This window comes from Thalassospira xiamenensis M-5 = DSM 17429, assembly GCF_000300235.2.
In the GTDB taxonomy this organism is placed as follows: Bacteria; Pseudomonadota; Alphaproteobacteria; order Rhodospirillales; family Thalassospiraceae; genus Thalassospira; species Thalassospira xiamenensis.
On record NZ_CP004388.1, the window covers coordinates 568,570 to 683,912 of the forward strand.

Here is a 115,343-nt window from a genome sequence, read left to right on the forward strand (position 1 = left end):
CATTTTCGATACAGGCAATCGCATCGGTATCAAGGGTGATCACGTTGCGAAGGTCGGCTTCGGTCAGAATTCTGATGTTGGGCATATCGGTTACTCCGCCATCAGGTCGACGTCTTCGCCGCCGACAATACGTTTATGCAAATCCATGTCGATATTGCAGCCGGTGGACAGAACCACCGTGGTGCCGGGATTGTCGATCAATCCGGCGCGAAGGGCCGCGATGCCAACGGCGGCGGCCCCTTCGATGACCTGCTGGTCATCGTGATAGGCGGCGCGGATGCCGTCCGCGATCTGGGTTTCATTCACCAGAACAAAGTCATCGGTCAGATCGGCACACATATCGAAGGTGTATTGGTTGTTTTGCCCGATACCGCCGCCGAGGCTGTCGGCCAGTGTCGGCAGTTCCTTAACCGCGGTCGGTTTGCCTTCCTGCAGGCTTGTGATCATGGCACAGCCGCGTTCCATCGAAATGCCGACAACCCGGATGGCCGGATTGATCGACTTCGCCGCCAGTGCCACACCTGCCAGAAGCCCGCCGCCCGATAGCGGCACCAGAAGCGTGTCGGTTTCCGGAAGCTGTTCAAGGATTTCAAGGCCAAGGGTTCCCTGACCGGCGATGATATCGGCATGGTCAAAGGGCGGCAGCATGGTCATGCCGTTTTCCGCAACCAGACGATCCACTTCCTTTTGGGCCTCGTCCTGAGAGGCGCCGGAAATGCAAATTTCGGCCCCCTGGGCGCGGATGCCTTCGACCTTGTTTTTCGGGACCAGTTCGGACATGCAGATCACGGCGCGAACCCCGGCATTGCGCGCCGCATTGGCAAGAGCGCGGCCATAATTGCCGGTTGATACCCCGACCACGCCCTTTTCCTTTTGTTCGGGCGAGAGTTTCAGAACGGCGTTTGCCGCCCCGCGCAGCTTGAAGCTGCCGGTATATTGCTGGTGTTCGCATTTCAGCCACACGGGCGATCCGATCCGCTCAGACAGGCTGGCGGACGGACGCAGTGGTGTATGGATCACGTGTCCCGCAATGGTTTTGCGGGCAGAAAGCACATCACCAAGTGTGATGGGTTCTTTCATGGCGACCTCGTTACGATTTGTGTGGGGCGTGGTCAAACAGGGTTCCGAACCCTGTGACCGGTTTGTCGTATTTCATCAGATTCAGGGCGTGCCAGATCATGGCCTGATTGCTGGTAATTACCGGCTTGCCCAAAAGCTTTTCCGCACGTTCGGCAATCTCGGCGGAGCGGATGGCCGTGCAGGAAATGAACACGGCATCGGCATCCGGGCTGTTGGCCTGTAATGCCGCAGCCAACAGGGCATCGGGCGGGATTGCCGTCATATCAATATCGTTTTCAAGCCCGAAACCCAGCAGCCGGGTCACATCGAAACCGCGCACGATCAGCTGTTCGGCAACGGAACGGGTGACATCAAGAACATAGGGGGCGACCACGGCGATTTTTTGCGCACCGATTGTTCGCAATGCGACATCGGCCGCCAGCAACGGATTGGTCACCGCCGTACCGGGCATGCCCATGTTGATCAGGGCTTCGATCCGGTCCGATCCATTCACCGCCGTCCCCGATGTGCAGCCGAAAATGGCAACATCCACACCATATCCCGGTAGCAGGGTGCGGGCGGCACGCGGCAGATCGTCGGCCATGCTGCGCAGGGTGTCGACCGTGATGGGATTGGCATTTTCAATGCGGGTGGTGAACAGGCCAACATCATGGGGAATGATGCGGCGCAGGTCATCCTCGCCGTTGAAATCGGTGGCAAGCGTGATCAATCCGATCCGCCCGGCCGGGGCAACCGGATCGGGCAAATAGGACAGGTCTACCGGCTCTGGCGTGACCGCGGGGGCAACGGACATCGTCCTGAACTCCTTGATGGGGCGGGGCAATGAATGCCCGCACCCCGGTTTGATATTGTGGTTCGTCTTTTCCGGGACGATCCCGGATTCCTGCCGATTAACGGAATGCCATGGTCGGCAGGAACAATGCGATCTGCGGAACAAAGACCAGAATCACCGCGGCTAGCAGAAGCATGAAGATAAAGGGCGGCGTGCCCCGGATGACCTCGTAATAAGGTCGCCTGAAGATCGCGATGGCGGTGAAAATATCGCAGCCAAATGGTGGTGTTGCCGACCCGATGGCGACCTGCAGGGTCACCAGCGTGCCAACCAGAACCGGATCAAGCCCGGCATCGCGCACCAGCGGCATGAAGATCGGTGTCAGAACCAGAATGACCACAATCGGATCAACGAACATGCAACCGATAAAGAACGCGATGCAGATTGCAGCCAGGATCAGATAGCTGTTTGCGCCTTCAAGGCCCAATGCACCGATCACGTGCTGCGGGATCTGGGCAAAGGAAATCACGAACGAGAATGTTGTCCCCGCGCCGACAAGGATGAAGACCACAGCGGTAATCAGGCCGGTCGAACGGGCAATTTCCAGAAGTTCGGACCATTTCACCGACTTGAAGATCATGACTTCAAGAATGATGGCATAAACCACGGAAACGGCTGCGACTTCGGTCGGGCTGACCCAGCCGAGATAAATGCCGCCAACAATCAGAACCGGGAACATGATGGCCGGACCGGCATTGATGACGGCCTTGCCACGTTCTGCCCAGCCCATGCGCGGGATGGTCGGGATGTTGTTCTTTTTCGCGTAGTAAATGCAATAAGCCGAAAACATCAGCAGGATCAGGATGCCCGGGCCGATACCAGCCAGGAACAATTCACCAATCGACACCTTGCCGACCACGCCAAACACGATCATGCCAATTGATGGCGGGATCAGAAACGCGATGTCACTGGCATTGATGATCAGGGCCATGGCAAAGCTGTCTTTGTAACCGGCTTTCAGCATTTTGGGACGCAGCGGGCCGCCCATCGCGACCACGGTTGCCTGTGTCGAACCCGAAACAGCCCCAAACATCGTGCAGCCAAGGGCGGTGGTGACCGCAAGGCCGCCGCGGACATGGCCCACAAAGGTCATGGCAAGGTCGATAAGCCGGTTGGCCGTATGCCCCTTTGTCACGATATCGGCGGCAAAGATGAACATCGGCACGGCAATCAGTGCCACCGGCGAGATCCCCGTCACCATTTGCTGGATCAGAATTTTGGGATCAATCGGCATGTAGAAGGTGAAAGCGACGACGCTGGCCATGGTCAGCGGCACCATCATCGGGAAGCCCAGCACCAGAAGGACGAGCATCACAATCAGAATTGTGGTTCCAAGATCCATTTTCCGTCCCCCTACAGATGATGGTCGTCAGCGTCGGAAAACGTATCTTCCACCCGGTAGGACAGATGCGTCCCCGGTCTGAAGATATTCGTTGCCGCGGCAAGTACGAACTGGATCCCCGTGACCGTCAGGCCAAAGGGTACGATGAGGACGGTGAAATAATAGGGGATGCGAAGGGCCGGTGTCAGTCGGTTCGACTGGATCAGGGATGAAACATAGCCGACGGAGTACCATGCCAGAAGAAACAGAAGGGCGGCTGTGCCCAGCGTGATGATGATCATCATGATCTTGCTGGCCTGTGGGCCCAGCATATCGGTAAAGGCCGACATGCGAATGTGGCGACCCATGCGGGCGGCCTCGCTGATGCCGACAAACGTGACAAGAATGATCAGAAATTGATTGAGCTCTTCGGAAAAGAAGATGCTCGAACTGAAACCCAGCCGCATGATCACATTGGCGACCGTATTGACGGCCATGATCACGATGCTCCACCCCAGCAACTGACGCTCGACAACGGATAAACCGTCATCAAGCCGTTTCAGCACCGACAGCACCCCGCCTTGTGGCGAGGGAGCCTCCCCGTTAGAATCTGACATACGACCTCCATGATGCGCGTGCGAGACATTCTTGCTGAACGTTGTGTGTGGTTATTGGTTCCCTCCCACACGTTTCCTGTTCGCTTCGCGCCAGACCGTCAGAATAAAAACGGTTTGTGACGGTTCAATCAGATTTTTGTCATGACACAAAAATCAATACATAACGTCGAAGGCATGGACACCCGGCATCTGTTCCATCGTATGGCGGATCTGCATCAGCCCGTGATGCAGGGACGGGGTATCCACCGCTCCGCCGACACAAATCCGGATGGCATTCGGGCGGGGGACCTTGACCGTCATGAACGGGTCGGAAATCGTCACGGCAACGCCGTTTTTCCTCAGTTCTGATGCGAACCATTCTTCCTGCCAGTGATGCGGAATGCGCACCCAGGCGCTTAGCGATGTGGGGTGATGGCGGACCACGGCATCCCCCAGTATTTCGGCAACAAGGGCCTGTCTTTCACGCATCAGGGCGCGTTGGACCGTTACCGCCTGATCAACGGTGCCATCAGTGATCCAGCGCGCGCCGATCTCGGCCATCAGGGGGGTGCCCATCCAGCCGGTGACTCGCAAAACGCTGCTGGCACGGATCGACAGATGCTGTGGCACGACCAGAAAACCGGTACGAAGCCCCGGCATGACGATCTTGGTCAGGCTGGAAACATGGAAGCCCAGCCGCGGCAGGAAACTTGTGATCGGGGGCAGGTTCTGTTCCAGAAGCGGGCGATACACATCGTCTTCGATGACATAAACGCCGTAATGTTCGGCGATCTCGGCGATTCGTTTGCGCCGTTCCAGCCCCATCAGGCAGTTGGTCGGGTTGGTGTAGATCGGGGTCACGACAAGGGCGCGGATGTGGCGCGCACGGCATTCACGTTCAAACGCGTCGGGCAGAATGCCTTCGTCATCGGTTGGCAATGCGCCCAGCTTGAAGCGAAGGATGCTGGCGGTGCCAATGACACCATGATCGGTCAGGCTTTCGGTCAGCACGACATCGTCGGGCTGAACCACGGTGGCAAGGGCGGTAAAGACCCCCTGTGCCGCGCCATTGGTGATCAGGATGTTGGGAAGCTCGGCCGAAATTCCCATCGATGCCAGCCATTTGCTGCCGATTTCGCGGTGGTATTCGAACCCTGCGACCGGGCGGCAGCTTTCCATCCAGTTGTGGTGGGTTTCCTCGGCCAGTTTGCCGTGTATCTGGCGCGACAGATCATTGTGGAAATCGGTATAGGCCGTGCGCACAATCGACAGGTCGATCAGGTCGGGCTGGCGATTGTCCAGAATGAAGGTCGATGCGCGATCTGTCAGGCGTGCCTGAACGAATGTGCCGCGACGTCGTTCCGACCTGAGATAACCCTGTCGTTCTACTTCCTTATAGGCCGCACTGACGGTTTGCACGCTGACATGCAGCCGATAGGCCAGTTCACGATGGGTCGGCATGCGGACATCATGGCGAAGGCGTCCTGCCTCGATATCGGTGATGATCGCTTCGACAAGGGCCTTGTATTTCGGTCCCGTATCGCCGCTCAGGTCAATATTTGGCAGCCACATCCTGTTGATTTCCAGCCTTTTCTACCCTTGTGCCCCCTTGGGGGTTTTTCCAACCCTAACATGACCTGAGGGTTAATGTGTAGACGTCAATGTTATTTTGTCATGATACAAAACTAACATTGACCTGATGCAGGAACATTTCAACACTTTGCGCGTTCATAACATTGATGTGCCAACTAATCGCCGCCGATTAAGGGTTAGATCCCGGTCGTCGCGGCACAATAAGGGAGACTTCGATATGAGTTTGAACAAGCTCTTCAAGGCGACCCTGTCTGCCGCCGCAATCTTTGCGGTTGCCGGGACAGCCGCCCAAGCCGAAGAATGGAAATTTGCGCATGAAGAAAGCCCGGGCGATGTGCAGGACCTGTATGCACAGGAATTCAAGCGCCTGGTCGAGGAAAAAACCAACGGTGATGTGACGGTTACCGTCTACACCTATGGCCAGTTGGGTACCGAAAACGACATTACCGAACTGACGACGGCGGGGGCTGTCCAGTTCTCGAACGCGTCGCCGGGCCATCTGGGCACCTTCGTTCCGGAAATTCAGGTTTTCGGCGTTCCCTACCTGCTGTCGCAGGATAACGAGGTGAACAAGGAAGTCCTGTCGAGCAGCCCGACGATCTATGACGGTCTGTCGAAGGATTTTGAGTCCAAGGGTCTTAAGCTTTATACCATGTATCCCGAAGGCGAGATGGTCTGGACCACCAAGAAAAAGGTGACCCAGCCGTCCGAATTTGACGGGGTGAAATTCCGCGTCATGACGTCGCCGATCCTGATCGAAAGCTATGAGTCCTTCGGTGCCGATCCGGTGGCGTTGCCTTGGGGTGAAGTTTATTCCGGCCTTCAGACCAGCGTGATCGATGCACAGGTCAACCCGATCTTCTTCATCGAAAGTGCGAAATTCTATGAAGTTACCGACTATCTGATCTATGCCGGTCAGCAGCAATATACCACCACCGTGGTATCAAATGCCGCCTTCTATGAAGGTCTGTCTGACGAGCGCAAGGATATGCTCAAGGAAGTCAAATCGGAACTTGATGACTTCATCTACGAAGCGCAGCAAAAGGCAAATGCCGAGGCACTTGATCGCATCAAGAAAGCCAAGCCGGAAATCGAAGTCATTCGTCTGAATGATGAACAGCGCGCGGCATTCAAAAAGGCGTCGGCCGGTATTGGTGACAGCCTTGTCAAGGAAGTCGGTGGTGACACCGAAGAAGTGCTGAAAGCGCTCCGCAAGGAATTCGGCACCGAGATGTAATCATCTCTGACCGCAATTCCCCCTTAGCGGGATGATATCGGAAACCCCTGCCATGTTGGCCGCAGGGGTTTCTTTTTGTCTGCTTGGTAGAGGCAGGTGTCGAAAAAAAGATTTTGTACTGACAAAAAAACAGAGGCCGGCATGGGTCCGGCCTCTGTGGTGCACCCGGTCGTCATAAAGAAGACCGGGTGGGATGGTGTGAGACGGGTTACTTGCCGCTTGCGACCTCGTTAGCAACCGCATCGACGGCCTGTTTGGCGATGTCGATGACCTTGTCGATTTCGGCCTTGGTGATGCAAAGCGGCGGGGCAAAGCCCAGAATATCGCCATGCGGCATGGCACGTGCGATCATGCCGCGTTCAAGGCAGGCGGCCGAAACGCGCGGACCGATTTTCGCATTCGGATCGAACCGTTCCTTTTTGGTTTTATCGGCGACAAATTCCAGTGCGGCCATCAGGCCGACACCGCGCGCCTCGCCAACCAGCGGATGCTCGTTAAAGGTTTCGCGCAGGCGTTTCTGGAAATAGCCCCCGGTATCGGCCGCATTGCCGGTCAGGTTTTCACCATCGACAATATCAAGGTTGGCATTGGCGGCAGCCGCACAGACCGGATGGGCGGAATAGGTCCAGCCATGGCCGATCGGCCCCATCTGATCCGAACCCTGTTCCAGAACCTTCCAGACGCGTTCGCCAATGATGACACCCGACAGCGGCAGGTAGCCAGATGTGACACCCTTGGCAATCGTGATCAGGTCGGGCTTCATGCCGTAATGGTGCGACCCGAAATAGGACCCGGTACGGCCAAAGGCGGTGACAACCTCGTCGGCGACCAGAAGAACATCATATTTGTTCAGCACCTTCTGGATCGCGTCCCAGTATCCTTCGGGCGGGGTGATGATGCCGCCCGTACCCATGACCGGTTCGCCGATGAAGGCGGCAACGGTTTCCGGGCCTTCGCGCAGGATCATTTTTTCAAGGTCATCGGCACAGCGTTTGGCAAATTCGGCCTCTGTCTCGCCCGCGTCGGCATTCCAGTAATGGTGCGGGCAGGTGGTGTGCAGGATCGGCGCACGTGGTAGGTCAAACGCGTTGTGGAAGGCGGCCAGCCCCGTAAGGCTGCCGGTCATGATGCCCGAACCATGGTAACCGCGCCAGCGCGAGATGATTTTCTTCTTCTGCGGCAGGCCGCGGATATTGTTGTAATACCAGATCAGTTTGATGTTGGTTTCGTTCGCATCCGACCCCGACATGCCGTAATAGACGCGCTGCATGCCTTCGGGGGCGGATTTGACGATGCGATCCGACAGGCGGATGACCGGCTCGTTCCCGTGCCCGACATAGGTGTGGTAATAGGCCAGTTCCTTGGCCTGGGCGTAAATCGCATCGGCGATTTCAGTACGGCCATAACCGACATTCACACAGTAAAGACCGGCGAAGGCATCAAGGGATTCCTTGCCTTCGGTATCATGGATATAGATGCCCTTGCCGCCATTGATGATGCGGTTGGGGGTTTCGCCCGCCGCGTGCTGGCGCATGTGGGTCGAGGGATGCATGAAATGGGCGCGATCCATTTCCTGCAAATCGGCGGTGGTGTTTTTGATGACATTCATTTTGCTTCTCCCATGTGAATGCGGTGGCTGCTGCGCATGTTACTGTTTGAACGCGGCGCAGACATATTTGAGTTCTGTGAATTCTTCGAGGCCGTGGCGCGACCCTTCGCGGCCAAGGCCGGATTGCTTGACGCCACCAAACGGGACCGGTGCGCCGGTGATTTTCACGCAGTTCAGTGCGACCATGCCGTATTCAAGTGCGTTTGAAACACGCGCGGCGCGATCATGATCCTTGGTATAGACATAGGCCGCCAGACCATATTCGCTATCATTGGCGCGGCTGATGACTTCTTCCTCGGTATCGAACGGGATGACCGGGGCAACCGGGCCAAAGGTTTCCTCGTGATAGATTTTCATATCTTCGGTCACATCGGCCAGAAGGGTCGGGGCATAGAACAGCCCGCCCATCTTTTTGCCACCGGTCAGAACGCGGGCACCCTTGGCGCGGGCATCTGCAACATGTTCATCGCATTTGGCAACCGCACGATCATGCATGAGCGGACCGATTTCGGTGGTGTCATCAAGCCCGTTGCCAACGCGCAGTTCGCCGATTGCCTTGGCATATTTGTCAAGGAACGCATCATAGATATCACGATGGACAAAGATGCGGTTCGCGGCAAGGCAATCCTGCCCGCTGGTGGCGAATTTGGCACCAACGGCGTGATTGACAGCCTCATCCAGATCGACATCGGGGAACAGGATAAACGGGGCATGTCCGCCCAGTTCCATCGACATCTTTTTGACGGTCTGAGCCCCTTGCGACAGCAGCAGTCGGCCGACTTCGGTCGAGCCGGTAAAGGACAGTGCGCGCACAACCGGGTTGCCGCAAAGTTCGCCAACAACCGGATTGGGATCGCCGGTCACGACGTTAAAGACACCGGCCGGGATACCGGCCCGTTCGGCCAGTTCGGCAAGGGCGGTGGCCGAAAACGGCGTTTCGGTCGCCGGGCGGACAATCATGGTGCAACCGGCGGCCAGTGCGGCGGCGGCCTTGCGCGTGATCATCGCACACGGGAAGTTCCACGGTGTTACTGCCGCGGTGACGCCAACCGGTTCGCGTTTGACGGTCATATTGCGACCGGGCAGGTGGGACGAAATATTTTCGACATTCACCCGTTTGGCTTCTTCGGCGAAGAATTCGATGAAGCTTGCGGCATAATCAATCTCGCCACGGGATTCCGAAATCGGTTTGCCCTGTTCAAGTGTCATCAGAAGGGCGAGGTCTTCCTTGTTTTCGATCAGAAGATCAAACCAGCGGCGCAGACGCGCGGCGCGATCCTGCGGCAGAAGGGCGGCCCATGCCGGAAAGGCCGCATGGGCCGCGGCAATGGCGTTACGGGTTTCGGCAATGCCCATATTGGGCACGGTTCCAAGAAACGCACCGTCGAACGGATTGGTGACTTCGATAACCTGACGGTTGTCGGCCGAGCACCAGCGACCATCAATATAAGCGTGTTCGCGCAGAAGCCGAAGATCGGACAGCTGGCTTAACGACACGCAGCGCTGTTCTTTGAGTTGTGCCGTCATGAAAACCTCCTTGAAACAAGGCCGCGCCTATGGCGTCAGCCCCTGTTTTGTTGAACTGCCAGCAGGCTATCAACAAGCTGGCAGAGGAGGTCTCCGAACTCGATGCGATTTGATGCGGTTTTTTTGGCAAGCCCCGGTCGAAAGCAGATGTTTTTTCTGTCGGGGGCTGTGCGGATATTCAATCGTCGGCGTTATCTTTGAGAAAAGCGCGCATTTCGCGGCGTTCGCGCCGTTTCTCGATGACGGTGCGGATGATGATCACGGCAAAGAACAGCACAACGATGCTGGTGGACATCGGAAAGGCGACCGGGATGCCGATGATAAAGACAATGGCACCCAAAAGCCCGCCGCCGATCATCGCCGCCATTCCGCCAAGCAAGGCGATGGCGAAAACGGCGGCGATGATGATGGAGGCAAGCTTGTTCATAACAGGTCCGGTCGAGTGTAATTCACTCAGCCACTGCGGCTGGTAAGCTGTTTGGTGGTGACATCAACACGGTGGGCCAGAACGCGGATCAGCTGAACGGCAACCGCCTGGTCCTGTCGGACAAGGCCAAGGAACTCGTTTTTATCGAGTTTCAGGACCGTCATTTCCTCGACCGCGCGAATGGTTGCGGAACGCGGTGCATCGACCAGAAGGGCGATTTCACCAATGACTTCCTTGGGTTCGACATCGCGAAGCTTGATTGTTTGGGCTTCGTCGGTCGTCAGCCAGATTTCACCGCGCCCGGAAATCACGATAAAGGCCGCATCCCCCGGGTCGCCCTGTTTGACCAGAACCTCGCCGCGTTTGAAGGTCAGACGCGGGCTGGTAAAGGCAAGCAGCTTGATCACGCTGGGGTCAAGGCCGGCAAACAGCGGAATGGTCCGAAGCAGCCGGACTTCCTGTTCGATGCTGCCATCATTTGTATCAGATGCGGTTTCGGCGACTTCGTCTTCGGCCTGTTCGGCGTCGGCATCGTCGATTGCATGGCTTTGGCGTTTAACGATTTTGCCGTTCGCCATATGCAGATAGGTTCCGAAACGCTGGCTGTCGGTTTCATCACCATCAACCCAGATCACACTGCGATGTTCGGATTGCCCGGTCAGCCAGTCAATGACCTGTTCGCGTGTTTCACGGTCCAATGCCGAAAGAGCTTCGTCCACAACCATCAGATCGGGATTCTTGATCAGGGCACGGACCAGCGCGATTTTCTGACGCAGGCTTTGTGAAACGCGGCTGCCGCCGACACCGACCTGACTATCAAGGCCAAGTGTGACAAGCGCCTCGTAAAGGCCGCCCTCATGGGCGATTTCAAACAGTACTTCGCCAACACGTTCTTCGGAATTTGCACGGCCATAGGCAAAACGACCGAACAGAAGGTTGTCGATGACGGGCGCCGCCGCGGCATATTCATCGACCTTGAAGAAGTCGATCATGTCCGCCAGATCGTCGGGCAGTTTGCCATAGAATTTCGGACGCGCTTTGAGGACCAGCTTGCGGAATTCGTCATCGATGACGCGCAAACGATGGCGTGCCGGGGTCAGGTTCATGGCGACGTCAAGGAGGCGTAGCTTGTCCTCGGCGCGCATATCCGTGATCGCGACCCCGTCGGTGCGTTTCAGCATGTTTTTGACCTCGGGCAGTTCGTCGGCCGAGATAAAGCTGTAACGGTCAAAGAATTCGTGTCCGGGCGGCAGGCCGGTAAACAGTTCAACCATCAGATCAAGCGTGTCGCGGCCCATGCTGATCATGACGTCGTAAAGCCCGGTTTCGCGCAGGGCTTCCTGCATATAGGGATGCGACAGAAATGCCGTGCGTTCGAAATCGGACCGGGCCGGGGCACCAAACAGAATGTTGACGCCGACCGGTGCGTTGTCGTTGTAAAGATCAATGTCATAGGGTTCGACCAGATCGGACAGGCCACGTTCGGCAAGGATTTCCTTGAGTTTCGGGCGGGCCGTCAGAACGGCTTCGACCAGATCCGGGCGTTCTTTCGGATCAATGCGGCGTTGCAGGCCGATGCGGTAAATATCGCGGTCAAGCTGCACGACTTCAAGCAGGCGCATCAGTTCGACCTTCAATTCATCAATCGAATTGAAGCCCGGACCGATATAGTCGATCCATTCTGCCGCCGGGTCATAGGGGATATTACCGGACCGCTTGATTTCGTCGTACATCTCGTCGGTCAGACGCCATGGCAGATCGGTCGGATCGGTCAGTTCGATATGGTCGACAAATTTCGGCAGCGGCAGTTTCAGGTTTTCGTCATCGCCGTCACCGTCTTTTTCATCGCCGGTTTTGATAGCAAGGATCGGTCGGTGTTTCAGGCCATAAAACAGGTTGTCGGCGATGGTGCCGTTAAACAGATAGGCGTCATTGCCGATATAGGCCAGACGTTGCCCGAATGTGGATGCCGGAAGGTCTTCGGCATTGCGGTCGCTGAACTGGATGCGGCCACCGGTCGGGGTCAGTAACCGCGCGATCAGGCGGGCCAGTTGCGATTTTCCGCTGTCAGCCGAGCCGGTCAGAAGAGCCGAGCCCGGCAAGGGCATGTTGAACGACACATTTTCAACAACCCGGGTGCCGTCATCATCGACCCATGACAGGGCCGCGACATCAAGCGGTCCGGGCAGGCGTTCGGATTTCGGCGCGATCAGTTCGTGTTCACGGCCAAGATCAGGCAGTTCGAACTGTTCGTGAAGCTGTTCATATTTGATCCGCGCATCGGCAAGGCGCTGGTAATAGGCTAGAAGCTCTTTCCAGGGGGCCGACATATCCTTGTAGGCGGCAAGGGCCGCGACCAGCGCGCCGAAGCTGAGATCGCCCATGATCACCAGATAACCGCCGATGGAATAGAAGAAGAACGGCGTGATCTGGGCGATGAAGTTGTTCAGGAACTTGATAAAGAATTTGCGGAAATAGATTTCCTTGCGGATTTCAAAAATCCGGCCCATCCGCTGGGTGAAATGGGTCAGCTCGAAACCCTGCGTTTCATGGGCGCGGATATCGGTCGCACCGGCAACGACTTCGCCGATATGTTCAGACATGCGGCGCACATTCTGCACGCGCTGTTTGCCAAGCTGGTTCACGCGGCGTTGCAGTTTCGGGATCAGGTAGCCCTGCAACGGATAAAACGAAATTGCCGCCAGCCCCATCAACGGGTCCTGAATAAAGATAAAGGCGGTGATCGTGACCAGAATACCGCCCTGATAAAGCGGCAGCGAAAACGCTTCGCCAAAGAAACCGCCAAGCGGTTCTGCTTCGGCGGTGATCATGGAAACGATTTCGCCCTGGCTGGTTTTACGGAAATGCGGCAGCGGAAAACGCAGAACCCGTTCAAACAGGGTATAGCGCAACCGGCGCAAAAGCCGTTCGGACATCACGCCGACATAGACGTTGATGAAATATTTGAACCCGCCATTGATGAAGACCAGCGCGAGAAAGATACCAGACAGGGTGAACAGATATTCGATCTGGTTCAGTTCGATGCCAAGAACATCATAAGGTTCGCCAGCGCCACCGATTGCCTGGTTGACGATCAGCTTTGGCAAATCCAGCGAGTAATACAGAAATGGAAAGGAGATCACCGTGACCAAAGTCAGGATAATCTGCTGTAAGCTGCTGTGTTGCCAGATATAGGCAAAAACCGACTTTGGCATTCACGGGTCCCGTATTCTTGTCGGAACGGATTTTTTACCCGTTCCTATTGCTCGTTTTGATGCAGAATGTACCCGGCCTTTAAGGTTTTAGCCAAGTTCGAAACTTTGACCCGGTTCAACAAAGCCGCAAAAGCCGTCAGAATCCGCATCGGGCTTTGGATAGGCCTGATAGTGATAGAGCCACATTTTGGCTTTGATATCGGCAGGAAGGGTCACAAGCTGTTCGTAATGGGCATGAACGCCTGAGTGGCGAGGACCAAGTTCGCAGTCCTGAAAAATGATATCTGCTTTCTGGTACAGCGGCATATGGGCATCAGGGTTGAAAATCGCATCTGTCGTCAGGAAGAAGCTTTGTTTTTTTCCATGCCCGAACAGCGCGTAGGAAAGCATCGTCCCCTGGGACGTCACGATATGTTCAACCGGGATGACATCAAAATGCACGCCCTGCCATTCAAACCCCTTGGCCGGGCTGAGTTCATTGACCTTGAAATAGGATGACAGGCTGTTGTTGCCCTGATCGCTGATCTGAAGTCCGCCGCGCAGGCTGTGTTCCCAAAGCGGTTCAAGCAGGTCGTGAACGGCAAACAGTTTGGCCTGATGACCTTCGAAAATGAAATAATTGGCCAGTGCCATCCATTCCAGACCGCCAATATGATCCGAATGCAGATGGCTGATATAAACAGCATCAAAGTCATTGGGCATATAGCCCAGATTGCGCAGCGAGTGCCGTGCATCTGAACCACAGTCAATCAACATGCGTGCCGGTTGGTCACTGCCGGGCTGAACTGCTTCCAGAACCATATTGCTCTGGAAATTGTCAGCCGCCATGCAGAATGCCGAACCTGTCCCCGCAAACGTAAGCTTCATTCCCCGATCTCCCGACATTTTGTCGAAAGATTAGACGAGGTTTGGGGCAAAGAACCACCCCCTTTGATGGGGAAATGCTAATTTTCCGGATAAAAGCAGCGGGCTGACCCGCGGTTCAGCAAGGCATAGCGCGCTATTCGCCGGGTTCGCGAACCGTTTCAATGTCCTTTTTGCCATCGGCCAGACGGGTGACTTCGGCACGCAATTCCCGCAATTCCCGCAGGATTTCGTGATGATCAAGGCCGAGTTCAGTGCGAGTCTGCGTTTCTTCGACGTCAACATGGGTGGCCATGGCATCGACGACGATGGCAATGAACAGGTTCAGAACGGCAAAGGTGGTGACCAGGATGAAAGGCACGAAAAACAGCCATGCCAGCGGATAGATTTCCATAACCGGGCGGACGATTCCCATCGACCAGCTTTCGAGCGTCATGATCTGGAACAGGGAATAAAGCGACGCGCCGATGGTGCCAAACCATTCGGGGAAGCCCGATCCGAACAGCTTGGTCGCCATGACGGCAGACACATAAAACACCAGCAACAGCAGGGTCAGGACCGACACCATACCGGGAATGGCCTTCATCAGGGCTTCGACGACCTTGCGCATGGAGGGTACCGTCGAAATCAGGCGGAAGGCACGCAGGATTCGAAGGGCACGCAATACCGATACGCCCTGCCCCATCGGCAGCAGGGTGATGGCGACAATGGTAAAATCAAAGATGTTCCATGATCGCCGGAAAAAGCCCAGCCGATACACGGCCAGTTTCATCAGAAGTTCGATGACGAAAATCGCGACCGCGATCTGATCAAGCAGATACAGGATCGATCCGGCGGCATTCATGACGGTTTGGGAAGTTTCAAGTCCGAGAATGATCGCGTTGATCGCAATGACCGCAGTGATGAAATTCTGGAACTTTGAAGATTCGACGATCCGGCGCAGCGTTTCCATTAAACCCTCCCGGTGGGTACCGGTTCAAAAGGCGCGGCAGCCGGGGTTTTCACCGACGGGCGGGACTGCGCCGGAAAGAAAACACGAACAGGGCGCAGATCAGACTTGCTGACGACTGCGCCCTGCGAAATCAGTTCAGACCGTGACGGCCCATATCAAGGAACTTGTCACGACGACGCGCCTTGAGCACACCGCCTTCGACATTGTCCATGGCTTCCAGTGCTTTGACGATTGCGGTGCCAACACGTTTGCAGGCATCAACCGGCGAACGTTGTGCGCCACCCAGCGGTTCGGTAATGATTTCATCAATCACACCCAGCTGGTGAAGGTCCTGTGCGGTCAGGCGAAGGGCTTCGGCCGCCGTTTTGGCCTCGTCACCCGAACGCCACAGGATCGAGGCGCAGCCTTCCGGCGAGATCACGGAATAGATCGAGTTTTCAAGCATCATGACCGAGTTTGCGACCGCAAGCGCGATGGCACCGCCCGATCCGCCTTCGCCGATAATGACCGAAATCAGCGGAACCTTGATATCAAGGCAGGCTTCGATTGACCGTGCGATGGCTTCGGACTGTCCGCGCGCCTCGGCATCGGCACCGGGGAATGCACCGGCCGTATCAACCAGTGTGATAACCGGAATGCCAAAACGTTCGGCCATGCGCATCAGGCGGATCGCCTTGCGATAGCCTTCTGGTTTGGCCATGCCGAAATTGTGCTTTACGCGGGATTCGGTATCGCGGCCCTTTTCATGACCGATCACCATGACGCTGCGGCCCTGCAGACGGGCCAGACCACCAATGATGGCTTCGTCTTCGCCAAACAGGCGGTCACCGGCAAGCGGGGTGAAACCCTCGAACAGGTGGGCGACGTAATCGGTGAAATGCGGGCGATCAGGATGACGGGCAACCTGCGTTTTCTGCCATGCGGTCAGCTTGCCATAGGTGCTTTGCAGCAGCTTGGTCAGCTTGTCCTGCAGGCGTGCGACCTCGTCGGCGATGTTGACTTCATCATTGCCGGTCAGGTGGCGCAATTCTTCGATCTTGCCTTCGAGTTCGGCGATCGGCTTTTCAAAATCCAGAAAGTTATGCATCAGGGCATCATATCCGGCTGGGAAACAATGAGGCGGAACATAGTTGATCAACCCGTCACGTCAAGGGTTGAGGTCCGATAGGCATATAAATTCCATCCTTGCACGAATTATATCGTATATTTCGCGCTGCACAGTGACAGTTTTGCACACGGAAATCCATGACGTCCAGTATCGAGATCACATCGCCCAGCGATCCCGCCCTTGTTCCGTTCGACCGGCTTGTTGAAATTCTGCTGGCCGCCTTTGCCTTTCAGGACGATATCGTCGATCCGCCAAGTTCGGCAAAATCGGTCAATATTGCCGAACTTCAATGGCGGTTTGCCCGTGATACGCTGTTTCTGGCCCATGATTCAGCGGGTCGTGTCATTGGCCAGGTCTGGATCGAGGATGTTGGCAAAGACGCCTATCTTTATAAATTGTCGGTTGATCCGTCCATTCAGGGCGGCGGCATTGGCAAGGCACTGGTCGAGGCGGCCTGCGCCCATGCCGGAAAGGCGGGCAAGGCAAACATGCGGCTCCACGTTCGGGTTGAACTGACCGGTAATATTGCCTTTTTCAAGTCGCGCGGCTTTGAAATCGCCGGTGAAGGCGTTCACGATGGTTATGATCGCACGACATTCTGGAAAATGGCGCGGCCTTTACAGATGGCGAAATCGGCCTGATCCAACCGGCAGTCAGGCGACGTCGGTTTCGGGTTTGGTGGCATAATAGGGAACGTGGGTTTCGCCCCAGTCCTTGAGAGCCACGATAATATGGCGCAGCGTTTCGCCCTTGGCCGTCAGGCTGTATTCCACGCGCGGCGGGACTTCGGCATAGACTTCGCGGTGGATCAGGCCGTCGGCCTCCATCTCGCGCAGTTGGCGGGTCAGCATGCGCTGTGTCACGCCGGGCATCAGACGACGCAATTGATTGAACCGTTTTGTCCCGTCCAGCAGATGGAACAGGACGACACCCTTCCATTTGCCACCAATCACGTCCAGTGTCCCTTCGACCGGGCAGCCGGGGCTGCGATCCGGGGGGCAGGCCAATCTCGATGCCATCAAATGGCTCCTTAAATCCGCAGAAAACGTCAATAGTATACAAAATGACACTATTGGTCCAAATTGTGCTTACTTACGATTATCGCTATAATGCGCTAGGTCTGGTGCATTCGCAATTCAAACCTTTGATCAAAAGGATGACATGATGAAAGCAATCGGACTTTATAAAGCAGCCCCCGTCGAGACGGACGGGCTGTTCCGTGAAATCGATATGGAAACTCCAAAGGCCGAAGGCCGGGATATTCTGGTCCGGGTCAAGGGTGTTGCCGTCAACCCGGTCGATTTCAAAGTGCGCCGCGGCAAGGCGGATGATGGCAATTTCAAAATCCTCGGCTGGGATGCGGCCGGTGTTGTTGAAGCGGTTGGCGAGGATGTCACCCTGTTTCGTCCGGGTGATGCGGTCTGGTATGCCGGGGATGTGACCCGGTCTGGCAGCAATGCTCAGTTCCAGCTTGTCGATGAACGGATCGTTGCGCCAAAGCCAAAGTCGCTTGGCTTTGCCGATGCAGCGGCACTGCCATTGACCACGATTACGGCGTGGGAGGCCCTGTTTGACCGGATGATGATTGATCGCAACGCCAGGGACGCCAATGCGGGCAAGGTGCTTTTGGTGATTGGCGGGGCCGGTGGGGTTGGATCGATTGCGATCCAGCTTGGCAAACTGGCGGGATTGACCGTGATTGCAACCGCATCGCGCCCGGAAACCATTGATTGGGTCAAAAAACTTGGTGCCGATCAGGTGATCAACCACCGCAATCCGTTGAATGACGAGCTAACGGCAATCGGCATTACCCATGTCGATTACATTCTGTGCACGTCGGAAACCGATCAGTATTTCGATGTCATGGCCGAAATCATCGCCCCGCAAGGTCGGATCGCGACGATCACCGAGGCCAGCGAAAACCATAATGTCGATCTGCTGAAGGCGAAATCGGCCAGCTTTTCCTATGAATTCATGTTTACCCGTTCGATGTTCCAGACCCCGGACATGATCGAACAGCACAAATTGCTGGCGACCGTGGCCGATCTGATCGATGCCGGAACCCTGAAAAATACCGCAAATGAAAGTTTCGGGGCCTTGACACCCGAAAGCCTGCGCAAGGCGCATGCGTTGCTGGAATCCGGCAAGGCCATTGGCAAGATCACCTTTGAGGGCATCGCGGATTAACCTGTTGCGGTTGCCATAAAAGCAAAGGGGTGCCTGGCGGCACCCCTTCTTGTTTGGCAGAGTGTGATGATTTATCCCGCGTCGCGTGCGGCAATGGCTTCGGCCTGTTTGACCATGACTTCGGCCTGTTTGATGGATGCGATATCGATCAGTCGGCCATCAAGGGCGACGGCACCGGCACCTTCGGCCTGTGCCTTGGTCATGGCTTCAAGGATGCGTTTGGCCTTGGTGACCTCGGCCTCGGACGGGGAATAGACATCGTTGGCAAGGGTGATCTGGCTGGGATGAATGGCCCATTTGCCTTCGCAGCCCAGCACCATGGCGCGTGCGGCTTGGGCGCGATAGCCATCCGGATCGGAAAAATCGCCAAACGGGCCGTCAATCGGGCGCAGGCCATTGGCGCGTGCGGCCACCACCATGCGGGCAATGGCATAGTGCCACATATCGCCCCAGTGATAATCGCGCGGATTGTCGCCGTCCTTGTCGGTCAGAACGCCATAATGCGGGTTCGGGCCGCCGATGCCGGTTGTCATGGCCTTGGTCGAGGCGGCGTAATCGGCAACCCCGAAATGCAGGCTTTCATTGCGTTTGGAGGCACCGGCAATTTCGTGGATATTCTGCATGCCAAGGGCGGTTTCAATGATCAGTTCGAACCCGATGCGTTTTTTGCGGCCCTTTGCGGCCTCGATCTGGGTTGCCATCATATCAAGTGCATAAACATCGGCGGCCGTTCCGACCTTTGGGATCATGATCAGGTCAAGCCGGTCACCGGCCTGTTCGAGCACATCCACGACATCGCGATACATATAATGTGTATCAAGACCATTGATGCGGACCGAGAGCACCTTGTCGCCCCAGTCAATGTCGTTGATCGCGGCAATGATGTTCTTGCGCGCCTGTTCCTTGTCGTTTGGCGCAACCGCGTCCTCAAGATCAAGGAAGATCGCATCGGCCTTTGATCTGGCGGCCTTTTCAAACAGTTCGATGCGGCTGCCCGGAACGGCCAGTTCGGACCGGTTCAGACGTGCCGGGGCCGGGGTCGGTGTGGTGAAGCTCATGGTAACGTCTCTCCAAAGCCTGTCATTCTGGAAGGATCGGCCTGTTTGTGTTTGGGCCAAGCTTCCGGCGTTAAATGCTTTTGTCCCGTTTTCGGGATCGTACCGTGGCCGCCGTGACAGAATTCTGAGCCCGCGGTCATTGTGCGCCGCAGTGAAATAGAGCGAATTTGATCCAATTTATGGTGCGCATGCTAACAGATGCAAGCCATTTTGCGCACACGACCATTGTCTGATGCCAACCGGAAGGCAACCCTGATGCGGGTCTGTCCGACTGGATTAGAAAAAACGCAGAAACAAGGCATAAAGCAATGGCCCGTTAAGGGCGCAGTGGTTAGATTACCCGGAATATTGCGGATCGGCTGTGCCCGTTTCCGTATCCTTGGGGGAATTTCAGGCAGAACCACACCGCCCATGCGTCGCGCTTATTCCATTCTTGTCTCTGCCGGGCTGGCACCCTTTCTGATTTTGGGGGCTTGCCTTGTGCTTGCGCTTTCACCGGGGCTGGTGCCGGGTGAACTGGCAGGGCTTGTGCGATATGGCCCCTTTATTCTGGCCCTTCTGGGCGGTGCGATCGGCTGGTGGTTTAACCGCGGGCGGGCGGTTTTCGTCATGATCCTGCTTCTGGTCTGCTACTGGTTGCTGGTGGGAAATGGCGGCGGATTTTCAGCCGATGGTTTGGCATTCCTGCGCATTGCGACGCTTTATCTGATCCCGGTTAATCTGCTGGTTCTGGGATTTACCAAGGAACGCGGGGTTCTTAATCCGCGTGGCATTGCCAGGATGCTGGTGCTGGGATTGCAGCTTTTTGTCATGCTGATGCTGGCCGGCAAGGCTGATGTCGGGGCGGCCCTGTATCAGGTCCTTAATTACCGGCTGATCGATACCGGAAGTTTTATGGCCGACATGCCGCAACCGGCCCTTATCCTGTCGATCCTGTCGGTCGGTATTCTGCTTGCACTGCATCGCCCGCTTGAAACCAGCTTTGCCGCCGCGATCATTGCTATTGCGGTGGCAACTGTCATGGGCCCCGGTTTTATCAAGTTCGGTTATCTGGCGGCAACCGGTGTGGTTCTGGCCGGGTTGGCACAGGAAGCCTGGCGGATGGCATTTGTCGATGATCTGACCGGGTTGCCCGGGCGGCGTGCCTTGGGCCATGCCTTGGCCGAACTAGGCAGCCAGTATGCGATTGCCATGCTTGATGTCGATCATTTCAAGAAATTCAACGATACCTATGGCCATGATGTCGGTGACATCGTGCTGCGCAAGGTTTCCCGCGAACTGGCGCGGGTTGGCGGCGGAGGAAAAGCCTTCCGCTATGGTGGCGAGGAATTCACCGTTGTCTTTGCCGGACGGAGTGCTGAAAAAGCCCACGAGCCGCTTGAAGCCCTTCGCAAGCGGATTGCCGCAACCAGAATTACCCCGCCCGACAAAAACAAGACGGTTTCCGTGACAATTTCGGTTGGTCTTTCGGAACGTGACGAGGATGTTGACGATCCGTGGGCGGTGCTGAAACAGGCAGACGAAAAACTTTATGCCGCCAAGCAGGCCGGGCGTAACCGGGTTGCGGTTTAAGGGCATCATTGGCGCGGTGTCGTGCCATTACTGGCAGAAAACCCGCATTTCCGGTTGAAAATCGAACTATATTTTAGGTTTTATTTTCCTTTTTAGAATCACCCATAGGGCGTACCGTTGAGTCGTTTCATTCAACGACAGGAGGCCTTCCATGGCACGGATCATCGGTACAAACGAAGACGACGTGTTGAACCATACCTCTCGTGGTCGTGACATTATTTATGGGCTGGATGGTGATGATGAAATCCATTTCAGCGAGTCAGACACGGTGATCGGTGGAGCCGGGGCCGACAGCTTTTTCGTCAGTGGGCGATCTGACGATTACGTATTGTCCTATGCGACGTCGCGCGAACCGCTAACCTTCAAATTCTACAATAACGAAGATGCCCCGTCTGGCGAACAGGTGGCCGAACTTGACGTCAGTGGTGGTGATGCGGATGGCGATCAGCTGATTGTTGGTGAGTATGGCGATCATATCTCCCAGAAGCTGGGCGTGATTGGTACTGACGGAGACGATTATTTTGAAGGAGAAATAAGTGCGGTCGAAGGTGGCGGCGGTGCCGATACCATCAACTTTGATTTCCGCGATATTTTTCCCTCTTCCTATTCCCGCTATGCGCCGACTGTTGCCTATGGCAGTTCGCCCGAAGCCATTTACTTCGATCAGGACAGCATGAAGGGTTATGGCGGGGATGCCGAGGGGGACAGAATTTCCTTTGCCGACGATAGCGAGCTTCGCGATCTGAACATACGCGGATCAAATCATGATGACCTGCTGATTGGTGGGGAGGAGCGCGGTGGCACCCTGTTTGGCGCGGGGGGCGATGATCTGATGATCGGTCGCGGTGGTGACAATACAATGGTTGGCGATACCGGCAATGACACCCTGATGGGAAATGACGGTGATGACCACCTGACAGGCGGCAGTGGGGCCGATTTCCTTGATGGCGGCAGCGGGCAGGACACGATCAGCTATCAGACGTCTGCCGAGGCTGTGCATATTGATCTTGGCGCGGGCATTGCCGAAGGTGGCGATGCCAACGGGGATGTCCTGATTGATGTCGAGGACATTTTCGGAACCAGCCATCGCGACCTTTTGATCGGTGACGATCAGGACAACAATATTGATGGCTATTTTGGATATGACACCATCTATGGCAATGGCGGTGATGACACGCTAACCGGGGCGACGGCCTATGGTGGTGAGGGCAACGATACCCTTTCTGGCACGGAATATGGCCAGCCTGATCGCGACTACCTTTACGGTGATGCCGGTGATGACACCATTCTGGGTAATGAAGGTGGCGATTATCTATATGGCGGCGAGGGCAATGACACGGTTCTGGCCGGTGAGGTGTATTATGACGATGATCTCTTTCCGCCGGACGGCACCCATGCCGATGGCGGAGACGGAGATGACATTGTCAAAGGCCACAATGCGGACGACTTTCTTTATGGCGGCACCGGGAATGACCTTATCGAAGGGGGTATGGGTGACGACGCAATGTATGGTGAGGATGGTCAGGACATCATGCGCGGGGATCACGGCGATGATCAGTTAGTGGCCGGTGCTGGTCGCGACCTTCTGGAAGGTGGTCGCGGCGCGGACCGAATGTTCGGGCAAGACGGGCATGATGTCCTGCGCGGGGACCATGGCGAAGACGCGCTGTTTGGCGGGGATGGCAATGACCTTCTGACCGGCGGTGCATCGTCGGACAATTTCGTCTGGGTCCGGTTCGAAGGCGGGGCGGAACGCGATCGCATTACCGATTTCGAAGCAGGCGAAAATGGTGACAGGCTTTTGCTGGGCAAGACATTCCAGGAAAAAAGCGGCATCGATGATTTTGATGATTTCATCCATCACGCCGAACAGAACGACACAGGTGTTTATGTCGATTTCAGTGGTGGTCGACATTACAGCTATGGCGTTCAGATCGACGGGATCGAGATCGGCGATCTGGTTGAAGGCAACGTGGCCTTTGATGTCGACGATTACGGAAGCTTGTAAGCCGCGACGCTATTTCAGTTCTTCAAACCCGAACAGCATGCGCATTGATCCGGCGGTGTTGGCAAGCGTTGCCAGACAGGCAGCCGCACGGTCGGCCGGGATGGCAACCGCAAAGCGTGTTGTATAGATGCGCGCGTCTTTTTCATCGGTTGCCGATGCCGCCAGTTGCACGATATTGGCGTTGAATTCGATGAAAATTTCCGACAGTCGGGCGATCAGGCCGGGTTGATCAATGCCGGAACATTCAATCATGTGCGTGGCCCCCGGTGCGCGGGTCAGAAGCGGGGCGGGCTGAATTTCTTCGACGGTGATTTCGGCCTGTTCCATCGGCAGTTCACAAAGGGCTGCCTCGCATTCGGTGATCGGGCAGGTGTCGGGCAATTCGCAGGTGGTGACAAAATTCGCGCGCCCCTGATCGAGCACAAAGCTGGTCGGCCCCAGATTGGCACCGATATCAAACAGACGACCGGATATATCCGATACCAAACCGACACGATCAGTGCAGGAAATGGTGATGCGCGTGTTGGCATTCATGCTTGGGGCTCCTTGAGGCGATCATAAGATGGCATCAAGCATAGCATTCCTTGCCGTTTCCGGGCACCGGCTTTTTCCCGTTTTCAAGACGCACAATCGATGCTGTACGCAGGACGGCCCTGTGTGGATGTCGGGCGGTCATCACAATTAAATGATGGATCAGAATGGATCCGTTGGGTGCGAAGGGTGCGTACGGATTTCGACAGCACAAATGTCGGGAACATCCGACGACATATGGACAGGAGTTCGAAACATGACTGCTTTTAAGAAAACCGTGATCGCAACCGTTACCGCCGCGGCACTCGCATTGGCAACCCTTCCGGCAAAGGCCGCCGACATCGTGGATACAGCTGTATCTGCCGGGTCCTTTAAGACGCTTGTTGCCGCGGTTCAGGGCGCCGGGCTTGTCGAAACCCTTAAAGGTGAAGGGCCCTTTACCGTTTTCGCGCCGACCGATGATGCGTTTGCCAAGCTGCCAGCAGGAACTGTCGACGACCTTCTGAAACCGGAAAACAAGGAAAAGCTGGTGGCCATCCTGACCTATCATGTGGTGCCGGGCAAGGTTATGTCGACGGACATCGCGGGCAAGGAAATGGAAGTTGCCAGCGTTCAGGGCGACACCATTGATGTAAATGCGACCAGTGGTGTCATGGTTGACGATGCAACGGTAACCCAGGCCGATATCGAGGCCGATAACGGCGTTATTCACGTTATCGATACCGTCATCATGCCGGGTATGTAATCGGCCAGCATATATTTGCGCAAAAAAGTCAGGCCCGGACGGGATCGTCCGGGCCTTTGTGTATTATGTCGGTTGGTTTGCTATCTGGCGGCGAATTCGCGCCGTGCGCCTTCGGCCTGTGTATCAAGATGGGCCCGCAATTCGCCAGGCAGGCCAAGGCAACCGGCAAGCCGGTCAAGATATTGCTGTTCGACCTGTTCATCGGGATCAATCGACAGGCTGGATGCCAGATAGATTTCGGCACCCTGTTCGCTGGTGCGTGCGAGACGGGCAATCGCCAGCGGATCGGCATCGGCGGAAAATGCATCAAACAGAAACGCCTTTTCCGATGCGCCCAGTTCAAACTGTTCGATCTGGGCGGCAATGCGTTTGTGTTCTGCCTGATCGATATGTCCGTCGGATTTGGCGGCGGCAATCATGGCGCGCACCAATGCAAGGCGGAAATCAACATCATCCTCGCCGCGTTCCTGCTCCGGGGCAAAGCCGCTATCGGCTGGAATACTGGCAAGATCGGTATCGCGCGCATGGTTTTGTGGTTTCTGGCGGTTGCTGTAATCGCGCCATGCCTTATAGGCAAGGCCCGCGACCAGTGCCGTGCCGCCGTACGCCAGCACTTTGCCGCCCATCTTGCGGCCCTTTTTTGAACCAAGAACCGCAGATATCAGCCCGCCGCTTAGCGCGCCACCAACGAGGCCGCCGCCCAGGCCGCCGCCCAATCCGCCGGATGTAGCCTGCCTGATTTGGTTGCCTATTTGCCCGGAACTTTTCGAGCCGAGCACATCGCCGAGAATCTTGCCGATATCCATTCCTGTCTCCTTGCGGACCTTGGTGCTGTTTCCTTCAGATATGTCTGAGGAGGCAGACGGGGCAAGGATGACGGGGGCAAGTTACGTCAAACGAGGGGGGAATCGGGTCTGGGATGTAATCCGCTTCACATTTCTGCGTTCCGAAAGACCGGACAGCGAAAGCGCGATAAATTTTGATCCGGAAATGGCAAAGGCCCGACGCGATAACGTCGGGCCTTTGAATGGCGCGCCCGGAAGGATTCGAACCTCCGGCCTTCTGATTCGTAGTCAGATGCTCTATCCAGCTGAGCTACGGGCGCTTTGCCTTGGTTTCCGCCGGTTTGCGTTGAGTGCTCCCCGTCGGCGGAGCGGAACTTATGCAAACGAGCGGGGCATTGCAAGCGGTAAATTTCAAAAAACCGTATTTTTTCCGAATGCAGGTTTTTTACCGCTGCTAGGGCCTTGTTCTGCCCCGGTTTGTTGCTTTTGACAACGATATGACAAACTATGGCTAAAAAAGGGGCAAATGCGTCTTGTTCCACACGTGGTCGTGGACTAAGATGCATTCAATCCCGGGGGAGCAGGGGCTTGTTTCAATTCATAAAAAAGCAGGCCCAGGGAGATTCGCTTATTCCTACTTAGGTAATAGATCGAAATGGCCGTTCGTAAAACCTACCTCGCCGTAATCGGCGCCGCCCTTTTGCTGGGGGGATGTTCTTTTTCTTCAGAGGCCCTTTGGCCGACTTTGGCTGGCGAAGAGAATGCCGGCTCTGAAAATTCAGCAGCAATGGCTGATACAAGCGGGGCAGATGCTACGACATCAAGCGATGTTGCGCGCAGTTCCCAACCGCTTACAGGCATTTCGCAGACCGGAACCTTTGTCGGTTCCAGGGTCGAAAACATGCAGTCCGAGCTTAACCGCCTGAAGGCTGCGCTGAATGATCACAACAACGAATTGCAGCAGCTTCGTGCGCAGACAGTTCGCAATTCGCAGGCCTATCACGGGACTGTGGCAGCGATCAGCGCACGTTTGCAGGTTGGTACCACGCCGGGCAACCCGGTTCTGGTGCAGCAGTGGAATACTGCGCAGCAGGAACTTGATCGTGTGAATGACGACATTGCGGCGATGAATTCGCTGGCCAACAAAGTGGCCGCTGATTCGACCCTGTCGACCTTCCTGCTGGAATCAGTCCGGTCTGCCTATCAGGTTTCCGGTGCTGTTGACGAAGATCACCGTCAGCTCGCACTGCTTGAAGACGAAACCAATCGCACCACGGTTCTGATTGATCGTCTTCTGAATGAAATCAGCGAAGGCCTTGCCCGTCAGACGTCTTATGTCAGCAACGAGCGTGCAAACCTCAATGCGCTGGCACTGGCCGTCAAGAATGGCGAGATTTTCGGTGATGCGCTTTCCAAGCGTGTCTTCCAGTCACAGGCTGCACCGGCATCTGCCGGTGCCAGCATGGCATCGACCAGCGAACGTCCGCTGGTGGTTATCCGTTTCGACAGCGCAAGCGTGAAATACGAGCAGGCGCTTTATAACGCGGTCAACCGCGTTCTGGAGCGTCGCCCGCAGGCCAGCTTTGATGTTGTTGCGGTAACGCCGAATCGTGGTACCCCGGCGCAGGTTGCGCTGAACAGCAACAAATCAAAACGCAATGCGCAATCGGTTCTGCGTTCCCTGACAGATATGGGAATGCCCAGCACGCGTGTACGTGTTTCTGATGCGACCAGTGCCTCGGTTTCGGCCAACGAGGTACATGTCTTCGTCCGCTAAGGCGGTTTGAGGCAGCAGGTTTTATCAACGGTTTGCCAAGCTTCCAGGCGGGTGCCCTGATCATTCAGGGTGCCCGTTTGTCATTTCAGGCCGCGATGAAAGGGGACGTCCGCATGGGCGATCTTGTCAATCTGCGTCAGGCGCGCAAGCAGAAGAAGCGCACAGCCAAGGAAAAACAGGCCGATGCCAATCGTGCCCTGCATGGCCGCACACGCGGCGAGCGCACGAAAAAAGACGCCGAGGACCGCAAGGCCGACAGGCAGCATGATGGCCATTATCGCGGTGGTTCCGAACCGTCTGAAAATGCCGGATCTGATGAAACCGGCGATGAAACCGAATCCGCTGTTGCCGGGGGCGGGAAAAATCCCGATGACGTCGATATGGCATCTTCGGACACCGACACCAAAACCGACGCTGGTAGCGACAACGTGATTTCGTTTTTCCGCGCCGCCAATCCGAATTCCAGACCCGATAACGATTAAACACAAAACGCTTTAGTTCCCCCAAATGGTGCCCGTCGCAGCTTTTCATGCCGGGCCGCATTCATGGCCGGAATGATTGCCTATCTTACAAGCGTTTCGGCTTCGCGTTTGCTTTGATCAAGGGCTTCGTCCCAGCCCATCAGCCAGTCTTCATGATCGCGGCTGTCGGACGGATAGGGGTTCTCGGTTAACCGATGGGAACCCAGTCCCGCCGAGAAACCCGATCCATAAGCGGGATTGGGAAGGTGCCGTTCATGCACAACCGGGGCATTGGTATCGTAAATCTGATTGCGAAAGGCCGGTAGCGAACACAATACCCCATCATCGATTCCCATCGGATAGGCCATCATCATGGCCCTGCCAAGGGAGGTGATGGACAGGCTGTTATCCGTTGCCGTGTCCACCAGACCGGCAATTTTCAGATGCGAAATTGCGTTATTGATACGTCGTCGCAAGGCAGGTGAGTCTTCGACAATGATCTGATTGCCGTCATCATCCGTGCAAAACAGGGATAAAATGCGTTCAAGCAGGATGCTTTGGTCAAGGTTGCCATCGGCACTGCGGAGCACCGTCAGCATCAAGGCGGGATCGCCAGGCACGAAATCCGTCGCAGTGGACATCAGGGGCCTCCGTTCTGTCCGAACCGAATTCCCTCCCATAGGCAGCGTTTTCTCTCTCGTTTTCGGGGCCGTCGCCGGACCCTGCTGCCTTTTATCATTATAGTTTGCAGATATGTTTCCATCTTGTGAAGACAAGATTGCGCTTTGGTAGAATTTTTTGATTTTTAAATAGATTTTCACGAAAATTGCGCGCTACCCCGCAAGAAATGCGGTGGATTCAACGCGATATCCCATGTCCGGATCGCGTCGTTAAAAACGATCACATTTTCGATATCGGCTGGTTGGGACGCGTATTTAAGGCTGCTGCGGTGCTCAGGCGTCGGATTTCGATCCGTCGGTTTTGCCGGTATTCTTGGGGCCATCGGGATTGCGCCAGACCCGGACCTTGTTCCTGCCGCCTTCCTTGGCGGCATAGAGCGCCTGATCGGCCTTTTCGATGATCTGTTCGATCGTGCGGGTTTTGGTCATCGGGGCCGCCCCGATAGAGGCCGTGACCGGCAAAATCGTACCATCATTCAGCGTCACCGGGGATGCTTCGATAACGCGGCGCAGGCGTTCAAGAACGCGTGCGGATTGCTTCATGTCGGCATTTGGCAGGCAAATCAGGAATTCTTCACCGCCATAACGATAGACCTTGTCGAACGGGCGGACATGCGATTGCAGGATACCGGCAACCGATTGCAGCACCAGATCGCCGGCCTGATGGCCATGTGTGTCATTGACCGCTTTGAAGTGATCCAGATCGACAAGGGCAATCGCGGTTGGTGTATCGGTGCGCACAGAACGTTCGCGTTCATTGCCAAGGTCACCCAGCATGGTTTGCCGGTTATAGGTGCCCGTCAGCGGGTCGACATCGGAACGCGCGGTCCGGAAGGCCCGTTCGAGCCGACGAAGCTGGGCAAAAAACGATTCGGCGCGCAGTGACAGCATTTCGAATTCGGCTTCGTCGACGCTGCCATCAATTTCGTGGCCGTCCAGAAGCCGTCTGGCGGACACATGAAGCTGTTCATGGGTGGTGGCAAGCGCATGCATCGCAGGCTGGTCTATGAGCCTGTTATGGCGATTAAGCGCATACCATGCCCCAAAGTCGCAATCGTGGTCTTCGCTATGGTCGTGGGCTGTTGCGGGGGGCTGTTTGCCCGCGGGCAGGGTCAGGCGGCGGCACCATCCCAGCAGAAGCGAGATATGTTCGCTAAGCGCCTTGTCGAGTTCTGCCAGAATATCGCGTTCCGCATCAGCCATGCCGACTTCGGCGATGCTTTCGCCCATCTTCCGGGAACTGCCCGGTTTGGCTTTGCTGTTTCTGGCACCCCTGTTCTGGCTGTCACTCATCTGCGAATCCGGGGAATACATCGACAAAGGTCTGTTTTAACAGTCTATCGAGTTCCGCCATAGAAATATCGACGCCCAGATCGGCAAGGCTTGTGACCCCGTGATCGGAAATGCCGCATGGGACAATGCCGCCGAAATGCGATAAATCGGGATGAACATTGATCGCGATGCCATGGAACGTGACCCAGCGTCGCACCCGCACACCGATGGCGGCGATCTTGTCTTCGCGTCCGCCATCGCGCACAACCCAGATACCGACCCGACCATCCCGGCGTTCGCCGGTAACACCCAGCAATGCCAGGGTGCGAATCACCCATTCTTCAAGGTTATGGACATAGGCCCGAACGTCCCGACCGCGCTTTTTTAAGTCCAGCATCAGGTAAACGGTGCGCTGTCCGGGGCCGTGATAGGTATATTGTCCGCCGCGTCCCGCGTCATAGACGGGGAAGCGATCCGGATCGACAAGATCTTCGACATGCGCGCTGGTTCCGGCCGTATATAGCGGCGGATGTTCCAGAAACCATACCAGTTCCGTGGCTTTGCCGTCATGGATGGCTTCGGCGCGCGCTTCCATTTCGGCCAGCGCTTCGGGGTAGGAAACCAACCCGGAGGCGGTGCGCCAGTCGGGAATTTGCGCGGTAGGGGCGATGGTTTGCATTTTTCCTGTCAAATAAGTGAAATGAGCCCTTGATCAGGGGTAACCTTTTTGCTATCTCCCTTTCCGCACCAAGGCAAGCCCACAAAATTACCTCAACGGGCTTGCAGACAAGACATATGCGGTCGTGGCGGAATTGGTAGACGCGCAGCGTTGAGGTCGCTGTGGGCTAACCCCCGTGGAAGTTCGAGTCTTCTCGACCGCACCATTATCTGGATCCCTCCTTCGGGAAGGGTCATGAAAAGAACCCGCCAGCGATGGCGGGTTTTTTCGTTTCGGATGATCCCCATATGAAACGGGACCGCTATTTGGTCGGTAACGAGGAAAGTTGCGGTGTGGCGTTGAAAATTATGCAATGCTGACCCTTGTCGTGTTTGGGCGATTCTTTGAACTGAATGCTTCAAACCGGCTTGAAAGTACTTTACGCTGTGCGCCCCACTTAAAGACAAAATAATCAGGATTTAACCAATTTAGGGTTAATTTGGCTCAAATACCTGAAATTAAAAGGTATTCTTATGGCAAACAGAAATGACAAGCTGCGCGAAGCAGCTTTGGACTATCACCGGTATCCCACCCCGGGGAAGCTGTCCGTTACGGCAACCACAACGCTTGCAAACCAGCGTGACCTTGCGCTGGCCTATTCGCCCGGTGTCGCGTTCGCCTGCGAGGAAATCGTCAAAGACCCTGAAACCGCAGCCGAATATACCGCGCGCGGCAATCTGGTTGGTGTGATTTCCAACGGCACGGCGGTTCTGGGCCTTGGCCCGATTGGCCCGCTGGCATCCAAGCCGGTGATGGAAGGCAAGGCGGTTCTGTTCAAGAAATTCGCCAATATTGATGTCTTCGATCTTGAAGTGAACGAAACCGACCCACAGAAATTCATCGATATTGTTGCAGCCCTTGAGCCGACATTTGGCGGTGTTAACCTGGAAGACATTAAGGCACCGGAATGCTTCATTATCGAGAAGGCATTGCGCGAACGTTGCAACATTCCGATTTTCCACGATGACCAGCATGGCACGGCGATTTGCGTTGCCGCAGCCGTGCGCAACGGCCTTCGGGTTGTTGGCAAGGATATCAGCAAGGTACGCCTTGTAGCATCGGGGGCCGGGGCGGCGGCACTTGCGTGCCTTAACCTTCTGGTTTCCATGGGGCTGCCGCGCGAAAACATCACCGTAACCGACCGGTTCGGCGTGGTTTACAAGGGGCGCAAGGAAGAGATGGATCCGTGGAAAGCGGAATATGCCATCGACACCAATGCACGGACCCTGAGCGATGTGATCGAGGGGGCCGATGTGTTCCTTGGTCTTTCGGCACCGAACATCATGGGCGAGGAAGAACTGCGCAAGATGGGTGAACGCCCGATCATCATGGCGCTGGCTAACCCGACCCCGGAAGTTTCACCCGAACTGGTCAAGGAAATCCGCCCGGATGCGGTTATGGCGACCGGACGGACGGATTATCCGAACCAGGTTAACAACGTTCTTTGTTTCCCGTTCCTGTTCCGTGGTGCGCTTGACGTTGCCGCGACCGAGATCAACGAGGAAATGAAAATCGCCGCGGTCGAGGCCATTGCCGATCTGGCAACTGCCGAGGTTTCCGACATTGTGGCGGCTGCCTATGGCGGGCAGGAGCTGCGTTTTGGGCCGGAATATCTTATTCCCAAACCGTTTGACCCGCGCCTGATGCTAGAAATCCCGCCGCGCGTGGCAAAGGCCGCAATGGATAGTGGCGTTGCCAAACGTCCGATCACGGATTTCGATGCGTATCGTCAGCAGCTTGAAGGCTTTGTCTTCCGGTCCGGTCTGGTGATGAAGCCGGTGTTTGATATGGCGCGTTCGCAGAAAAAACGCGTTGTCTATCCCGAAGGCGAATCGCGCCGTGTTCTGCAGGCCTGTCAGGTTCTGGTTGATGATGGTGTGTGTCATCCGGTTCTGATCGGTCGTCGTGATGTGATCCTTGAACGCATTGCCGAACTTGGTTTGCGCCTGATCCCCGACGAACAGGTTGAAATCCATGATCCGGAAGACAATCCGCATTTCGAACAGGATTGGCAGGATTTCCACAACATCATGGGCCGCCGTGGCATCAACCCGGAATATGCGCGTTCCATCGTGCGGACCCGTCCGACCGTGATTGCCGCCCTGATGCTGCGCCGTGGCGAAGTCGATGCGATGCTGTGCGGGTGCCAGGGCGGTTTCCTGCGTCATCTGCGCTATGTGCGGAACCTTGTCGGCGTGCAGAAGGGGGTTACCGACTTCTCGACCGTCAATATGATGATCATGAAGCAGGGGACATTCTTCCTGACCGATACCTATGTGTCGGTTGATCCGACGCCGGAACATGTTGCGGAAACCGCGATCATGGCGGCCGATGTGGTCAAGCGTTTCGGGATTACGCCGAAGGCCGCGCTGATTTCGCATTCGAACTTTGGCAGCCATGAAAACAAGTCGGCCTGCAAGATGCGCGATGCGTTGCAGCTGATCCGTACCCTGGCACCCGACCTTGAGGTTGAGGGTGAAATGCATGCCGATGCCGCGATTTCCGAAGAAATCCGGTCACGCATTTTCCCGAATTCGATGTTGAAAGGCTCGGCAAACCTTCTGGTGATGCCGACGCTTGATGCGGCGAACATTTCCTACAACATGGTCAAGATGCTGGGCGATGGTTTGCCGGTTGGCCCGATTCTGGTCGGTGCGGCCAAACCGGCCCACGTGGTCAGCCCGTCGATCACGGTGCGTGGGATTGTCAATATGAGTGCGATTGCGGTGGTTGATGCCATCAATCGCAGTCAGGAACACAGTTAAACCGCACATTGCTATCGCGCGGCCCTTGACCGGGCCTGACCGATAGCGCAGAAACAGCCGTGCCGGACAACTGGTCCGGCACGGCATTTTTAATTGAAGTGCAGGAACGAACTTAGCGCGCAACACAATCAGGGGAGGGGCAGATGACGGATCAGGTCGAAGAACTGGAACGTCCGGCGGAAAATACGTCGTCTGGTGACGAGTATGTCGATCTTACTCCTGAATATGCGCGCGAGATTCTTGATGCACTGGGCGACGATGATGTATCGCGCGCCGAAGAACTGATTTCCGAACTTCACTTTGCCGATATTGCCGACCTTCTGGGGTGGGCCAGCAGCAGCCAGCGCGTCAAGCTGGTCGATCTGATCCGTCCGGATTTCGATCCGGAACTTCTGACCGAACTTGATGACGAGCTGCGCGAAGAGGTCATTTCGCTGCTTGGTACCGAGGCGGTGGCCGAAGCGATTTCCGAACTCGATTCGGATGACGTGGTCGAGGTTGTCGAATATCTGGAAGAAGAAGACCAGAAAGAACTTCTGGGTGCCCTTTCCGATATCGAACGTGCGCGCGTTGAAGAAGCGCTGTCCTATCCGGAATATACCGCCGGTCGTATCATGCAGCGCGAGCTGGTGGCGATTCCGGATTACTGGTCGGTCGGGCAGACCATCGATTTCCTGCGCTCGGCGAAAAACCTTCCGGATGATTTTTATGACATCATCGTGGTTGATCCGCGATACAGCCCGGTGGGGATCGTTCCGCTTTCACGTGCAATCCGTACCAATCGTCCGGTGCTTATCCGCGATGTGATGGATTCTGAGAACATGCGCACGGTTGTCGTGACCGAGGAACAGGAAAACGTCGCCCACCTCTTCCGTCAGCGCGACCTTATTTCGGCACCGGTTGTCGATGATAGCGGCCGACTGGTCGGTGTGATCACGGTCGATGACGTGGTTGACGTCATCGATGAAGAATATGAAGAAGACATGATGCGCCTTGCCGGTGTTGGCGAGGAAGACGACCTTTCAAGTGCGATTTTTGATACCACCCGATCGCGATTTACCTGGTTGCTGGTCAATCTTTTTACCGCCATTGCGGCATCGATGGTCATTGGCGTGTTTGAAGCAACCATCCAGCAGCTTGTTGCGCTGGCGGTTCTGATGCCGATTGTGGCCTCGATGGGGGGCAATGCCGGGACCCAGACCCTGACCGTTGCCGTGCGTGCGATTGCCACACGTGAACTGACCAGCACCAACGCCTGGCGTGTTATCCGCAAGGAAGTCGCCGTGTGCGGTTTGAACGGGATTGCCTTTGCCGTTCTGACCGGGGCTGTGACGTGGTTCTGGTTTGATGATGTCATGCTTGGTGGTGTGATCGGGGCAGCAATGATCATCAATCTGCTGTTTGCCGGATTGTTTGGCGCACTGATCCCGCTTGGTCTTGAACGGGCCGGCATCGACCCGGCGGTGTCTTCATCGGTATTTCTGACGACGATTACCGATGTGGTTGGCTTCTTTGCCTTCCTTGGGTTGGCAGCGACCTTCCTGCTGTAACAGCGCCAAATGCAAAAAACGGCAAGGCCGGGCATTTTACCCGGCCTTGCTGTTTGTGGTTCATCCGGAAAGCCCGCGAAATTCAGCTTCGCGGCGGTGACTTTTCTGCCGGGTTCTGATGGCTGAGCAGTGCGGTCGTTTCAATCGCATCGACCGGCGGCGACAGCAGGAAGCCCTGCAATTCGTCGCAATCGGCGGATTGCAGGACGGCAAGCTGATCCTCGGTTTCGACGCCGACAGCAACCACTTTGCGGTTAAGGCTTTTGCACAACCGGATGGCCGGTTGCAGGATGCTGTTTTCGGGCTGTTCATCAAGCGCGATGTTAAACAATGCCTTGGACAATTTGATCCGCTGCACCGGGAAGCGTTTCAGATAGCGAAGCGATGTGTTGGCCGCAGCAAAATGATCCAGTGTCAGACCAATCCCGGCCTCGGCAAAGCGATAGAACTGGCCAAGTGCGCGTTCGGGATCACGCATGGCAATTTCTTCGGAGACTTCGATCTCGATCATTGCCGGGTCGATTTCATATGCCTTGGTAAGCTCGACAATGCTTTTAAGCAGATCGGCCTGAATAAACTGGCGGCTTGAGACGTTCAGTGCCACCGGAACCGGGATGTAGCCCTCGTCCCGCCATTGCGCAATTTGTTTGCAGGCGGTTTCGATGATCCAGCGTCCCAGCGGGGTCAGCAGGCCGGTGCGATCCGCAACGGCAATGAAGTCAGGCGGCAGGCGTCTTTTTCCGCTTTCATCGATCCAGCGCAGCAGGGCCTCAAAGCCGGTAAGGGTCCGGTCAGATGTGCGATAGCGCGGCTGGAATTCCAGAACAAAGCGCTTTTCATCGACCGCCCGACGCAATTGCGTTTCCATCGACAGGCGGGCATGCATCACGCTGTTCATTGTCTCGACAAAGAAGCAATAGGACGACTCTGCTGATTTTTGTGCGCGATACATCGCGGCATCGGCATTGGCCAGCAATTGCGAAGGTGCCCTGGCGTCATTGGGGTAAAGGGCAACCCCCACACTTACATGCAGGCGGATTTCATCATTGCCACCGGCCTGGATCGGCTGGGACATGGACTCGACAATTCGTTCTGCGACAAGGGCCGCCCCTTCGGCCTCGGACAGGTCGGTTGCAATGACGGCAAACATATCGCCCGAAAAACGCGCACAACTGTCTTTTTCCCGAACCGTCGCGCGCAAGCGACCGGAAACCGTGCGCAATGTTTCATCGCCGATATCCGATCCGAACCGGTCATTGATGGCACGGAAATTATCGATATCCACCACCAGAACCGCCAGAAGCTTTTCATAACGTTTGGCATGGGCAACGGCCTGATTAAGCCGGTCATCAAACAGTGCGCGGTTTGGCAGGCCGGTCATCGGATCATGCGTTGCCAGATAGCGCAGGCGATTGACCGATGCATTTGCCGCCGGATTGTGGTGCAGGGTGATATCAACGCAGTCATCGTGATTGACAGATGGCCGCATCGACAGGTCGCAGACCACATGAACACCCTCGGCACTGCGGACAACCCATTCGCGACGAAGTTCTTCGTCCCCGCGGCTCAGCGCAAGCAGCATCTTTTCCTGCGCCCGGCGTGATGCCGTGCCGTCGGACTGGAATTCCGGTGCCAGATTGTAAAACCGGATAAAGCCGTAATCTTCTTCGCGCAGGTCAAAGAAATCAGCCGTTTCCGGCGTCATGGATTTCAGGTGACCATCCAGCCGGGTGATGGCAAGCGACAGATCGCTGATATCGTCAGGCGCACGCATGTGATGGATGATACGTCCAGATGATCGCGGCTGGCGGTTGGCAAGCACGAAGACAATCATCGTCATGATGATCGTGATCGCCGCCCCGATAAACAGCACCGTTTCCGGGCTGAACATCGCCTGGTTGGCAAGGGTCGGGTCGGCGGTAACATCAATGTGCCATTGGCGACCGGCAATATCGACCGCCGTGGTCTGTTTCAGCTCCGGATCGTCGCCTTCGCCCTGAAGGTCAAACAGGACGGTGTCGCCTTCGCGGACACGGACCGAATACCCCATGATCCCGTCGTCATCGATAACCGATGTCAGCATTGTGCGGATACGAATAACACCGTTGATCACGCCGATGATCTGCCCATCGCGGCTAAGTACCGGGGTATAGACGGCAAATCCGCGCCCGCCCTGCAGCAGTTCAAGGGTGGGGGTGATCTGTGTGCGGCGCTGATCGAGCGCAATATCAAGCACCGGCCCGGCAAGCGGATGGCGTTTCAGGTCCGCACCCATCGCCGGGACATTCCCCTTGATCGGGGCGACATACATGATGATGTAGTTCGGTGTGACCCAGTTGACGGCCTGAAGGGCGGGAAAACGGGCCTGCAACGGGGTGGCGAGGCTCAGATAATCGCGTTCTTCCGCAGGTGGGCCGTCCTGCCAGTTATCGGCAAAGGTTTCGAGCACATGCAGATTGTTATCGACGATCTGTTTGACCTGCTGCGCAATGCCAGAAGACATGATCCGGGCCGCAGACAGCAACATGGTATCGCGATTCTGAAGCGCGTTGCTCCAGAGCAGAAAAGTCGCGAGGGCAAGCAGCACGCCGGTCATGAAGCTGGCAAGAAGGGCCTGCTTGCGGATGCCGGTTTTGCGCTCGGTTGCTGATTCTTCGGTTGGCCGGTTATCGTCTTCCATGTCTTCCCCAAGTCTCACGATCATTGGTTAATCGTGATTTTATTCTGCGCCTCAGCCTGATGAGACAGATTGCATTGCCGGGATGGTGTTCGTGCAATTGTCGAAAATAGCGTGCCAGCGCTTTGTGGCCCCGAAATTTAATCCACTACGCTGTTTATGTGGGCATTCTTACACGATTTTAAGGGTTTGAGCGTGTGCAAAAGTGAATAAAGGCTAAATTCAACTGACCCGATGATCACTTGTGATGCTGGGAAAGGCGGATTTCGGGCTGTCAGGCAGCCATGCATTGTGCGGGTCTGTTCGTGATTGCATATCTGGTGTATGTCGATGCCGATGCGCCATCCCGCAAGGTGCAGCAGAAGCCGGATCAAAGAGAGAGTTCATGAAACATCATCACCGCAATCCCCGTGCCCGCGGTGGGCGTCGTAAATCCGCGCCGCGCCGCGATCCGTTGATCGGGTTCGAGGCGACAACGACAATCCGCGAAATCGGCGCGCGGGGCGACGGCATTGCAAGCATCACGGGGCCGGATGGTTCTAGCATCATTGCCTATGTCGATTGTGTCCTGCCCGGTGATGACGTGCGTGTGGCCCTGCGGCAAAAACGCGGTGACGGATATGGTGCGGAACTGGTCGAACTGATTGCGCGCAGTGCGCCTGCCAGTGCCCCGCGGTGCAGCCACTATGAAAGCTGCGGCGGATGTGCGCTTCAGCATCTTGATGATGACAGCTATCGCAACTGGAAACGCCAGAAGGCATTAACCGCGGTCCAGCGTGCCGGACTTGATCCCGACGAGGCCGAGGAACTGGTGGGAGATGTCGAAATTTCACCACCGGCAAGCCGTCGCCGGGCCGGTTTTGCGGTTCATGTGGGGGCAACCGGTGTGCATGTCGGTTTCCATGGCCGGTTCAGCCATACGGTCATCGACATTACCGACTGTGCCGTTCTGCATCCGGACCTGATGGCGTTCCGTGATGCCTTTGCGGCCTTTCTTGGCAAATGTGATCCGGATGCCGCAAAGACCGTCAAGGAAGTGTTTGTGACCCGTGCGGATAACGGCCTTGATGTGGTGATACATGCAGGTGTCGAACCGGGGCTCGATATGCGGCAGGATCTGGCCGAATTTGCCGAAAATCTTGATCTGGCAAGGCTAAGCTGGAAGGTCGGTGACGCCAATGATGAACCGGTGGCGGCGCGCCGCACCCCAACCGTTGCCTTCGAAGGCATCGATGTGCCCGTGCCGCCGGGGGGCTTCCTGCAGGCGACCCGGAATGGCGAGGCATCCCTGACCAATGCGATCAAGGTGGCGTTGCAACGTATCCCGGCCCGCCATGTCGCGGATCTGTTTTGCGGGATTGGCAGCTTTACCTTTGCGCTTGCATTGGGGGGGGATCGCCGCAATGTCGTCGCGGTGGAAAGCGATCCGCGTGCCGTGCGCAGCCTGCAATATGCCGTCGGACAATCGTCGAGTCCGATCAAGGTTGTCGAACGCGATCTATTTCGCCGTCCCCTTGATAAGGCCGACTTGTCCGGACTTGATCTTGTCCTGTTTGATCCCCCACGTGCCGGTGCATTGGCGCAGTGTGAAAACCTTGCGATTGACGGGCCTGAATGGGTGATCGCGGTGTCGTGCAATCCGGCGACATTTTCCCGCGATATCAGGGTGTTGCGCAATGGTGGGTATGAACTGACGCGGGTTGTTCCGGTCGATCAGTTCCTGTGGTCATCGCATCTTGAGATGTTCGCAATCCTGCATCGAAACAAAACATCGGCCTGATTGAACGCTCCAGTTGTTTGTTTTGGCTTAATATTTCGTTCCAAATACACTATACTTATGTCTGGTTTTTCCGCCGGACTTCCAGGATGGGCTGCCCGGCTTCGGATCAATGTGATTCGGACCGGGGCGTAGCATGTAGCTGCATAACCGGCTTGTTTGTGCGGAAACGACATTGCAGGCAGTTGGTAGTCCTTATCCGGTCTATACTGACACTGCGCGCGCCATCGCGCCGCAGAACCGCCTGCTTGCGTCCGTCGAGAGCATCCAAAGCAACAATTCCCCGAACACCAGCCTTAGTAACGATGCCCTTCGCAATAGCAGTGCTGCATCCCGGAGCCTGCGGGGCTCGCTTGATCGTGCGGATGATTTTCTTAAAGTTGCCGCCGATGATCTTTCGCGGATCGGCTCTGCTTTGGACGAAGTCGATACACTGGTCAGCAGCGTTGAAAACAACCCATCACTGTCACGCGTCGAACGTGGGTTCATCACAGCGCAAATTCAGGATTATCTTGATCAGATCGACGAAATCGCCACCAGCAGCAATTATGATGGCAAAAACCTGCTGGACAGTGATCAGACAATTGAATTGCAGATCGGATCGGGGACGTCATCAGGCAACCGTCTGAATGTTGAACTGTATGCATCCGGGACCGAAGGATTGGCAACCGGGCTATCTGCCATCGACATTTCCGATGATGCCGGGGTTTCCAATACGCGTGACCGTGTTGATGCCGCGCAGGAAGCGCTTTCAAACCGGGAAATATCCCTACAGGCAGACCGCGAAAGCATTGCCGGGGCGGCTGATCGCAGCCGGGTTTCCGAGGTTGCAGGTAACAACATCCTTCAGGCGCAACTTGCCGCGGCCGAACCTGGCGACGCCGATCAGGTGCGGCGCGGAATCATAGAAGCTTTTCAGGGCTATCTTGGCGAAATATCGGCACGTTTGCAGGATCAGACCGTGACGATTGGTGGCATCAGTCTGCCAGAACCGCAACCAAGACCTGAGCCGGTTACCGAGCGTGATGATCCGTTTGCCTATGATCCGAACGCGGATCCATTCGGGCGTGATGATGGGCAATACTTCGCGCCGACAACAGGAAGAAATACCAACGATCCAGTCCCGTCCAGCACGTTTGGCGGCTATGACAGCAACGGTGGTGGGACGGGTATTGGCGGCACCTTGTCAGGTGGTGGCGGGGCTGATCAATCCAGCGCGCCCCGCGTATCGATAGAAGCCTGAATGATATAGGCCCTGGTCGGACAAGACATAAAGCCTATTCGATATATTCCCCGTCATAAATGCCCCAATAGCCCTGACGCGGGGCCCATCCTTCGAAATCGCCAAACTGCAACTGACACCAGTCAACCGAACGCGGGCAGGTTTCGATTTTGCCAATCACCGAATTGGAAACAAGGGCGATCTTGCGGGCATTTTCATCGGCGGCGGAATAAAGCGTGATGGTATCGGCGGTAACAATCACATGACGTGATCCCAGCAAAAGACTTTGATGCACCCATCCTTCGCTGCCTTCCCAGTCGCGAACCTTGCGCCAGGTATCAAATTCCGAAATGACTTCCATCGGCATGTTGCGGCGCTGATAGATCCAGACCTTTGGGTAACGCAGGCCGGGCCCGGATCGCAGGTGAACCTTGTCTGACCGCAATGCAACAAAGCGCGGGATCGGCAGGCCTGATTCCTGCGCGCTGGCGACAATCGGCGCGCCAAGGCTGCCAAGGATCGCCATGGCGACAAAAGTATGAAGGAATTTACGGATGATCCGCGGCATTGTGACGGTTTTCCCTGCTCTTTCTTCTGCTGCCGGAATAGAATTTCGGAACCGGCGAACCTTGCTCTTTAAGAAATAAAATTACAAAAATGACGTCAAAATTCTTGCTTTAATACCCTGTGACGTGGCATCACTGCATTGCGGCAAGAGCGCATTTGGCGCAAGAAACCCATCTTGTCAGCAAAAGAGTTAAAAGACCGCATAGGAACGGCAGATGACCAAGAAAAAACCCCTCGTCATCGTGACCCGCAAACTGCCGGAAGCGATTGAAACCCGCATGATGGAGCTGTTTGATGCACGTCTGAACATCGACGATGTCCCGATGTCCAAGGCCGAATTGATCGAGGCGGTCAAACAGGCCGATGTTCTTGTCCCGACGGTGACGGACAGAATCGATTCCGCCGTTCTTGCCCATGCGGGGCCGAATTTGCGCCTGATTGCCAATTTCGGGACGGGTGTTGACCATGTCGATCTGCAAACCGCACGGTCACGCGGTATCACCGTCACCAACACCCCCGATGTCCTGACCGAGGATACCGCCGATATGACAATGGCGCTGATCCTTGCAGTATCGCGCCGTGTTGCCGAAGGCGAACGCATGATCCGCAGCGGCGAATGGACGGGCTGGGCACCGACATCGATGCTGGGGCATCGCATCTGGGGCAAGCGGCTTGGCATTGTCGGCATGGGGCGCATTGGCCGGGCCTTGGCCCGCCGGGCAAAGGGTTTTGGCCTGTCTGTGCATTATCATAACCGCCGCCGTGTTCATCCCGATACCGAGGCGGAACTGGATGCGACCTGGTGGGAAAGCCTGGATCAGATGTTGGCCCATGTTGATGTTGTGTCAGTCAACTGCCCGCATACACCGGCAACCTATCATTTGCTGTCGGCCCGTCGCCTTAAACTGATGCAGCCGCACGCCATTCTGGTCAATACGGCCCGTGGCGAGATTGTCGATGAACCGGCATTGACCCGGATGCTGGCCGATCGTGAAATTGCCGGGGCCGGGCTTGATGTGTTCGAACATGAACCGGCCGTGAACCCGAAACTGCTTGAATTGCAGAACGCCGTTCTGTTGCCGCATATGGGGTCGGCGACCATCGAAGGGCGTGTCGATATGGGCGAAAAGGTGCTGATCAATATCAAGACCTTTGTCGATGGTCACACACCGCCGGATCGGGTGATTGAAGGGCTTCTGTAAGGACCTGATATATATATCCTTTGGCGATACCTGTAGGGGAATTGATGTGCCGGGTACTGTTATCCGGCACATTGCGTTTCGTAGGGTGATTGGCCTTAAGACGACACAGGCTGCTTTGCCGGTTTGGTGAATATTTTCGCTGCCTGCCCGATAACCAGCGGTACCAGACTTGCCCCGATCACCAGAAGCCATCCCGTGCCGCTGGGCGGTGCAATCATGAGCAGCCGGGACAATTCGGGAACATAAAGCGTCAATCCGATCAGGAGCACGCAAATTCCCAAGGCAATCCAGATGAAAGGGTTGCGGGTAACATCGTTGAAAATCCAGCCGGAAGATCGGGCACGCATGTTGAAAACATGCAGCAACTGTGCGGTTGCAAGGGTCAGGAACGATACCGACAAAGCTTCCTGATCCCCAAGGTTGAAAACATGCAGTGCCATGGCAAAAGCACCAAGTACTCCGACCGTAATCAATGCGCCGTAAAAAAGAATGCCGCCCCAATCCTGTTTGGTCAGAACCGGTGTTTTGGGATCGCGCGGGGGCTGGTTCATCACATGCCGGTCTCCTTCGCCAATACCAAGTGCGAAAGCCGGAAACACGTCCGTTACAAGGTTAAGATACAAAATCTGCAACGGCAGAAGCGGTAAGGGAAGCCCGCTTGGCACGGCAAGGCCGATCACGAGTATCTCGCTGAGATTGCATGACATCAGATACAGCACAAAGGTGCGTATATTGGCAAAAATAACCCGTCCCTGATGCATCGCGGTTACGATTGACGGGAAGGCATCGTCACGCAGAACCATGTCTGCGGCTTCGCGGGCGACGTCTGTGCCTCTTTTGCCCATGGCGATGCCGATATCAGCCTTTTTAAGCGCGGGGGCATCGTTAACGCCATCGCCGGTCATGGCAACAATGGCACCTGCCTGCTGGTGAAGGGAAACCAGATTTAATTTTGCTTCGGGGCTGACCCTTGCAAAAACGGGGGTGGCAAGAATGCGGTCACGTTCTGTTTTCTGCGTCAGGTCGGTTGCCTGAAGCATCCTGCCTTCAAGTCCCGATGCGGTTGCATCGCAAAGTCCGACTTGCGCCGCAATATTCCTGGCGGTGCCGATATGATCGCCCGTTACCATGATGACCCGAACCCCCGCCGCATGACAGGCCTGTATTGCGGCAGGCACATCTTCTCGCGGGGGATCAAGAAGGGCGATCAGGCCAATCAGGATCAGATCCTGATAGGGGGGCGTATCGACCGCAGGGGCATTTTTCATCGCAAGGGCAAGAACGCGCAAGCCCTTTTGCGTCATGTCATTGCTTAAATCCGACCAGCGACGCCGGGCTTTTTCGTCCATTTCACGCGGGCCATGATTTTCAAGGAAGCCGGTGCTGTTTTTTATGACGGCTTCGGGTGCGCCCTTGATCGCAACAAACAGGTTATCGGGGGTGTTTTGATCGCGATGAAAGGTTGCCATCATGCGGGTCTGCGCGCTGAAAGCTTCCTTGGCGATTTCGGGGTATCTGGCTTGTTGTTCTGTCTGGTCAATGCCTGCATTCCGGGCGACTTCAAGCAGGGCCAGTTCCATCGGGTCGCCAATGTGCTTTTCCGTGCTGCCGGATGGCAGCAGAATTGCGTCGTTGCACAAAACGGCAATCCGTATGGCCAGTTCTTCGGGGCTGTTTACTGCCAGCAATGCGTCAGGAGATGACGTAAAATCAACTTCGTTTTCCGAGGTCCTGAGGGCCACGACCGTCATCCGGTTTTCGGTCAGCGTTCCGGTTTTATCGGTCATGATAACCGTGGTCGCACCCAGCGTTTCAACGGCTGACAGGTTCTTGATCAGGGCATTGCGTTTCGCCATCCGCCACATCCCTCGGGCAAGGGCAACCGTTGCAACAATCGGCAATCCTTCTGGGACGGCGGCAATCGCAAGGGCGATACCGGTCTTGAGCATCATCACCATGTCTTTGCCGACATAAATGCCGACAATGGCGATGCATATGGTCAGTCCCAAAGTGGCCCAGATAAGATGACCAGCCAGCGTATCAAGACGTTTTTCAAGTGGTGATGTTTCGGCTTCTGCCATTTCGGTCATCGCCGCGATATGACCAAGTTCGGTTGTCATTCCGGTGGCAACACAGACACCCGATCCGTCCCCGCGGCTGATGGCTGTGCCCTTGAACACCATATTCGTGCGATCACCAAGCGGCAGGTTTTCATCGGTTCTGGCATCATCGGGCAGGTTGATGGTTTTGTCCGTCGGAACGGACTCCCCTGTCAAAGCAGATTCATCTGCCTGCAGGTTGCTGCATTCTATCAAACGGATATCAGCCGGAATAATGTCGCCCGCTTCAAAGATAACAATATCGCCCGGTACGATGTCGCGGGCCTCCAGCACGTGGATTTGCCCATCCCGCCTTACCTTGGCGTGAACACTTGAAAGCTTTCGCAATGCCTCCATCGAACGGATGGCCCTGAATTCGGATGTAAAGCCGATGGCTGCATTGATGATCAGCACCACGACGATGGCAATGCCCTCGGTCAGGTCGCCGAAATAAAATGAAAGGGCCGCGGCACCCGCCAGCATATAGACAATCAGCCCCGCAAATTGCCGGATCAGGATGGTCCAGAACGAGACGTGCTTCTGGTCCTTAAGGCTGTTCCTGCCGTATTTCTTCCGGCGTTCTGTGGCGTCCGTTTCCGAAAGGCCGACCTCGGGGGAAACATTCAGATGTGCAAGGATTTCCGGTAATGGCTGAATATGATGATCGGACATGCAGAAACCTTTGCAACCAGCAACAAGCAGACGGGCAGGCACCAGCCAACTAGGTCACTAAATCAGTGACCGGTCAAGCAACCGGCCATTTGAGGGCACCTGATTTGATGGTGCAGCATCCTCCTGACAGCTTCTGACAGGGAGGCGGATTAAATCCGTACTCAAAGCATTTCAATTTATCAGCAGCTTGGGTATCAGTAAGGACAATATTTCCATCAGGATTTCCTTCAAGGGGGCCACCATGCGTTTCGTCTTTCCCGCAGCTACGCCGGTTACCGTTCCGGTGCAGAATTCGGATCAGCTTTTCCCGGTCAATCGCATCTTCTGCATTGGCAAGAATTATGCCGACCATGTGCGCGAAATGGGCTCCGACCCGGCCGATACCCCGCCCTGCATCTTCATGAAGCCGACGGATTGCCTGAAGGTTGGCAACGGTGATCTTGCCTATCCGTCGGGAACCGAGGACCTCCATTACGAGGGGGAGCTTGTTGTGGCCCTTGGTGCGGGGGGCAAGAACCTTGATCGTGCGGCGGTTGAAGCTGCCATTTTCGGATATGCTGCGGGCCTTGATATGACCCGCCGTGATGTGCAGGCCGGCCTTAAGGACCGCCGTTTGCCGTGGGATATGGCAAAGTCCTTTGATGATTGTGCCGCGATTTCGGCAATCCGCCCCAAGGCAGACGCAGGCAATCCGCAGGCAACCAATCTGAAATTGTCGGTCAATGGCACGGTCAAACAGGATGATACCACCGCCAAAATGATCTGGCCGATGGTTGACGCATTGGTGCATCTGTCGACCCTGATCGAGCTTAAGGCAGGTGATCTGCTGTTTACCGGAACCCCCGAAGGTGTCGGTCAGGTGGTTCGCGGTGACCGCATGGATGTGGTGATTGCCGATGTCGCCGAACTGTCGGTTACACTGAAATAGCATCAGGATATCAAGATACAGGGATTAAAGGGTCAGGGCCCACTCACCTCATCAGGAAACGGAGTCCGTTTTGAAAATCGTCAGCTGGAATATCAATTCCGTTCGATTGCGCATCGAACAGGTCATAAAGTTTTTAGAAGAACAACAACCCGATGCGCTGTGTCTTCAGGAACTGAAATGCCCGGACGAGCATTTCCCCCACGAGGCATTTGAAGCCGCCGGTTACATTCATCGTCATAACCATGGCATGAAAAGCTATAACGGTGTTGCGATCCTGTCGCGGTTGCCGTTTGCGGAAGTCGACATCAAGCATTTCTGTGGCAAGGAAGACCGCCGTCACTGTATGGTGACGTTTGAAAACGGGGTCGAGCTGCACAATTTCTACATCCCGGCCGGGGGCGACGAACCGGACGTGACAATCAATGAAAAGTTTGCCCACAAGCTTTCCTTCCTTGATGAAATGACCGCATGGTGGGCGGAACGCCGGGTTGCCGACCCGGATCGCAAGGCCATTCTGGTCGGGGATTTCAATATTGCCCCGTCGGAAAATGACGTCTGGTCGCACAAGCAGCTTTTGAAAGTTGTCAGCCACACACCGATCGAAGTTGAAAAGCTCGAAGCATTCCGTAAATCCGGTGATTTCGTGGACTCGGTGCGTGAAATCGTCGAAGAGCCGGAAAAACTGTTTAGCTGGTGGAGCTATCGTTCACGCGACTGGCGGGCCAGCAACAAGGGGCGTCGTCTGGATCATGTCTGGATGACACCGAATATGGCCGGATCGGTTCGTACCGCATCGGTCTATGACCTTGCCCGTGACTGGGAAAAACCATCCGATCATGCACCGGTGGTTGTCGAGTTCAATATCTGAATACCGTTTTTTCAGCATCAAACAGCGGGCCGGATTTATCCAGTCCGCTGTTTTTTCGTCTAAAAGGTCTTGATCACGGGGCGTGCCGGGGTGAAGCTTCTGATTCAACCCGGAAACGAACGTCCCCAATTCTTTAAGCAGTTTTATCCCGATGAAACAAAAAACAGGATACGGGCAATGAAAAAGATCCTCATCGCGTTGGCAGCCATCATTTTGCTGGTCGTTGCCGGACTGGTGTATGTCTATGTCAATCTTGACAATATCGTCAAAGCAACCATCGAAGAGGCTGGAACCCGTGTGACGCTGGCCGATGTGACGGTGGATAATGTCAAGATTGAAACCACCCAGAACACGGCATCCATTGGCGGGCTGGTTGTCGGGAACCCGGATGGTTTTGAAACCGACCATGCCTTTTCGCTGGGCAATATTTCGGTGCGACTGGATGGTTCGACGCTTACCAGCAATACCATCCGCGTGATCGAGGTGATCGTGGATGCGCCCAGTGTGACCTATGAATTGGGGCAGGGTTCGTCAAACATCGCGACCATTCAGCGCAATGTTGAAAGCTTTGTCCAGCGTGTCTCCGGCCCGACCGGTGCAGGTGGCGACAAGGCAGATACCGCCGCCGATGACGGTTCGGGTACCAAGGTCGTGATTGATAATGTCTATATCCGCAACGGCAATGTCAGTGTGTCGGCCGCGATGCTGCAGGGTAAAAAACTGTCTTCGGGACTTCCTGAAATCCACCTTAAGGACATTGGCAAGCAAGAAGGCGGGGCGACACCGGCGCAAGTCGCCGAAGAAATCATCACCGCCCTTAACACCGCGGTGTTCAAATCGGTTTCCAGTCTGAATGTCGATGGACTTTTGCAAGGGGTCGGTGACCTTGGCAAGGGTGTGACCGGATTGATTGGCGGTGCTGCAACCGGAACCGGCGGCGTGGTCAAGGACGGTGCGGGTGCCGTCGGTGATGCGGTCAAGGGACTGTTTGGCGGTTCGTCCGAATAACGGGACTCGGAACCGGAATTACGGGATATTTCAATAATATCCTTATAATCAATGTCTTGGCGGAAGGGGCGGTTATCGCTCCTTCCGTTTTTCTTTTTAACGGCGAATTGACGGTACTGCCGCACCGCACAAGGACAATCCGCATATTACTGATGTGAGATTTTCTCTATCTCCCTGCTTTTTTTCATGAATTTGGTTTCCATATATTTTGGGGTATGGAAACATTTCACCGATGGACGGTGTCGTCTTGGGGAATCTTGTTCGGCAATATGAACCGGAAAGATTATTTTCGGGGTCTGGTCACTCTTCCGATCTGGTCATCGACAACGGTTTACACCGCCCAACAAAGATCGATGCATTGCATGGGTTACGCGGCGTTTGCCATCAAGCCGGATCAACCGGTTGGTTATGCGCCCTGAAAATAAAATATTGGGATTGGGATCATTATTGTCGTCATCCAGACAAGGAGTGAAGACCGATGAGAGCTAAACTGCTTTTTGCTGTTTCCGCAGCTGCCTTTCTTGCGGCCTGTGCGAACATGGATATTCCGGGCGTTCGCGGGATGACCGATACGGGGTCGGCATTTGATGCAGCCCTTCATCAGGCGTATTCCGACCTTGCGCAAGCCGAATATGACGAAGCGGACTGGGCGGATGCGCGTTACTTCACCAACCGCGCGAAAACGGCGGCGATGGGACAGGATACAGGTCCGCAGCCATTGGCAGATCGAAACCTGCCCCAGGAAGGCCTGGCAGAAATCAGTGTTGCACGGGCTGATTTGATGGCGGCCTTTGATGCGGGCGGACGGGACAAGGCACCAGAGGCCGCCGCGCGGGCCCAGGCTGCTTTCGATTGCTGGATGCAGGAACTTGAAGAAAACATTCAGCAGGAAGACATCGATAATTGCCGTGCCTCGTTCTATCAGGCACTTGCCCTTGTTCAGGCGGAACTTGATCAAAAGCCGATGGCCGCGGCTGCGCCGATGATGATGCCTGAACCGATGAAAATCTACTTTGCGTTCGACAGTGCCGTTCTTGGTGACAAGGCGATGCCGGTTATTGACGGGATTGTCGAAGCATATGAAAAATACGACCCGAAAATGATCAGTCTTACAGCCTATGCTGACCGGGCCGGTGATTCGATGTATAATGACATCCTTGCCAAATCGCGCGTTGATGCGGTGGTCAAGGCATTGCGTGATCATGGCGTCAGCCCCAGCAGGCTTGCCATCAGCATCAGCGGCGAGGCCAACGTACCGGTTCCGACTGCTGATGGTGTCGCCGAAAAAGGCAACAGGGTTGTTACGGTGAAATTTGAAGACGGCATGTAAGCCGACATAACAAAGAGGATGAATATATGCGGTTACTCATCGCGCTTCTGCTGCCATGGTTGTTGTTCTTTACCATCGGGCGGCCCATTGCAGGTATCATCTGCCTGATCTTGCAGATTACCCTTCTGGGGTGGATTCCGGCGGCAATCTGGGCTGTCTATGCGTTGAGCCAGTACAACACCGACAAAAAAATCAGTCAGGCCATGGGCGGTGGGCAGGGTTAATTTCCTGCAATATGTTCACGCATGCTGATGATATTGGCGGTAACGCCGCATCGTTTCTGAAAGACAGGTCTTTGGGCCTGTCTTTTTTTGTTAATGCATGTGGCGTCGGACGCCACCGACAAACCGGCCAATCAAGCGCGATACGATGAAGCGGGTGACAATAAAGGCAACAAATCCGGCAAGTCCGGGCCAGTACCATGCCTGTATTTCGGGCCGTGTGCTTTGTTCAACCAGCCCGTAAACGACGACCGCCATTCCTGCGCCCGCCATAAAAGCCAGACGCCTGCGATAGCGACCGATGAACGGGGCAAATAACCACATCGTCCCGTTTCCTATGCTTGCGTCCGGCCGTTACGATTGCCGCGCATCAATGCTGTCCACCGCCGATATCGCGCGCAAGACGGGCGGCAAAGTCATCGGTCATGCCCGATATGTAATCAAGGATCGTCAGATACAGGTTGTAAAGCGGTGCGCCGACCGGCATCGAATCATTGCCGATCAGTTCGCGAACCCGCCCGGTACGATAGGAAAGCTCTGCGTCATCCTTCGCCTGATGGATTTCAAGGGCCGTCTTGCAGAAGGTATCAAGCAGCGTTTCAAGGCAGGCAAATGCGCCGACCTCGATCTGGACTTTGCGCCGGTTCAGAATGATCTGCTTTTCTGAAAACTGTTTGGCGGTCGCGATCATTTCGTTGAACGGGCCATCGGCACAGGACAGAAGATCACCATCGACTGCCCCGTTCAGCAACTGCTCCTCGCGCAAGACAAAGGCATCGGTCAGCGCATCAAGAAGCCCGGTGATGATCTTGCCACGCAGGAAGGTCATCTTGCGCCGGATGTTGGTTTCACGGTGATATTCGCTAGGAATGTCGTCGGGAATGCAGGGCAATAACAGGTTTTCAAAGACGCTGAAATCAACCAGTTCCAGTTCGACACCATCTTCGATATCAATCAGGGCATAACAGACATCATCGGCCGCTTCGACCAGATAAACCAGCGGATGGCGGCAAAACGATTGCGCCCCGGTGCGGATCAGGCCGGTGGCATCGGCAACCTCGGTCAGCAAATCCATTTCGCGCTGAAACGCACCGAATTTCATTTTTTCGGGATAAGGACTGCCAATCGCCGACCATGGATATTTTACAAAACTTGCCAGCGTCGCATAGGTCAGGCGCATGCCGCCGTCATAAAGGCCACTTCGTTTATGGGTCAGCAACCTGAACCCCTGCGCATTACCTTCAAAGGTGGTCAGATCGGCGCGTTCTGCCTCGGACAGCGGCGCAAGATATTTGGGATCGGCATCCAGAAACCACTGACGCACGGCATATTCCCCGGCATGGCCAAATGGCGGGTTGCCGATGTCATGGGCAAGGGCGGCGGCCTGAACAATGGCGGCCATATGATCGGGTTCAATTCCGTCGGGCAGGTGGCCTTTTTCGGCCAACTGATGGCCGACCATAAGTCCCATGGACCGTGCAACACAGGATACTTCAAGGCTATGGGTCAGGCGCGTATGGACATTGTCGTTTTCAGGCAGCGGATGAACCTGCGTCTTGCGTTGCAGACGCCGGAAAGCCGACGAGAAAATGATCCGGTCGTAATCCTTGTGAAAATCGGATCGACCGAATGCCCCGACACTTGAATGTCGTGTGCCCAGACGTTCAGGCGACAGCAATTTTTGCCAGTTCATCATCGGTTTTGCATCCTGAGTCTATCGGTCGCGTACATGTTCGTGTCGCACTATGGCGCAAACTTCATGACATAATCGTAAAGTGACGGGCTTAAAATGTCGGACGATGCTTCATTTCATGCACGTTTACATTACCCCGGCGTTGCCGCCGAACCGGCCAGCAATCCACCATCAATTGTTAGTTCCGTTCCCGTCATGTAAGCGGCTTCATCCGATGCCAGCAAAACGGCAAGTGCCGCGACTTCGTCCGGGGTGCCGAAACGCTTAGCCGGTGTATCAGCGACAAGGGCTGCCATGCGGGCGTCGCGATCCGGACCGTTGCCAAGCATCGGTTCCCACATCGGTGTCAGAATGGCGGCGGGATGGATTGAATTGCAGCGAATATTGTAACCCTGTTGTGCGCAATATAGCGCGACAGTTTTGCTGTGATTGCGAATGGCCGCCTTGGACGAGGCATAGGCCGCCGCAGCCGGAATGCCAACCATTCCCGAGCGCGATGAAATATTGATGATCGAGCCCGATTGACGCTGGCGCATGGCCCTGATGGCGTAGCGACATCCCATAAATGTACCGTCAAGATTAACCTGATGGACTGCGCGCCAGTCGGCAAGAGATGCATTTTCCGGATCATGTGCGACGATGCCGTCTTCAAAACCAGTAATGCCGGCATTGTTGACCATGACATCAATGGCCGGATAGGCATCGGCAAGTTTTTGCCAGTCATCCTCGTTGCCGACATCAAGGCGCATGGTTTTGCAACCTGCCTCCTTGGCAAATGCCAGAAGCGCACCTTCGTCTCGGTCAGTTGCTATGACGTCAGCACCTTCTTTGATAAAGGCTGTTGAAATCGCAGCACCAATGCCGCGCGCCGCGCCGGTTATGATGCAAATCCGGTTTTCAAGTCGTTTCATGGTCGCTTCGTTCCCTGTTCGGCCTTTGATGGCCTTTGCCGGTTTCGGTGTTATAGCCAAAAAGAAAGCGGCGCGTCCATCGACGCGCCGCCATCTTTTGTACGGTGTGGGCAGGGAAAGCTTAGCTACCCAAACCCTTTTCCATCACCAGATCAAGGCGACGGGCGAAGCTGACCGGGTCGGGCAGGGCTTCGCCTTCAAGGATGCGGGCCTGATCAAGCAACAGCAGGGCGGCGTCATGAAGGATCGGGGTCTTGGCGTCCTTGATGGCAATGTCCGACAGCTTTTTGATCAGGCTGTGTTTCGGGTTGATTTCAAGGATGCGCGGGCTGATTTCATCAACACGGTTATGCTGCTTCATCAGGCGTTCCATCCGCAAATCCATGCCGGTTTCATCGGCAATCAGACAGCAGGCCGAACTGGTCAGGCGATCTGATTCACGGACGTCCTTGATGCTGGTGCCAAGTGCGATCTTGATCGATGCGATCAGGGCATCAAGGGACGCATCGGATGCGGCATCGTCTTTCTTGTCGTCCTTGGCATCATCCTTGTCATCGGATTTGACGTCGGCAAGGTCCGCCCCGCCACGGGTGACCGATTTGAAGTCTTTTTCTTCAAACTGGCCAACAGATGGCAACCAGAATTCATCCACCGGGTCGGTCAGCAGCAGAACTTCGATGCCCTTGGCGGCAAAACCTTCAAGCTGCGGGCTGCGTTTGAGCGCATCGACGTCTTCGCCGCTGATATAATAGATCGCCTTCTGACCATCCTTCATGCGGGTGACATAGTCGGCAAGCGTTGTCCAGCCATCCGAATGCGTGGAACGGAAGCGTGCCAGTTTCAGGATGCGGTCGCGGTTGGTGTAGTCTTCATACAGGCCTTCCTTGACGACAGAGCCGAAGTTTTCCCAGAAGGTTTCGAAACCTTTCGAGTCTTTATTCGATGCGGTTTCAAGTTCGGACAGGAGTTTTTTGGTCAGGCCGTTTTTGATTTTGGTCAGGACCGGGTTGTGTTGCAGCATTTCGCGCGAAATGTTCAGCGGCAGATCCTGGCTGTCGACAACACCGGACACAAACCGCAACCAAGGCGGCAGAAGGTCATCCGCACCCTCGGTGATGAAGACCTTGCGGACATAAAGTTTCAGATGGCCTTTGCGCGCCGGATCATAAAGATCGAACGGGCGCATGGTCGGCAGGAACAGAAGACCGGTATATTCAATCGCACCTTCGGCCTGATAGTGGATGGTTTTCCACGGATCGTCGAAGGCGTGCGAATTGTGTTTGTAGAACTCTTTGTACTGTTCGTCGGTAATGTCGGATTTCGGACGGGTCCAGAGTGCCGATGCCTCGTTCAGCGTTTCGTCATTGCCATCTGCCTTCATCAGGACAACCGGGATGCCGATATGATCGGAATAGGTTTTGACGATATGACGCAGGCGATATTCTTCGGTGAATTCCTTGAAATCATCGGTCAGATGCAGGGTGATCTGGGTGCCGTGGCCTTCCATTTCGGCTTCGGCGATGGTGTATTCGCCCTTGCCATCCGATGACCATTTCCACGCCTGATCTTCACCGGCCTTTTTCGTGACGACGTCGACCTGACCCGCAACCATGAAGGCGGAATAGAAACCGACGCCGAACTGACCGATCAGGTCAACATCCTTGGCTTTGTCAGATTTCGACAGGGCCTCGACGAATTTCGCGGTGCCTGAATTGGCAATCGTGCCAAGGTTTTCAATCAGGTCGGTTTTGTTCATCCCGATCCCGTTATCGGCAATCGTCAGAACATTACGGACGTTATCGGTCAGAAGACGAACCTTGAATTCTGAATCCCCTGCGAGCAGTTCCGGTTTGGCAATCGCCTCGTAGCGCAGCTTGTCGCAGGCGTCCGACGCATTGGAAATGAGCTCGCGCAGGAAGATGTCCTTGTTCGAATAAAGCGAATGGACAACGATATCGAGCAGGCGGCTGACTTCAGCCTCGAACCGCATTTTTTCTTCCGTCATGACCTCTGTGTTCTCCTGTAATTTCAATCCACTATGTGCAATTTGCGCTGCTGGGTCCCGATTTGGCAACCTTCAGGCAGTGCTTGATATGCGTCAACGCATCTTGCAGCGCAAGCCCTGTATCCTAAGTATATAAAAAGACGGTTTCATTACAGGGCGCGAGGCTTGCGGAAGTTGTCTTGGGTCCTGTCCTGCCCCGAAACGGCAAACGTTTCGGATAATTGCAAGGTGCAATGCCTTGTGAATGTCTCAGGCTCTATAACAGGAGGCCGCAATATGAAGGTTCCCGTTCAAATCACCTACCGTGATGTTGATCAATCAGATGCGCTGGACGAGCGGATCCGCTTCAAGGTGCAAAAACTGGAAGAAACCTTCGACCGCATGACAAGTTGTCATGTCATCGTGGAAAGACCCCATGCATCCCACGCACAGGGAAACCGCTATGCGGTTCATTTCGGAATTCATGTGCCGGGTAAGGAGATTATGGTTAAGCGCGACAGTGCCGATCATGCCCATGAGGATGTCTATATCGCGCTCAAAAACAGCTATCAGGCGGCGCGCCGTCAACTCAAGGAATATGTCGACCGGATGCGCGCCCACTAGGGTTCCTGTTAACAACAGCGAGTAATTGAAATGACGGGGCGGTCAGTTGACCGCCCCGTTCATGATATCGTGACCTCCGGCATTTCGGCCCGGGCTTGTGGATAGCGGCCGTCGCGCAATGTGCGCGACCACCATTTCAGATCATTGACCATGTGTTTAAGGGCCGCCTCGGACCCGGCTTTGTCGATCGGATAACCATTCGGATCAAACTGGTCCCAGACATTGGCAAAGCTGACAACGTCGCGCATGGTCACGACATGCAATTCGGCAAAAACCAGTCGCAATTGTTCGACCGCCCGCAAACCACCCGACATTCCGCCATAGGACACAAATGCCAATGGCTTTCGGCGCCATTCGGGCTTGGCTGCGTCGATCAGCAATTTCAGTTCGCCGGTAAAGCTGTGATTGTATTCCGGGGTGACAACGAGGAAGGCATCGGCTTCGGCAAGAGCGGATTGGAGTTCGGCAACACCGGGATGCGCATTGCCGACGTGACGGGATGGCAGATCGAGCTTCGCCGGATCGATAATATCAACCGACAGATCCGGATCTGTTTTCAGGATTTTGATCGCCCAGTCGGCAACCGTGTCGCAGAACCTGTCTTCACGGGCACTGCCATAGATCAGTGCAAGATTGAAAGTCTCTTTCATGACGTCACTCCTTGATTATTTCGCAGCAAGGAGTAAATCTATAGAACCTTAACAATAGTTGAGGTCAATGATGAATTTCAAGCGCATCAGAACGCCATGAAAAAATAACGGAAAGGGCAGGAAAATGGTGAAACCCGGGCCATTGCACCGCTATCTCAGTGTGGGTGAAGTCGCCAAAAGAAGCGGACTTGCCGTATCGGCGATCCATTTTTACGAGCGCAAGGGGCTGATCGCCTCGATCAGAACGGATGGCAATCAGCGACGCTTTCCACGCGGTATCCTGCGCCGGGTTGCGATCATCAAGGTCGCACAACGCACCGGCATTCCGTTGGCCGAAATCGGGAATGCGTTATCGGGGCTGCCAATTAACCGGGCCCCGACGACACAGGACTGGGAAAAGCTTTCGTCGCGGTGGCGTGATGATCTTGATGCCCGGATCGAACAATTGACCCTGCTGCGCGATCAATTGGGCAAATGCATCGGGTGTGGCTGCCTTTCGATCAGCGACTGCCCGCTTCGCAACCCGTCGGATGAACTGGCAACGGATGGTCCCGGTGCGCGGTTGCTTGAACTTGATGACGCACAGGATCACGAACCGTCAGATGGAACGTCTTGATCCGTAACGGAATGCATTGGGATACTCTTGCCGATGCGGCAGAATGCTTGACATTGTGCGATGCGGCGTGTTGAAAGGCGCATTGATCTAGGCGCGCGAAATCATCCGCGATGCCTGCTGGAAAAGTTTGATGCAGATTTCAACCCGAACCGGTCCCCGTATCCTTGCCATATTGGGGCCCACCAACACCGGCAAGACCCATCTGGCCATGGAACGGATGTTGGCGCATACCTCGGGTATGATCGGTTTTCCGCTGCGGCTTCTGGCGCGCGAAAACTATGATCGCGCGGTCGCCCGTGTTGGCAAGGGTGCGGTGGCCCTGATCACCGGCGAAGAACGCATCCTTCCGAAATCAGCACGCTATTTCCTGTGTACGGTCGAAGCCATGCCGGTCAACAAGCAGGTTGATTTTCTGGCCATCGATGAAATCCAGATGTGTGCCGATCCCGAACGCGGGCACGTCTTTACCGACCGGCTGTTGCATGCGCGCGGTATCAGCGAAACCATGTTCATGGGGGCGGAAACCATCCGTCCGGTGATCCGTCAACTGATCGACAATGTCGAATTTGATACGCGCGCACGGTTTTCGACTCTGACATATAACGGATCGAAAAAGATCCAGCGTCTGCCATCACAATCCGCCGTCGTGACATTTTCCGCACAGGAAGTTTACGCCGTTGCCGAATTGGTCCGCCGCCAGAAGGGCGGGGCGGCGGTGGTGCTTGGCGCGCTTAGCCCGCGCACGCGCAATGCCCAGGTCGAGATGTTCCAGAATGGCGAGGTCGAACACCTGATTGCGACCGATGCGATTGGCATGGGGCTTAACCTTGAACTGAACCATGTGGCCTTTGCGGCCCTTCACAAGTTTGACGGTCAGTTCAATCGCGGGCTTTCGGCGGCGGAAACCGCCCAGATCGCCGGGCGCGCCGGACGTCATATGAATGACGGCACCTTTGGGGTGACGGGCAATCTTTCGGGGATCGATCCCGATATTATCGAACAGATCGAAGCCCACGAATTCGAACCGCTTGCCAAAGTCTTCTGGCGCAATGCGCGACTGGATTTCAGAACCGTCGATGCCTTGCAGAAATCGCTGCGCAAGCGGTCGGACAATCCGACACTTGTTCTGGCGCGCGAACCGGTCGATGAAGTCATGCTGGCGCATTTATCGCAGAACGAAGACGTCGCGCGCATCGCATCGGCCCCGGATCGGGTGCAATTATTGTGGGAAGTCTGCCAGATTCCGGACTTCAGAAATATCCATACCGATGCGCATCCAAGGCTGCTAACATCTATCTATCGCTATCTGGCAAAACCAAATAGTAAACTGCCGGTCGACTGGTTGGGCGAACAAGTCTTGCGCCTGGACCGTTATGATGGTGATATCGATCAGTTGTCATCACGGTTGGCGGGTATTCGCGTCTGGACTTATGTATCGCACAAGCATCACTGGCTCGAAGATGCCAATCATTGGCAGGAACGTACGCGGGCCATTGAGGATAAGCTCTCTGATGTGCTACATGAACGCCTGACCCAAAGGTTCGTTGACAGACGAACTTCGGTTTTATTGAAAAGTCTCAAGGACAAGTCTGAACTCATGTCTACCATCACTGCGAATGGTGAAGTCCAGGTCGAAGGTGAATACGTCGGCCGACTGGAAGGATTCCGTTTCATCGCCGATGAAACCGATGCTGCGTTTGAAGGCAAGGCAATCGCCAGTGCTGCACGTCGTGCACTGACTGGCGAGATTGCGCAGCGTGTCAAACAACTGGAAACCGATGAAGACGACAAATTCGCGGTGAATGGTCAACTGGAAGTCCTGTGGAACGGGGCGGTTGTCGGTGGGCTGAAAAAGGGCGACACCGTCCTCAGCCCCGACGTCCAGGTCATTGACAGCGAGTTTTTTGACGGCCCGACCCGCGAACGCGTAAGGACCCGGCTTCAGAATTTCGTCAACGCCCATATCGAAGCGCGCCTGAAAATGCTGACCCGCCTGCGCGATTGTCAGCTTCCCGGTCCGATTCGCGGCCTTCTGTTCCAATTGAACGAAGGTCTGGGCTGTGTGCCGCGTGCCGATCTTGAAAGCCTGATCAAGGATCTTTCGGATGAAGACCGCAAGGCGCTGGCCAAGCTTGGCGTGCGGTTGGGGGTTGAAACGGTTCATGTGCTTGATGCGCTGAAACCCGATCCCGTCGAACTGCGCGGCATCCTTTGGGCGATTTCGCGCGAACTTGATGCGCTTCCGGAACTGCCACCGGCAGGTCGCACATCGGTTCCAAATGATCGCAGCAATTCCAAGGGCTTCTATCTGGCTGCCGGTTACATGCCGGTCGGGCCGCTTGCCGCACGCGTTGACATGCTCGAACGTTTTGCCGCATTGCTGCGCCAGAAGGCGCGCGAAAATGATGGCAAGGTAAAACCCGATCCCGATCTGCTGTCGCTTCTGGGCTGCACGGTCGAGCAGGCCGAAGGCGTGTTTACTGCACTTGGCTGGCGTGCCGAGGTGGTCAAGGTCAGCAAGGCTGAACTTGATGCCAAGGAAGCTGCTAAAAAGGCTTCTGAACCTGCTTCTGAACCTGCTGCTGTAAGTGCAGATGCACCGGAAGCTCCTGCTGAAGCCGCAAGCGCCGATGAAGCAGCCAAAGAAGCACCGGCCGACGCCGTCAGCGAAACGCCCGCCGAAGAAGTGACCCCGGTAGCCGGTGAAGCCGAAGCCGAGCCGGAATTCGTCGAGGTTAAATATTTTGTCCGTGTCGACCGCCGCAAGCGCGGTGGTGCAGGCAAAGGCCAGCGTGGCGGTCCGCGTCAGGAAGCCCATGGCAAAGGCGCGCCGAAAGGCAAAGGCGGTCAACGCCCGAACCGTGGCGGCCCGAACAAGGGCGGCGACCGTGGTGGCAAAGGTCAGGGGCGTCCGAACAATGCACCGGCCAAAAACAATCAGATCAACGAGGATTCGCCATTTGCCAAGCTGAAGGAAATGCTGGCGGCAAAGGGCTGATCCCGACCTGTTTTCTGTGATGCGGCGACCCTTTGCGGGGTCGCCGCATTGCGTTTGGGATGGTAAAATCAATCCATGACACTTGATCAGACAGGCAACAAAGTCCGTATCGATAAATGGCTATGGTATGCGCGGTTCTATAAGACCCGTTCGCTTGCCAGCAAGGCATGCCAGTCGGGCCATATCGTTCTGAACGGTCAGTCCGTCTCCAAAGCCAGCGTTACGGTCGTTGTTGGGGATCGGCTGCAATTCTTTCAGGGCCCGCATCTGCGCGTGATCGAAGTGGTGGCACCTGGCGAACGACGTGGCCCCGCCCCCGAAGCCCAGCAGCTTTACATTGATCACTCGCCACCACGTGTGGCGAAAAAAGAGGTCGCGGCCGATATCCGAACCGCTCCGATTGCTGAACGCGAAGCGGGCAGCGGACGTCCGACCAAGGCCGAAAGGCGGGCAACGGACCGGTTGCGCGGCGATGAATAACTTTTACAGGCTGTAATCTGATCTGACACCAGGTACGGCGCGAACAACATACCGGGTTGTAGAACCTTCAGGATTTTCTTGCCTCCAGCATAGTCATGGGCTATTGATACTATATCAAGGTATAATACACCTACTTTAGTATGGTTTCGCTTCGACTTGGAGAATGACTGCGTTATGAAACGCAAGCCTGGCCTGCATATCGGCACTTTGTCACATCTGGGGGCAGGCCGTTTTGCCATATTGCTCGCAGCACTTGTGATCAACCTGCTGTCGCTGGCACTGCCGGTGACCCTGTTGCAGGTCTATGACCGTGTGCTGCCCCATAATGCCATCCCGACTTTGACCTTGCTTATAATCGGGGTTTTTGGCGCGTTGGTGCTTGAAGCGGCTTTGCGCCTTGGTCGGGCCTATATATCGTCGCTGTCGGCGGCAAAGTTCGAACATAAAAGTTCGCAGGCTGCTGTCGGTCATTTGTTGGCGACCAGTCTTTCCGATTATGAAAAAACCGCACCTGGCCAGCATCTTCAGCGGCTGAACAGTCTGAATGTCCTGCGTGACTTTTATGCCGGGCAGGCAATCGGGGCGGTGATCGATCTGCCGTTCATTATCCTGTTCCTTGGTTTGATTGCCATTATCGGTGGCAAGCTTGTGCTGGTACCGCTGGGCATTCTGTTTGCCTTCATGCTGACCGCAATGATCCTGGGGCGGCGGCTGCGTCGCGCGCTTGATGAACGCAGTCAGGCCGACGAGCGGCGCTATAATTTCATTATCGAAACCCTGACCGGCATTCACACCATCAAGGCGATGGCGATGGAAAACCTGATGATCCGTCGCCATGATCAACTGCAAATCCAGTGTTCCGAGGATGACCTTGTCGCCGCGCGTTGCGCCCATGCCGCGATCAATTCAAGTGCCAGCTTTTCGATGATCACGATGATCCTTGTTGCCGGTGTCGGCAGTCTTCTGGTTATCAATGCCGATCTGACAGTGGGCGGGCTTGCCGCCTGCACGATGCTGGCCGGGCGATCAATCCAGCCGCTGCAACGTGCCATGGGTCTTTGGACCCAGTTTCAAAGCATTCGGGTTGCGCGTGATCGGTGCCGCGAACTTTTCCGTCTGCCGCCCGAAGATGCCGACGATGCTGCTGAAATGCCGCCGCTTGAAGGGCGTATCGAGCTTGAAGATGTCAGTTTTTCGCACGCGGGCGGGGACACAGTTTTTGAAAATCTGACGCTTGCGATACAGCCCGGTGAATCTGTTGCAATCACCGGTGAAAACGGTACCGGGAAAACCACCTTGCTGTGGCTTCTGATGGGGGCGTTACGCCCTGATCGCGGTTCGGTGCGGCTCGATGGTCGTGATCCAAATAAATATGCATCGGAATCGATCCGCCGCCAGATTGCCTATCTGCCGCAACATGGTGTGATGTTCAAGGGAACGATCCTTGAAAACATCACATCCTTCCGCAAGGAAATCGGCACGGACCGTGTCGTGGAAATTTCACGGCGTCTGGGGCTTGATGAAATCGTCATGCGCATGCCCGACGGTTACGATACCGAAGTGGGCGGGCAGGCATCCGAAACCCTTCCGCGCGGCGTAAAGCAGCGTATCGCGATTGCGCGTGCCCTGATCGACTATCCGCGCATCGTGCTGTTTGACGAAGCCAACAGTTCGCTTGATATCGCGGGTGACAACATTCTTGCCGGTCTTCTGATTGAACTTCGCAAACATTGTACGCTGGTGATGGTATCGCACCGACCGTCACTGATCGCCCTTGCCGACAGACAATATCGCCTGATTGAAAAACGTCTGGTGCCGGTCCTGCGGCGCAGCGGCACCCAGCCGGTGATCGAGGCAGAAGAAGTCGCAAGCGCAGGAGGCCGGTCATGAATATCGAAAACATGGACTTCGCGCTGAATTACCGCATGGGCCTTGCCAGCAATGACGCCCAGTCGGATTTTGATGCCTGCCTGTGGCCTTTGTTGCAGGCGCTTGGCTGGCGTGGGTTGCCCCGTCAGGTCGCAGAAGCATTGCCGCATATGGACGAGGCCCTTGATCTGACCGATTTTCGCAATGTGCTGGCGAACCTGAATTACCGGTCGCGCGAAATCGATACCACATTTGATCGGATCGATGATCGGTTGATGCCCTGTCTGTTCGTGCCCGATAACGGCACCGCACTTGTGGTGATCAAGCCGGAAAATGCGGGCATCCGGGTGTTTGATGGCGGCACCAGCCGCGAAATGGTGATCAAGCCGGGCAATCTTCCCGGGCGGTTGTTCCAGTTTACCCAGGCCGGGCGTCACGAACGGTTTTTTGAAGAGGACAAACGCGGCTGGTTTGGCGGAATAACCGACCGGTTTTCCGCCCTTGGTGGACAGCTTTTGCTGATTACCCTGATGCTGAACCTGATGGCGCTGGCCAGCCCGATTTTCGTAATGGGGATCTATGACCGGGTCATTGGAACGCGGTCGATCCCCATGTTGATCCAGTTCGGGATCGGCATGGGGATTGTCCTGATCCTTGACTGGGTCCTGCGCAATCTGCGCAGCCAGATGGTCAGCCATTTTGGGGCGCGCCTTGATACACTTGTCAGCAGTGCCATTTTCGAACGGCTCCTGTCCCTGCCACCCGCCTTTACCGAACGTGCCCCGGTCGGGGTTCAGATTTCGCGGATTCGCGACTTTGAAAGCGTCCGCGAATTCTTTAGCGGCCCGATGGCGCTTGTCATTCTGGAAATGCCCTTCCTGCCGATCTTCCTGATTGTTCTGGCGATCCTTGGGGGGTGGCTTGCACTTATCCCGATTGGGCTGATCGTTGTTTTTGTCCTGATCGGGCTGGTGTCTTTTCCGGTGGTGTCACGACGGGTTTCGGAACTTGGCCGCAATGGTGCGAACCGGCAGGAATTTCTGGTCGAGACGGTCGGCAAGATGCAGGCGTTGAAATATACAGGCACAGAACATCGCTGGCTGTCGCGTTTCCGCGATATTTCGGCCGATACGGCTTATGCCGGGTTCCGGGTGGCAATGATCAATAATCTGATCAACACATCGGCACAGATTCTGATGGTCTCATCCGGGGCGCTTATCCTTGCCTTTGGCGCGGTTCAGGTCATGGCGGGTTCAATGACCGTCGGCGCACTTGTGGCATCGATGATGCTGGCATGGCGTGTACTTGGCCCGATCAATCAGGCGTTTGTCGGTATGCCGCGGCTGGCACAGCTTCGCGGGTCTGTCCGGCAGATAAACCGTCTGATGACGCTGGCACCGGAACGTGATCTGGTGCCGCGCACGGTTGGCCAACGCCGTTTCGAGGGCAATGTCACCTTCTCGCGTGTCAGCTTCCGATATACGCCGGACTCCGATCCGGCACTGGTCGGGGTGAATTTCGATATCAAGGCCGGACAGGTGGTTGCGCTTGTCGGATCGAACGGGGCGGGCAAGTCATCGCTGATCAAATTGATCGCCGGGATGTATCAGCCACAGGCCGGTGCGGTTCTGATCGACGGCGCGGACATTCGCCAGATGGATCCGCAAACCTTGCGTCAGTCCATTTCCTATGTGCCGCAGGATGTTGAATTTTTCCGTGGATCAATTGCGCAAAACCTGCGCCTTGCCAATCCGATTGCATCACCCGATGAATTGCGGATGGCCTGTATGTCGGCGGGTATTCTTTCGGAAATCGAAGCCCTGCCCGACGGTTTTGAAACACGGATCGGCGATCAGCATTCCTCGCGCTTTTCGACAAGCTTCCTGCAACGCCTGGCACTTGCGCGTGCCTTCGTCCGCGAAGCACCGATCATCCTGTTTGACGAGCCGACCAATGGTCTGGATCAAAAAGCGGATCGGGCATTCCAGCATGCGATCAACCGTCTGCGCGGCGGATCGACGATTTTCCTGATTACCCATCGGCCAAGCCATCTTGATCTGGCCGACCGCATCATTGTTCTTGAAGCAGGTCAGGTGCGCGCCGATGCGCCGCCAGCACGCATCAAGCAGCAGGTGCTTGACGGAGGTTTCCTATGAGCGAAGCAGTTCAGAACACCGCAATTGAACGGTTCCGCCAGTCGCGCCGTATGGCACGCTATCTGTCACATGCCGTCTTGCTCGAAGAAGGCGGGATTTCGGTCTTTGTCCGTTCGGCAATGGTGATGCTTTCGGTTGGCTTTATCGCGCTGATCGCGTGGGCGGCAACCACCCAGATCAAGGAAACGGCAACCACCTTCGGGCAGGTCATGCCGACCGGGGCGGTTAACAAGATCCAGCATCTTGAAGGTGGCATCATTTCCGAAATCATGGTGCGGGATGGTGACTTGGTCGAAAAAGACCAGGTTCTGATGCGGTTGAAACCCGAAGCATCACAGGCCGAACTGTCGCAGGCCGAAACCAGACTGGCCAGCCTGCGTCTTGAAGCCGAACGTTATCGCGCACTTGCCGAATCGCGCGATCCCGACTTCACCCTGCTGATGGACCAGTATCCGGAACTGGCAAAAAACCAGCAGGAAATCTATCGGATCAAAACCGACCTTGATAGCAGCCAGCGCGAAATCCTTGACGTTCAGATCAAGGAACGCAACGCCGAACTGGCCCAGCTCCAGCAGCAGGAAGGGACTTTGCGCCGTTCTGTCGAACTGCTTAACCAAGAAGTGACGATGCGCCGCTCGCTGTATGAACAGGGGCTGAACTCCAAGGTCCTGTTCCTCAATATCCAGCGTGAATTGAACGAAGCGCAGGGCAATCTTTCAAGTGTCATTGCGGAAATGGCGCGTGCGCGTGAAACCATCGCCGAAGCCAATCTGCGCCAGAACGAACTTCGAAACAGCCAGCGCGAGGAAGCGCTAAGTGAACTGGGGCGGCTTGGCGGTGAAATTGCCCAGGCCGATGAAGCGCTGCGCAAGCTTAAGGACCGTGTCGCGCGACTTGAAATCCGCGCCCCGTCCAAGGGTTATATCAAGGGGCTGCAATTTACCACGATCGGCGGGGTGATTGCCCCGGCACAGGTGGTCATGGAGCTGGTTCCGACCGATGATGCACTGGTCGCGGAAACCCGGATTTCGACCGAGGATATCGGTCATGTCCATCTTGGGCAGCCGGTGACTGTTAAAGTCAGTGCATTTGACTATATACGATATGGTAGTATCAGTGGTGAATTGGTATCGATATCGGCCTCTACTTTTGTTGATGAAGATGGACGACCGTATTATAAAGGACGGGTGGCACTTGATTCCGACCGGGTCGGTGAGGGTGCCCGCGCTCAGCCGATTATCCCTGGCATGACGGTTCAGGCCGACATCCAGACGGGTGAAAGGACATTGCTGCAATATCTGCTCAAGCCGGTTTATGTCTCGCTTGATCAGGCATTTAGCGAACGCTGAGTTTTCATAATGGTCCCGCTGGAAATGTTCATTTCATTTCTACTGCCTGGCCGCACGTTTCTCTGGTAAAACAGAGGATTCTATACTTTTGTATAGAAATGCGGATCAGGGATTCCCGTCCCGCATTTCTCGGAGAATGGGCTAGATGGCGGACGATCCTCGCGACGCAGAAGACACTCGCAACGAACTGGGCGGAAACCGGGCAGATACCGGTACCGGCGGTGATGATCTTATGCGTGATGATCGCAGTGGCGATGATCCGGACGAGCATGTCGAACTGCATGGTGATCAGAATGGCGATGGCGGCATTCCCAACGAACAGTTGGGCAGTGTTCATTATGGCAATCAGGTCAATAACCCGCAGGGCGAAGACCAACGCCAGTTCCGCCAGCGCAACGCGGGCGATCAACGGGCCGAGGAAACAACCCAGGCCGACGCCACGGAAAAACAGATAAAGGCCGAGGCCGAGCGGGTCGAGCTTGAAAACAATATCGATACGGTTGGCGAGGGCGCTGAAACTGCTGGTGGCAGCTCAGGAAACGACCCGGTTTCCCTGCGGTCAAACGATGCAGGTGGTGCTGATAACCCGCAACCGGTTTCAACACCCGATACGACCATTGTCCCCGGTGCCGGCGAAGGCGGTGGTGGCCGCTCCGGTCAAAATATTGAAACTGATTTTGCGCCCCGGTCCGCACCGGCATCAGAGGCTGCTGTTGCGGCGGCCGATGTCAGTGCTGCGGATTCCGACGAACTGGACGAGGTTCTGGAACTCGAAACCCGGAACGAGGTGCCAAAAGTCGCCGACGCACCAAGCCTTTCTGCCACGGATGTTGCCGGTGACGAAGACAGTGCGATCTCGCTTGATGTCTCTGCTGCTCTTCGTGACCTTGATGGCGGCGATGAAACCCTTTCGATCACGATTTCCGGCGTGCCTGATGGGGCGGTTTTATCGGCCGGCACGGATAACGGCGATGGCACATGGTCACTGACACCAGGCCAGCTTGCGGGCCTGACGATCACGCCCGCTGAGAACTACAATGGCAGCTTCGATCTTTCGGTGACCGCGACCAGCACCGAGGCCAATGGCAGCACATCATCGACAAGCACAAGCTTCACGGTCGATGTCGAAGCCGTTGCCGATGGTGCAACGCTTGATGTCCGCGATGCCGCCGGTGCCGAAGACAGTGCGATTGCACTCTCGATTGATACCGAACTGCTTGATGCGAACGAGGGCATCTCGATCACCATCTCAGGCGTGCCAGATGGCGCAACCCTGTCCGCCGGAACCGACAATGGTGACGGCACCTGGACCCTCGACGTCGCCGATCTCGACGGCTTGACAATCACACCGGGCGAAAATTTCAGCGGCAGCTTCGACCTGACCGTATCTGTCTCGACAACTGACGGCACCGATAGCGCAGTCGTTGTCGAAGAGATTACGGTTGATGTTGCGGGGATCGCAGACGCGCCGACATTGGATGTGTCGGATGCGAGCGGGTCCGAAGACAATGCGATTGCACTCGACATTGATGCGGGCCTGACGGACAGCTCCGAAGTTCTGAGTGTTACGATCAGTGGCGTGCCAGAAGGTGCGATCTTGTCTGCGGGTACAGATAACGGCGATGGCAGTTGGACTCTAAGTCCCGATCAGCTCGCAGGCCTGACGATTACCCCGTCGGATGATTTCTCCGGCAGCTTCGAGCTTGGTGTGACGGCAACGTCTGCCGATGGCGAAGATATCGCGACAACAACAGGCAGCATTACGGTTGATGTCGCAGGTGTTGCCGATAAGCCGACGTTGGATGTCTCTGACACCAGTGGTTCAGAAGATTCTGCCATTTCGCTTGATATTGATGCTGGTCTCACGGACTCCAGCGAAGTTCTCACCGTTACGATCAGCGGCGTGCCAGAAGGTGCGACGTTGTCTGCCGGTACCGACAATGGTGATTGTAGCTGGACTCTGAGTTCCGATCAGCTTGCAGGCCTGACGATCACGCCAGCAGATGATTTCTCCGGCAGCTTCGAGCTTGGTGTGACGGCAACGTCTGCCGATGGCGAAGATATCGCGACAACAACGGGCAGTATTACTGTTGATGTCGCAGGTGTCGCCGATGACCCGACGTTGGATGTTACGGATGCATCTGGCAACGAAGATTCTGCGATTGCACTCGACATTAATGCAGGCCTGACGGATTCCAGCGAAGTCCTGACGGTAACCATCTCTGGTGTTCCGGAAGGTGCCGCCTTGTCGGCAGGTACGGATAACGGCGATGGCAGCTGGACCTTGTCTGCGGCCGACCTGAACGGCCTGACGATCACACCAGCGGACGATTTCAGCGGATCGTTTGACCTGATGGTCACCGCGCAATCTGCGGATGGTGAAGATGTTGCGACCACAACAGGCAGCATTACGGTTGATGTTGCCGGTGTTGCCGATGCTCCGACGCTGGATGTCTCCGACGCCAGTGGTTTGGAAGATTCGGCCATTACGCTCGACATTGACGCAGGCCTGACGGACAGCTCCGAAGTTCTGAGTGTCACGATCAGCGGCGTACCAGAAGGCGCGACACTGTCTGCGGGCACCGATAACGGTGATGGCAGCTGGACGCTATCTGCTGCCGACCTGAATGGTCTGACGATTACACCAGCGGATGATTTTAGCGGATCGTTTGATCTGACAGTCACCGCGCAGTCGGCTGATGGCAGCGATATCGCCACCGCGACGGATACGATTACGGTTGGTGTCGCGGGTGTCGCCGATGCGCCGACTTTGGACGTCTCTGATGCCAGTGGTTCAGAAGATTCGGCGATTACGCTCGACATTGACGCAGGCCTGACGGACAGCGGTGAAGTTCTAACCGTTACGATCAGTGGCGTGCCAGAAGGTGCTGCCTTGTCGGCTGGTACGGACAACGGTGACGGGACCTGGACCTTGTCATCCGCCGACCTGAACGGTCTGACGATTACACCAGCAGATGATTTTAGCGGATCGTTTGATTTGACGGTGACGGCGCAGTCGGCTGATGGTGACGATGTTGCGACGAGCAGCGGCACGATCACTGTTGATGTTGCCGGTGTGGCAGATACGCCGACATTGGACGTTTCTGATGCCAGTGGTTCAGAAGATTCGGCGATTGCACTCGACATTGATGCAGGCCTGACGGACAGCGGTGAAGTTCTAACCGTTACGATCAGTGGTGTGCCAGAAGGTGCGGCCTTATCTGCCGGTACCGATAACGGTGATGGCAGCTGGACTCTAAGTCCCGATCAGCTTGCAGGCCTGACGATCACGCCAGCGGATGACTTCAGCGGGTCGTTTGATCTGACAGTCACCGCTCAATCTGCGGATGGCAGCGACATTGCGACAGCTACGGATACGATTACGGTTGATGTTGCCGGTGTCGCCGATACGCCGACGCTGGATGTCTCTGACACCAGTGGTTCAGAAGATTCTGCCATCGCGCTGGATATTGATGCTGGTCTCACGGACTCCAGCGAAGTTCTCACCGTTACGATCGGCGGCGTGCCAGAAGGTGCGACGTTGTCTGCCGGTACCGACAATGGTGATGGTAGCTGGACTCTGAGTTCCGATCAGCTTGCAGGCCTGACGATCACACCCGCGGATGATTTTAGCGGATCGTTTGACCTGACAGTCACCGCGCAATCTGCGGATGGCAGCGACATTGCGACAGCGACGGATACGATTACGGTTGACGTTACAGGTTTTGCGGACGCACCTACTTTGAACGTCTCTGACGCCAGTGGTTCAGAAGATTCTGCCATTTCGCTTGATATTGACGCGGGTCTGACGGATTCCAGCGAAGTGCTGACGGTGACCATCTCTGGTGTCCCGGAAGGGGCAACTTTGTCCGCGGGCACCGATAACGGTGACGGCACCTGGGCTCTTGGTTCCGATCAACTCGCAGGCCTGACGATCACGCCAGCAGATGATTTCTCCGGCAGCTTCGAGCTTGGTGTGACCGCAACGTCGGCAGATGGTTCTGATGTAGCAACCACGACCGGTTCAATCACGGTTGATGTTGCCGGTGTGGCCGATGCACCGACGCTGGAAGTATCGGATGCTTCGGGTTACGAAGACCGGCCAATTGCGCTTGATCTTGACGCTGTCCTGACAGACGCCAGTGAAGTTCTCTCTGTCACCATCTCCGGTTTTCCGGATGGCGCAAGGCTCTCTGCCGGTACGAACAATGGTGACGGCAGCTGGACGCTGAGCCCGGATCAACTTGATGGCCTCAGAGTCAGGCCGCCGTACAACTATAGTGGCGCGTTTGAGCTTGATGTAACGGCCCAGTCTGTGGACGGGTCGGATATTGCCACGACAAACGGCTCAATCACGGTTGATGTCGAAGGCGTCGCAGACCGACCGACGCTTGATGTGTCGGATGCGCAGGGTCTTGAGGATACAGCGATTGCGCTCGATATTGATGCCGCGCTGACAGATTCCAGCGAGGTGTTGAGCGTCACCGTAAGCGGTGTGCCCGATGGTGCGGAACTGTCTGCCGGGATCGACAATGGTGATGGCACATGGACGTTGGATGCCGATGAGCTTGCAGGACTGACGATCACACCACCGGAAAACTTCAGTGGCGCGTTTGATCTTAAGGTGGTCGCACGATCCACAGATGGCGATTCTGTTGCATCAACATCCGATCCGGTGCGTCTTCTGACGCGCAGCGGCAACAGCACAATTACCGTTGAGGTGACCGGTGTCGCGGATGCTCCGACACTCGAAGTAAGTGATGCGTCTGGCAACGAGGACAATGTTATTGCCCTCGATATTGATGCCGGTCTGACGGATTCCAGCGAAACTCTGACGGTCACGATCTCTGGTGTTCCCGATGGTGCAACCCTGTCTGCGGGCACCGACAACGGTGATGGCACCTGGACGCTGGGCTCTGATCAGCTTGATGGTTTGACGATCACCCCGGCGGATGACTTCAGCGGTTCGTTTGATCTGGGTGTGATGGCGACCTCTGCCGATGGTTCAGACGTTGCGACCACGACGGGTTCGATTACGGTTGATGTTGCCGGTGTTGCCGATGCTCCGACGCTCGGCGTCAGTGATGCCAGCGGCAACGAAGACAGTGCCATTGCTTTGAATATTGACGCTGGTTTGGCTGATTCCACTGAAACGCTGACAATTACGATTAGCGGGGTCCCAGAAGGTGCGACGCTGTCGGTAGGTACTGACAACGGTGACGGTACATGGACACTGACAAGTGATGAACTGGAAGGTATCAGCGTTACACCGCCGTCTGATTTCAGCGGTAGTTTTGACCTTGAAATTACTGCAAGTACGCAGGATGGCACCGATATCGCATCGGTTACAGATACCGTTATGGTGGACGTGGCCGGTGTGGCCGACGCGCCGACGCTTGATGTCAGTGACGCGTCTGGCAACGAGGACAATGGTATCGCCCTCGACATCGACGCCGCTCTTGCTGACAGCTCGGAGACTCTCACTGTCACCATTAGGGGCGTTCCGAATGGCGCGACCCTGTCGGCAGGGACCGATAATGGCGATGGGACCTGGACGCTGGGTTCGGATCAGCTTGACGGTCTGACGATTACGCCTGCGGATGACTTCAGTGGTTCGTTTGATCTTGATGTGACGGCGTCCTCTGCCGATGGTTCAGACGTTGCGACCACGACGGGTTCGATTACGGTTGATGTCGCTGGTGTTGCGGATGCGCCGACACTGGAAGTGTCTGACGCCTCTGGCGACGAAGACAGTGCGATTGCGCTCGATATTGACGCAGGCCTCACCGACAGCTCAGAAGTAATGACAGTGACCATCTCCGGTGTTCCGGATGGGGCAACCCTGTCTGCGGGCACCGATAACGGAGATGGCACCTGGACGTTGACCCCTGCACAGCTTGAAGCGCTTACGATCACACCATCGGAAAACTATTGGGGCAACTTTGAGCTGACCGTTACGGCCACATCGGTTGATGGTGAGGACAGTGCAAGCATCTCACAGGTGCTGCAGATCGAAGTGATTGACGATCCGAATGAGAGCGTGATTGGTACGACCGGTTCTGATGAAATCACGACCGCTGAAGGTAATGATTATGTAGAAGGCCTGAGCGGCAACGATATTATCAATTCCGGTACAGGTAATGATACCAACTATGGCGGCAGCGGCGATGACATTATTGATGCAGGCGAGGGTAATGATATCGTCTATGGCGGCAGCGGCCATGACATCATTGATGCCGGTCAGGGTAATGATACCGTCCATGGCGGCAGCGGACGTGACACGATCAGCGGCGGCGAGGGTGAGGATTATATCAATGCCGGTGGCTCGGATGACATTGTAACTGGCGGTGCCGGAGACGACACGATCTACGGTGGCAACGGTCGTGACACGATTTCGGGCGGCGACGGTAGTGATTACATCAATGCCGGAAATTCTGATGACATCGTGAATGGCGGTGCAGGTAACGACACCGTTATTGGCGGCGGCGGCAAGGATACCCTTGATGGGGGTGACGGCACGGATACGCTTTATGGCGGTAGTTCCAACGACACGCTGACAGGGTCGGGCGATGACAGGCTTTATGGCGAGGCTGGAAATGACGAGATCAATTACACCGTCGATCTGAGCGCAGAGGGAACCGGCATTGTCGATGGCGGTTCAAACACCGATACATTGAAGCTTTATCTGAATTCGGATCAGCTTTCAGGCGAGGGTGTTCTTGAAGCATTGCAGGACCTCAAAGCCCATGTCGAAAGCGGTGAGGGCGGCAGCCTGATGCTTGACGCACTCGGGGTCGAGGTCAGCAATATCGAGAATCTCGAAATTTATGTCGATGGTGCGTCCTATAACCCGGCGGCAGAGGCTCCGGCACTGGATGTCGCTGATGCCACGGGTGCCGAGGATGGCGGCGCGATTGCCCTTGATATTGATGCGTCGCTTGGCGACGCAACCGAAATCCTGAGCATCACCATTTCTGGTGTGCCCGAAGGTGCGATCCTGTCTGCCGGAACCGATAACGGAGACGGTAGTTGGACGCTTGAGGCCGCAGACCTTGAAGGTTTGACGATTACACCGGTCGATGATTACAGCGGTACATTCGATCTTACCGTTACGGCAACTTCAAGTGCTGGCGATGACAGTGCATCGACCAGTCAGGTCATCACTGTTGATGTCAGCGCAGTTGCAGATACACCGACTTTGACCGTGTCGGATGCATCGGGCAGCGAAGACAGCGCGATTGGTCTGGATGTCGATGCGGGGCTGACAGATACCAGCGAAACGATGACCATCACCATCAGCGGTGTTCCCGATGGGGCCAGCCTGTCGGCCGGGACCAGTAACGGTGATGGCAGCTGGACATTGAGTGCTAGTGATCTTGAAGGTCTGAGCATCACCCCGAGCGGTGATTACAGCGGCAGCTTTGATCTGACCGTCACGGTAACATCGCAGGACGGCAACGACACGGCATCGATCAGCGATACCATTACGGTTGCTGTCGCCGGTGTCGCGGACAAGCCAGCACTGGATGTATCAAATGTATCCGGCACCGAAGACAGTGCCATTGCGCTCGATATTGACGCAGGCCTGACAGATGCATCTGAACTCCTGACCGTCACGATCAGTGGCGTTCCGGAAGGTGCCGCCTTGTCGGCAGGTACCGATAACGGCGATGGCAGCTGGACCTTGTCGACGGCCGACCTGAACGGACTGACGATCACACCAGCGGATGATTTTAGCGGATCGTTCGATCTGACGGTGACCGCGCAGGCGGCTGATGGCAGCGATATCGCCACCGCGACGGATACGATTACGGTTGATGTCGCGGGTGTCGCCGATGCGCCGACTTTGGACGTCTCTGATGCCAGTGGTTCAGAAGATTCGGCCATTACGCTCGATATTGACGCAGGCCTGACGGACAGCTCCGAAGTTCTCACCGTTACGATTAGTGGTGTGCCAGAAGGTGCAACCTTGTCGGCTGGAACCAATAATGGTGATGGCAGCTGGACGCTGTCGGCGGCTGACCTGAACGGTCTGACGATCACACCAACGGATGATTTTAGCGGGTCGTTTGATCTGACAGTCACCGCGCAATCTGCGGATGGCAACGATATCGCCACCGCGACGGATACGATTACGGTTGATGTCGCCGGTGTCGCCGATACGCCGACGTTGGATGTCTCTGACACCAGTGGTTCAGAAGATTCGGCGATTGCGCTCGATATTGACGCAGGCCTGACGGACAGCTCCGAAGTTCTAACCGTTACGATCAACGGCGTGCCAGAGGGCGCGACCCTGTCAGCCGGTACCGATAACGGTGATGGCAGCTGGACTCTAAGTCCCGATCAGCTTGCAGGCCTGACGATTACCCCGTCGGATGATTTCTCCGGCAGCTTCGAGCTTGGTGTGACGGCAACGTCTGCCGATGGCGAAGATATCGCGACCACAACGGGCAGTATTACGGTTGATGTTGCTGGTGTTGCCGATGCGCCGACGCTGGAAGTCTCTGACACCAGTGGTTCGGAAGATTCGGCGATTGCACTCGACATTGATGCAGGCCTGACGGACAGCTCCGAAGTTCTGAGTGTCACGATCAGCGGCGTTCCGGAAGGTGCGACCCTGTCAGCCGGTACCGATAACGGTGATGGCAGCTGGACTCTAAGTCCCGCTCAGCTTGCAGGCCTGACGATTACCCCGTCGGATGATTTCTCCGGCAGCTTCGAGCTTGGTGTGACGGCAACGTCTGCCGATGGCGAAGATATCGCGACCACAACGGGCAGTATTACTGTTGATGTTGCAGGTGTGGCAGATACGCCGACATTGGAAGTTTCTGATGCCAGTGGTTCGGAAGATTCGGCGATTACGCTCGACATTGACGCAGGCCTGACGGACAGCGGTGAAGTTCTAACCGTTACGATCAGCGGCGTGCCTGAAGGTGCGACCTTGTCTGCCGGTGCCGATAACGGTGACGGCAGTTGGACACTGTCGGCGGCTGACCTGAACGGTCTGACGATCACACCAGCGGATGACTTCAGCGGATCGTTTGATCTGGCGGTCACCGCGCAATCTGCGGATGGTGACGATGTTGCGGCGAGCAGCGGCACGATCACTGTTGATGTTACGGGTGTCGCCGATGCGCCGACGTTGGATGTTACGGATGCATCTGGCAACGAAGATTCTGCGATTGCACTCGACATTGATGCAGGCCTGACGGACAGCTCCGAAGTTCTAACCGTTACGATCAACGGCGTACCAGAGGGCGCGACCCTGTCTGCCGGTACCGATAACGGTGACGGCACCTGGACTCTTGGTTCCGATCAGCTTGCAGGCCTGACGATCACGCCAGCTGATGATTTTAGCGGATCGTTTGATCTGATGGTGACGGCAACGTCTGCCGATGGCGAAGATATCGCGACCACAACAGGCAGCATTACGGTTGATGTTGCAGGTGTTGCCGATGCTCCGACGCTGGAAGTTTCGGATGCATCTGGTAACGAAGATTCTGCGATTGCACTCGACATTGATGCAGGTCTGACGGACAGCTCCGAAGTTCTGAGTGTTACGATCAGCGGCGTGCCAGAGGGTGCGACCCTGTCAGCCGGTACCGATAACGGTGACGGCAGTTGGACACTGTCGGCGGCTGACCTGAACGGTCTGACGATTACACCAGCGGGTGACTTCAGCGGATCGTTTGATCTGGCGGTCACCGCGCAATCTGCGGATGGCAACGATATTGCGACCACAACAGGCAGCATTACGGTTGATGTTGCCGGTGTTGCCGATACTCCGACGTTGGAAGTTTCGGATGCATCTGGTAACGAAGATTCGGCCATTACGCTCGATATTGACGCAGGCCTGACGGATAGCTCCGAAGTTCTGAGTGTCACGATCAGCGGCGTGCCAGAAGGTGCGACCTTGTCTGCCGGTACCGATAACGGTGACGGCAGTTGGACACTGTCGGCGGCTGACCTGAACGGTCTGACGATCACACCAGCGGATGACTTCAGCGGATCGTTTGACCTGACGGTCACGACGCAGTCGGCTGATGGTGACGATGTTGCGACGAGCAGCGGCACGATCACTGTTGATGTCACGGGTGTCGCCGATGCGCCGACTTTGGGAGTCTCTGACGCCAGTGGTTCGGAAGATTCGGCGATTGCACTCGACATTGATGCAGGCCTGACTGACAGCTCCGAAGTTCTAACCGTTACGATCAACGGCGTGCCAGAAGGTGCGACCTTGTCTGCGGGTACCGATAACGGTGATGGCAGTTGGACTCTAAGTCCCGATCAGCTCGCAGGCCTGACGATCAAGCCAGCGGATGATTTCTCCGGCAGCTTCGAGCTTGGTGTGACCGCAACGTCGGCAGATGGTTCTGATGTAGCAACCACGACCGGCTCAATCACGGTTGATGTCGCAGGTGTCGCCGATGCGCCGACGTTGGATGTCTCTGACACCAGTGGTTCAGAAGATTCGGCCATTACGCTCGACATTGACGCAGGCCTGACGGACAGCAGCGAAGTTCTAACCGTTACGATCAGTGGCGTGCCAGAAGGTGCCGCCTTGTCGGCTGGCACGGACAACGGTGACGGGACCTGGACCTTGTCGGCGGCTGACCTGAACGGTCTGACGATCACGCCAGCGGATGATTTCAGCGGATCGTTTGATCTGGCGGTCACCGCGCAATCTGCGGATGGCAGCGACATTGCGACCACAACAGGCAGCATTACGGTTGATGTTGCCGGTGTCGCCGATGCGCCGACACTTGATCTGTCTGATGCCAGTGGGGACGAGGGCAATGCTGTCGCGCTTGATATCGACGCAGGCCTGACGGACAGCAGTGAGACCCTGACGATTATCATCAGTGGTGTACCGGGCGGTGCGACCCTGTCTGCCGGGACCGATAACGGGAACGGTACCTGGACGCTGAGCCCGGCCCAGTTGAGTGGCCTGAGCCTGACCCCGGCAAGTGATTATTTCGGAACGTTCGAGCTGACGGTCTCGGCCCAGTCGCGTGATGGCAGCGATACCGCCACGACGACCGCGATCCTTCTGGTCACGATTGAGGAAGAAGCCGCCGATCCCAATGAAACCCGTTGGGGGTCGGAAGCAAGCGAGATGTTCCAGACCGGTTCCGGCAACGATACCATCGGCGCGGGTGGCGGTCATGACACCATCTGGACCAATGCGGGCAACGATACGATCTGGGCCGGGAACGGCAATGATGTCATTTATGCCGGTGACGGTGATGACAGCATCACCGGCGATGGCGGGAACGATTATATCAATGCCGGTGGGGGCAATGACATCGTCCATGGTGGCGAGGGCACGAATACGATCTATGCCGGAGAAGGTAATGACTATGTCACCGGCGGCAGCGGCGATGACAAAATCCACGCCAGCGGTGGTGACAATATTGTCTATGCCAACGAAGGTACGAACACCGTTCAGACCGGCGAGGGCAACGACACCATCTATACCGGCAGCGGCCGTGACACCATTGTTGGGGGGGATGGCAACAATATCGTCAATGCAGGTGAAGGCGATAACCGCATCTGGACCGGGACCGGCAATGACACGATCCGTGTCGGAAGCGATGACGATTATATCGATGCCGGGGATGGCGACAACACGATCACGGGCGGCGAAGGCCGCAATACCATCCTTGGCGGCAGTGGCGATGACAGCATCACGACCGGCAGCGGTAAGGATACGGTCGCGTCTGGTGACGGCAATGATCGCATTGATGTTGGCGGCGGGGATAATACCGTATGGGGCGAGGGCGGCAACGACTCGATCCATGGCGGATACGGTGATGACACCTTCCTTGGCGGTGACGGTAACGACATCCTGAATGCGGACGGCGGATCGAACTATTTTGACGGCGGATCGGGCAACGATACCCTAACCACCGGCTGGGGGCGCGATACGCTGTATGGCGGATCGGGTGACGACACGATTGATGGCGGTGGCGACAAAGACCGTCTTTATGGTGACGATGGCAATGACACCCTGATTGGCGGTGCGGGGAAAGATACCCTGTCTGGTGGTGCCGGGAATGACATGCTGCTGGGCGGGGATGATGACGACACGCTGATTGGCGGCACCGGCGATGACCAGCTTTACGGTGGTGGCGGGTCGGATCTGTTTATTTTCAACATGGGTGACGGGGCGGACCATGTGGACGGTGGGGCCAATGGATGGACCACCGATACCATCGAATTGCATAGTGCCAATGGTGGCAATATCGATTCGAGTGACTGGACCCTGGTTCTGGATGAAGGCAGCATTACGAAATCGAAGCACAACTATATGGAACTCTCCACCGATTCGTCGGGAACCATTGTGTTTTCTGATGGAACCGAGTTGACATTTTCCAATGTCGAACGTATCGAGTGGTGACGAAAAGACGATTTGGATGCCGTCGGGACGCAATCTCGGCGGCATTGTCGGTTTTCTGGGGGAACTCACCCTGTCGCGATTGACAGCCATGGTGTGAAGTCCTATACAGCGGACCTCGAATTTTATCGGATTACCTTTATTAGAACGGAGTAAGTGCAGTGAAGCGCACCTACCAGCCAAGCAAACTCGTACGGAAACGCCGCCACGGCTTCCGTTCCCGCAGCGCGACCGTCGGTGGCCGCCGTGTGCTTACCGCACGCCGCGCCAAGGGCCGCAAGCGTCTGTCGGCCTAATGTTGTGACCGTTTCGGTGGAACGCTTGAAAAAGCGCGCAGAGTTTCTTCGCGTCGCAGGCACCCGCCGGAAATGGGTTACACAAGGATTGATCCTTCAGGGCGCTCCGCGTCCCGGGATCAAACCGGACACAGAATACGCCGGTGAAGATCGACTTGCACGAGTCGGGTTTACCGTCACCAAAAAGGTGGGCAAGGCCGTCGTTCGCAATCGCGTTCGGCGGCGTTTGCGTGCCGTGGCGGACCAATTGATGGCGGATATGGCATTGCCCGGTTGGGATTATGTCGTGATCGGTCGTCAGCAGACCATTGACCGGGATTTTGAAAAACTGGTTGATGATATGCGGTTTGCCCTGCGGCGTATTCCGGATGCCAAACCTTCCGCCCCCGATAGCCAGCGCCCCCGCAAGGGACGTGGATCAAGGCCCGGTGGTGCGACGAAGGCAGGAGACTCTGCTAAATGAGTAACCTTCCCGGATCGAATGTGGGCCCCTTGGCGCGTCTTCTTCAAATCGCGGTTCGCGGCTACCAGCTCTTTTTATCGCCCTATATCGGGTGGTCCTGCAGATATCAGCCGACCTGTTCGGCTTATATGTTGGAGGCACTTGCCCGCCATGGGGCAATAAAAGGCGGCTGGATGGGTTTTAAACGGATAATGCGTTGCCATCCATGGGGTGGTCATGGTTATGATCCCGTGCCCGGATGTGGCTGTGAACAAAACAAAGCGCCGTCGGAGGATGAACTCCGGTTAACGGCGCTTTAGTCATGTAAATAGAATACCGGTCAGGCGTCTTGCGCCGCCGGACGAAAGCGGAAAGAGGCGATGAACGAACAACGTAACCTGTGGATTGCGATTGCAGCTTCGGTCGCAATCCTTGTCGGGTTCCAATTCTTTTTCGCTCCCGAACCTGCGCCGCAGGATCGAGAAGCGCAAGTTCGCGAACAACTTGACGTCAATGGCAATACTGCTCCGCAGTCTGCCTCGAACGTGCCCAGCGTACCAGGTGGTGCTGCACCGGCGGCTCCGGTCGTCAACCGCGACGCAGCACTTGCAAAAGCTCCGCGTATCAAGATTGAAACCCCGCGCGTCGAGGGTTCGATCCGTCTGGTTGGTGGCGTGATTGACGACATCCAGTTGCAGGATTACCGCGAGACCGAAGAACCGGACAGCCCGCTGATCCACGTTCTGAACCCGACCGGTAGCGACAATGCGTACTTTGCCGAATTCGGCTGGGTTGCCGCAGACAGGTCGGTCAGTGTTCCCAATAGCGACACCCAGTGGACGGCAAGCTCCAACGAGCTTACCCCGTCAAAACCGGTAACGCTGAGCTGGAACAACGGCAGCGGCCTGACCTTCAACCGCGAGATTTCGATCGACGACAATTATATGTTCTCGATCAAGCAGTCGGTGAAAAACGACAGCGGTTCGGACGTTACGCTGTATCCGTACGGCCTGATTTCGCGCAAGGGCAAGCCGACCACGGCAGGGTTCTATATCCTGCATGAAGGTCCGCTTGGCGTCATTGACGGCACCCTGACGGAAATCGATTATGACGATCTTGCCGAAGACGGTGCCGTGGAAAAGAAAACCACTGGCGGCTGGCTTGGCATTACCGACAAATACTGGCTGGTTGCGCTGGCACCGTCCTCGGACGAGGCCCTGACCACGCGTTTCAGCCACCATGTTGCCGAGAATTCCGACAAGTACCAGACGGATTATCTTGGTGCGGCCCGCACGGTTGCGGCCGGTTCCGAAGCCGCTTCGGAAACCCGTCTGTTTGCCGGTGCCAAGGAAGTGTCGCTTCTTGATCAGTATGCCAATGACTATGGTATTACGAATTTCGACCTCGCGATTGATTTCGGCTGGTTCTACTTCCTGACCAAACCGTTCTTCCTGTTCCTGCAGTGGCTGAACCATCTGGTGGGCAACTTCGGCGTTTCCATCCTGATCTTCACGGTCCTTGTGAAGGCGGTGATGTATCCGCTGGCCAACAAGTCGTACAAATCCATGAGTGCGATGAAGAAACTGCAGCCGCAAATCACCAAGATGCGCGAGCAGTTCAAGGATGACCGTCAGCGTCAGCAGCAGGAAATGATGGCGCTTTACAAGCGCGAGAAGATCAACCCGGCATCGGGTTGCCTGCCGATCGTGGTTCAGATTCCGGTGTTCTTCGCACTTTACAAGGTGCTGTTCGTGAACATCGAAATGCGTCACGCACCGTTCTTTGGCTGGATTCAGGACCTTTCGGCACCGGATCCGACCTCGCTGTTCAATCTGTTTGGCCTGATCCCGTGGGATCCGCCGCAGATGCTGATGATCGGTGTCTGGCCGCTGATCATGGGGGTCACCATGTTCCTGCAGCAGAAACTGAACCCTGCACCGGCTGATCCGACGCAGGCCAAGATCATGATGTTCCTGCCGCTGATCTTTACCTTCATGCTGGCAAGCTTCCCGGCGGGTCTTGTGATCTACTGGGCATGGAACAACCTGCTGTCGATCGCACAACAGCGTTACATCATGTACAAAATGGGGATTTGATCCCCATCCTCTCCGCGGGGCGGGCAACCGTCCCCGCGGGGCTCAAGGAACGACAATGACCGAAGAAAAATTGCCATCGGCAACTGCAATCCCGACATTTGAATCGGCTCAGATCGAAGCCGGGCGGAAACTTTTTTCCCGCCCGGTTACTTTCATGTTGGGGGTGGCGCAACTTGAACAGTTGCCCCCCGAAGACAAGATCGAAATCTGCCTTGCCGGGCGGTCCAATGTGGGAAAATCCAGCCTTTTTAATGCCATAACCGGTCGCAAGGATATGGCCCGGACGTCGAACACGCCCGGCCGGACCCAGCAGCTGAACTATTTCGATCTGGATGGGGCGCTTAATATCGTCGATCTGCCGGGCTATGGATTTGCCAAGGCCCCCAAGGATATCGTCGATACATGGCAGAATGTGATCAAACAATATCTGCGCGGACGGGTCACGTTGCGGCGCGTGTTTGTTTTGATCGATTCCCGGCACGGCTTCATGAAAGCCGATCTTGAAATGATGAAGATGCTGGATGAGGCCGCCGTGTCTTATCAGATCGTTCTGACCAAGGCCGACAAGCTTAAAAAAGGCCAGATGGAAAAACGCATTCGCGAAGTGGTCGAAGCGGTGAAAAAACATCCCGCCGCCCTGTCGCAGCTTTTTGCGACATCAAGCGAAAAAGGCACCGGCCTTGAAGCGCTTCGCGCAGAAATCGCAACGCTGCTATAATCACCCGATAGCGCTCGTATAACATTGGGGAGAAGACATGAACGAAGAAGTCCGTTCTGAAGAAGAAAGCTCGGAATCCAACGCTTACCGGACATTGGCACGCGCCAAGGTCCTGTCCGAGGCTCTTCCCTATATGCGACGCTATAACGGTCAGACGATCGTGGTTAAATATGGCGGGCATGCCATGGGGGACCCGGAACTGGCCCGCCTGTTTGCCCAGGATATGGTGCTGTTAAAGCAGGTCGGCATGAACCCGATTGTGGTTCATGGCGGCGGTCCGCAGATCGGCCAGATGCTCAAGGAACTTAACATCCAGTCCGAATTCGTTGATGGCCTTCGCGTCACCGATCAGCAGACCATCGACGTTGTCGAAATGGTTCTGGCCGGCAAGATCAACAAGGAAATCGTTTCGAACATCAACCGTGCCGGGGGTGTCAGCGTTGGTCTGTGTGGCAAGGATGCCCATCTGATCAAGGCGCGCAAACTTCAACGCACCAAGCGCGATCCCGAAAGCAATATCGAGAAGGTCCTTGATCTGGGCTTTGTCGGCGAACCGGTCGAGGTCAATCCGCATGTGCTTGATTGCTTCATCAATACCGACATTATTCCGGTAATTGCACCGATAGGGGTTGGTGAAGACGGTCAGACATACAATATCAATGCTGATACGGCTGCCGGTGCCATTGCACAGGCTGTCGGTGCCCGTCGCCTTTATATGCTGACTGATGTCAAAGGTATCCTTGATGCCGATAAGCAACTGGTGCGTGACGCGGATATCGACAGTATCAATGCAATGATTGCCGATGGCACGATCCAGGGCGGTATGATCCCGAAAACGGAAACCTGCATGGATGCAGTCCGCAATGGGGTCGAGGCCGCGGTAATCGTCGATGGTCGTGCACCGCATGCGGTCCTGCTTGAACTCTTCACCGAACGCGGGGCCGGGACAATGATCCGGAGCAGCTGATTGAACTCTTTCCGGCTGTAGATCACCGAGTGATTACCATTCTGGATGCGTGACTGAGGCCCGCGGATTAGGCTAAGTTCCTTGCGAACAGGATGCCTCCGCGGGCTCAGGCTCTCTGAAATATGATGGGTAATCAACAGGTGGAGCACCGTTGTGACAGCGACGGATCATCAAGTCTCAAAACACTGGGATTATGCCAAGGCAACGCTGGATGCTTTGCGCGATCACGGGCTGCGTCCGACACCCGAACTTTACCATGTCTGGTTCGTTTATTACGCCGAGGAAAACCCGGAAATCCTCCGCGTGATTGATGCTGTCAAAGCAACCGGCGAGACGATTGGCGAAGAAACGCTGCTGCAACTTTACTACCGCTATATCTTTGACCGGCAGGCGGCTGATTTTCTTCAGCGCGGCATGGAAGATTTTTCCGATGTTGTCGAAAACAGCGATGCCTGCCTTTCCAGCACCCGCGACGAGCTGCGTGTTTACAGCGATGTGCTGGGTAAGGCGGAAACATCCCTTAAAACCGGTGAAAAGGCCGACGAAGTCATTCACAATGTGGTCCTGCATACCGGACGGATGCAAACGACTGTCGAAAGCCTGCATGAGCAGCTTGGTGACTATCTGAAGACAATCACCCATCTGCAACGTGAACTGCATGAAACCCGCGAACGATCCTACACCGATGGCCTGACCCGTGTTTCCAATCGCATGCATTTCGAGGAAGTCCTGGCCAGTTGCTGCGTCGAGTTTGATAGCGGGAACATTGACGAACCATTTTGCGTGATGATGGTCGATCTTGATCAGTTCAAGGCGGTGAACGACAAATACGGCCATCGGATCGGCGATGAAATCCTTGTTCTGATCGCCTCCATGATCAAAGCCAATACCAAGGGTCGGGATCTGGTGGCGCGTTATGGCGGGGACGAGTTTGCAATCCTGCTGCCACAAACACCGCTCAAGGACGCGATGATGCTGGCCGAGGATATGAGCAAGCGGATTGCCGCCCGCGAGGTGCGCGCCAAATCAAGCGGAACGTCGTTCGGTCACATGACCGTTTCGGTCGGTGTGGCCGAATATGTTAAGGGCGAAGGGGCCGCCAAGGTCGTTGATCGCGCGGATAGTGCGCTCTATCGGGCCAAGAGGGATGGCCGCAATCGCAATTTCGCCGCCGAATAGAATTCCGTCCGTGCTTGATGCATGTGTGCCATGAACCGGCCAGACTTGCATTAAAACTGCTAAAAGCGTATGTAACCAGCGCCCGGCAAGGCGATTGAGCTTGCCGGACTTTCCGTACTGGCAGCAGGCAAATCATTGGCTGGCGCCGACGGAAGTGTTTTCCAAACCGGAATGGATCATTAAAAGGGCGAGCATGACAGAGCCGCGCGTCGTTACATTTGGTTGTCGCCTGAACACCTATGAATCCGAGGTGATGCGCGACCATGCCAAAAATGCCGGTCTTGATGATGCGATCATTATCAATACATGCGCTGTCACGACCGAGGCAGAACGCCAGGCCCGCCAAAGCATCCGTCGCCTGCGTCGTGAAAACCCCAATGCCAAGATTTTCGTGACCGGCTGCGCTGTTCAGGTCAATCCCGACAAATTTGCCAAAATGACCGAGATCGACCGCATCTTTGGCAACGATGCCAAGATGAAGGCCGAAACCTTCCTGATGCCCGAACATGAACGTGTTGTCGTCAACGACATCATGTCGGTCGAGGAAACCGCAAGCCATCTGGTTTCCGGCTTCGAAGGCCGCGCACGCGCCTTTGTGCAGGTCCAGAACGGCTGTGATCATCGCTGCACATTCTGCATCATCCCGTTTGGTCGCGGCAATTCGCGCAGCGTCCCCATGGGCGAGATCGTCAGTCAGGTCCGTGAACTGGTCGCCAACGGTTACGGCGAAGTGGTTCTGACCGGGGTGGATATCACCTCCTATGGTCATGATCTGCCGGGCAAGCCGACATTGGGGCAGATGGCGCGCCGTCTTCTCGCCCAGGTGCCCGAACTGCCGCGCCTGCGGATTTCATCGATTGACCCGGTCGAGGTCGACGAGGATATCTTCCGCCTGATCGAAACCGAACCACGCCTGATGCCCCATATGCATATCAGCCTTCAGGCGGGTGACGACATGGTGCTCAAACGCATGAAACGTCGCCATCTGCGTCAGGATGTCATCGATTTCTGTGACAAGGTCCGTGCACTTCGCGCCGATGTGACTTTCGGGGCCGATATCATTGCCGGTTTCCCGACCGAAACCGATGAAATGGCGGAAAATACCCTGCGTCTGGTTGATGAATGCGGGTTGATTTACCTGCATGTGTTCCCCTATTCCGCCCGTCCGGGAACACCGGCGGCCCGCATGCCCCAGGTGCCCAAGGATATCCGCAAGGAACGCGCCGGCGCGCTTCGTGATGCCGGTGAAATTCAGTTGAACAATTTCCTGAAATCACGCATCGGCCTGACCGAAAATGTGTTGGTGGAAAAGGAAAATACCGGACATACGGAGCATTTTGCTCCCGTTACGCTGGATCGCGTGATAGAACCGGGCACAATTGCAAAGGCCAAAGTCATTGGCGTTGAAGACGGAAAATTGAAAGCGGAGCTTGCGGGATGAGTGAAGAGGGGAAAAAAAGCTGGTTTGCCCGACTGAAAGACGGGTTGAAACGCTCCTCCTCGAAACTGACCACCGGGATTGCAGATATCTTCACCAAGCGCCGTCTGGATGATGATGCGCTTGAGGAATTCGAAGATCTGCTGATCACATCCGATCTGGGTGTCACCACGGCGGCAAAACTGGGCGCAGAATTGTCGCGCACCCGTTTCGACAAAGAAGTCGATCCCGCCGAGATTCAGGAATTCATCGCCACCGAAGTCGCCAAAATCCTTGAACCCGTGGCGAAGCCGCTGGTGATTGATGCGACCAAAAAGCCCCATGTGATCCTTGTGGTTGGCGTTAATGGATCGGGCAAAACCACCACAATCGGAAAACTTGCCAAAACCTATCGCGATCAGGGGCTCAAGGTCATGATGGCGGCGGGCGATACATTCCGTGCTGCCGCTGTTGAACAGCTCAAAGTCTGGGGCGAACGGACCGGTTGCCCGGTGATTGCGCGTGACACAGGTGCCGATGCCGCCGGGCTTGCCTTTGATGCGATTGATCAGGCCAAGCGCGAAGGTTATGACCTTTTGCTGATCGATACGGCCGGGCGTTTACAGAACAAGGCGCATCTGATGGACGAACTTAAAAAGATCGTCCGTGTCATTCACAAACGCGATGAAACCGCCCCGCATGATACGTTGCTGGTGCTTGATGCCACCACCGGACAGAATGCCCATTCCCAGGTCGAAGTCTTTTCCGAGGCAACCAATGTCACCGGCCTGATCGTGACCAAGCTGGATGGCACGGCAAAGGGCGGCGTTGTTGTCGCACTGGCCGAAAAATTTGCCAAACCGGTTCACGCGATCGGTGTTGGCGAAAGTGCCGAGGATTTGCGTCCATTCGAGGCCAAATCATTTGCCCGCAGTCTGGCCGGGCTCGAAGACTGAGCCGCCAGACATCAAATCAGAAAAAGGCGGGGAAAATCCCGCCTTTTCTATGCCTGGAATTCATCCAGACTTTGCTGCAAATCACCGATAAGCTCCTTCATATCCTTAAGGGGCGCGGATATGTCGCCCGGAATATCGTCAAGAGCACATAGATCAAGTGTCTTTCCGAGTTCTACGGACTGGTTTTTCAAACCCCGCGCAAGGCGCATATCGGCATCGGGCAGCATCCATGACATTGCCCGGTCACGTAACTGTTCCAGACTGTGCAAATCCGGATCGGGGGACGATGTCGGCAGGCCATAGGGCCGAAGGGCCAGTTCAAGACGGCGATTGATATCGCGCAGGCGATTGGCGGTATCGTGGCAGATCGCCTTCATCTTGTTGTCTGTGGCCATGGGGTAGATGGCCGATAGCCGCAAAGAAAGGTCAAGCGCGTCGAGCGCAACGTCATTGACGATTTCCTGATCCTGAAACGATGCCGTGCGGTCCGTCTCGCCGTGAAAGGCGTTGGGGGCGAAAACCGGAAGAACCTTGGCCTCCAGGGTGAAGTGCGCAGGCAACTGGCTTATGATTTCGCCGTCGGCCAGAATAGGCTCACCTTCGCCACCTTCAAGGCGGATGTCGTCGCATTCCTGACTGATCGCATATGAGCTGTCATCAACCGAGCCAAACAGCAATTCAGCCGCAATATCCATGCCCGACAATGTGTCGACATTGGCCTGAATGGCAAACATGTGAAGTTTGCCGTCATCAAGGCGTTTGTTTTCGCGCGGACGCAAACCACCGCCAAAATACTGGCCATTGGTAACCGTCAGCTGGCGCAGTTTCAGATTTCTTGCCGGATTGTCGCCACAGGTCACACTCAGTTCCAGTGGCTTCATGTCGTTCCAGCTTTGCCAGTTCGCCACCGCATAGCTGATGGCTCCGGTCCAGCGTTTCAGATCGGGATCAATGCGTTTTCTGGCATCGGCGGGGACGCCGATACTGGCCGCATTCACAAAGCTCTTGCCGTTGACCCGCCCGATATCAAGCATGGCAATCTGGCCATTGATTGCCGCGCGCGCGGCCTGAAGGATATCGTCGGGAATATACAGGCTGCGGGCAAAATCGTTTGCCGTGCCAAGCGGCAGGGGAACCATCACCACGCCCGCCTCGATCACGGTATCGATAACCGCATTGATCGTGCCATCACCGCCGCCGATCACGACAATATCGCCCCGTTCGCAGGACGCGCTGATGAAGTCATTCATGGCGACGGGATCGTCACACAGTTCCAGTTCGGCCCGATAACCGGCATCCTCGAAAATGGCCCGCAATGGTTCTGCACCATTGTCCCGCCATGCGTCGGGCACCTTGTGGCGTGTCAGAAGGATGCAAACCTTGCCTGTCAACTCGGTCGATTTCACCTTGATGCCTCCAAAACGGGTGCGGGACTTGCTGCCTGTTTACCATGCTCAAACAGAACGGCAAGATTGAGACACAAAACCGGCGCCAATCTGGCGCCGGTTTTACAATGTGTGATTTAGGAAATGGTTGCGCGAAGCATCCATGCCGCTTCTTCGTGAACGCCAATGCGTTCCGTCAGAAGGTCGGCCGTCTTGACGTCCTCTGCCGCTTCGGCCTCTGCCACGCCATCACGCAACAGGCGCGATACGCTATCGTGGTCTTCGACCAGTTCCTTGACCATGTCATTGGCCGGAAGAAGCTTGGTCTGATCCTTGACCACGGAATGTTCCATCATTTCCGCAAGGCCGGTGGGGGCCTGGAAGCCGATTGCACGAATGCGTTCTGCCATATCGTCAATCGCTTCGTTCAGGTCCTCATATTGCTCTTCGGTCATTTTATGCAGCGAATAGAAAGCCGGACCAACCACGTTCCAGTGAACCCCGCGAATTTTGGCATACAGTACGTGCGACGAGCCAATGATCTTGGTCAGCATCTTGGCCAGTTCGCGACGGTCTTTGCGGTCGACGCCGGTTTTGACCGGAAATTCTTTCGCAACGCTCTGCATACTGCTGTGTGCCATTTTTAACTCCTGTATTTCTTTATAACGTTCTGTCGCTCTGACCCCGACCCCGTTATTGGCGGCCGGGCATATCCCGAACGCATGCCCCAAAAACGTCACCCGAAAGCAAAGGTTCCAGAAAATAAAATCGGAATAATTGGAACATTCTTTTGGATCGCCCGTTTGAATGGGCAAGCAGTGCGAAAGAAAAAGCGCTGTTGTTTAATAACCAGGAGGTTGTGATGCTTAATAAAACTGTTCTTATGGCTGGTACTATTATGATGTCTGTTGCCGTGACTGCACCGGCTTATGCAGATGCGTCGAAAAGCTCGGATCAGACAGGCACGATGGCAACCGATGACGCGATGAAATCGGACGCCAACAAAATGGCTGATAAGGCCGAGGCCGGCTATGAAGATGCCAAAGATTTCACCTATGAAGAAAAGAACGAATTTCTTGCCTGGGTTGAAGAAAAATCCAATCAGCTTGGCGAGAAATACGACGAAGTATCCGCAAATGTCAGCGACGAAAGCAAAGACGCTGTGGATGAACTTGCAGAAGCTTGGGACGGCGCCAGTGAAAATCTGAACGAGGCGTATGAAGAAACCAAGGATGCATCGGCTGATACCTGGGAAACCATGAAGGCCAAAACCCTTGAGGCTCTCAACAATGCTGAGAAGGCGCTCTCGGATGATCATGCCACCGAATAAGACATCACAACCTTGACTCGGTGATGTGGTGTTCCGGGTGTCCGCGGCCCGCCCTTTAACGTGAAGGGCGGGCCGCTTTACGTTTGACGATGTTCAGTCAGAGGCATCTATGGAAAAAGAAGACAAAAGCCAAAACCAAAACAATAAAGGTCTTGTCGGATGGTGGCGTGTCTGGCAGCAGCGTCTGGAAAAACTGGCAGCCGGTCGTAAAGGACTTGGCGGCATTGCGGTGGCGTCATTTCTTGAGACCACGATTATTCCCATTCCGATTGAAATCCTGATTGCGCCAATCATGGCAGCATCGCGCAGACGAGGTGTGATTGTTGCGACCGTTACATTGCTTGGCAGCGTTGCCGGTGCGGTTTTCCTGTATTTGATTGCCTACGGCCTGTCGGGCGAGCTTATCCAGCCGATCATTGAAACAGCTGGCGGGCAGCAGGAATTCCAGAAGGTCGAACAGCAATTCGAAGAAGGCGGGTTCTGGGTTGTCTTTGCAATCAGTATCGCGCCGATACCCATGCAGCTTGCCGCTCTGGCGGCCGGGGCGACGACATATCCTTTCTGGCTGTTTCTTGTCGCCATCGGGATATCGCGTGCCTTGCGCTACTATGGTTTGTGGTTGCTGGTTCTTGGTTTCGGTGTCGGGATCGCCCGTCTTTTCGAGGGCAAGAAACCTGACAGGCTTGAAAAGGCCGAGAAAGGTGATTCGGTTTAATCCGAAAACACGCAAAATCGAGATAGAAATAACAAAGCCCGGCTATTTGCCGGGCTTTTTTCAGAGATATTGAAAAAAAATCTCTTCGGACTATTCCGCTTCAATCCGGAAATCGGTGGTGGTTTTCCCTTCGGTTTCCGGATCTTCGACATCCTCGGAGACCAAGCCGCGGCGAATCAGTTCACGAATGGCTGCTGCCCGGGTTGGCATACGATGCTCAAATCGCCAATCGTCGATGAACTTCAGCTCATCGTCGTCGAGCATAATCTGAAGCTTTTCAGTTCGTTTCGAGGTTGACACTCGTGGGCCCTCATTAAGTTCAGACGTTCTAGGGTGCGTCTGAAACCATTGATACGCAACGTGTTCAGAAATTTTGGAGTAACTTACGTTACCTCCGTTTTCTACATATTACAACCAGGTTCCTGAACTGAACCAGTCAACGCAACCTGATCAAGTAATGTAAAGTAATGATTAAATGTTATCTGCGTATAATGATCATATTGATGTGGTTATGTTTGTTGAGCTTGTTGTTGTTGTTAATGATTTGAAGCAGGTTCATTGTATTGCCTAAGTGAACCATACGATTTTACTTTAAATAATATTTTCTTTTGTTACGGTGGGGACATCCAAAAACGGAGGTTGTGATGTCTGATCAAGTTATGAACGAAATTGAAGATCACGTTCCCGCTCTGCGTCGCCATGCTTATCGGCTGACCAGCAGCATGGACCGTGCACAGGATCTCGTGCAGGACACCTTGCTGAAAGCCATCAGCAAAAAAGATCAGTTTGAAGAAGGCACCAGCCTTAAAGCCTGGTTGCACCGGATCCTTTTCAACACATTCATTTCTGGCAAACGTCGGGAGAAAACCCGCGGGCATCATGTCGACTGGGATGATCTGGGCGATGTCTATGGACATGGCAGCAACCAGATGGCCCGTTTGCAGTTGCGTGACGCCGATCGTATCCTTGGTGAACTTCCTGAACAGGAACGTCAGGCGATCCTTTTGACGGCTGTTGATGAAGTTTCCTATCAGGACGCCGCCGACCAGATGAATGTCGAGATTGGCACGGTCAAATCCCGTGTAGGTCGCGCACGCCGGAAGCTGCGTTCTTCCGTCGGCCGTATCGAAGCCCGGGAACACGCATCGCGGTTCGTGGGGGAGGCAGCCTGATGACCCATGTGCTTGCTGTTTACGGCAAGGACGACATCGTAAGTTACGTGCACGGATCCATTGACGATGAAGACAAGGGCGATATCGAAGATCTTGTCCAATCGGATCCGCGCGCCGCAGGAATTGTCCGTGATTTCGAAAAAGATCATTTAAGTGACGGAAAGACAGTTGATCTCCTGCGTTACCGTCGTCTTAAAAAATTGAAGTCTCTGGCTTCAGGTGCCGGTCTCCTGCATGAGTGATGCGTTAAATGCAATAGTGCATTGAAGCGAAAATTTATTGACTTTGTTGACCAACGGTCAGATAAAGTATGCATCGGAGTTGATCGTCTTTTCCCTCAACGTCTAAGGCCCTTCTCCGAAATCGGCCGGAACCTCTTGGTTTCGGCCCTTTTTTTGTCTTGATGCTGCCCTGCCAGCGATGAGGCCGCGAATCGATGCTTTCCATCCCCGTGCGGGGATGAATTTCGCGTCATGGTTATGAGCCATGCATCAAAACTGTCATTTGGATTTTTTGAAAATAATCCCGACATATATGTCTGGCATGTTTCCGTGTGGCCCGGCTTTATGCGCCTCCGGCACAATCGGTATCCCAACTTTGCGTAACGGATCCGCCGTTTTGATGCTCGGCCATGCATGAATTGGGGGTTGCCAGAGGCAAGGCTAGCGGTGATAAATCTCTCGCTCAATACAACAATAAGAAAAAGGAGCAACCTGTTATGGTATCCGACGTCCACGGATCGGTCCGCGATCTGTTTGAATTTACTGACGCCGAAAAGGCAATTGCCCGTATCAAGGAAATTTATACGACGGGTGCAGAGTCCGTTCGCGACGCATTTATCCGGTTTGGAAACGGCGAGCAATCCACGCCTGTGCGCGCCTATTACCCGTATCTCGGGATCGAGGTGCCGCCCGAGAAATTGCATGTCGAAAGCACCCTGTCCTATGGTGCGCCGCGTGACCCCGGCATTTATGGCACGACTCTGACGCGCCCGGACCTGTTTGAACAATATTACCGTGAACAGATCGAACTTCTGCTGAAAAACCACGATGTGCCGGTCGTCGTTGGTGTGTCGGATCGCCCGATCCCATTGCCGTTTCTTGTTGAAACCGCAACCGACAATATCGGCCCGACCGACATCCGACAGCTTCAGATGATCTTTGACATGCCCGATCTGGCGCGCACCGATGATGATATCGCCAATGGTGTGCATTACGGCATTACCGAAGGGCCAAAGCCCTTGTCGCTGTTTTCCGGCGAACGTGTTGACTACTCGCTGGCGCGTTTGCGGCACTATACCGCGACACTGCCGGAACATTTCCAGAAATTCGTGCTGTTCACCAACTATCAGCGCTATGTCGACGAATTCATCGAATTCGCCAAGCTCCAGCTTGAAGATCCCCAAAGCCCCTATGTCGCCTTTGTCGAACCAGGCCCGAAAGTCCATGTTCGCAAAAACGCGCCAAATGGCTGGGTCGAAAGCGGCGAACCGGTCGCACAATTGCCGCAGATGCCGTCCTATCACCTGATCCGTGAAGATGGGCTTGGGGTGACGTTGGTGAATATCGGCGTTGGTCCGTCAAATGCCAAAACCGCAACCGACCATATTGCCGTTCTGCGCCCGCATTGCTGGTTGATGCTGGGCCATTGTGCCGGTCTTCGGCGCAGCCAGCTTCTTGGCGATTATGTTCTGGCTCATGGTTATGTGCGCGATGATCATGTGCTCGACTCCGATTTGCCGCTCTGGATTCCGGTGCCCCCGATTGCAGAGGTGCAGGTCGCCCTTGCCAATTCGGTGGCCAAGATCACCGGTCTTAAAGGGCGCGAAATGAAGGCCCGCATGCGGACCGGGACCGTGGCGACCACGGATAACCGGAACTGGGAACTGCGTTACAGCGAATTGTTTGTCCGCCTGAACCAGTCGCGGGCGATTGCGGTGGATATGGAAAGCGCCACGATTGCCGCCAACGGTTTCCGTTTCCGTGTGCCTTACGGCACGTTGCTGTGCGTTTCCGATAAACCGGTACACGGCGAACTGAAACTGCCGGGCATGGCCAACAACTTCTATCGCCAGCGTATCGGGCAACACCTTCAGGTCGGTCTTGATACCATCGATACCCTGCGAAACGAGGTCAACCAGCTGCATTCGCGCAAACTGCGTTCCCTTGACGAGCCTGCCTTCCGCTAGGTTATCCTGACATTCACGAGAACGCCCGTTGCCTCACGGCGGCGGGCGTTTCAGACCGCTGACACCACACTCCCAACCTGATCGCCATGCCGTTTCGATGGGATGTGGATTCCGGCTCTGCGCCCCGAATGACGATTTGATCAATCGCCAACCAATCCCGCCAGCCAACCAACCCCGGACCGCTGACAAAGCATTATCAACCTGATCGTCATTCCCGCGACGGCAGGAATCCAGTCTCTTTCAACGGGGCATGGATTCCGGGTCTGCGCTTCGCTGCGCCCGGAATGACAGTTTTGATCAATCGCCAAACGCCACCAACCAGAGGGGCCGCGAACCGAACCCTGCTGCCTCGAACAAACGCTGCTCGCTCCCGGTTGCCCCAAAACACACCTCACCCCAAGGGCAACGGCGTTGCGGCATGGCAGACACACAAATCCCGCCATTGATCACCGGCCTTTCGGCATCTCCGAACGCACCATCGGCCCGCTGGCAACCGATCCCGCCAGTCGCTCCGGGCAAACCGATCCAATCCCGCCAAGCCAAGCCCGTTGCCCCCGGCATTGCCAACCGCCACCAACCGCACCCCGGACGGCCCCCGCTGCCCTGAACAAGCACCCGCCGCCCTCGGTTGACGCCGCAAACGCACCTCACCCCAAGGGCCACACGTTGCCGCATGGCAGACACACAAATCCCGCCATCGATGACCGCCCTTTCGGCACCTCCGAACGCACCACCAGCCCGCTGACAACCGATCCTGCCTGCCGATCCCCACCAGCCGATCCCGTGCCGATCCCGTGCCGATCCAATCCGGGCGCAATTCGGGCCCGCTGATTCTCGGCATTGTCACGCTTCACCGACCGGACTGAACCAACTTGGCCCCGGCTCTTGCTGCCCCGAACAAACGCCCTTGCCCCAAGGGCACATTTCTCCCGTCATGATAAACACCCGTTTTTCGCAAATATCCGACGGCCTCACGGCCTGGACGCACCGCCGCCATAATGACTTTTCCATGCGCCATGAACGTCCCTTTGGCGATACCGCACCCGCCATTTCATCCCGTCAGATGGCTGCCCTGTCATCGTCTCATTCCTGTTTTTGCCGCCCGAAACGCAAAAAAACCCGCAAAAGCGAATCACGCTTTGCGGGTTTTGTCTCCGGACCCATTTGTCCTGTTGACTTTATCTTTATGCCACAACGAAAAGAACAAATCAAGAACTTTCTTTCAGAAAGCCGGAAAAAGTTCCCAATCAAAGCTCTGCGCGGAAAGAATGGTATGTTTTTCAATGTCTTGGTCGGGCGTTTTGTGATGGTTTGATGAAGTCGGCAAAACCGGCTGCTTTGGGCTTTGGCCCTGCGGTTGCATCCATTATCCTTCGCGCTTTGTTCCATCGGGACCGCATTGATCTGAGCACGGGGAAAGCATGACCGACCAAAACCTGGCCAAGCCCGATTTACGCCTTTGGCAGATTTTCCTGATTTTTCTGCGTCTGGGGTTAACCAGCTTTGGCGGGCCGGTCGCCCATATCGGCTATTTCCGCGAAGAATTCGTTCTGCGCCGCAGGTGGCTTTCGGATGCAACCTATGGCGATCTGGTTGCACTTTGCCAATTCGCACCCGGTCCGGCCAGTTCGCAGGTCGGCATGGGGATCGGCATGTCGCTGGGCGGGCTTGCCGGTGCCTTTGCCGCATGGCTCGGTTTTACCATGCCATCGGCAATCGTTCTGGCCGCACTCGGGCTTGGCCTTTCGGCGGCTGATCTGGCGGCGACCGGGCCGGTGATCTGGGGGCTTAAGCTGGTTGCGGTTGGTGTGGTGGCGCATGCGCTTGTCGGGATGGCACGCAGCTTATGCCCCGATGTCCCGCGCGCCATACTGGCGCTGATTGCGGCGGCGTTGATGATCGCGATCAACAGTGTTGGCATGCAGGCAATCGTGATCATTGGCGGCGCCATCGCCGGTTTTGTGTTTCTGCGCGGTGATCATGGAAAGGTAGAGGGAAGCCTTGGTGCAGGCCTATCGCCGAAGGGGGCCATATGTGCCTTGGGCCTGTTTGTTCTGTTGCTGATCGGGTTGCCTTTATTGGCCAATATTGTCCCATCGCCCTGGCTTGCGGTGTTTGACGGGATTTATCGCAGCGGCGCATTGGTTTTCGGCGGCGGGCATGTGGTGCTGCCGCTGTTGCAGGAAGCCGTGGTTGCCCCCGGATGGGTCGATCTGGATGTGTTTCTTGCCGGTTACGGTGCAACCCAAGCCGTGCCGGGGCCGATCTTTACGTTTGCGGCCTATCTGGGGGCTGTGTTGCAAAATGGTGCCGGGGGAATTTGGGGCGCTTCTGTGGCCCTGATCGCGATTTTCCTGCCCGCGTTTCTGCTGGTGATCGGATTGTTGCCGTTCTGGGATCGCGTGCGGCATATGCCCAAAATGCGCGCCGGACTGGCCGGGATCAATGCGGCGGTTGTCGGTTTGCTGGCATCGGTTTTATATGACCCGATCTGGACGGGAACCATCCATGACGTAAAGGACGTGGTTATTGTCGCCCTTGCGTTTGTCGTTTTGCAATGGCGCGTAATACCGGTCTGGGCGCTTGTTCTGGCAGGGGGGGCCGGCGGGGCAGTGATGGGTGTTCTGGGTTTCGCCGGGGCAATTGCCTGATCCGAAATTTAGATCCACGGATCCCTTATTCCGCGACCTGACGGGCACTTTCGACTTCTACGGTCGTATCCCCGTTGCGGGCGACAATATCGGGAAACAGGGCCGCAATCGATCCGACAAAGCGACGCAGATCAAAGGCATCTCTGTCGCGCGTCAGTCCCAGACGCACGATCACCAGTTCCTTTGATGGAATGATGCTGATCGATTGTCCGTCATGACCAAGGGCAAAGAACGCGTCATCCGGAACAGGCGGCCCATCGTCACGCAGATTTCCATCGCTGTCGCGTGCCCCCGGAAGTTCAAGCCACCAATGTGCGCCATAGATGCCGTTTGGTGCGGCGGGGGCCGGGGTGATGGAATAATCGACCCAACCTGCCGGCAGCAGGCGTTCATCGTTCCAGATGCCATCCTGCAGGAACAATTGGCCAATCTTGGCCCAATCGCGCGCGGTGGCATGCATGAAGCTCGACCCGATGAAATAACCGTCCTGATCTGTTTCAATGACGGCATTGCCAATGCCAAGCGGCCGGAACAGCAAATCAAACGGAATACGCTGATAGCTTTGGGACGAGCCACTGATATTGCGCATCGCAGCCGACAGAATGTTTGTCGCCCCGGAATTATAGGCAAAGACGGTGCCTGGACTATGTTCAAGCGGGCGGGCAACAGCAAATCCGGCGGCTGCCGGTTCGACAAACAGCATCTGAACCACGTCCGATAACGGGTTCCAGTAGCTTTCATCAAATGCCAGCCCGCTGCTCATATGCAGCAATTGGTCATAGGTGATAACCGAACGCGGATCGTTAAGCTGTGATTGCCATTCATTGATCAGGACCGGGCCGTCAACGCCGGGGAGCATATGTTCCTGCTGCATGCGGCCAAGCAGGGCATTGAAGACGCTTTTGGTCATTGACCAGCCGGGCAGGGGGGTGCTGGCGGTGATGCCCGGCGCATAACGTTCGGCAATGACCTTGCCCCGGTGCAAAACAACAATAGCCCGGCTGCGCCGCGAGGCATTGGTGCCGGGTTCGTCCATGGCGTCTGCAAGAATGGTGCTAAAGGCGCGCCGGTCGATATTGCCGGGCACGGATGCCGTTCGAAGCGGCTGGGTCGGGATCGGGCGAAGTAACGGGCTTGTCGTGCGAAGCTGTTCTATGCGTGCCGGATCATCGGAAAGTGTGCAGCCCAGATTGGGCCGATAAACAGCAATCCGTTTGCGAAAACCGAATGCATGCGCGCTGACCGTCTGATGACGCAAATCGACATTGGCGGTAATCAGCGACAAAGCAGGATTGTTATCGGCCAGAACATCTTCTTCAAGTGCCCGGTTCGATGGCAGGCCATTCACAAAAATGGCCGAACACATGATTTTGGCCGTATAGCCCGCGCCGACCGGTGCCAGCCAGATAAAGAACGCGGAAATCACAAGAATGCCAAGCAATATCATGCCGATAAAGGTGGCTTTAATCCAGGTCATTCCGTTTCCCTTGCGCCGGGCGTTATTTGCCCTCTGCTTTTGTCAGGCAAAGAGGGTCGCCTGCTTTGCGGGATAGGTCAAGACAGCGCATTGTATAGTCGGACTAATCCGCGGTTACGATGCGGACCGGGCGGTATCGAAGCGAAATGACAAATCCCGCAAGGTAAAATCCGGCCAGCAGAAATGCCGCCCCCTTCCAGCTTGCCCAGTCGATCATCGCACCGGCGACCGGTGGAACAATCACAACGAAAATCTCGGCAAACTGGGCCAGCATCCCCTGAAGGGCGGGCATCGAAAGATCGCGACCGGCAATGCGCGGCAAAAGGGCAAAACATGTCCCGGCAACCGATCCCTGCCCGATATTGAACAGGATTAATGCCAAGATGCTGATCACGATGTTCTGACTGACAAACAGGGCGAAGATGGCGGCTGCCATCACCGGAAGGCCGATGGCAAGGATCCGGCGGCCCGGGACATCGCGGCCCAGAAACATCCCGGCACCGACGCTTCCGATAATGTTTCCGGCAATCGCGGTGGTGCCGATGATGGCGGCAGCCACAGGAATGCTGATTGAAAGATTATCGGCCATCATGGCGGGCATGAACGCAAGGGCGGCGGACGTTGCCCCGGCAAAGGCCGCGAATGTCAGCGCAACCTGCATCGCCGGACGGGATTTCAGGACGCCGGAAATACCCGATGTCAGGGACCGGTTGAAATGCTGGTCGCTCGGTTTGGTCAGCAACATCAGGGCAGGCAGAAGAACGGCAACCGGGACGGTGCAGGCAACAACCGCCATGCGCCAGTCAAGCCATGCGACAATCGCGGCACTGGTCCAGTTCCCCATGGCAATGCCGACCGGGATAAAGGTGCCCCAGATGCTCATGGCCATGGCGACGGTTTTCGGATTGCCCAGATTGGCCATCCAGCTTGGCGCGCCCACCACAATCAGAAGATATCCGATACTGGTGACAAGGCGCCCGACATAAAGCATTCCGGTGTTTGATGCTGTTGCAAAGATTGCGGCCCCGATGATCATCATGATGCCGCCCAGAAACAGCGAACGGCGTAACCCGGCCTGTGCGGCCCAGACGCCTGCGGGAATCGCAAAAAGGGCCCCTGCCGCCGTGATCAGCGATGCGACAAGACCGAACTGCGCCTGGCTCAGATCAAAACCGGCACGAAGATCGGGGGCAATCGGCCCCACCAGACCAACCTGCATCGAGGCAGTCAATCCAAGGCCATACAGAACAAAAATTGCAAAAATCGGTGGCATGAGGGGGCAATCCGTTACGTCAGCAAACTGTCTGGTCGGGGCAAACCAGAAGAACGGATTTCTTTTAGCTGAAACCCGTTGCAACGATCCACGTATGAAATATGCGCGAAACGGCTATGCAGGTGGGTGGTCAAAGCCGGTCGTCAGACGAACGGCGGTACCATCGGACAGGAAAAAACGTTCCCACAGGATGAATTTATCGACAATCGGCATCGGCGGGCCGTTGCGCCCGGATGTTGCGAAACTCAGGTGATCGGCCTGATCTTCGTGCCAGCCCATATGATGCAGGCGTTTTTCCGCCTGTGCGATTTCCGGCGTGGCAAAGCGCCAAAGCGATGTGCCAAGAAGATCACCAGAATCCCGTTGCCATTCCTTTTCGCGCGGTCCCGATGCGCACAGCAAACGATGGCTGCGATCCTCGATCAGATGAACACGTTGCCGCGAATGGATCACCAGCCGTTTGATCGCCTGATCCAATCGGAAATTGCGGTTGCGCGTCATCATCTGATGCAAAAGGTCGATCTGAAGCGGAGCGGGGTTTTGCAAACCCTTTTCCCAGCGCGATACGGTTGCCTGTGTCACGCCGACAATATCGGCAAGGCGTGCCTGTTTTATCTCGCTTTCGCGGCGCCATTGGCGCAGGCGGCGACCAAATTCAGGATCGGGTGCTGTCGGGGTCAGTAACTTCATTGCTTAAAATCGCCTGACATTTCGAAAGGCAGCCCACAATAACACAGCCGGGAAATCAATAAAGGTTCAGGACGCAGCGCCAAGGCGATAGATATCGATCTGGCAGCGGCCATATTTGCGGCTATCAAGGGTTTCAAGGCCGTCGACTTCCGGTGCCGGTTCGCGCGGATCGCGTTCGGCAATGATCAGCGTTTCATCATTGATCCAACCGGCATTTGCCAGTCCCGTAATACTGGGGCCAAGCAAGTCCTTCTGATAGGGCGGATCAAGAAACACCATGCTGGCCGGTTCGGGCGCGCGTGGCGGTTTGGTCGCGTCGGCACGTTGAACGCGGGTTTTATCACCCAGTTTCAGATCGGCGATATTCTGTTCGATGGCGGCCAGTGCACCGCGATCAAGGTCAAAGAAAACCGCCTTTTGCGCACCGCGTGAGATGGCTTCAAGGCCGAGCGCCCCGGAACCGGCATAGGCATCCAGAATAAGCCCGTCATAAAGCGGGTTCTGGTCGTCCTCGTACCAGCGCGATGCATGTGTCAGGATGTTAAACAGGGCTTCGCGAACGCGATCCAGTGTCGGGCGTGTATCGCGCCCAGTGGGGGCGGTCAAAAGCCGCCCGCGAAGACTTCCGCCAACAATCCGCATTCTGCCTTAACCCTTTTTGCCGCGCGGACGATTGCCCGCCGGTTTCGATCCGCTGCGTCCCGCCGGGCGGTTGCCGGGTTTGCCATCGGCAATGCTGCCGCGGTTGTTGCCACCGGTATTGCCAGACGGCTTGCCGCGACCCCCACCAAACGATTTGCCGCCATCGTTGTTACGTTCACCACCGGCTTTGCCACCGGGCGCATAACGCCCGCGGCCTTTGTTGGCTGGGCGGTTTGTATTGTCGCGATCATCAAAACGATTATCCCGGTCGTTTCGAGCGCCGCGATCATTACGATCATTGCGGTCATTGCGATCTTCGCGGTTTTCCCGCGCAGGGCCGCTACGCGATACTTCTCCGCGTGCGACGGCCGGTTTGGCGCGATTACCCGGACGTGTCCGGTTTTCAAAGCTGTTCTCGGTCCGGGTGTCATCGGTGCTGGCGTTTGGGTTGCCGCCCTGCTGGCGGCGGCGGGGGGCGGCGGGTTTGCCAAACACGGTACGCGGTGCCTTGGGACGGCCGGTGCCGCCGCGCGCGACCGATTTCTTTTCGGAAACCTTGCTGTAATCACCCTTGAAGAACGCGGCCAGCTGTTCTTTCATTACCTTGCCGGTGATTTCCTCGCAATCGCCAGGTGCCAGATTGCCCAACTGGAACGGGCCATAGGACACGCGCATCAAACGGGTTACCGGCCAGCCAAGATGTTCCATCACGCGGCGGATTTCACGGTTTTTGCCTTCGCGAAGGGTCACCGTCATCCAGGCATTGCTGTCTTTCTGAACGTCAACTTCGGCCTGAATCGACCCGTAATTGATCCCATCAACCGTGACACCGTCTTCAAGCTGTTTGAGTTTGGCCTCGTCAATCCGGCCATGCACGCGCACCCGATACCGGCGTGCCCAGCCGGTGGCGGGCAGTTCAAGATAACGGGCAAGCTCGCCATCATTGGTCAGCAGCAAAAGACCTTCGGAATTCAGATCAAGACGCCCGACCGAAATCACGCGCGGCATATAGCTTGGCAGATGTTCGAAAACCGTATCGCGGCCCTGCTCGTCGCGGTGGCTGGTGACCAGCCCGCGTTTTTTAAACAGACGCCACAGACGCGGCTTTTCCTTTTGCGGCAAGGGTTTGCCATTGACGTAAATTTCGTCTTCGTCGGTGACGGTCACGGCCGGGCTATCAAGCACCTTGCCATTCAGCTTCACCAGACCTTCCTCGATCATGCGTTCGGCGTCGCGACGCGAACAAACACCGGAACGGGCAATGCGTTTGGCAATGCGTTCGGGTTTGCTTTCTTCGGTATCTTCGGTCGGGCTCGGGGTCTGGTCGCTCATTTGCGGGCCTCGGAAATCAGGGCGTCGAAGATTTTCGCATCGCCCGAACTGATATGAAATTCGGGATGCCACTGCACCCCGAGACAATAACGATATCCCGGATGTTCAATCCCCTCGATCACACCGTCAGGGGCAAGGGAATTGATGATCACGTCGGGGCCAACCTTATCCACGGCCTGATGATGCGCGGAATTGACCGACAGGCTTTTGACATCGCCGACAATGCGCGAAAGCAGGGTATCGGCTTCGACGGTCACATCATGCCCCGGCTCGTTGCGCGGGTTGGGTTGTTCATGCGCCAGGCAATTTTCAACACTGTCTGGGATATGCTGGATCAATGACCCGCCAAGGATCACGTTCAACAATTGCTGCCCGCCGCAAATGCCCAGAACCGGCATGTTGCGTTTAAGCGCACCTTCGGCCATCGCCCATTCAAACTTGGTGCGGCGGTCTTTGGTGATCACCGTGTCATGGCGTTCTTCGGCCCCGAATAGGCTGGGATCGACATCAAACGCACCGCCAGTAACCACAAGCCCGTCAATCAGATCCAGAAGATCGGGAACCAGTTCCACCTCGTGGGGTAGGGGCATCGGAATGCCCCCCGCCGCCGTGACCGCACCGGCATAGTTTTCACGCAGCGCATACCACGGAAATTTGGAATAGCCACCGGGTTCCTCGGAATCAAGGGTAATGCCGATGATCGGTTTTCTGGCACTCATGATCTGTCAAATCCCGTTGGTGGTGGCAGTTGGTCGCTATGTTTGCTGGCGATGCCATGAATTTGGCCGGAAACTAACCCCGGTGCGTTAGAAGGGCAACGGCAATTCACGCATATGTGCAATCGGTCGCGATCTTATCACCGCTTGACCGATCCTTGCACAGATTGCAATCTCATATGCTTAACGCCCGATAAAAAACAAAACAAATCAAACCCGCAATGTGCCTGTTGGGGGCAATTGCTTTTCCGGGATGGAAAACAGATCATGAGCGCAGACAGCTTTATGGATATGGCGCTAGATGAGGCGCGCGCCGCCGCAAGGCGCGGTGAGGTGCCGGTTGGTGCGGTTCTGGTCGATGCCGACAGTGGCGAGGTGCTGGCACGTGCCGGCAACCTGACCGAGGAACTCAATGATCCGACAGCCCATGCCGAAATCCTTGTGATCCGTGCCGCTGCGGGGGCCAAGGGCGAACCGCGTCTGCCCAATTGCGATCTGTATGTCACGCTGGAACCTTGCCCGATGTGTGCCGCCGCCATTTCATTTGCCCGCCTGCGGCGGGTTTATTTCGGGGCCTATGATCCCAAAAGCGGTGGCATCGATCACGGTCCGCGCGTGTTCGAAAGCACAAGCTGCCATCACCGCCCCGAAGTCTATGGCGGGATTGGCGAGGTCGAGGCGGGCAAGCTTTTGAAGGATTTCTTTGGGTCGCTGCGCTAAGTTCCAAGACCAAAAGGAAAGGCCCGCCAATTTGGCGGGCCTTTGATCTATTCTCTGGTCTGCCCCCGAAGTCCCGGCAAATGCTGATACATCCAGGTTTCGCTAAGCGGAGCATCACCGCGTTTCAGATACATCCGTAAATCAACCGGCTCGTTGCCCTCGACTTTAAGGTCAAACGCCGCACGCCAGATGCGGGTATCCATGATCGGTTCGATCTTGGTGCGGACAATTTCCCCGCGCGAGGTTGAAACGACAATCTCGGGGAACTCGCCATAGGCCAGGGTTCCAAGGATTTCCCCCTCGAATTCGACTGAGAATTTCAATTCGTCCTTCGGGCGGACCGTGCCGGGATTGCCGCCGCGGCCCATACGGGTGGCGGTCGCATGGGCAAGCTTGTCCATCGGGAACGGATTCTGTGCCTGCCAATACAGGCGATAACGGAACTGATAGCTATTGCCCGCCTTGGCCGGAGCATTCGGCACCCAGAAGGCACCGATATTGTCATGAATTTCATCGTCGGTCGGGATTTCGACAAGCTGCACGGCCCCGTCTTCCCACGCGCCAAGCGGTTCGACCCACAGGCTGGGGCGGCGGTGATAACGCACACCGTCAAGATAATGGCTGACTTCGCGGTCACGCTGCATCAGGCCAAAACCACGCGGGTTTTTGTCACCGAATGCTGATGTGCGGATGATTTCCGGATTGTTCAACTGACGCCAGATGCGTTCGCCGTTCCCGGTCCAAAGCTCCAGCCCGTCGCTGTCATGGACTTCGGGACGCCAGTCAAAGCGGAACGATTTGTTCTGTTCGGAATACCAGAACATGCTGGTCAGCGGTGCGATGCCAAGGCGTTCGATATCCTTGCGCAGGAACAGGTGTTTTTCAACATCCATCGTCACACCTTCGCCGCGCGTCAGATAGAACCGGTAGGCACCCGTGATGCTGGGGCCATCCAGCAGGGCATAGACCGTGACCGGGGCATTGGCCGATTTCGCGGGCTCGATATAAAATTCGCGGAAATCGGGGAATTCTTCGGGCTGGGACGTTGCCGTATTGACGACAATACCGCGCGCAGACAGGCCATATTGGCCTTCATCGCCAATCGCACGGAAATAGGACGCGCCAAGAAACGCTGCCCAGTCCTGGGTTTTCCAGTCATCACGTTCGACATTTTCATGCAGACGGAACCCGGCAAAGCCGCTGTTTTCCGAAAGCTTGCGCGCGATGCTGTCTTCGGGCATGTCGAAATAGTCCGGCGTATAAACCACTTCGCGCGATTTGCCGCCATCCACCAGATACATATGCACCGGTTTGGCAAAATACATGCCCAGATGGAAGAAGGTCAGCGGATAGGTGCCCGAACCATCGGCGTATGGCGAAAATTCGCGCTTGTAATGCAGCTTGCCATGAATGTCGTAATCGATCTTGCCGACAATTTCGGGATCGGGGGCGACAGGCGGCTCGTAAGGCGATTTTGCCATGGCTTCGGCGCGTTTGATCAGGGCGTCAAAGCTGAAGCTTTGCGGTTCGCCAAGATCAAGTTTTTCGTTCGCGGCCGAGGCACCATTGACCATCGACATGCCCGGCAGGATCAGCCCGGCAGCGGCCATGGATTTCAGAAATCGTCTGCGTTCCACAGAAGTCGTCATCAATCAGGTCCCGTTAATTTAAGATGTCCGGAACTATACCGGACAGTGTGGACGTAATCGGGATAAAACATGGCGAATTCAAGATCGTAATATCTGCATTTTTCGCATGGCGGTATGCCAGATGTCTGCCTAAATAAACTTGCAATCATTGAAATGGCGAGGTCGCCATCGCAGAAAGGCATGTTCATGCAGCAAACCGTTATGGGAAAGCCCGGGCAGACAGCCATTTTCCATCAGGCGGAACAGAACGGTCTGCGACTGGCGATCAAGGGGCGTCTGGTCGCGCTGATCCTGATGGGGGTCTGGCTTGTGGCGTCGCGGTCGGGTGACCCGTTACGTGCCATTGAATATCTGATTGCGCTTGGTGTCTTTGCCGGGTTTGGCATCATCCATTACCGGATTATCGGATCATCCTATGACCGGAACTGGATCAAGTATCTGTTCATTGCACTTGATATCGGGTTCCTGTCGCTTCTGATTGCGACCCAACCGGTATTTGACAATGTCGATCTGCCCCAGGCGGTGATTTTCCGCACGCCGATCTTCCCATTCTATTTTATCGTTGTTGGTGTTGCGGCGTTCAGTTTTTCGCCCGGCCTTGTTTTATGGGCCGGTATGTGCGGGGCGGCCGGGTGGCTTGGTGCGTTTCTTTATGCCATCCGCGATATGGATAAGACCTATGACTGGCAGGATATCGGCACATCTCCCGATACCCAGACTTTTATGACCTATTTCTTCAGCCCCGATTTTATCGGTGCCTGGAGCCGCGCACAGGAAGCCCTCTCGCTGGTTGTTGTTGCCATTCTGATTGGTCTGGTCATGTGGCGTGCGCGCCATACGGTGCGCCGCCAGATCAAGGCGGAACAGGAACGTAGTGCCATTTCCGATATTTTCGGACAATATGTGCCGCCCGCCATTGCCGAAGTGCTGATTTCCAAACGCGGATCGCTGGCCCCGGTCGAGCGTGAGGCAACCATCCTGTTTGCCGATCTGGCCGATTTCACCAAGCTGACCGAAACCATCGGTCCAAAAGGTATTGTCGAGGTTCTCAATACCTATTTCGATGCAGTGTCACAGATCATTACCCGTCATCATGGTGTGATTACCCAGTTTCAGGGCGATGCGGTACTGGCGACTTTCAATGTTCCGGTCGAGGATGCCGACCATGCCAGATGTGCCGTGCGGGCCGCACGCGAGATTTCCGATCTTGTGCAAAGTCGGGATTTCGCCGGGATTCATGTGCGTACGCGTATCGGGATATGCACCGGGACGGTGATTGCCGGCAGTGTCGGTGGGGGTGGGCGTCAGAACTATACCGTGCATGGCGATACGGTAAATATGGCGGCCCGATTGGAAGTGATGAACAAGGAACTGGGAACCGACGTTCTGATTTCTGCAACGACGGCACAGTATCTGACCGCAGAAGATTTTCGCAAGATCGGGCAGATGGATGTTCGCGGACTTTCCGAACCGATTGATCTGTTTACCTTTGCCACGGCTGATGAACGGAATGTCGTGACTGGCAATGTGCCCGTTACAGCGACCTGATTATTGGCAAAGTTTTCGCGCATGAAAATGAAAAAAGGAACGGCATCCATTCGATACCGTTCCTTGCGGGTTCTGCGCCGGGGTTAACCGGTGCAGCGGGGTTTTAAAGCCTGAATGCTATTGTATGGGCTGGCGATACATCACCATTCCTGCGTGATACAGAACACCGTCTTCGAAATATCCGTCGGCGGTAAAGCCGGTATCATCCCAGTAATCGATATGATTGCCGGAAATTTCATAACGTCCCTGATAGGCAGACGGGCGATTGCCGCGCGCCTCGTCATAACGTCCGTTGGCCAGCAATTCCTGACGGATATTGCCATCAGCCGTGACCCACATGCCAACATAGGGATGCGGGTCGTTCGATGTGGTTCCGGACATGACGGTTTCCTCCTGTGCGGTGGCGGTGCTGGAAAACAGCATCAGAAGACTGGCGATAGAAGACGCAAACATATGACGTGCCATGCGTGCCTCCTTGGGCGTTACGGGTCAATATGCCGATGCGGTCGGGCGCACGATGATCTCGTTGACATCGACGCTTTCGGGCTGGGCGATTGCGTAAAGCACCGACCATGCAATGGAAATCGGGCTGAGTGCGGTTTTGCGCAGTTCACCGAGAAACCCTTTGGCATTGTCATCGGTAATGTCGTTGCCAAGTTCTGTTTCGGTAACGCCCGGCGAAATGGTGGTGACGCGGATATCGCGGCTTTCCTGACGCAGGCCATCGGAAATCGCCCAGACGGCATATTTCGTGGCGCAGTAAACGGCTGCAGTCGGGGATACCAGATGTGCGCCAATGGATGCGGTATTGATGATGTGGCCGCTACCCTGTTCCTTGAACAATGGCAGGCCGGCGGCAATGCCATTCAGGACGCCGCGAATATTGACGTCGATCATCTTGTTCCACTCGTCAATTTTCAGTTCGGCAAGCGGCGACAGGGGCATGACACCGGCATTGTTGAAGATCACATCAACGCGGCCATAGGTGTTTTTGGCGAAATAGATCAGTGCTTCGACGTCGTCGGCATCGGTGACATCAACCGCGCGACATGTGGCGGTGCCGCCTTCGGCCTCGATTTCGGCGACGATGGAATGAAGCTTTGCCGTGCGTCGGGCCGCAAGAACGACCTTTGCACCGTTTTCGGCCAGAAGTTTTGCCGTGGCCTCGCCAATTCCGCTGCTGGCACCGGTAATGACGACAACCTTGTTTTCAACATTGTTGGACATAAGCGACATGACATCCTCCTTGTCTGGATCATGGCGCTTACTGTGATTGCAAATGGTGGCCTGATGAATACACAGAACTCTTGATCAATTGCCTGATTCTCCAGGCAGGGTGAAAACCGCTTTTCAGGATGGTTCTGGTTGCTATAGTTCATATTAGGGAAATAAAGGAGTTTGGCGATGCCTGTGTTTGAAGAGATGTCTGAACTGATTGACAGATACTGCGAAGGCGAAGGTGTTGCCGAGACGCCGGTAAAGGCGGTGCATCTGTATCGTGCGACCGGGCCGTCGATGAAAGTTCCGACAATCTACAAGCCATGCCTTTGCATTATCGCGTCAGGTGCCAAAGAGGTCACTCTGGGCGAGGCGGTTTTCAGTTACGCGCCCGGAAAGTATCTGGTGGCGTCGGTCGACCTGCCGATTGTCGGCTGTGTGACAAATGCCAGTGCAGCACTTCCGTATCGCAGTTTGTCGATTGAACTTGATGGTCAGATGTTGGGCGATCTTGTCACCCAGATTGATCTTCAGGTCGGCTCGGCATCCGAAAGCGATTGCGGGCTTCATGTCGATAACGCCAGCGATACCTTGCTGGATGCTGTGATGCGCCTGTTGCGCCTGTGTGATGAGAAAGACGATATTTCGGTGATGGCGCCGATGCTTCTGCGCGAGGTGCATTATCGCCTTCTGCGCGGCCTTCAGGGTGCCAGGATTGCGCAAATCGGCATGGGCGGCAGCAACATGCAGCGCATTTCCAAGATCATCCGCCTTATGAAGGACGATTTTGCCGCACCGCTTCGGGTCGATGATCTGGCGGCACAGGCGAATATGAGCCCGTCTTCCTTCCATCATCATTTCAAGCAGGTAACCTCCATGAGCCCGCTTCAGTATCAGAAACGCCTTCGCCTGACGATGGCGCGCCAGATGATGCTGACCGAAATGAAGGATGCGGCAACAGCGGCCTATGAAGTCGGATATGAAAGCGCATCACAATTCAGCCGTGAATATGCCCGCATGTTTGGCGCGCCACCGATGCGCGATGTCTCGGCGATCCTTGGGCGGCTGGGCGGCGATGGCACGGCGGCGGCGAACGCCTATTGAAAATTGTAATCATTGCGATTTATTCGCAATTGGCTTGACCGGCCTTCGTGACTATGTGACACCGATAGATGTCAGTATCCGATAAGGATAAAGGGAATTCGAAGCCGTCCGTGAAGACGGTTAACCGAAGCTGCCCCCGCAACTGTAGGCGGTGAGTGTTTCCTTCTGAAAGCCACTGGGATATTTCCCGGGAAGGCAGGAAAACACAACGACCCGCGAGCCAGGAGACCTGCTGACATAAATACGACGGACCGGGCGGGGTGCCCCGGAGGATGTCGGTATATGTCACCGTTCCGGGCGGGCTGAAAGCCATTGGACCGCCCTTGGATTCCGGCATTTCCCGCCATTTTTCAGCACTTTAGCCAGTCCCTTGACCATAGTAGCTTTGATGTTATGTTATAACATAACATTTATTGGTTTGGTATGTCCGGTCGGGAAATGAAATTCCCGATCAGCATATCCATGAAAGGACGCAAAGTGATTGAACTGAACAAAAAGGTTCTTGCAGTCGGGGTGTTTGCTGCAGGACTGGCTTCTTTCGCGCAATACGCATCTGCCACGGAATATCCGCTCACACTGGAAAATTGTGGTCGAACCCTGACCTTTGATCAGGCTCCGAACCGTGTCGTATCGCTTGGCCAAAGCAGCACTGAACTGCTTTATCTTCTGGGACTGGCCGACAGGGTGGTCGGAACGGCCGTATGGCTTGGCCCGGTGCAGGAACAGTTTCGCGACGTCAACGCCACCATTCCGCGTCTGGCCGACAACGATCCCAGCTTTGAAAGTGTGGTCGGCCAGAAACCCGATATGGTCGCAACCCAGTTCCAATGGCATATCGGCCCGAATGGCAAGGTCGGAACGATTGACCAGTTTGCCGAACTTTCAATCCCGGTCTATACCGCACCAGCCGATTGCGTCGGTAAGGACAACACCACGGGCGGTGACGGAACGCGGATTGATGCCTTTTCGATGGATCAGATCTATCAGGGGATAGCCGACCTTTCGAAAATCTTCGATGTCGAGGAACGCGGCGCAGATCTGATTGCCGATTTCAAAGCCCGCGAACAGGCTGCGCGCGAAAAAGTCGCCGCCGTGAATGGCAAGGGAATTTCGGCACTGTTCTGGTTCTCCAGTGCTGAAATCGATGTTGATCCGTTTGTTGCCGGGCAGAAAGGCGCACCGGCCTATGTCATGTCGATCCTTGGTGTGGAGAATGTCATCGACAGTGATGATGAATGGCCCACAGCCGGGTGGGAAACCATCGTACGGACCAATCCCGATATCATTGTGATTGGCAAAATGGATCGTCGTCGTTTTCCGGCCGATGACTGGGAACTTAAAATGCAGTTCCTGAAATCCGATCCGGTAACCCGTCAGATGAATGCGGTCAAAAGCGGAAATATCGTCGTCATGGATGCCCAGTCGATGAACCCGACCATGCGGACAATCGACGGCATTGAAACGCTGGCCAAGGCAATCGAGGCGTTCGAGGCAACCCAGTGATCGGGCCAATGATCGGGAATATCATTTCCAGCCCTGTTTTCATCAAACGCATCAGCGTGGCATTTGCCGCGCTGATGTTGCTGGCAGCGGTTCTGGCGGTTGCCGCATCGGTGGGCGAAACAGCGATCCCGGTGGGCACGGTGATCAATACGATTGCCAATCATTTGTGGGATGCCGGGTATCCGGTGGATGCGATTGATGCCGGTATAATCTGGAACTATCGGCTGAGCCGCGCCATCGTTGCCGCAAGTTGCGGGGCGGCCTTGGCCGTTTCCGGTGCGGTCCTGCAGGCGCTTTTGCGCAACAGTCTTGCCGATCCCTATCTGCTCGGCATTTCGGCCGGGGCATCGACCGGTGCGGTCAGCATCGTGATCCTAGGTCTTGGGGCCGGGATGCTTTCGCTGTCACTTGGTGCATTTATCGGCGCAGTGGCGGCATTCGCCTTTGTGACCCTTCTGGCGTTACAGGCCGGGCGCGGTACGGGTGCGATCATTCTGGCCGGGATTGCCGGATCGCAGATGTTCAATGCCCTGACATCCTTTATCGTCACCAAATCGGCCAGTGCCGAGCAGGCGCGCGGCATCATGTTCTGGCTTCTGGGCAATCTTAGCGGCGTGCGCTGGCCCGATGTGTGGCTGGCTTTACCCGTGGCTCTTGTCGGGCTTGTCGTGTGTCTTTGGCATGCACGCGCACTTGATGCCTTTACGTTTGGTCGTGAATCCGCCGCATCGCTTGGTGTGCCGGTCAGGCGGGTTTATGCGATCCTGATTGCCGCAGCCGCGATGATGACGGCGGTAATGGTCAGTATCGTTGGTTCCATCGGTTTTGTCGGTTTGGTGATCCCGCATGCGGCGCGCTTTTTTGTCGGAACGCGCCATGGGCTGCTATTACCGCTATCGGCATTGATTGGCGCACTGTTTCTGGTCTGTGCCGATGTGATTTCACGCGTGATCGTTCCGGGGCAGGTTTTGCCAATCGGGGTGATTACCGCCCTTGTCGGGGCCCCGGCCTTTGCCCTGATCCTGTGTCACGGAAGGATTTTGCGATGACCCTGGAACTGCGCGATATCGTCTGGTCTGCCGGTTTTCGCAAGATCATCAAAAATGTCTCGATCCGGGTTGAACCGGGCGAGTTTCTGGGCCTGATCGGGCCAAATGGGTCGGGAAAAACCAGTTTGATGTCGGTTTTGGCCGGTATTCGTCCACCTGATCAGGGGCGTGCGATGCTGGCAGGGCAGGACATGAAAAAGCATGGCCGTCGCAAACTGGCCCGGCAGATCGGCTTTGTCGAACAGCAGGCCGACACCACGGACCGCCTGACCGCGCGCGAGGCGGTGGCACTTGGACGCACACCTTATCTCAGCATGCTGTCGCCTTGGTCGGAACGCGATGATGCGATTGTGGAACGTGCGCTCGGCGATGTTGATATGACCCATCTGGCCGACCGGTTCTGGCATACGCTTTCGGGCGGTGAAAAGCAGCGGGTCCATATCGCGCGTGCGCTGGCGCAGGAACCAAAATTCCTTCTGCTGGATGAACCGACAAACCATCTGGATATCCGTCATCAGCTTGGATTGCTGGAACTGGTGCGTGAATTACCGGTGACCGTGGTGGCGGCCTTGCACGATCTGAACCATGCCGCGATGTATTGCGACCGGATTGCCATGATGCGTGACGGGGAACTGGTGGGGATCGGCAGTCCTGCCGATATTCTGACGACCCAAAATCTGCGCGATGTGTTCGGTGTGGATGCCACCATCGAACATGGCCCTAACGGGCAATGCGCGGTGCGCTATCACGCAGGCATGAAAAAAGACCGGGCTGCATGACCCGGTCTTTTCCAATTCAAAGGCTTACTTCTGTTCGCGGGCAATCGCGCGCCAGCCGATATCACGACGGCAAAAACCACCCGGCCAGTCAATGGCATCAACCGCTTCATAGGCGCGTTTCTGCGCCTCGGTCACCGACGTGCCACGTGCGGTAACGCCAAGAACACGCCCCCCCGTCGCGGTCAGTTTGTCACCATCCATTTTCGTGCCCGCATGCAGGACCTTGACCTTGTCCATCGCATCGGCATCGGCCACGTTTCTGATCTCGGTGCCTTTGTCGTAGCTGCCCGGATACCCCTTGGCGGCCATGACAACGACCATGGCGGTTTCGTCATGCCATTCGGGTTTGACGGTATCGAGTTTTCCGGTTGCCGCCCCATCAAGGATATCAAGCACATCCGATTTCAGACGCGTCATCAGAACCTGGCATTCCGGATCGCCAAAACGGATGTTGTATTCGATCAGTTTCGGATTGCCCGCATCGTCAATCATCAGACCGGCAAACAGGACGCCCTTGAACGGATGGCCTTCGGCGGCCATGCCCTTGACGGTCGGAACAATGATCTGTTCCATGACCTTGTCCTCAACCGACTGCGTAAAGACCGGGGCGGGGGAATAGGCACCCATACCACCGGTATTCGGGCCGGTATCGCCCTCGCCGACGGCCTTGTGATCCTGTGCGGCAATTAGCGGAATGACGTTTTCACCGTCACAAACCGCAAAGAAAGATGCTTCTTCGCCGGTCATGAATTCCTCGATCACCAGCTCCGCACCGGCATCGCCGAATTTGCCACCAACCATGCATTCGTCAATCGCGGCAAGGGCTTCGTCAACTGTCTGGCAGATCGTCACACCCTTGCCCGCGGCAAGCCCGTCGGTTTTGACAACAATCGGCGCACCGTGCTTTTCAACAAAGGCCCGCGCATCGTCGGGCGTGGTGAAACGGCCATAGGCCGCGGACGGGACGCCAAACTTTGCCACCATGTCCTTCATGAAACCCTTGGAGCCTTCAAGCTGTGCCGCCGCCTTCGAACAGCCAAACGATTTGATGCCAGCCGCATCCAGCGCATCGACAAGGCCCGCGACCAGCGGGGCCTCGGGGCCAACCACCACCAGATCGACCGCATTGTCGGTGGCAAATTTCACAAGCCCGTCAATGTCGCTATCTGAAATGGCGATACATTCTGCTGAATCGGCAATCCCGGCATTGCCCGGCGCACACCAAAGCTTGGTCAGTCGCGGGCTTTTGGCAATTGCCCAGCACAATGCATGTTCACGTCCGCCACCGCCAACGACCAGAACCTTCATGATTTTAACCTCGATTACGTGTCCGACTGCTTGATGGTCCAGACGGGATGAACTAGGCTTGCACCCCATCCCGCTTGAAAATTTATGCGGGCTTTTAGCATAAAGTGCCCTTGATGACGCAAGATTTGTTCGACCCGTTCGCCCCCATGCCCGAAGAACCCGCGAAACCGGGAAATCTACCGGAATTTTCGGTCTCCGATCTTTCCAATGCGCTTAAACGCACGGTCGAGGATGCGTTTTCGTTTGTGCGTGTGCGCGGCGAGATTTCCGGCTTCAAGCGCGCAAGCAGCGGTCACATGTATCTGGCCCTCAAAGACGATCAGGCGGTGCTGGACGGTGTTTGCTGGCGCGGGCAGGCATCCAAGCTTGGCATCGCACCCGAAGACGGCATGGAAGTCATTGTAACCGGCAGATTGACGACATTCCCTGGGCGATCAAAATACCAGATTGTCATCGAAACGATGGAGGTTGCCGGCGAAGGTGCGCTTCTGAAACTTCTGGAAGAACGCAAAAAGAAACTTGCCGCCGAAGGACTGTTTGATGCGGATCGCAAAAAGCCGATCCCGTTCCTGCCCGATGTCATCGGGATTGTAACATCCCCGACCGGGGCGGTGATCCGCGATATCATGCATCGTTTGCGCGAACGTTTCCCGCGCCGGGTTCTGTTATGGCCCGTATTGGTACAGGGAACCGGTGCCGCCGAACAGGTCGCGCAGGCCGTGCGCGGTTTCAATGATCTTTTGCCCTATGGCAATATTCCGCGTCCCGACGTCCTGATTGTTGCGCGCGGTGGCGGGTCGTTGGAAGACCTTTGGGCATTTAACGAGGAAATCATTGCCCGCGCGGTGGCGGAATCCGACATTCCGGTGATTTCCGCAGTCGGTCATGAAACCGATACCACCCTGATTGATTTCGTGTCGGACCTGCGTGCGCCTACTCCGACGGGGGCGGCGGAAAAGGCCGTTCCGGTGCGGCTTGATTTGATTGCTCAGGTCGAGGAAGACGGGCTTCGTCTGACGCAGGCGGTCCGTCGGCTTGGTGTGGAAAAACGCACCGCCCTTGAAAGTCTTGCGCGTGGTCTTGGCGATCCGCGCCGGATGCTTGAGGAACGCAGCCAGACCCTTGATAACTGGGCCGACCGGCTGCCTCGTGCGGCAGGCAGTGTCTTGCAGCAGGCGCGCGCACGCCTGAACGAAGCCGGGGCACGGTTGGTTAGCCCGCGTGAACAGCTTTCAGAAAAACGCGGGCGATTGGAAAATGCCGGTCTGCGACTGGATGGGGCGATCAAATCCGCCATCCAGATGCAAAAGGCACGTCTTGATCAGGCCGCCGCCGGACTTCGCCCGGCAAATGCCAGACGCGATATCACACGCGACCGCAAACAGATCGATGATCTGGCCGGTCGGATGCAGGCGGCGGTTAAAAATATCCTGAACCGCGAAGCCGAAGGACTGGCGCGGTATGATCGTCTTTTGGAAAGCTATTCGTATCGCAATGTTCTCAAACGCGGCTTTGCCGTGGTGCGCGGTGCGGATGAAGGTTTGATTGGCAAAGCATCGGATTTAATTGCCGGGCAGGGTTACATTCTGGAAATGCAGGATGGACGTGCCGATGTAACAGCAGGGACGTATTCCTCTGGAGCATCCGAGGCGGCACCGGTTGCCACGGTCGCGCCGAAATCGGCTGCCAAACCGAAACCGGCCCGGAAAAAAGACCCGGCCCCCAAAGATGACGACAGGCAAGGGAGCCTTCTGTAATGCGTTTCGCAATGAAGATGTTTTTGGCGGCAACCGGTTTGATGGCGTCATGCGTTGGGGCAATCGCGGCCGAGCCGACCTATCAGGGCCAGTTTGTTCAGGGCGGCATCGTGTTCGGTCAGGCCGAACCCGGAAGCAGCATCCTTCTGGATGGCAAGGCGATTGATACGATTGGCCCGGACGGGGCGTTTATCCTTGGCTTCCCGCGCGATTACGAGGGGCCGGCGAAGCTGACACTGCGCAAGGCTGATGGGGCAGTCGAAGAATATGCCTATGACATCGGTGATCGTGAATTCGATATCCAGCGGATTGATGGCCTGCCGCCCAAGATGGTGACGCCGGACCCGGAGGTCATGGAACGGATCAGGGATGACTCGCGTCAGGCCCGCGAAGCCCGCGTCGAACGGTTTACGCAGGAATTTTACAAGAACGGCTTTATCTGGCCGGTTCTGGGCCCGATCAGCGGTGTCTATGGATCGCAACGCATCTTGAATGGTGAACCGCGCGCCCCGCATTGGGGGGTGGATATTGCCGTTCCCACCGGCACACAGGTCGTGGCCCCGGCGGACGGGATTGTGACGCTGGCGCATCCCGATATGTATTTTTCCGGGGCGACCCTGTTTATTGATCACGGGCTTGGCATGGTTTCGGCCTTTTTGCATCTGTCGGAAATCGATGTGAAAGTCGGCGATGTCGTTCGGCAGGGTGATCCGATTGCCAAGGTCGGGGCAAGTGGCCGGGCAACCGGACCGCATCTGGATTGGCGGATCAATGTCGGGGATGCCCGTGTTGACGCCGCCCTGCTTGTGCCGCCGATGGAAGATGCACAAAAGGCCGCGAAGGTGAAGGCCAGCAATTGATGACGAATAAACAATAAGGAACCTCTGCCATGAAAAAGCACGGAGCCGTCGCCGCAGGACATGATGTCACCGCACGCGCGGCTGCCGATGTGCTTGAGGCGGGCGGCAATGCCTTTGATGCGGTCACTGCGGCGATGTGGACGGCGTGCGTGGCGGAGCCGGTTCTGGCATCATTGGGCGGCGGCGGGTTTGTCATGGCACGCCCGGCGGGAAAACCGCCCCGGCTTTATGATTTTTTTGTCGAAACCCCGCTTGCCAAACGCCCGCGCGAAGAACTTGAATTCGAAAGCCGGTTTGCGACATTTGCCGGGGGTGTCACTCAGGAATTTCACGGCGGATATGGTTCGGTTGCAACACCGGGCGTGGTTGCCGGTATTTTCAAGCTGCATGACGATCTTGGATCCCTGCCGATGGCGATGCTGGCCGAACCGGCAATTACAGCCGCACGCGACGGGATCAAGCTGGATGCGTTTCAACGGTATGTCATGGGGATCGTAACCCCGCTTATGGCTTTTTCCAAAGATAGCCGGGCCGTTTTCGGTGCAGCGGGGCATCAGGACGAAGACGGATTTGAATTGCCAGACGAGGGCTCCATTCTTCGTCAGGCAGATATGGCCGATAGCATTGAATATTTGCTGCGGACCGGGGCTGATGGTTTTTATCACGGCGATCTTGGTCATGCGCTGGTGACCGAATGCCGGGAATATGGCGGCTATCTGACAGGGGCGGATTTGGCGGCATACCGCGTTCTGGTCCGTGATCCGCTATTGATCGCCGGACGCAACGGGCGGTTTGTTTTAAACCCGCCACCGGCGTCGGGCGGGGTTCTGGTTGGCTTCGGGCTTAAGCTTGCGCGCGAAATTGAACTCGGGGCATTTGGATCGGCCCGTCATCTTGAAGCCATTTCGCGCATTCTTCATGCCACCGGGCTGGCACGCAGCGAACATGGCGCAAGCCCGGCGATCCTTGCCGACGAATTTTGCGAATCCTACCGGTCTATGATTGGCGAACGCCCGCTTAGCCAGAATGGCACGACCCATATTTCCGTGGTTGATGGCGATGGCAATCTTGCTGCGGCGACGATTTCAAACGGGTCCTGTTCCGGGCGCATGGTGCCGGGGACTGGTATCATGCTTAATAACATGCTGGGCGAGGCGGATCTGTCACCCGACGGGTTCCATCACTGGCCATGCGGTGTGCGGATGACATCGATGATGACCCCGGCCCTGTATCTGGCGGGCAATGGTGATGCGATTGCACTTGGGTCTGGCGGGTCAAACCGCATTCGTTCGACCATGTTGCAGGTGATGCTGAATATCGATGCCTATGACATGACCCTGCATGGGGCGGTGGCGGCACCGCGGCTTCATGTCGAAGACAGTCTTTTGTCTGTCGAACCGGGATTTGACGGATCGCTTCTGGACGATCTTAGCCTTGA

At 55.9% G+C, this 115,343-nt stretch carries 92 protein-coding genes, 2 tRNA genes and 1 riboswitch (2 of these 95 only partly in view); of the genes, 52 read left to right on the forward strand and 42 right to left on the reverse strand.

Going from position 1 to position 115,343, the window contains the following annotated elements; genetic code table 11:
• The 6 genes from eutC to ehuR all read right to left on the reverse strand — a co-directional run.
• Positions 1 to 85, reverse strand: partial view of an ectoine utilization protein EutC gene (gene eutC, locus TH3_RS02625; protein ID WP_007088945.1) — the 5' portion only. Its footprint begins 908 nt before the window's first position; 85 of the gene's 993 nt are visible here — the first part of the coding sequence; its start codon is at positions 83 to 85; the stop codon falls past the left edge of the window.
• Positions 86 to 90: 5 nt separating this feature from the next.
• Positions 91 to 1,080 (reverse strand): hydroxyectoine utilization dehydratase EutB, encoded by a 990-nt coding sequence (gene eutB / locus TH3_RS02630; protein ID WP_007088944.1) that lies wholly within the window; start codon positions 1,078 to 1,080, stop codon positions 91 to 93.
• 10 nt (positions 1,081 to 1,090) lie between these two features.
• On the reverse strand, positions 1,091 to 1,873 hold the full coding sequence (locus TH3_RS02635; protein ID WP_007088943.1) for a maleate cis-trans isomerase family protein: 783 nt from the start codon (positions 1,871 to 1,873) through the stop codon (positions 1,091 to 1,093).
• Between the two features lie 97 nt (positions 1,874 to 1,970).
• Complete coding sequence (locus tag TH3_RS02640) at positions 1,971 to 3,254, reverse strand: TRAP transporter large permease (protein ID WP_007088942.1); 1,284 nt, start codon at positions 3,252 to 3,254, stop codon at positions 1,971 to 1,973.
• An 11-nt stretch (positions 3,255 to 3,265) separates the two neighbouring features.
• Positions 3,266 to 3,850, reverse strand: a complete 585-nt coding sequence (locus tag TH3_RS02645; protein ID WP_223304984.1) for a TRAP transporter small permease — start codon at positions 3,848 to 3,850, stop codon at positions 3,266 to 3,268.
• 153 nt (positions 3,851 to 4,003) lie between these two features.
• Positions 4,004 to 5,401 carry a MocR-like ectoine utilization transcription factor EhuR gene (gene ehuR, locus TH3_RS02650; protein WP_007088940.1) on the reverse strand — a complete coding sequence of 466 codons (1,398 nt, stop codon included), beginning with the start codon at positions 5,399 to 5,401 and terminating at the stop codon, positions 4,004 to 4,006.
• Between the two features lie 238 nt (positions 5,402 to 5,639).
• On the opposite strand from ehuR, the gene TH3_RS02655 reads away from it, so the two are divergent.
• Positions 5,640 to 6,659 (forward strand): TRAP transporter substrate-binding protein, encoded by a 1,020-nt coding sequence (locus TH3_RS02655; RefSeq protein ID WP_007088939.1) that lies wholly within the window; start codon positions 5,640 to 5,642, stop codon positions 6,657 to 6,659.
• 208 nt (positions 6,660 to 6,867) lie between these two features.
• On the opposite strand, the gene TH3_RS02660 is transcribed toward TH3_RS02655, so the two are convergent.
• The 7 genes from TH3_RS02660 to TH3_RS02690 all read right to left on the reverse strand — a co-directional run bounded on the left by TH3_RS02660 (position 6,868) and on the right by TH3_RS02690 (position 16,340).
• A complete protein-coding gene (locus TH3_RS02660) occupies positions 6,868 to 8,268 on the reverse strand; it encodes an aspartate aminotransferase family protein (RefSeq protein ID WP_007088938.1) in 1,401 nt (466 codons plus the stop codon).
• Between the two features lie 39 nt (positions 8,269 to 8,307).
• Positions 8,308 to 9,795, reverse strand: coding sequence for an NAD-dependent succinate-semialdehyde dehydrogenase (locus tag TH3_RS02665; protein ID WP_007088937.1), 1,488 nt, complete (start codon positions 9,793 to 9,795; stop codon positions 8,308 to 8,310).
• A gap of 178 nt (positions 9,796 to 9,973) precedes the next feature.
• Complete coding sequence (locus TH3_RS02670; protein ID WP_007088936.1) at positions 9,974 to 10,222, reverse strand: hypothetical protein; 249 nt, start codon at positions 10,220 to 10,222, stop codon at positions 9,974 to 9,976.
• Between the two features lie 26 nt (positions 10,223 to 10,248).
• Positions 10,249 to 13,437: an ABC transporter transmembrane domain-containing protein gene (locus TH3_RS02675; protein WP_007088935.1), complete on the reverse strand. Its 3,189-nt coding sequence runs from the start codon at positions 13,435 to 13,437 to the stop codon at positions 10,249 to 10,251.
• Positions 13,438 to 13,524: 87 nt separating this feature from the next.
• Complete coding sequence (locus tag TH3_RS02680; protein ID WP_007088934.1) at positions 13,525 to 14,304, reverse strand: MBL fold metallo-hydrolase; 780 nt, start codon at positions 14,302 to 14,304, stop codon at positions 13,525 to 13,527.
• Between the two features lie 133 nt (positions 14,305 to 14,437).
• The gene (locus tag TH3_RS02685; protein ID WP_007088933.1) at positions 14,438 to 15,253 is read right to left on the reverse strand and encodes an ion transporter; all 816 of its coding nucleotides are present in this window, start codon (positions 15,251 to 15,253) and stop codon (positions 14,438 to 14,440) included.
• Positions 15,254 to 15,383: 130 nt separating this feature from the next.
• Positions 15,384 to 16,340: an acetyl-CoA carboxylase carboxyltransferase subunit alpha gene (locus tag TH3_RS02690; RefSeq protein WP_007088932.1), complete on the reverse strand. Its 957-nt coding sequence runs from the start codon at positions 16,338 to 16,340 to the stop codon at positions 15,384 to 15,386.
• A 158-nt stretch (positions 16,341 to 16,498) separates the two neighbouring features.
• Here TH3_RS02690 and TH3_RS02695 point away from each other — a divergent pair, with 158 nt between their 5' ends.
• A complete protein-coding gene (locus TH3_RS02695; RefSeq protein WP_007088931.1) occupies positions 16,499 to 17,002 on the forward strand; it encodes a GNAT family N-acetyltransferase in 504 nt (167 codons plus the stop codon).
• 12 nt (positions 17,003 to 17,014) lie between these two features.
• On the opposite strand, the gene TH3_RS02700 is transcribed toward TH3_RS02695, so the two are convergent.
• Positions 17,015 to 17,380 (reverse strand): winged helix-turn-helix transcriptional regulator, encoded by a 366-nt coding sequence (locus TH3_RS02700; RefSeq protein ID WP_007088930.1) that lies wholly within the window; start codon positions 17,378 to 17,380, stop codon positions 17,015 to 17,017.
• Positions 17,381 to 17,525: 145 nt separating this feature from the next.
• Here TH3_RS02700 and TH3_RS02705 point away from each other — a divergent pair, with 145 nt between their 5' ends.
• Positions 17,526 to 18,548 (forward strand): zinc-binding alcohol dehydrogenase family protein, encoded by a 1,023-nt coding sequence (locus TH3_RS02705; RefSeq protein ID WP_007088929.1) that lies wholly within the window; start codon positions 17,526 to 17,528, stop codon positions 18,546 to 18,548.
• A gap of 71 nt (positions 18,549 to 18,619) precedes the next feature.
• On the opposite strand, the gene TH3_RS02710 is transcribed toward TH3_RS02705, so the two are convergent.
• Positions 18,620 to 19,606 (reverse strand): HpcH/HpaI aldolase/citrate lyase family protein, encoded by a 987-nt coding sequence (locus TH3_RS02710; RefSeq protein ID WP_007088928.1) that lies wholly within the window; start codon positions 19,604 to 19,606, stop codon positions 18,620 to 18,622.
• Between the two features lie 411 nt (positions 19,607 to 20,017).
• Here TH3_RS02710 and TH3_RS02715 point away from each other — a divergent pair, with 411 nt between their 5' ends.
• A complete protein-coding gene (locus TH3_RS02715) occupies positions 20,018 to 21,178 on the forward strand; it encodes a GGDEF domain-containing protein (RefSeq protein WP_007088927.1) in 1,161 nt (386 codons plus the stop codon).
• Positions 21,179 to 21,329: 151 nt separating this feature from the next.
• Positions 21,330 to 23,186, forward strand: coding sequence for a calcium-binding protein (locus TH3_RS23400; protein WP_007088926.1), 1,857 nt, complete (start codon positions 21,330 to 21,332; stop codon positions 23,184 to 23,186).
• Positions 23,187 to 23,195: 9 nt separating this feature from the next.
• Here the strand turns inward: TH3_RS23400 and TH3_RS02725 are convergent, their stop codons facing one another.
• On the reverse strand, positions 23,196 to 23,720 hold the full coding sequence (locus TH3_RS02725; RefSeq protein WP_007088925.1) for a glycine cleavage system transcriptional repressor: 525 nt from the start codon (positions 23,718 to 23,720) through the stop codon (positions 23,196 to 23,198).
• Positions 23,721 to 23,973: 253 nt separating this feature from the next.
• Between TH3_RS02725 and TH3_RS02730 the strand changes: the two genes are divergently transcribed.
• Entirely contained in the window at positions 23,974 to 24,462 is a 489-nt protein-coding gene (locus TH3_RS02730; RefSeq protein ID WP_007088924.1) for a fasciclin domain-containing protein, read from the forward strand.
• 80 nt (positions 24,463 to 24,542) lie between these two features.
• Here the strand turns inward: TH3_RS02730 and TH3_RS02735 are convergent, their stop codons facing one another.
• The gene (locus TH3_RS02735) at positions 24,543 to 25,268 is read right to left on the reverse strand and encodes a tellurite resistance TerB family protein (protein WP_007088923.1); all 726 of its coding nucleotides are present in this window, start codon (positions 25,266 to 25,268) and stop codon (positions 24,543 to 24,545) included.
• Between the two features lie 222 nt (positions 25,269 to 25,490).
• Positions 25,491 to 25,567: transfer RNA gene (locus TH3_RS02740), tRNA-Arg, on the reverse strand.
• Positions 25,568 to 25,902: 335 nt separating this feature from the next.
• Between TH3_RS02740 and TH3_RS02745 the strand changes: the two genes are divergently transcribed.
• Entirely contained in the window at positions 25,903 to 27,024 is a 1,122-nt protein-coding gene (locus TH3_RS02745) for a hypothetical protein (protein ID WP_007088922.1), read from the forward strand.
• 113 nt (positions 27,025 to 27,137) lie between these two features.
• Entirely contained in the window at positions 27,138 to 27,506 is a 369-nt protein-coding gene (locus TH3_RS02750) for a DUF4169 family protein (RefSeq protein ID WP_082242527.1), read from the forward strand.
• Positions 27,507 to 27,586: 80 nt separating this feature from the next.
• On the opposite strand, the gene TH3_RS02755 is transcribed toward TH3_RS02750, so the two are convergent.
• From TH3_RS02755 to lipB, 3 genes are all read right to left on the reverse strand, one after another.
• Entirely contained in the window at positions 27,587 to 28,126 is a 540-nt protein-coding gene (locus TH3_RS02755) for a hypothetical protein (protein WP_007088920.1), read from the reverse strand.
• Positions 28,127 to 28,438: 312 nt separating this feature from the next.
• Complete coding sequence (locus tag TH3_RS02760) at positions 28,439 to 29,458, reverse strand: diguanylate cyclase (protein WP_007088919.1); 1,020 nt, start codon at positions 29,456 to 29,458, stop codon at positions 28,439 to 28,441.
• Positions 29,451 to 30,116, reverse strand: coding sequence for a lipoyl(octanoyl) transferase LipB (gene lipB, locus TH3_RS02765; protein WP_007088918.1), 666 nt, complete (start codon positions 30,114 to 30,116; stop codon positions 29,451 to 29,453). Before lipB ends, TH3_RS02760 begins: the two co-directional genes overlap by 8 nt.
• A 118-nt stretch (positions 30,117 to 30,234) precedes the next feature.
• On the opposite strand from lipB, the gene TH3_RS02770 reads away from it, so the two are divergent.
• From TH3_RS02770 to mgtE, 3 genes are all read left to right on the forward strand, one after another.
• A tRNA-Leu gene (locus TH3_RS02770) sits at positions 30,235 to 30,321 on the forward strand.
• A 307-nt stretch (positions 30,322 to 30,628) separates the two neighbouring features.
• Positions 30,629 to 32,920: an NADP-dependent malic enzyme gene (locus TH3_RS02775; RefSeq protein WP_007088917.1), complete on the forward strand. Its 2,292-nt coding sequence runs from the start codon at positions 30,629 to 30,631 to the stop codon at positions 32,918 to 32,920.
• 143 nt (positions 32,921 to 33,063) lie between these two features.
• A complete protein-coding gene (gene mgtE / locus TH3_RS02780) occupies positions 33,064 to 34,470 on the forward strand; it encodes a magnesium transporter (RefSeq protein ID WP_007088916.1) in 1,407 nt (468 codons plus the stop codon).
• Positions 34,471 to 34,552: 82 nt separating this feature from the next.
• Here the strand turns inward: mgtE and TH3_RS02785 are convergent, their stop codons facing one another.
• A complete protein-coding gene (locus tag TH3_RS02785) occupies positions 34,553 to 37,174 on the reverse strand; it encodes a bifunctional diguanylate cyclase/phosphodiesterase (RefSeq protein WP_233421830.1) in 2,622 nt (873 codons plus the stop codon).
• Positions 37,175 to 37,532: 358 nt separating this feature from the next.
• On the opposite strand from TH3_RS02785, the gene TH3_RS02790 reads away from it, so the two are divergent.
• Both TH3_RS02790 and TH3_RS02795 read left to right on the forward strand, forming a co-directional pair.
• On the forward strand, positions 37,533 to 38,927 hold the full coding sequence (locus TH3_RS02790) for a class I SAM-dependent RNA methyltransferase (protein ID WP_007088914.1): 1,395 nt from the start codon (positions 37,533 to 37,535) through the stop codon (positions 38,925 to 38,927).
• A 172-nt stretch (positions 38,928 to 39,099) separates the two neighbouring features.
• Positions 39,100 to 40,167: a flagellin gene (locus TH3_RS02795; protein ID WP_007088913.1), complete on the forward strand. Its 1,068-nt coding sequence runs from the start codon at positions 39,100 to 39,102 to the stop codon at positions 40,165 to 40,167.
• A gap of 34 nt (positions 40,168 to 40,201) precedes the next feature.
• Here the strand turns inward: TH3_RS02795 and TH3_RS02800 are convergent, their stop codons facing one another.
• A complete protein-coding gene (locus TH3_RS02800; protein ID WP_007088912.1) occupies positions 40,202 to 40,714 on the reverse strand; it encodes an SH3 domain-containing protein in 513 nt (170 codons plus the stop codon).
• A gap of 214 nt (positions 40,715 to 40,928) precedes the next feature.
• Between TH3_RS02800 and TH3_RS02805 the strand changes: the two genes are divergently transcribed.
• A complete protein-coding gene (locus tag TH3_RS02805) occupies positions 40,929 to 41,915 on the forward strand; it encodes a 2-hydroxyacid dehydrogenase (RefSeq protein WP_007088911.1) in 987 nt (328 codons plus the stop codon).
• A 95-nt stretch (positions 41,916 to 42,010) separates the two neighbouring features.
• On the opposite strand, the gene TH3_RS02810 is transcribed toward TH3_RS02805, so the two are convergent.
• A complete protein-coding gene (locus TH3_RS02810; RefSeq protein WP_007088910.1) occupies positions 42,011 to 44,686 on the reverse strand; it encodes a cation-translocating P-type ATPase in 2,676 nt (891 codons plus the stop codon).
• 241 nt (positions 44,687 to 44,927) lie between these two features.
• On the opposite strand from TH3_RS02810, the gene TH3_RS02815 reads away from it, so the two are divergent.
• The 5 genes from TH3_RS02815 to TH3_RS02840 all read left to right on the forward strand — a co-directional run bounded on the left by TH3_RS02815 (position 44,928) and on the right by TH3_RS02840 (position 49,044).
• Complete coding sequence (locus TH3_RS02815) at positions 44,928 to 45,614, forward strand: fumarylacetoacetate hydrolase family protein (protein WP_007088909.1); 687 nt, start codon at positions 44,928 to 44,930, stop codon at positions 45,612 to 45,614.
• 70 nt (positions 45,615 to 45,684) lie between these two features.
• Positions 45,685 to 46,482 (forward strand): exodeoxyribonuclease III, encoded by a 798-nt coding sequence (xth, locus tag TH3_RS02820; RefSeq protein WP_007088908.1) that lies wholly within the window; start codon positions 45,685 to 45,687, stop codon positions 46,480 to 46,482.
• Positions 46,483 to 46,659: 177 nt separating this feature from the next.
• Positions 46,660 to 47,490 carry an AsmA family protein gene (locus TH3_RS02825; RefSeq protein ID WP_007088907.1) on the forward strand — a complete coding sequence of 277 codons (831 nt, stop codon included), beginning with the start codon at positions 46,660 to 46,662 and terminating at the stop codon, positions 47,488 to 47,490.
• Between the two features lie 478 nt (positions 47,491 to 47,968).
• Positions 47,969 to 48,820 carry an OmpA family protein gene (locus TH3_RS02835; RefSeq protein WP_007088906.1) on the forward strand — a complete coding sequence of 284 codons (852 nt, stop codon included), beginning with the start codon at positions 47,969 to 47,971 and terminating at the stop codon, positions 48,818 to 48,820.
• A 26-nt stretch (positions 48,821 to 48,846) separates the two neighbouring features.
• On the forward strand, positions 48,847 to 49,044 hold the full coding sequence (locus TH3_RS02840) for a YqaE/Pmp3 family membrane protein (RefSeq protein WP_007088905.1): 198 nt from the start codon (positions 48,847 to 48,849) through the stop codon (positions 49,042 to 49,044).
• Between the two features lie 90 nt (positions 49,045 to 49,134).
• Here TH3_RS02840 and TH3_RS02845 read toward each other — a convergent pair whose 3' ends face one another.
• From TH3_RS02845 to htpG, 4 genes are all read right to left on the reverse strand, one after another.
• On the reverse strand, positions 49,135 to 49,365 hold the full coding sequence (locus TH3_RS02845) for a hypothetical protein (RefSeq protein ID WP_007088904.1): 231 nt from the start codon (positions 49,363 to 49,365) through the stop codon (positions 49,135 to 49,137).
• Positions 49,366 to 49,411: 46 nt separating this feature from the next.
• Positions 49,412 to 50,737 carry a deoxyguanosinetriphosphate triphosphohydrolase gene (locus TH3_RS02850; protein ID WP_007088903.1) on the reverse strand — a complete coding sequence of 442 codons (1,326 nt, stop codon included), beginning with the start codon at positions 50,735 to 50,737 and terminating at the stop codon, positions 49,412 to 49,414.
• Between the two features lie 128 nt (positions 50,738 to 50,865).
• Positions 50,866 to 51,645: an SDR family NAD(P)-dependent oxidoreductase gene (locus tag TH3_RS02855; protein ID WP_007088902.1), complete on the reverse strand. Its 780-nt coding sequence runs from the start codon at positions 51,643 to 51,645 to the stop codon at positions 50,866 to 50,868.
• Between the two features lie 121 nt (positions 51,646 to 51,766).
• On the reverse strand, positions 51,767 to 53,650 hold the full coding sequence (gene htpG / locus TH3_RS02860) for a molecular chaperone HtpG (RefSeq protein WP_007088901.1): 1,884 nt from the start codon (positions 53,648 to 53,650) through the stop codon (positions 51,767 to 51,769).
• 276 nt (positions 53,651 to 53,926) lie between these two features.
• Here htpG and TH3_RS02865 point away from each other — a divergent pair, with 276 nt between their 5' ends.
• On the forward strand, positions 53,927 to 54,253 hold the full coding sequence (locus tag TH3_RS02865) for an HPF/RaiA family ribosome-associated protein (protein WP_007088900.1): 327 nt from the start codon (positions 53,927 to 53,929) through the stop codon (positions 54,251 to 54,253).
• Positions 54,254 to 54,312: 59 nt separating this feature from the next.
• Here the strand turns inward: TH3_RS02865 and TH3_RS02870 are convergent, their stop codons facing one another.
• Positions 54,313 to 54,903 carry an NADPH-dependent FMN reductase gene (locus TH3_RS02870; RefSeq protein ID WP_007088899.1) on the reverse strand — a complete coding sequence of 197 codons (591 nt, stop codon included), beginning with the start codon at positions 54,901 to 54,903 and terminating at the stop codon, positions 54,313 to 54,315.
• A 124-nt stretch (positions 54,904 to 55,027) separates the two neighbouring features.
• Here TH3_RS02870 and soxR point away from each other — a divergent pair, with 124 nt between their 5' ends.
• The 16 genes from soxR (at position 55,028) to ftsY (ending at position 84,839) form a co-directional block, all read left to right on the forward strand.
• On the forward strand, positions 55,028 to 55,519 hold the full coding sequence (soxR, locus tag TH3_RS02875) for a redox-sensitive transcriptional activator SoxR (RefSeq protein WP_007088898.1): 492 nt from the start codon (positions 55,028 to 55,030) through the stop codon (positions 55,517 to 55,519).
• Between the two features lie 130 nt (positions 55,520 to 55,649).
• Positions 55,650 to 58,517, forward strand: coding sequence for a helicase-related protein (locus tag TH3_RS02880; RefSeq protein ID WP_007088897.1), 2,868 nt, complete (start codon positions 55,650 to 55,652; stop codon positions 58,515 to 58,517).
• A 75-nt stretch (positions 58,518 to 58,592) separates the two neighbouring features.
• Entirely contained in the window at positions 58,593 to 58,997 is a 405-nt protein-coding gene (locus tag TH3_RS02885) for an RNA-binding S4 domain-containing protein (RefSeq protein ID WP_007088896.1), read from the forward strand.
• A 174-nt stretch (positions 58,998 to 59,171) separates the two neighbouring features.
• Complete coding sequence (locus TH3_RS02890) at positions 59,172 to 60,887, forward strand: peptidase domain-containing ABC transporter (protein ID WP_007088895.1); 1,716 nt, start codon at positions 59,172 to 59,174, stop codon at positions 60,885 to 60,887.
• The gene (locus TH3_RS02895; protein ID WP_007088894.1) at positions 60,884 to 63,022 is read left to right on the forward strand and encodes a peptidase domain-containing ABC transporter; all 2,139 of its coding nucleotides are present in this window, start codon (positions 60,884 to 60,886) and stop codon (positions 63,020 to 63,022) included. Before TH3_RS02890 ends, TH3_RS02895 begins: the two co-directional genes overlap by 4 nt.
• The gene (locus TH3_RS02900) at positions 63,019 to 64,371 is read left to right on the forward strand and encodes an HlyD family type I secretion periplasmic adaptor subunit (protein WP_007088893.1); all 1,353 of its coding nucleotides are present in this window, start codon (positions 63,019 to 63,021) and stop codon (positions 64,369 to 64,371) included. The genes TH3_RS02895 and TH3_RS02900 overlap by 4 nt, the downstream gene beginning before the upstream one ends.
• A gap of 145 nt (positions 64,372 to 64,516) precedes the next feature.
• On the forward strand, positions 64,517 to 76,771 hold the full coding sequence (locus TH3_RS02905; RefSeq protein WP_040059483.1) for an Ig-like domain-containing protein: 12,255 nt from the start codon (positions 64,517 to 64,519) through the stop codon (positions 76,769 to 76,771).
• Positions 76,772 to 76,929: 158 nt separating this feature from the next.
• Complete coding sequence (gene rpmH / locus TH3_RS02910; protein ID WP_007091264.1) at positions 76,930 to 77,064, forward strand: 50S ribosomal protein L34; 135 nt, start codon at positions 76,930 to 76,932, stop codon at positions 77,062 to 77,064.
• Positions 77,065 to 77,080: 16 nt separating this feature from the next.
• Positions 77,081 to 77,527 (forward strand): ribonuclease P protein component, encoded by a 447-nt coding sequence (gene rnpA / locus TH3_RS02915; protein WP_230729395.1) that lies wholly within the window; start codon positions 77,081 to 77,083, stop codon positions 77,525 to 77,527.
• Complete coding sequence (gene yidD, locus TH3_RS22595) at positions 77,524 to 77,826, forward strand: membrane protein insertion efficiency factor YidD (protein ID WP_007091262.1); 303 nt, start codon at positions 77,524 to 77,526, stop codon at positions 77,824 to 77,826. The genes rnpA and yidD overlap by 4 nt, the downstream gene beginning before the upstream one ends.
• A 60-nt stretch (positions 77,827 to 77,886) precedes the next feature.
• Positions 77,887 to 79,602 carry a membrane protein insertase YidC gene (gene yidC, locus TH3_RS02920; protein ID WP_007091261.1) on the forward strand — a complete coding sequence of 572 codons (1,716 nt, stop codon included), beginning with the start codon at positions 77,887 to 77,889 and terminating at the stop codon, positions 79,600 to 79,602.
• A 55-nt stretch (positions 79,603 to 79,657) separates the two neighbouring features.
• Entirely contained in the window at positions 79,658 to 80,320 is a 663-nt protein-coding gene (gene yihA / locus TH3_RS02925; protein WP_007091260.1) for a ribosome biogenesis GTP-binding protein YihA/YsxC, read from the forward strand.
• 37 nt (positions 80,321 to 80,357) lie between these two features.
• Positions 80,358 to 81,287, forward strand: coding sequence for an acetylglutamate kinase (gene argB / locus TH3_RS02930; RefSeq protein WP_007091259.1), 930 nt, complete (start codon positions 80,358 to 80,360; stop codon positions 81,285 to 81,287).
• A gap of 153 nt (positions 81,288 to 81,440) precedes the next feature.
• The gene (locus TH3_RS02935) at positions 81,441 to 82,466 is read left to right on the forward strand and encodes a GGDEF domain-containing protein (protein ID WP_007091258.1); all 1,026 of its coding nucleotides are present in this window, start codon (positions 81,441 to 81,443) and stop codon (positions 82,464 to 82,466) included.
• A gap of 193 nt (positions 82,467 to 82,659) precedes the next feature.
• A complete protein-coding gene (gene mtaB / locus TH3_RS02940) occupies positions 82,660 to 83,907 on the forward strand; it encodes a tRNA (N(6)-L-threonylcarbamoyladenosine(37)-C(2))-methylthiotransferase MtaB (protein ID WP_040060455.1) in 1,248 nt (415 codons plus the stop codon).
• On the forward strand, positions 83,904 to 84,839 hold the full coding sequence (ftsY, locus tag TH3_RS02945; protein WP_007091256.1) for a signal recognition particle-docking protein FtsY: 936 nt from the start codon (positions 83,904 to 83,906) through the stop codon (positions 84,837 to 84,839). The genes mtaB and ftsY overlap by 4 nt, the downstream gene beginning before the upstream one ends.
• 47 nt (positions 84,840 to 84,886) lie before the next feature.
• On the opposite strand, the gene TH3_RS02950 is transcribed toward ftsY, so the two are convergent.
• Both TH3_RS02950 and TH3_RS02955 read right to left on the reverse strand, forming a co-directional pair.
• Positions 84,887 to 86,245, reverse strand: a complete 1,359-nt coding sequence (locus TH3_RS02950; RefSeq protein ID WP_007091255.1) for a diacylglycerol/lipid kinase family protein — start codon at positions 86,243 to 86,245, stop codon at positions 84,887 to 84,889.
• A gap of 116 nt (positions 86,246 to 86,361) precedes the next feature.
• The gene (locus tag TH3_RS02955; RefSeq protein WP_007091254.1) at positions 86,362 to 86,865 is read right to left on the reverse strand and encodes a Dps family protein; all 504 of its coding nucleotides are present in this window, start codon (positions 86,863 to 86,865) and stop codon (positions 86,362 to 86,364) included.
• Between the two features lie 149 nt (positions 86,866 to 87,014).
• Between TH3_RS02955 and TH3_RS02960 the strand changes: the two genes are divergently transcribed.
• Entirely contained in the window at positions 87,015 to 87,554 is a 540-nt protein-coding gene (locus tag TH3_RS02960; protein ID WP_007091253.1) for a hypothetical protein, read from the forward strand.
• Between the two features lie 109 nt (positions 87,555 to 87,663).
• Positions 87,664 to 88,269: a YqaA family protein gene (locus tag TH3_RS02965; protein ID WP_007091252.1), complete on the forward strand. Its 606-nt coding sequence runs from the start codon at positions 87,664 to 87,666 to the stop codon at positions 88,267 to 88,269.
• A 90-nt stretch (positions 88,270 to 88,359) separates the two neighbouring features.
• Here TH3_RS02965 and TH3_RS23010 read toward each other — a convergent pair whose 3' ends face one another.
• Entirely contained in the window at positions 88,360 to 88,533 is a 174-nt protein-coding gene (locus tag TH3_RS23010; protein WP_007091251.1) for a hypothetical protein, read from the reverse strand.
• Positions 88,534 to 88,913: 380 nt separating this feature from the next.
• Here TH3_RS23010 and TH3_RS02970 point away from each other — a divergent pair, with 380 nt between their 5' ends.
• From TH3_RS02970 to chrA, 5 genes are all read left to right on the forward strand, one after another.
• Positions 88,914 to 89,441 (forward strand): sigma-70 family RNA polymerase sigma factor, encoded by a 528-nt coding sequence (locus TH3_RS02970; RefSeq protein ID WP_007091250.1) that lies wholly within the window; start codon positions 88,914 to 88,916, stop codon positions 89,439 to 89,441.
• Complete coding sequence (locus tag TH3_RS02975) at positions 89,441 to 89,683, forward strand: hypothetical protein (RefSeq protein ID WP_007091249.1); 243 nt, start codon at positions 89,441 to 89,443, stop codon at positions 89,681 to 89,683. The genes TH3_RS02970 and TH3_RS02975 overlap by 1 nt, the downstream gene beginning before the upstream one ends.
• 476 nt (positions 89,684 to 90,159) lie before the next feature.
• Positions 90,160 to 91,629 carry an AMP nucleosidase gene (locus TH3_RS02980; RefSeq protein WP_007091248.1) on the forward strand — a complete coding sequence of 490 codons (1,470 nt, stop codon included), beginning with the start codon at positions 90,160 to 90,162 and terminating at the stop codon, positions 91,627 to 91,629.
• A 934-nt stretch (positions 91,630 to 92,563) separates the two neighbouring features.
• Positions 92,564 to 92,944 (forward strand): hypothetical protein, encoded by a 381-nt coding sequence (locus TH3_RS02990; protein WP_007091246.1) that lies wholly within the window; start codon positions 92,564 to 92,566, stop codon positions 92,942 to 92,944.
• A 106-nt stretch (positions 92,945 to 93,050) separates the two neighbouring features.
• On the forward strand, positions 93,051 to 94,280 hold the full coding sequence (gene chrA, locus TH3_RS02995; protein WP_007091245.1) for a chromate efflux transporter: 1,230 nt from the start codon (positions 93,051 to 93,053) through the stop codon (positions 94,278 to 94,280).
• Between the two features lie 25 nt (positions 94,281 to 94,305).
• On the opposite strand, the gene TH3_RS03000 is transcribed toward chrA, so the two are convergent.
• From TH3_RS03000 to TH3_RS03025, 6 genes are all read right to left on the reverse strand, one after another.
• Positions 94,306 to 95,757, reverse strand: a complete 1,452-nt coding sequence (locus tag TH3_RS03000) for a serine hydrolase domain-containing protein (RefSeq protein ID WP_007091244.1) — start codon at positions 95,755 to 95,757, stop codon at positions 94,306 to 94,308.
• Between the two features lie 103 nt (positions 95,758 to 95,860).
• Positions 95,861 to 97,030 (reverse strand): MFS transporter, encoded by a 1,170-nt coding sequence (locus tag TH3_RS03005; RefSeq protein WP_007091243.1) that lies wholly within the window; start codon positions 97,028 to 97,030, stop codon positions 95,861 to 95,863.
• A 114-nt stretch (positions 97,031 to 97,144) separates the two neighbouring features.
• Positions 97,145 to 97,720: a helix-turn-helix transcriptional regulator gene (locus tag TH3_RS03010; protein WP_007091242.1), complete on the reverse strand. Its 576-nt coding sequence runs from the start codon at positions 97,718 to 97,720 to the stop codon at positions 97,145 to 97,147.
• Between the two features lie 66 nt (positions 97,721 to 97,786).
• Positions 97,787 to 98,362 carry a 16S rRNA (guanine(966)-N(2))-methyltransferase RsmD gene (gene rsmD / locus TH3_RS03015; protein ID WP_007091241.1) on the reverse strand — a complete coding sequence of 192 codons (576 nt, stop codon included), beginning with the start codon at positions 98,360 to 98,362 and terminating at the stop codon, positions 97,787 to 97,789.
• A gap of 6 nt (positions 98,363 to 98,368) precedes the next feature.
• Positions 98,369 to 99,694 carry a pseudouridine synthase gene (locus tag TH3_RS23500; RefSeq protein WP_076519496.1) on the reverse strand — a complete coding sequence of 442 codons (1,326 nt, stop codon included), beginning with the start codon at positions 99,692 to 99,694 and terminating at the stop codon, positions 98,369 to 98,371.
• Positions 99,691 to 100,413 (reverse strand): gamma-glutamyl-gamma-aminobutyrate hydrolase family protein, encoded by a 723-nt coding sequence (locus TH3_RS03025; protein WP_007091240.1) that lies wholly within the window; start codon positions 100,411 to 100,413, stop codon positions 99,691 to 99,693. Before TH3_RS03025 ends, TH3_RS23500 begins: the two co-directional genes overlap by 4 nt.
• Positions 100,414 to 100,677: 264 nt before the next feature.
• On the opposite strand from TH3_RS03025, the gene TH3_RS03030 reads away from it, so the two are divergent.
• Positions 100,678 to 101,130: a nucleoside deaminase gene (locus TH3_RS03030; protein WP_007091239.1), complete on the forward strand. Its 453-nt coding sequence runs from the start codon at positions 100,678 to 100,680 to the stop codon at positions 101,128 to 101,130.
• Between the two features lie 47 nt (positions 101,131 to 101,177).
• Here the strand turns inward: TH3_RS03030 and TH3_RS03035 are convergent, their stop codons facing one another.
• Positions 101,178 to 102,779 (reverse strand): OpgD/OpgG family glucan biosynthesis protein, encoded by a 1,602-nt coding sequence (locus tag TH3_RS03035; protein WP_007091238.1) that lies wholly within the window; start codon positions 102,777 to 102,779, stop codon positions 101,178 to 101,180.
• A 186-nt stretch (positions 102,780 to 102,965) separates the two neighbouring features.
• Between TH3_RS03035 and TH3_RS22205 the strand changes: the two genes are divergently transcribed.
• The gene (locus TH3_RS22205) at positions 102,966 to 104,327 is read left to right on the forward strand and encodes an adenylate/guanylate cyclase domain-containing protein (protein ID WP_007091237.1); all 1,362 of its coding nucleotides are present in this window, start codon (positions 102,966 to 102,968) and stop codon (positions 104,325 to 104,327) included.
• 117 nt (positions 104,328 to 104,444) lie between these two features.
• Here TH3_RS22205 and TH3_RS23250 read toward each other — a convergent pair whose 3' ends face one another.
• Entirely contained in the window at positions 104,445 to 104,792 is a 348-nt protein-coding gene (locus TH3_RS23250; protein WP_007091236.1) for an Atu4866 domain-containing protein, read from the reverse strand.
• 24 nt (positions 104,793 to 104,816) lie between these two features.
• Positions 104,817 to 105,563 (reverse strand): SDR family oxidoreductase, encoded by a 747-nt coding sequence (locus TH3_RS03050; protein ID WP_007091235.1) that lies wholly within the window; start codon positions 105,561 to 105,563, stop codon positions 104,817 to 104,819.
• A gap of 168 nt (positions 105,564 to 105,731) precedes the next feature.
• Here TH3_RS03050 and TH3_RS03055 point away from each other — a divergent pair, with 168 nt between their 5' ends.
• The 4 genes from TH3_RS03055 (at position 105,732) to TH3_RS03070 (ending at position 109,980) form a co-directional block, all read left to right on the forward strand.
• Positions 105,732 to 106,649, forward strand: a complete 918-nt coding sequence (locus tag TH3_RS03055) for an AraC family transcriptional regulator (RefSeq protein WP_007091234.1) — start codon at positions 105,732 to 105,734, stop codon at positions 106,647 to 106,649.
• A 55-nt stretch (positions 106,650 to 106,704) separates the two neighbouring features.
• A riboswitch (cobalamin riboswitch) is annotated at positions 106,705 to 106,900 on the forward strand.
• Between the two features lie 211 nt (positions 106,901 to 107,111).
• Complete coding sequence (locus TH3_RS03060; protein WP_052268395.1) at positions 107,112 to 108,152, forward strand: ABC transporter substrate-binding protein; 1,041 nt, start codon at positions 107,112 to 107,114, stop codon at positions 108,150 to 108,152.
• An 8-nt stretch (positions 108,153 to 108,160) separates the two neighbouring features.
• Positions 108,161 to 109,201 carry a FecCD family ABC transporter permease gene (locus TH3_RS03065; protein WP_052268345.1) on the forward strand — a complete coding sequence of 347 codons (1,041 nt, stop codon included), beginning with the start codon at positions 108,161 to 108,163 and terminating at the stop codon, positions 109,199 to 109,201.
• Positions 109,198 to 109,980 carry an ABC transporter ATP-binding protein gene (locus TH3_RS03070; RefSeq protein ID WP_007091231.1) on the forward strand — a complete coding sequence of 261 codons (783 nt, stop codon included), beginning with the start codon at positions 109,198 to 109,200 and terminating at the stop codon, positions 109,978 to 109,980. Before TH3_RS03065 ends, TH3_RS03070 begins: the two co-directional genes overlap by 4 nt.
• Before the next feature lie 24 nt (positions 109,981 to 110,004).
• Here the strand turns inward: TH3_RS03070 and purD are convergent, their stop codons facing one another.
• On the reverse strand, positions 110,005 to 111,288 hold the full coding sequence (gene purD / locus TH3_RS03075) for a phosphoribosylamine--glycine ligase (protein WP_007091230.1): 1,284 nt from the start codon (positions 111,286 to 111,288) through the stop codon (positions 110,005 to 110,007).
• A 113-nt stretch (positions 111,289 to 111,401) separates the two neighbouring features.
• Here purD and xseA point away from each other — a divergent pair, with 113 nt between their 5' ends.
• The 3 genes in view from xseA to TH3_RS03090 are tightly spaced (at most 29 nt apart) and all read left to right on the forward strand, a layout consistent with a single transcriptional unit that may run on beyond the window.
• Positions 111,402 to 113,045: an exodeoxyribonuclease VII large subunit gene (gene xseA, locus TH3_RS03080; protein WP_007091229.1), complete on the forward strand. Its 1,644-nt coding sequence runs from the start codon at positions 111,402 to 111,404 to the stop codon at positions 113,043 to 113,045.
• Positions 113,045 to 113,905 carry a M23 family metallopeptidase gene (locus TH3_RS03085; RefSeq protein ID WP_007091228.1) on the forward strand — a complete coding sequence of 287 codons (861 nt, stop codon included), beginning with the start codon at positions 113,045 to 113,047 and terminating at the stop codon, positions 113,903 to 113,905. The genes xseA and TH3_RS03085 overlap by 1 nt, the downstream gene beginning before the upstream one ends.
• Before the next feature lie 29 nt (positions 113,906 to 113,934).
• Positions 113,935 to 115,343: the 5' portion of a gamma-glutamyltransferase family protein gene (locus TH3_RS03090; RefSeq protein ID WP_007091227.1), read on the forward strand. 139 nt of this gene lie beyond the right edge of the window; only the first 1,409 of its 1,548 coding nucleotides appear in the window; its start codon is at positions 113,935 to 113,937; its stop codon lies beyond the right edge, outside the window.

Excerpts from the sequence above, each read along its gene's own strand:
- eutB (WP_007088944.1), bottom strand. The coding sequence starts at position 1,080 with ATGAAAGAACCCATCACACTTGGTGATGTGCTTTCTGCCCGCAAAACC.
- TH3_RS02635 (WP_007088943.1), bottom strand. The coding sequence starts at position 1,873 with ATGTCCGTTGCCCCCGCGGTCACGCCAGAGCCGGTAGACCTGTCCTAT.
- TH3_RS02640 (WP_007088942.1), bottom strand. The coding sequence starts at position 3,254 with ATGGATCTTGGAACCACAATTCTGATTGTGATGCTCGTCCTTCTGGTG.
- TH3_RS02645 (WP_223304984.1), bottom strand. The coding sequence starts at position 3,850 with ATGTCAGATTCTAACGGGGAGGCTCCCTCGCCACAAGGCGGGGTGCTG.
- ehuR (WP_007088940.1), bottom strand. The coding sequence starts at position 5,401 with ATGTGGCTGCCAAATATTGACCTGAGCGGCGATACGGGACCGAAATAC.
- TH3_RS02655 (WP_007088939.1), top strand. The coding sequence starts at position 5,640 with ATGAGTTTGAACAAGCTCTTCAAGGCGACCCTGTCTGCCGCCGCAATC.
- TH3_RS02660 (WP_007088938.1), bottom strand. The coding sequence starts at position 8,268 with ATGAATGTCATCAAAAACACCACCGCCGATTTGCAGGAAATGGATCGC.
- TH3_RS02665 (WP_007088937.1), bottom strand. The coding sequence starts at position 9,795 with ATGACGGCACAACTCAAAGAACAGCGCTGCGTGTCGTTAAGCCAGCTG.
- TH3_RS02670 (WP_007088936.1), bottom strand. The coding sequence starts at position 10,222 with ATGAACAAGCTTGCCTCCATCATCATCGCCGCCGTTTTCGCCATCGCC.
- TH3_RS02675 (WP_007088935.1), bottom strand. The coding sequence starts at position 13,437 with ATGCCAAAGTCGGTTTTTGCCTATATCTGGCAACACAGCAGCTTACAG.
- TH3_RS02680 (WP_007088934.1), bottom strand. The coding sequence starts at position 14,304 with ATGAAGCTTACGTTTGCGGGGACAGGTTCGGCATTCTGCATGGCGGCT.
- TH3_RS02685 (WP_007088933.1), bottom strand. The coding sequence starts at position 15,253 with ATGGAAACGCTGCGCCGGATCGTCGAATCTTCAAAGTTCCAGAATTTC.
- TH3_RS02690 (WP_007088932.1), bottom strand. The coding sequence starts at position 16,340 with ATGCATAACTTTCTGGATTTTGAAAAGCCGATCGCCGAACTCGAAGGC.
- TH3_RS02695 (WP_007088931.1), top strand. The coding sequence starts at position 16,499 with ATGACGTCCAGTATCGAGATCACATCGCCCAGCGATCCCGCCCTTGTT.
- TH3_RS02700 (WP_007088930.1), bottom strand. The coding sequence starts at position 17,380 with ATGGCATCGAGATTGGCCTGCCCCCCGGATCGCAGCCCCGGCTGCCCG.
- TH3_RS02705 (WP_007088929.1), top strand. The coding sequence starts at position 17,526 with ATGAAAGCAATCGGACTTTATAAAGCAGCCCCCGTCGAGACGGACGGG.
- TH3_RS02710 (WP_007088928.1), bottom strand. The coding sequence starts at position 19,606 with ATGAGCTTCACCACACCGACCCCGGCCCCGGCACGTCTGAACCGGTCC.
- TH3_RS02715 (WP_007088927.1), top strand. The coding sequence starts at position 20,018 with ATGCGTCGCGCTTATTCCATTCTTGTCTCTGCCGGGCTGGCACCCTTT.
- TH3_RS23400 (WP_007088926.1), top strand. The coding sequence starts at position 21,330 with ATGGCACGGATCATCGGTACAAACGAAGACGACGTGTTGAACCATACC.
- TH3_RS02725 (WP_007088925.1), bottom strand. The coding sequence starts at position 23,720 with ATGAATGCCAACACGCGCATCACCATTTCCTGCACTGATCGTGTCGGT.
- TH3_RS02730 (WP_007088924.1), top strand. The coding sequence starts at position 23,974 with ATGACTGCTTTTAAGAAAACCGTGATCGCAACCGTTACCGCCGCGGCA.
- TH3_RS02735 (WP_007088923.1), bottom strand. The coding sequence starts at position 25,268 with ATGGATATCGGCAAGATTCTCGGCGATGTGCTCGGCTCGAAAAGTTCC.
- TH3_RS02745 (WP_007088922.1), top strand. The coding sequence starts at position 25,903 with ATGGCCGTTCGTAAAACCTACCTCGCCGTAATCGGCGCCGCCCTTTTG.
- TH3_RS02750 (WP_082242527.1), top strand. The coding sequence starts at position 27,138 with ATGGGCGATCTTGTCAATCTGCGTCAGGCGCGCAAGCAGAAGAAGCGC.
- TH3_RS02755 (WP_007088920.1), bottom strand. The coding sequence starts at position 28,126 with ATGTCCACTGCGACGGATTTCGTGCCTGGCGATCCCGCCTTGATGCTG.
- TH3_RS02760 (WP_007088919.1), bottom strand. The coding sequence starts at position 29,458 with ATGAGTGACAGCCAGAACAGGGGTGCCAGAAACAGCAAAGCCAAACCG.
- lipB (WP_007088918.1), bottom strand. The coding sequence starts at position 30,116 with ATGCAAACCATCGCCCCTACCGCGCAAATTCCCGACTGGCGCACCGCC.
- TH3_RS02775 (WP_007088917.1), top strand. The coding sequence starts at position 30,629 with ATGGCAAACAGAAATGACAAGCTGCGCGAAGCAGCTTTGGACTATCAC.
- mgtE (WP_007088916.1), top strand. The coding sequence starts at position 33,064 with ATGACGGATCAGGTCGAAGAACTGGAACGTCCGGCGGAAAATACGTCG.
- TH3_RS02785 (WP_233421830.1), bottom strand. The coding sequence starts at position 37,174 with ATGATCGTGAGACTTGGGGAAGACATGGAAGACGATAACCGGCCAACC.
- TH3_RS02790 (WP_007088914.1), top strand. The coding sequence starts at position 37,533 with ATGAAACATCATCACCGCAATCCCCGTGCCCGCGGTGGGCGTCGTAAA.
- TH3_RS02800 (WP_007088912.1), bottom strand. The coding sequence starts at position 40,714 with ATGCCGCGGATCATCCGTAAATTCCTTCATACTTTTGTCGCCATGGCG.
- TH3_RS02805 (WP_007088911.1), top strand. The coding sequence starts at position 40,929 with ATGACCAAGAAAAAACCCCTCGTCATCGTGACCCGCAAACTGCCGGAA.
- TH3_RS02810 (WP_007088910.1), bottom strand. The coding sequence starts at position 44,686 with ATGTCCGATCATCATATTCAGCCATTACCGGAAATCCTTGCACATCTG.
- TH3_RS02815 (WP_007088909.1), top strand. The coding sequence starts at position 44,928 with ATGCGTTTCGTCTTTCCCGCAGCTACGCCGGTTACCGTTCCGGTGCAG.
- TH3_RS02825 (WP_007088907.1), top strand. The coding sequence starts at position 46,660 with ATGAAAAAGATCCTCATCGCGTTGGCAGCCATCATTTTGCTGGTCGTT.
- TH3_RS02835 (WP_007088906.1), top strand. The coding sequence starts at position 47,969 with ATGAGAGCTAAACTGCTTTTTGCTGTTTCCGCAGCTGCCTTTCTTGCG.
- TH3_RS02840 (WP_007088905.1), top strand. The coding sequence starts at position 48,847 with ATGCGGTTACTCATCGCGCTTCTGCTGCCATGGTTGTTGTTCTTTACC.
- TH3_RS02845 (WP_007088904.1), bottom strand. The coding sequence starts at position 49,365 with ATGTGGTTATTTGCCCCGTTCATCGGTCGCTATCGCAGGCGTCTGGCT.
- TH3_RS02850 (WP_007088903.1), bottom strand. The coding sequence starts at position 50,737 with ATGATGAACTGGCAAAAATTGCTGTCGCCTGAACGTCTGGGCACACGA.
- TH3_RS02855 (WP_007088902.1), bottom strand. The coding sequence starts at position 51,645 with ATGAAACGACTTGAAAACCGGATTTGCATCATAACCGGCGCGGCGCGC.
- htpG (WP_007088901.1), bottom strand. The coding sequence starts at position 53,650 with ATGACGGAAGAAAAAATGCGGTTCGAGGCTGAAGTCAGCCGCCTGCTC.
- TH3_RS02865 (WP_007088900.1), top strand. The coding sequence starts at position 53,927 with ATGAAGGTTCCCGTTCAAATCACCTACCGTGATGTTGATCAATCAGAT.
- TH3_RS02870 (WP_007088899.1), bottom strand. The coding sequence starts at position 54,903 with ATGAAAGAGACTTTCAATCTTGCACTGATCTATGGCAGTGCCCGTGAA.
- soxR (WP_007088898.1), top strand. The coding sequence starts at position 55,028 with ATGGTGAAACCCGGGCCATTGCACCGCTATCTCAGTGTGGGTGAAGTC.
- TH3_RS02880 (WP_007088897.1), top strand. The coding sequence starts at position 55,650 with ATGCAGATTTCAACCCGAACCGGTCCCCGTATCCTTGCCATATTGGGG.
- TH3_RS02885 (WP_007088896.1), top strand. The coding sequence starts at position 58,593 with ATGACACTTGATCAGACAGGCAACAAAGTCCGTATCGATAAATGGCTA.
- TH3_RS02890 (WP_007088895.1), top strand. The coding sequence starts at position 59,172 with ATGAAACGCAAGCCTGGCCTGCATATCGGCACTTTGTCACATCTGGGG.
- TH3_RS02895 (WP_007088894.1), top strand. The coding sequence starts at position 60,884 with ATGAATATCGAAAACATGGACTTCGCGCTGAATTACCGCATGGGCCTT.
- TH3_RS02900 (WP_007088893.1), top strand. The coding sequence starts at position 63,019 with ATGAGCGAAGCAGTTCAGAACACCGCAATTGAACGGTTCCGCCAGTCG.
- TH3_RS02905 (WP_040059483.1), top strand. The coding sequence starts at position 64,517 with ATGGCGGACGATCCTCGCGACGCAGAAGACACTCGCAACGAACTGGGC.
- yidD (WP_007091262.1), top strand. The coding sequence starts at position 77,524 with ATGAGTAACCTTCCCGGATCGAATGTGGGCCCCTTGGCGCGTCTTCTT.
- yidC (WP_007091261.1), top strand. The coding sequence starts at position 77,887 with ATGAACGAACAACGTAACCTGTGGATTGCGATTGCAGCTTCGGTCGCA.
- yihA (WP_007091260.1), top strand. The coding sequence starts at position 79,658 with ATGACCGAAGAAAAATTGCCATCGGCAACTGCAATCCCGACATTTGAA.
- argB (WP_007091259.1), top strand. The coding sequence starts at position 80,358 with ATGAACGAAGAAGTCCGTTCTGAAGAAGAAAGCTCGGAATCCAACGCT.
- mtaB (WP_040060455.1), top strand. The coding sequence starts at position 82,660 with ATGACAGAGCCGCGCGTCGTTACATTTGGTTGTCGCCTGAACACCTAT.
- ftsY (WP_007091256.1), top strand. The coding sequence starts at position 83,904 with ATGAGTGAAGAGGGGAAAAAAAGCTGGTTTGCCCGACTGAAAGACGGG.
- TH3_RS02955 (WP_007091254.1), bottom strand. The coding sequence starts at position 86,865 with ATGGCACACAGCAGTATGCAGAGCGTTGCGAAAGAATTTCCGGTCAAA.
- TH3_RS02965 (WP_007091252.1), top strand. The coding sequence starts at position 87,664 with ATGGAAAAAGAAGACAAAAGCCAAAACCAAAACAATAAAGGTCTTGTC.
- TH3_RS23010 (WP_007091251.1), bottom strand. The coding sequence starts at position 88,533 with ATGCTCGACGACGATGAGCTGAAGTTCATCGACGATTGGCGATTTGAG.
- TH3_RS02970 (WP_007091250.1), top strand. The coding sequence starts at position 88,914 with ATGTCTGATCAAGTTATGAACGAAATTGAAGATCACGTTCCCGCTCTG.
- TH3_RS02975 (WP_007091249.1), top strand. The coding sequence starts at position 89,441 with ATGACCCATGTGCTTGCTGTTTACGGCAAGGACGACATCGTAAGTTAC.
- TH3_RS02980 (WP_007091248.1), top strand. The coding sequence starts at position 90,160 with ATGGTATCCGACGTCCACGGATCGGTCCGCGATCTGTTTGAATTTACT.
- TH3_RS02990 (WP_007091246.1), top strand. The coding sequence starts at position 92,564 with ATGATAAACACCCGTTTTTCGCAAATATCCGACGGCCTCACGGCCTGG.
- chrA (WP_007091245.1), top strand. The coding sequence starts at position 93,051 with ATGACCGACCAAAACCTGGCCAAGCCCGATTTACGCCTTTGGCAGATT.
- TH3_RS03000 (WP_007091244.1), bottom strand. The coding sequence starts at position 95,757 with ATGACCTGGATTAAAGCCACCTTTATCGGCATGATATTGCTTGGCATT.
- TH3_RS03005 (WP_007091243.1), bottom strand. The coding sequence starts at position 97,030 with ATGCCACCGATTTTTGCAATTTTTGTTCTGTATGGCCTTGGATTGACT.
- TH3_RS03010 (WP_007091242.1), bottom strand. The coding sequence starts at position 97,720 with ATGAAGTTACTGACCCCGACAGCACCCGATCCTGAATTTGGTCGCCGC.
- rsmD (WP_007091241.1), bottom strand. The coding sequence starts at position 98,362 with ATGCGGATTGTTGGCGGAAGTCTTCGCGGGCGGCTTTTGACCGCCCCC.
- TH3_RS23500 (WP_076519496.1), bottom strand. The coding sequence starts at position 99,694 with ATGAGCGACCAGACCCCGAGCCCGACCGAAGATACCGAAGAAAGCAAA.
- TH3_RS03025 (WP_007091240.1), bottom strand. The coding sequence starts at position 100,413 with ATGAGTGCCAGAAAACCGATCATCGGCATTACCCTTGATTCCGAGGAA.
- TH3_RS03030 (WP_007091239.1), top strand. The coding sequence starts at position 100,678 with ATGAGCGCAGACAGCTTTATGGATATGGCGCTAGATGAGGCGCGCGCC.
- TH3_RS03035 (WP_007091238.1), bottom strand. The coding sequence starts at position 102,779 with ATGACGACTTCTGTGGAACGCAGACGATTTCTGAAATCCATGGCCGCT.
- TH3_RS22205 (WP_007091237.1), top strand. The coding sequence starts at position 102,966 with ATGCAGCAAACCGTTATGGGAAAGCCCGGGCAGACAGCCATTTTCCAT.
- TH3_RS23250 (WP_007091236.1), bottom strand. The coding sequence starts at position 104,792 with ATGGCACGTCATATGTTTGCGTCTTCTATCGCCAGTCTTCTGATGCTG.
- TH3_RS03050 (WP_007091235.1), bottom strand. The coding sequence starts at position 105,563 with ATGTCGCTTATGTCCAACAATGTTGAAAACAAGGTTGTCGTCATTACC.
- TH3_RS03055 (WP_007091234.1), top strand. The coding sequence starts at position 105,732 with ATGCCTGTGTTTGAAGAGATGTCTGAACTGATTGACAGATACTGCGAA.
- TH3_RS03060 (WP_052268395.1), top strand. The coding sequence starts at position 107,112 with ATGAAAGGACGCAAAGTGATTGAACTGAACAAAAAGGTTCTTGCAGTC.
- TH3_RS03065 (WP_052268345.1), top strand. The coding sequence starts at position 108,161 with ATGATCGGGAATATCATTTCCAGCCCTGTTTTCATCAAACGCATCAGC.
- TH3_RS03070 (WP_007091231.1), top strand. The coding sequence starts at position 109,198 with ATGACCCTGGAACTGCGCGATATCGTCTGGTCTGCCGGTTTTCGCAAG.
- purD (WP_007091230.1), bottom strand. The coding sequence starts at position 111,288 with ATGAAGGTTCTGGTCGTTGGCGGTGGCGGACGTGAACATGCATTGTGC.
- xseA (WP_007091229.1), top strand. The coding sequence starts at position 111,402 with ATGACGCAAGATTTGTTCGACCCGTTCGCCCCCATGCCCGAAGAACCC.
- TH3_RS03085 (WP_007091228.1), top strand. The coding sequence starts at position 113,045 with ATGCGTTTCGCAATGAAGATGTTTTTGGCGGCAACCGGTTTGATGGCG.